Origin of the sequence: Hymenobacter fodinae, assembly GCF_004745825.1 — a bacterium.
GTDB lineage: Bacteria > Bacteroidota > Bacteroidia > Cytophagales > Hymenobacteraceae > Hymenobacter > Hymenobacter fodinae.
Genome location: NZ_SRLA01000006.1, coordinates 114,781 through 230,123 on the forward strand (window position 1 = coordinate 114,781; position 115,343 = coordinate 230,123).

Consider the following 115,343-nt stretch of genomic DNA (forward strand, 5'->3'; position numbering starts at 1 on the left):
TGAGTAAGGCCAACTTGTTGGAGCAAGCGCACCGATTCGTCATTCTGGGTGAAAATATGCGTGAACCGTCCTAGAATACGCTTGAAGAAGCCTCCCCAGGGCCGAAAGAAATTCTGCTCAGGCCGGAAAATGGCCGACACGCTGATGGTCGGAATCTGGCGGTTGTGCAGCTCCGTGAGGTAGTAGTACCAGAACTCGTATTTCACGAATACAGCTAGCCGAGGCCGTACGGCATCCAGGAAAGCACGCGCATTGGCGGCCGTATCGAGGGGAAGGTAAAACACGTAGGCGGCACCGGGCCAGTTTTGGCGTACCTCGTAGCCCGAGGGCGAGAAGAAGGTCAGAACAATCTTGTGCTGCGGGAATTGGGCGGCGTAGGCCTCCATCAGCGGGCGACCCTGCTCAAACTCGCCCAACGAAGCGCAGTGAAACCAGGCCAGGGGAGCGGTTTCCTGGCGTAGAGCATTCTGAATGCGGGGTAACAGGCCTTGCCTCCCCTCAACCCAACGTGCCGCTTTGGGTACGAAGGAAGCCACCAACTGCAGTAGCAGGGCATAAAGGCGCAAACCGAGAGAATATAGAAAAAGCAATGCTAAAGCAGAGTGTCTGAGTGAAGAACAGCGAGTGGTTTCACCATTCGAAAGTTAGGAACCTCAACCCCTCGGATTACTGGCTCTTGTGCCCGCTCAACCATAAACCCATGGTGTGCAAAGAACGGACGAGCCGTACGGCTCGCGTCGGTATGCACGCTGGGTAGGCCTAGGCCGGTAGCGTGATGCAGTAAGGCATGCAACAGCTGCCGAGCTACGCCTTGGCCCTGATGCCGGGCACTCACGAAGAGGAAATCAAGGTAGCCGTTGGGGCAGAGGGAAGCAAAGCCGGTTAGACCAGTGGGCACTTCAGCTACCAGAAAATATTGAGCCGCCACTTTTTCCTGCCAACCGGCTGTATTCTGCCACCCGCCCCGCCAGGCTTCCACCTGCGCGGGAGAATAGTCGGCGGAATTGATCTGCGTAATGGTATCGTAAAACAACTGCCCGATGTGCGGAATATCAGCCTCGGTGGCCCGGCGGAGGATCATGCTGCAAAAGTACGCGGTTCTGTTGCCTCACTAGCAACTTCATGAAAAAAGCCCCAGCCGCTATGACTGGGGCTTTTTGTAAGAAATATACTGGCCTAGGAGCCATTAGCAGGCTACTAGCAGCAACTGCTTAGTGAGCAGCGTGCTTGCCGAGGTAGTTGGCCACGCCCTCACGGGTAGCTGACATGGCTTCTTTGCCTTCTTCCCAGTTGGCGGGGCATACTTCGCCGTTCTTCTCGAAGTACTGCAGGGCATCTACCATGCGCATTGCCTCGTCGATGCTGCGACCCAGCGGGCCGTCGTTCACCACCTGGTGACGCACGATGCCGTCTTTGTCGATCAGGAACAGGCCGCGGTAGGCCAGGGGTGAGCCCACGAAGATCATTTCGCCGGCTTCGTTGTAGTCGAAGTGACCACCCAGCACGTCGTAGTTAGCGGCAATGGTTTTGGTGGCGTCGGCCACGAGCGGATAGGTTACGCCTTCAATGCCGCCATTGTCGCGCGAGGTTTGCAACCAAGCAAAGTGCGAGAAGTGCGTATCGGTAGAGCAGCCCACGATGGCTACACCTTTGGCCTCGAAGTCAGCCAGACGCTCCTGGAAAGCAATGATTTCTGTAGGGCACACAAACGTGAAGTCGGCGGGGTAGAAGTAGAAGATAACGTGCTTCTTGCCCAGGTAACGGTCGAGGGAGAAATCCTCCTCAAATTCGCCGTCGATAACCGCAGTGGCTTTGAAAGAAGGAGCACGTTTGCCAACAAGAACTGCCATGAGTCTGAAAAATTAAAAATGAAAAGTAAGGCTGTGTTTGGATGCGTAACCTGCCTGTACGCCAAGGTTATACGCCCGGTCTTGAATTACGACCAGGTTAGTTTTTACGCTTCACCCCGGTGATGTGCAGCGAGAAGGAGTGAGGCTGAAAATTGGCGAGGCCGCGGGCAGCAAAAAAGTCCCGAATCAAATGGTCTAGCTGCGGGTCGCAGTAGTCGATTATCTCCTGCGTATCGGTGCAGAACAGGTGATGGTGCTCTGAACAGTCGGCATCGTAGCGGCGGGAGGCACCTTCGGCGGAAGCCACGCGCCGCGTGAGCCCGGCCGCCACAAAGGAGTCTAGCGCCTTGTAAACGGTGCCCAACGAAACGGTGGGCTCCAGCTCCACTACCCGGCGATGCACCTGCTCGGCCGTGGGGTGACCCGGCAACGTCAGCAGGCTTTCCAGGATAACCACGCGCTGGCGAGTAGCTCGAAGGCCGGCCTGGCTCAAACGGCCCCGCAATTGGCTTTGCGAAGGAGGAGTGGAGGGCGAAAAAGATTCGGACGAATGGCTCACCAGACAAGAATGATTCTCCGCAAAGATAAGCAGCCGTATTCTTGCAGGGCAACGATTATGGCCTAGCAGCCATAAAAACGCCTACTTACTTTGGTAAGCGGGTTAATGTAGCTAGCACAATCGGCGGGCTGAACGGCTGGCCTACAGGCTACTATCAGCGCAAATGCTCGTGCATATCGGAGCGACACACAAACTGAAAAGTTTGGCGGGTGCGTTGCTCCAACAACAACTGCCGGTCTTCGGTTAGGCGGCGGATGCTGGCTGCATTATAGTTTTTAATAGTATAAAGGTCGAGGCCAGTGTTGTAATGGATAGAAAACTGGTCGCGCAGCAGCTCTAGCAACTTATCGAGCCGGTACGCTGAGAAGTCAGTACACACCGAAAAGCTAATGGCTGAGTTCTGCATCAGATGAATTTTTAGCCGCACCTGAGCCAGGGCCCCAAAAATGACCTCTAGGTTTTCCTCCGAAATAAACGTGAGGTCCTTCGACTCAAAAGAAACCAGGCACTGGTTGGTTTTGCGGATGTAAGCAGGGGCCAGCAGGCCGTGGCGGCAGTTGTGGATCTTGGTGCCCTCGGCCGCAGGATCCAAAAACGACTTTACTAAAAGCGGAATCTGACGAACCGCTAGTGGCTTAATGGTTTTAGGGTGAATCACCGAAGCCCCGTAATAGGCCATTTCAATGGTTTCCTGATAGCTCACCTCCGGGTAGCGGACGGTATCCTTAAACACTTTAGGGTCGGCGTTTAGCAGGCCCGCTACGTCCTTCCATATCACCACCGACGACGCATCGAGGCAGTAAGCCAGAATAGCGGCCGTATAGTCTGAGCCCTCCCGGCCTAGGGTAGTAGTTTGGCCGCTGGCCGTCCCGCCCAAGAAACCTTGCGTTACTACCGGGCCTTGAGCCAAGAGGCTGGGCACCGTGGCGCGCAGGGCGCGTTCAGTGGTAGGCCAGTCGAGGCGCCCTTCTCGCCACGTGTGGTCGGTACGCAGCAAAGGGCGGCAATCCAGCCACTGTGCATTCAAGGCCCGGGCCACAATGCGCGTAGCCAGCAGTTCCCCGAAGCTCACAATCTGATCGTACTGCTTGTCGTAGTCGCCAGGGGTGAGGGTGGCCAAGCGGTCGTGCAATTGCTCCAGCAGCGCGTCTACCGGGCCTTTTGCAGCGGGTAAGTCCTCCGGAAAGAGCTCAGCCAATACTAATCGGTGAAAATCAGCCAGCTGAGTAAATGCAGATTCATATTCTAGGCCATTGTAGGCCAGTTGGAAGATGTCTTCCAGAGCATTCGTGGTTTTGCCCATCGCCGATACCACCACTAGCAAGCGTTGGGTGGCACCAGCGGTGGATACAATGTGGCGCAGATTACGAATAGCGGCGGCATCCTTCACTGATGCGCCCCCGAACTTATAAACGGTAAGAAGCGGCGGTGTGTGCATGGCCCCAAATGTAGGGCGAACCATAGGAATCTAGCCCTTCGACACGCCTTTTCCCGGTAGTGGTCGTATTTCTATGTGTCAGCGGAACTCCTTAAAACCTATGCTAAGAGGTAGAATAATTAGATTAATTCGGTCACTGGCCAAGCTTGCTAGGCCACTCCGCGCCCTTGTAGGCTGCAGACTAAGGTACTTGCCTAACGAGAAGTTGAGCGCAGAAGTGACCTAGCGACAATAGCCGTTGCCTTGCCGAAGCCCGCGAGAAAAGACTACTTTTGAACACCCACCACCCGCATATTTTTCACCTCCCTATGAATCAACACGACAAACTGGCGTTGCCCGTCGGTACCACCCTTGACCGTTTTATTATGCGTAAGCAAGAAGACTTTCCGTATGCTACCGGAGAGCTTTCCCAATTGCTACGCGACATTGCCCTGGCGGCCAAAATCGTGAATCGCGAAATCAACCGCTCTGGCCTTATTGATATTGCAGGCGCCTACGGTAACCGCAACGTACAAGGCGAAGATCAGCAGAAGCTGGATGTTATTGCCAACATCCGCTTTATCCGGGCCTTGCGCAATGGGGGAGAAGTGTGCACTATTATTTCCGAGGAAGACGAGGATGTAATCCAGACCGGCAATGTGCAAGGCAAGTATGTTGTAGCTATCGACCCCTTGGATGGCTCATCGAACATCGACGTCAACGTCAGTATTGGCACCATCTTCAGCATTTACCGCCGCGTGTCGCCTACGGGCAGCGAGGGCACTAGTCAGGACTTTCTGCAGCCCGGCACCCACCAGGTAGCGGCTGGCTATGTAATATACGGCTCCAGCACCATGATGGTATATACCACCGGCAACGGCGTCAATGGCTTCACCTATGAGCCTTCTCTAGGTGAGTTTTTCCTGTCGCACCCCAATATTCAAACACCCAAGTCAGGTGCTATATATTCCGTAAACGAAGGGAGCTCGGAGTCATTTTCGGAAGGTATGAAGGCCTTTGTGGCCTACTGCAAAGAGCAGAGCTACTCTGCCCGTTATATCGGCTCCTTGGTAGCCGACTTCCACCGGAATCTGCTCAAGGGCGGTATTTATATGTATCCACCCACCGCCAAGGCTTCCAGCGGTAAGCTGCGCCTGATGTATGAGTGCAATCCCCTAGCTTTCATTATAGAGCAAGCCGGCGGAAAATCCAGCAATGGCCGCCGTCGTACCATGGAAATCGAGCCCAGAGAGATGCATGAGCGTTGCCCGTTGTTCATTGGCTCGCCCGAGCTAGTGGAGAAAGTAGAAGAGTTCTTGGCCCGTGAACATGCCAGTGAAACATCAGTAATTGGCTAGGCCACTAATCACTGACTCTTGCCAACAAGAAAGAGGCCTACCAGCTAGCTGGTAGGCCTCTTTCTGTTACCGAAAACCGAAAAAGCTATTCGGCTTTTTTGCTGGTTTTCTTGGTGGTTTTATGCGTAGCAGCCTCTGGGTTATTAGCGGCATTGCTTTCCTCAGAAGCCGGAATGATGCCCGCCGTGCTTATGGCTTCATCATTGGCTGGCTCCGTTTGCTCGGTAGCGGAAGTTTCCTCGGGTGCGTCGTCGGCGGCAGGTGCCTGGTACTCCAGTGTGCTGCTCACGGTCCGGTACCAGGTCACCAGCTTTTTGATGTCTGACATATATACCCGGTCGCGGTCATAGTCCGGAATAATCTCGCCCATAAAGGCCGTCAGGTCCCGGTCGTCAGACTTATTGCTCAGCGGCAGATCAGCACCGTACTTCTGATGAATACGGTCAAATACTTCCGTCAGGGGCACCGTGTGGTCGTAGTCCTGCGTGTAAATGGAAATTTCGTGGAGCAGCGAAACCTTATTACGGGCTGAAGCCACAGAACGGGTTGCTTTAGCATCCAGAGACTCAATGATAACGCCTGCGCGAGTGGGCTTCAGTAGGCGGAACAGACCGGGCATTCCGCTGATAGCGGCAACTTCCTTCAGGTCGTAAGGCATAGGAAAAAACAGTTGTTGAAAGTGCGAAGGTACGCAGTAGCAACCGCCGGAGCGAAGGACTACAGTTTGAAGGTAATGGGTAGGCTGGTCAGAATGGCGTAGTCGGGTTTCTTGAATTTTAGCAGCCGTACTACACGCAACGCTTCTTCCCCACAACCACCGCCAATTCCTTTTACCAGCTTGATGCCACTGAGAGTACCGTCGGTGTTGAGGGTAAAGCTCACAATGCACTGACCTTGAATTCGATTGCGCTTGGCCAGAATAGGATATTTGAGCTCCTGGTAAATGAACGAGTACATGGCCTCTTGTCCGCCCTCATAGTATTCCGCCACCGGAATAGCCTTTGGGGCGTGAGCTGGTGCGTCCTGCTCAGGCGCTACTTCGGGAGCGGGTGCGTCAGTTTTAGCCGGGGTCTTGGTTTTCTGTGCCATCGCCGGCGCCGAGAGAGCCAGCAAGCCAATACCCAACAGGAAGGGAAGTTTTTTCATGTAAAGGAGGGAATCTAATAAAGTGTCGAAGACGACTACCAGGGCAATTACAGGGCCAAATTTACGTAGTTGACGCCTCTTCAGCCAGTTGGCGATTGACTTCTTCGATAAAGTTTAGCACTTCATCACGCCCTGTTTTTTCCTCGGCCGAGGTTAGAAAGTGACGGGGAAGCTCATCCCATGTTTCTTCCATCTTCCGCAGATAGTCGACCACGTTCTGTTGTGCTTTTGAGCCGGAAAGTTTATCAGCTTTTGTAAATACCATTACAAATGGAATACCGCCCGAGCCCAACGTTTCCATAAAATCAAGATCAACTGCTTGCGGCGGATGACGTGCGTCGAGCAATACAAAAACACACGCAAGATTTTCTCTTTTGTGTAAATAATAATTAATCATTCGGCCCCATTTTACGCGAGACTCTTTGCTGACTTTCGCGTAACCATAACCGGGTAAATCAACCAAGTACCATTCGTTGTTAATCAGGAAATGATTGATCAGCTGAGTTTTACCTGGCAGGGAAGAAGTTTTAGCTAACCCTTTTTGCCCGGTTAGCATATTGATTAAAGAAGACTTCCCCACGTTCGAGCGGCCGATAAAGGCGTATTCCGGCATAGTAGGGGCAGGGCATTGCTCCACGCGGGAGTTGCTCATCAGAAATTTCGCTTCCCGAATAATCATAAGCGGCAGAGTGATACACCGCAAAGGTAGCCATTTAGCTGACCCGGCTCCGGCATAATTTTTTCATGAAAAACCTTGCTATTTAAGATGCACGGCTATATTTGCGCGGTTCTAATTGCCGAGTCGCAGCGCGAACTAATGAAAAAGATTACCTCTAAAGTGATGATTTAAGTTTCATTAATAGGATACGACAAAGGCCGTATTATAAAATTTCTATCTTTGGCCGCAAATTGACTGGAAATAAGAATAGGTGAGCCGCAGTATTTAAAGTAGTTTATATGTAAAGCTATCGGCATAATCCATAAAATTGCTTTCAACAGCTTAACCCTGGCACTTATTTTCAGTATAAGAGGCAACTCGCGAAAATCGTCGTTCAATAAAGACGCCGGTGTTCAAAAACTCTCCCTTGCAACTCCTTATTTCCCTAAACCCTCCTACAATGGACAACTTAGTCAGAAGGTTATTAAAAGCCTCGTGTGCGCTTGCGCTAACGGCGGCTGTGGCCCAACCTGCCCTGGCCCAAAGCACGCGTAAACAGCTTAAGACTGCTAATAAGTACTTTGAACAGGAGAACTACCGGGCTTCTATTCCTTTCTACGAACAAGTATTAGCCAAGGAGCCAAACAATGCCTTAGCACTGTTCCGCGCTGGTATTGCCTACATGTCTTTCGACAAGGAAAAGGCAAGTGACTATATTTATAAAGCGCAGAAGCTCAAGCCGAAAGTTGCTAAAGATGTAGAATACTGGCTGGGCCGCGTTGATCACCTGAACTACAACTTCGACGAAGCTATTCAGCACTTCCAGGCGTACAACACGACCCTGAAGCAGAAGGATACGCGCAAGAAGGACTTGGCGCAGTTGATTCAGCACAGCAAAAATGCGAAAGTGCAATTCAACAGCCCTAAGGACATCTTTGTTAAGAACCTTGGCCCCACCATCAACACGCAGTACTCTGAGCACAGCCCCGTTATCTCTGCTGATGACAAGCTTTTGCTGTTCACTTCGCGGGGTGAGAACGTAACTGGTGCTGGTAGCACAAATTCCAAGGACAAGGGCAACGTTGCCTCTGACGGCGAATATTACGAAGACATCTTCGAGGCCAAACGCATCGACGAAGACGAGTGGGAAAAGCCCCGTTCGCTGAGCGGCGCCCTCAACGGCAAAGGCCACGATGCTTCCATTCAGGTGTTCGATAATGACACCAAAATGCTGATGTATCGCCAAGATGAGAATGGTGACATTTTCTACTCTGAGCGCTCGGGTGGCGACTGGACGGCTCCTAAGAAGCTGAACGGTAACATCAACTCCAAAGCGTATGAGTCGGATGCGTACATCACGCCCGACGGACAGACGATCTACTTCTCCACGGGTAAGTTCTCTGAAGACGGTACGCTGGATATTTATTACTCTACCCGCCAGCCGGGTGGCGACTGGGGACCTGCTAAGTCGTTGGGTACGGCCATAAACACGCAGTACGATGATGATAGCCCTTATTTGAGCCGGGATGGTAAAACACTGTACTTCTCTTCGCGTGGCCACAACACCATGGGTGGCTACGACATCTTTAAGTCAGAGTGGGATTCAGTAGGCAACAAGTGGGGCCGCCCCGAGAACATGGGCTACCCCATCAACACGCCTGACGATGATACCTACTACCGCTTAAGCCCTGATGGTAGCTACGCGTACTTGTCGTCGTACCGGATCGGTGGGTACGGTGAGAAGGACATCTACACCATTAACTACATTAAGAACGCCATTATCCGCGGTAAGGTGTTCAGCAAGCGTGACAGCAGCACGGTTATTCCAGGTGTGGAGCTGGTATTTAGCGGCACTCAGGCAGATAAAACTGCTCTGAGCTACCGTGATGTGACCAAGCCCGAAACCGGCGACTATTCGGTGAACGTGCTTTCGGGCCGTACCTACCAAGTGGCTGTTTCGAAGGATGGAAAGAATATCGAGACGCAGGAATTTGCCGTGCCGATTTCAACCAACGACTCTACGGTAGTTGAGAAGAACTTCTACGTTGACTACATCGACACCACGTCGATGATGGCCTCGCAGTTCAAGAAGATCTACTTCGATACTGATAAGTATAACCTGCGTCCGGAGTCAATTCAGGAGTTGAACAACATTTCGAACATCCTGAAGGCCAACCCCGGTATCAACATCTCTATCGAAGGTCACTGCGACTCGCGCAACACCGACGAGTACAACATTGTACTGGGTCAAAACCGGGCTAATGCCGCTTACAACTACCTGAAGAAGTCGGGGGTAGGCGAAACCCGCATGGTAACTGTGAGCTACGGTGAGCGTCGTCCGGCTGCGCCGAACGATTCGCCCGAAAACATGCAGCTGAACCGCCGCGTTGAGTTCCGCGTGATTTTGAAAGAAGGCGAAACGATGCCTCAGTTCAACACCGGTACGGGTACTGGCACGGGCACAGGAACTAGCGGTACTACTGGTACCAGCACTTCCAGCAGCTCTAACAGCTCAACCCGCACCACGGTGCCGTTGGCCCCAGGTAAGAGCAAAGCCAAACTGCCCGATGGTACCAAGGTGAAAACCAAGGTAGACGAGGACAGCGACAAAGTAAAAGTGAAAACCAAAGGCGCCAACGACGAGAAAAGCAAGACCGTAACGAAAGACGGTACTATTGACTCGAAAGTGAAAGAAGCCGACGGCGCGAAGACCAAAGTGAAGACCGACAACGACTAATCGTCTTAAGGTCAAGCCAAAAACGGGTCGGGCATATTGCCCGACCCGTTTTTTTTCAACATAATGCCGGGGTTGGCGTTATGATGAAACAATTTTGCCCTTGTTTTGCCGTTCTTCGCATTAAGCACTATGGCCGTAGTACCCTACAAAGACGACACCGCCGGCAAGAAGTCGCAGGTGGCGCACATGTTCAACAGCATTGCTGGTAAGTACGATTTCCTGAACCACTTTCTGAGTGCAGGCACTGATATTTACTGGCGCCGCAAGGCCGTGAGTGAGCTAAAGCAGCTACGGCCAGCTCGTATCTTGGATATTGCTACCGGTACAGCTGATTTTGCAATTGAGACGTTGCGCGCGGCGGCTCCTGATGCCAAGGTCACCGGTGTTGACATCTCGGAGGGCATGCTGGACGTAGGGCGGCGTAAGCTGGAAGCCAAAGGGCTCAGCAACCGTATCCAGCTGGAGCTAGGTGATTCTGAAAACCTGCCCTTCGCCGACAATGAGTTTGACGCAGTTACCGCCTCATTTGGGGTGCGCAACTTCGAGAACTTAGAAAAAGGGTTAGCGGAAATGCGACGGGTGCTGAGGCCCGGAGGCAAGCTGGTAGTGTTGGAGTTTTCCAAGCCTACTGCCTTCCCGCTCAAACAGGCCTACAACTTTTACTTCCGGCAGATTTTGCCGGTGTTCGGTAAACTGATTTCAAAAGACAATTCTGCCTATACCTACCTGCCCGAATCGGTGCAGGCATTTCCGGATGGCCCCGACTTTTTGGCTATTCTGCGTAAGGTTGGCTTTACCTCTCCTGCATGGCAACCCCTCACGTTCGGCATCAGCTCCATTTATACCGCACAAAAGTAAGCCGCTATGGCCTGCTCTTGTTGGCCGCCGCTACCCTTCCGCTTGCCGCTCAAGCGCAGAAAAAAAGCCGCAGCAGCGCTAGTCGCGGAAGAAACGGACAGGTAAAATCTGTTACAACGGAGAACCTCCCTGGCTATGATAGCCGGCCATTACATCTAGGCCTCTACATCGCGCCGAACTTCTCACGCTACAACATTGAGCAGTCACCGGCTTATTTCAGTCAAGGGGTTTCGGCCAACTCCATGATTAGCCCGGGACTGTCGGTAGGCTTTCTTGGCGATTTTCGGATTACCGATTATCTGACCTTCAACTTCGCGCCGGGCGTGAGCTTCATGACGCGGCGGGTTGAGTTCAAGGAGTTGGGGTATAGCCCACAGGAATCGGAAGATCCGGAGCCAGGAAAAATTGTCAACCAGGAAATTGCCAGCACCCAGGTAGATCTGCCGTTGCTATTCAAGCTAAAATCAGAACGGCGGCGAAATACGCGGCTGTACATTGTGGGAGGGGTGAAACCCAACTTCAACATCGGCAACCGGCGCAAAGACCCGGAAGTGAACCTGCTGCAGGCGGCAAATTCCGACGTGGCCATTGAGTATGGGGTAGGCCTGGACTTGTTCTACCCATTCTTCAAGTTTTCACCTGAACTTCGGTTTTCGCACGGGTTGAAAAATCTGTACACGCCCGCTAATGATGTGTATAGCCGCAGCCTGCAAAGCATGAAAACCAATACCGTGACGCTCTACCTGAATATCTGGTCGGGTCGCTAACCGTTCTGCTCACACATGACTAAAACTGCATTCATCACCGGGGCTTCATCAGGCATTGGCAGGGCTACGGCCGTGGCGCTAGGCCACGCAGGTTTCCGGTTGGTGCTAACTGGCCGCCGCCGCGAACGGCTGGAAGAGTTGGCGCAAGAACTCAACAACGTACCTACGCACCTATTGACGTTCGACGTGCGCGACCGGCAGGCAGTAGAAGCCGCTGTGCAAAGCTTACCCGCCGAGTTTCAAGATATTGATGTGCTTATTAATAATGCGGGTAACGCACATGGCCTAGCCCCCATTCAGGACGGCGACCCGCAGGACTGGGACGATATGATGGATGGCAACGTGAAAGGATTGCTGTATGTGAGCAAGGCTGTGCTGCCCAGCATGACCCGCCGCAACGTTGGGCACATCATCAACATTGGGTCTATTGCTGGGCACGAGACCTACGCCAACGGTAATGTGTACTGCGCATCAAAAGCAGCTGTGGCGGCCCTCACAAAGGGAATGCGCCTCGATTTGCTACCCCATAACATTCGGGTGGCGGAAGTAAACCCAGGGGCCGTAGAAACCGAGTTTTCGCAGGTACGCTTTAAGGGTGATACTGCCCGTGCCGCTACAGTGTACCAAGGGTTCGAGCCGCTTAAGGCAGAAGACGTTGCCGAACTGATTCAGTTCATGGTAACCCGTCCGGCGCACGTCAACATTGCCGAAGTGCTCATTCTGCCCGCTGCACAGGCAGCGGCAACAGTCATTAAAAAAGCATAGTTGCTTATCCTTGTTGGCTAAAGCCACTGCGGCCCCGCTGTATAGCGGGGCCGCAGTGGCTTTAGCCAACAAGGCTTACTACGCTAGGCCTGCCAGCTGACGCAACACAGGTCCATTTAGCGTATGCTTACCTGCAAAGCTTACCACTTGCGGCTCTACTCCCAAGCCGCGTAAGAACGTGCGCTGCTGGGCTAACTGCTCGGGTTTGATAAACTCATCGTCGTCGCCACAGACGAGCGTTACGGGCAAGTCTTGAAGGAGGCGGGTGGCTACGGTAAAGTCCATGTCAGGAGGAAAGGCTCCCGCCCACAGAATAAGGTGCACGGGCCGGAATTGGGCCCGCGACAACCACCGGCTAACGGTAGCAGCCCCTTGCGAAAAGCCTAACACCGTTACTTGTGCATCAGCAGAGGCCTGATCAAGAAGGGTAGCTGCCAAGTGATTTAGGTAAGCTACGTAGTCGTCAATTTCCGTGAGGCGGTCTTCGCGTGTCATCCAGGTAGCACCAACTCGGCCGCTGGTGCCCTGCAGGTAGAAGCGCGAAAGTCCTTCGGGTGCTACCACTACTAGGCTGGTGTCTGCCTCCGTCAGATGAGCAAAGTGCCGAATAAAGTAAGCAGCCAGCTGACCATACCCGTGGCAGACAATCCATATCCGCTGAGTTGCACTCGACAAGGTGCCTAATTGAGCGTAGCGTGCCGTGCGGGTTACCGACAGATGATGCTCTTGAGCAGCCATTCAAACAGGTTCTAGAGTAGTACTTTGCTGAGGTACAAGGTGCGTCTCAGCGGGCCCGCATAACTAGGGGCTTACGCAGCCGCTCGTCAACGTGTCCAGAATACACTCAGCCTGAATTAAGCTAGACCTGTGTCGCGGCAAAAGCAGGCGGTTACAGGTTACGCTTTGGGGGCAGGCAGGTCGTCGGCGCTAAAACCGAAGGGGAGCAGATCGGAGAGGGACTGGAAACGGTAGATGCTACCATTGGGGCCCTGTAGCAGCAGCGGAATGGCCTGCTTTTGCCGGTATTCATACTCGGCCATAACTTGGCGGCAGGCCCCGCACGAAGAAACAGCTACAAAATCACCCTCGGCTGGTCGGGCAGCCACAGCCATACCTATAATGTGACGCTCAGGTTGGGAAGCAGCAAGCCCAAAAAGGGCAGTACGCTCAGCACATAGGCCCGAGGGAAAAGCCGCGTTTTCTTGGTTAGTGCCCCGAAAAATTGTCCCATCATCCAGCAGTAAGGCAGCCCCCACGTGAAAGTGAGAGTAAGGGGCGTAAGCATGGTTGGTGGCAGCCCGGGCCGCCTGCCAGGTAGCTGCTTCAGCGGAAGAAAGTTCGGCTTCGGTGGTAACCTCAACAGTGATGTTCAGGTGAAGGGGATGGGCCATTTACGGGGCAGCAAAGCGTTCCGAGACCGAATAGCGGCCCCGGTTGGTGGAAAGGGGCGGTGAATGTACTACAATTTCTTTAATCTGCAGCGTCCCACTCATACCATAAACTGGCCTAGCCCGGATGGTTGGCAGGTTTTTCCGATTATTGGGCTCGACTGTGAACCTCACGTCGTTTTGCTGCTTTCATCCCACCCATTGTTGTCCATGCTTTATCGCTTATTACTGCTTGGCGCCGGTCGCTCGGCGTCTTCGCTAATTCGTTACCTGCTTCAATACGCACCGCGGGAGAACTGGCACTTAACCGTTGCCGATGTACATCCGTCGCACCTGAAACCAGTGCTAGAAGAGCACCCCCAGTACGCCCGCGCCGTAGCCTTCGATATTCAAGACGAAGCCCGGTTAGACGAGTTGGTGCAGGAGTCTGATCTGGTGATTTCCATGCTGCCAGCCCTCTTTCATCCTCAAGTAGCTCGTACCTGCCTGCGGTACAAACGCCATTTAGCCACGGCGAGCTACGTGAGCGAAGCCATCCGGGAGCTAAACCTGGAGGCCCAGCAGGCGGGCATCACGTTCCTCATGGAGTGTGGCCTAGACCCAGGCCTTGATCATATGTCGGCTATGCAGGTCATTGACCACGTGCGGGCCCAGGGCGGACGAATCAGCAGCTTCAAATCGTACTGCGGTGGACTAATGGCTCCCGATTCAGAAGGTGATAATCCTTGGAAGTATAAGTTTACCTGGAACCCCCGTAACGTAGTGTTGGCTGGGCAGGGTACAGCTAAGTACAAGCAAGACGGGCAGTTGCGTTTTATTCCTTACCAACAGCTATTTATCCAGACCGAAGCTCTAGCCGTAGCTGAGTATGGGCTGTTTGAAGGCTATGCCAACCGTGATTCGTTGAGCTACCGTGCGCCCTACGGTCTGGAAGATATTCCTACTATTCTGCGTGGCACGCTGCGGCGGCCGGGGTATTGCACCGCCTGGAATGCGCTAGTGCGGCTGGGCCTCACAGATGATTCGGGGCCGTTGGGTAACCCCGCCGAGATGACCTGGAAGGAACTAGTAAGTTCTTACCTACCCGTTTACCCTAATCCGCAGGCGTCCTTTTCGGCTCTGGTCGCCCAGCATCTAGGCCTAGCGCCCAACTCGCCAGAAATGCACCGCCTGCAGTGGTTAGGTTTGTTTTCTGACGAGCCCGTAGGCCTAGCCAATGCCACCCCTGCTCAACTGCTGGAGCACCTGCTCACGCAGAAGTGGCGACTAGAGCCTACCGACCGTGATATGATTGTAATGCAGCACTTGTTTGAGTACGAGCTAGAGGGCAAGCAGTACGTGCATACGTCGTCGTTGGTAGTACTTGGAGATGACAGCACCCACACAGCGATGGCGAAAACGGTGGGGCTGCCGCTGGGTATGGCCATCCGCCGCTTAGCGCGGGGTGAGGTGCAGCAACGAGGTGTGCTTATCCCAACTCAGGCTAACTTGTACGAGCCTATCTTAGCAGAACTCGCTGCTGACTATGGTATTCGGTTTCAGGAGGAAAAAAAGGCGGTAGGTATAGTCAGTTAAAACCAAATAACCCGCCAGAATACAGTAGGCAGGCAGTGCTGTTGAATTCCTATTTTGAAAAAAAATCTCAATTTGATTTTATACCTACGGCATAAAGGTGTACTTTTATGCATAGTCATATAGAAGCATGCCTAATTCGTCGTGCTTTCTGCTTGATGTTAGAAAGGCTATCAAATAGAATTTTTTCAGCGTTTTCATTTAGAAAACGATACTCGCTCTACACACCTGTTGCATAAGAGCCGCACTGCGAAGTGCGGCTCTTCTTTTTTTATGCCTCAAATAGATTCGACGATTAGGGTCTTAAGTTGCTCTGGCCGCTAAAGGGCCAAATAAAAAGGAGCTAACAAGTGCTTGAATTGGCCGGAATATTCTTCCGAGGCAGCTTCGTGCAAACAAAGTTCGTCGTCCTGCAAAATGGCTGTCATTCTGGAAAAGGCCGTGATGTGGCGCAACGGTTTGCTGCTCGGTCGATGGCGCAATACTAGCCGGGAAGTGGGGTGTAGGCCACTTAAAGAAGCCTCGCTTTCAAAATGCTGCATCTCAGAAGGCGGTAGCAACACTGTTAAGGAGCCTGTTTTTTGCAGAAATTGACCTGCGAAGGCAGCCAGCTCCTGAAAAGTAAGTGAGTCGGGGGCGGCGTGGCGGGCCGTTGTGCGCTGTGCATCCGGAGAACGGAGTGAGTGCCGGAAAAAGGGCGGATTGCAGAGAATATGGTCAAATGCTTCCGGCTGATTGCTGGCATACTGGCCTAGCGACATGGCGTGCAACCTGAGGCGGTTGGCCCAGGGGCTGGCCTGAAAATTTGCCGCGGCCTGCGCCGCCGCCGAAGCATCTAGCTCAACTGCTTCGATGTGGGCAGTGGGGTTGCGCTGAGCCGCCATAAGCGCCAGTAGGCCCGTGCCCGTTCCAATATCTAGAACCCTATGCGCGGTAGTTAGGTCAGCGGCGGCACCCAGTACGCAGGCATCGGTGCTGACTTTCATGCCGCACGCATCCTGCTCGATGCGAAACTGTTTGAACTGGAAGTAAGAGTTAGCCATGCAGTAGCAAGCTTGACAGGCCTAGGCGCGTTTGGCTTCTATCAGTTCATATCCCTCGTCGATTAGGAGGGGACCATGCACGGCGCTGCGCACGGCTAACTGGTCGCAGCGTTCATTCTCGGGGTGGCCATTGTGGCCGCGTACCCATCGGAACTGCACGTTGCGCTGGCGGTACACTTTCACGAAGCGACGCCATAGGTCTTCATTGGCCTTCTTGCCAAAGTCAGGTTTGTTGAGCCACCCAAACACCCATTTCTTCTCTACGGCATCTACCACATACTTAGAGTCAGTAACGACCGTAATGGGAAGCTCGGGGCGCGTAATGGCCTCTAGGCCTATAATTACCGCCAGCAGCTCCATGCGGTTATTAGTGGTCAGGCGGAATCCCTGGGTCAGTTCTTTTTCGTGCTGACCAAAACGTAAAATGGCACCGTAGCCACCGGGGCCCGGGTTGCCCCGGGAGGAGCCGTCGGTAAAGAGGTAGATCATGTAGAAGGCAGGGGCTTGAGAGCTCCAACACTCAGGATCGTAGTTGATGTATAGCAACTCAAGTTCCCAAGCTCTAGGAGTCTCGTAGACCCTAAAAATTACTTTTAAACAACTTGATGGCAATGGCCAGCAGTATCACGCCGAACACACGGCGCAGAATATCTTCGCCAGCTTTGCCCAGCTTGCGCTCAATCCAGGCGCTGCTTTTGAGCACCAGATACACAAAGAGCAAGTTCACCAGCACGCCCGCTAGCACGTTGGGCAGTTGATACGCAGCCCGCAAGGAGAGCAGGGTGGTCATAGTGCCTGCGCCTACAATCAGCGGAAACGCCAGCGGCACAATGGAGCCTGAAGCCGCCAATGGGTTGTGCCGAAACAGTTCAATGCCAAGAATCATCTCCATGCCAATCAGGAAAATGATAATAGCACCCGCTAGGGCAAACGACTGGAAATCAACCCCGAATAAGGAGAGAATGCTCTGGCCCAGAAAAAGAAATACTACCATCAGAATGCCCGCGACCAGCGTGGCTTTCTCGGAGTGAATCTTGCCCTCTCGCTGCCGAATCTGAATGATAATCGGGATGGAGCCCAGAATATCAATCACGGCGAAAAGCGTGAGTGTGACAGAAGCAATTTCTTTCAGACTGAACATAACAAAGAGTGAGTAAGTGAATGAGTGATATAGTAGATGAGGTGACCTGTAGCGCCAGATCTTTCCCTCATTTACTCTATCACTCATTCACTCATTGATTTCAGGCAAACTCTCTGGCGAAGAACTGTACCAACTGCTCGAAAGCCGCGTCGGGGATGGCGGGGAAGTTGGCAATGCGCAGGGTGGTAGGCTTCCAGGTGCCATAGCCGCTGCCCAACTGCAGCCCCTGCGAAAGAGCACGGCGCTTCACCTCCTCAATCAGCGGGGCGGAAGCTTGCAGACCGATAACCGTGGTGGAGCGGGTTTCGGGGTTTTGCACCATGGGCGTGAGCTGGGTGGCCTGATCGAAGTAGTCGTACAGCTTCGTAGCGCGGTCCTGCAGGTGCTGATGCGTAAACTTAATGGCTGGGCGGTCGTGGAGGGTGCGGCTCAGCAGGTAGATTCCCAGCACATTGGGCGTGTGGGTAGTCTGGAAGTTGAGCATCTTCTCGTACTGCGCCGTGAGCGAATTATAGTGGCTGCGCTCATTGATTTTGCGGAAGCGCTCCACCGCCCGCGGCGACAGCAGCATCACGGAGAGGCCGGCGGGCTGCCCAAAGCACTTCTGCACCGAAGCGTACCAGATATCGGCCTTGATATACTTCAGCTGAATACCGGCAAGGGAAGACGTGGCATCAACAGCCAGCAGAGTGTTGCCGGGCAGGCGATTATACAAGTTCAGTACCACGCCGTCGCGGAGCTGGGTGGCGTTGCTGGTTTCATTTTGGGTGATGCACACCAGGTCGGTTTGCTCGTCTAGGCCAGGCAGGTTGTTGGCATCGGGTATTTCATCAATGCCAAACTTGATGCCTGTGCTGTTCGGGCGCAACGCCTTAGCGTACTCAAACCATTTCTCCCCAAAAGCCCCGCTGTAAAGGTGCAGGCTCTTGTTGGGGGTCAGGCTCTGGGCTAGCACTTCCCAACACTCGGTGGCCGAGCTCATGAAGAACACGGTGTAATCTTGGGGGATGTTGAGCTTATTTTTCAGCTCGGTAACCGTTTGGCGCATGAGCTGCACAAACCGCTCACCGCGGTGCTGCGCCGAAAGCCAGCCTTCGTCGAAGGCATCCTGAAGGTATTGACGCACCTGTGGGTACACCTGCGACGGACCGGGATTGAATGTATACATATAGGTAAAGAAGCTAGGGAACGGGAAATACAAAGGTAGAAACAGAAAAACAGCGCTGGTGAGAAATACTCCCGCGCAAACTTTCTGTCGGCCTCACAGCAAGGCACCTCGGCAGCTCTTGTATTTGGGCTACTGAGGTGCCTAAACGCACGCTAGGCCTGTCTTCGTCAGACAAGCAGAATTTTTTATTCCTGCTAAGCAACAGGGCGCCGGCTTATATCTTGAAGCCCACCCGTTTGGGCCGTAACCCATCAAAGTAATGCAGTGCCAGCCGGTAGCTGTCGAGTTTGAAACCGCTGATGCTGCCCACGCAGTTGCGACCAATGAGGCTTTTCTGGCGGAACTCCTCGCGGGCGTGCAGGTTGCTCAGGTGCACCTCTACCACGGGCGTAGCAATGGCGGCAATGGCATCGGCAAGGGCCACGCTAGTGTGGGTGTAGCCGCCGGCATTCAGCACAATGCCGTGGTAGCTAAAGCCCACTTCGTGCAGCTTATCAAGCAGTTCGCCTTCGTGGTTGCTCTGAAAGTACGACAGCTCAAACTGCGGAAATGCCTCTTGCAGCTCCGGCAGGTAGTCTTCAAAAGAACGGGTGCCATAGATACCCGGCTCGCGGCGGCCAAGCAGATTGAGGTTAGGTCCGTTGAGCAGGAGGATTTGCATAAATGGAGGGCGTGACGTCTGAGGAACTTGGGAGCGGGTAAAGGTAACGGTGATTGTAGGTGCTAAGCTAGCCTACTTAATCAGGGGCGTGAGGTCAGTGGCCTAGCCTAGCTCGGTAGCTACAGCCCCGTACCTTTACCCGTTCCTAAGCCCCCAAGTTTCTAATTTATGTCTACCTGGTCCGTTGCCATTAAGCAGTTTGAAGGATACCTGCAGCTAGAAAAGTCTCTGTCTGGCAACTCCGTAGAGGCCTACGTGCGCGATGTGAGCAAGCTGCGCCAGTATCTGGAGCTGGAGAAGCTGCCGGCCTCGCCCCAGCAGGTTACCACCCGCATCCTGCGCGACTTTCTGTCTTGGCTGGGTGGCCTTGGCATGTCGGCCACCTCACAGGCCCGTACGCTGTCGGGCATCAAGGCCTTCTATAGCTTCCTGATTATGGAAGACATGCTGGCCCTCGACCCAACCGACACACTGGAAGCTCCCAAAACCGGCCGCAAACTTCCTGATACCCTCAGCTACCCCGAGATTGAGCAGTTGCTGGATGCCATTGACCTGAGCACGCCCGAGGGCACCCGTAACCGAGCCATTTTGGAAGTGCTGTACAGCTCGGGCCTGCGCGTGAGTGAGCTAACCGACCTGCGCCTCTCCAACCTCTACGCCGACCAAGGCTTTGTACGCGTTACCGGCAAGGGCAATAAGGAACGCTTGGTGCCCATTGGGCGTGATGCGCTGAAACACCTGGGCTTCTACCTGCAGGGCATTCGGGCCCACCTCGATATCAAGCCCGGCAATGAAGATGTTGTATTCCTGAACAAGCGCGGCGCCAAGCTTTCCCGCGTGATGGTGTTCAACATTATCAAAGCCACCGCCGATAAGGCTGGCGTGCGCAAAAGCATCAGCCCGCACACTTTCCGGCACAGCTTCGCTACGCACCTGATTGAAGGTGGCGCCGACCTACGCGCCGTGCAGGAAATGTTAGGCCACGAAAGCATTACCACCACCGAAATCTATACCCACCTCGACCGCGACTACCTGCGGCAAGTAATTACCGAGTTCCACCCGCGCAGCTAACAGTTGTTGCCCCACCCAGAATGCCGTTCTAGGCCACTTGTTCCCTGACTATTGCTTTGCGTAGGTAAGCTGAGGCACCTGGAATAAACAGAACTGTGTTGCTGACGCCTAAGTACTGGCCTAGCGTGTCTTGCGGCACAGTAAGGGTATTGGCAGAAGGGGTAGGGGAGAGGTACGAGGGCAGAGCAACTGCGTAATTTATAGACAGAATTATATTCTTATTATAGTCAACAGTAACTCAGATAGTCAGAGTCTAGGATACTCATAACTCAATGCAATTGCCTAGATTTGGTGCTTTGGTGCGTGAGAATGGCTAAAAATACCTACAAGCAACAACCCAACGCGGCTCCGAGCCGCGCCAACGAGCCCCGGCCGACGGAAGCGCGCACCCCGCGTAATCCGTCTCGGCCGGCTGCCGCTGAACCCGTACGCGAAACCCGCCGCAACGAGCCTAAAGGAACGGCTGCGCCAAAAGCGCCACGCCAACCCATGAAGCTGCCTTCCATCAAGTTGGGGGGCGTGTTTGGCTTCCTGCGCGACCGGCGTTTTCAGCTGTTTCTTGGCTTCTTCTTCCTGCTTTCTTCCATCTACCTGACCATTGCCTTCCTGTCGTTTATCTTCACGGGGCACGCCGATCAGAGTGTAGTAGAAACGATAGGAAATACGCCCGTGAAAGATGCCGGCCAAGAAACCGGCAACTGGCTAGGCCTGCTGGGGGCCGTTTTCGCCCAGGCTCTAATATATAAGGGCTTCGGAGTGGCTGCTTTTGCAGTGGTGCCCATTGTATTCTTTCTGGGCTATAAGATTGTGTTCCGCCGCGCGGGCCTGTCCATCAGCTATGTGCTGAGTCTGTGCCTGTTTACCATGTTGTGGCTGAGTGTGCTACTGGGCTATGTGGTGCTGACCATTCAGGCCCCCGATGCCGACCCGACGCTGGCGCACCGCCTTGATTTTCTGTGCGGTGGCATTGGGTATGAAACGGCTCTGTGGCTCGATAGCCTCATTGGCTGGGGTACGGTACTGCTGCTGGCCTTCATCCTGATTTCGTTTGTGGTGTTCTTCTTCAACGTGACCACGCTTAACCTCAACTTGCGCCGCAATGAGGAAGAGATGGAGGAAGATCTAGCTGCTGACGCCAGCCCCTTTAACCGTGCTGAACCCGCCGGCAACCGAGCTGCATATGCGCCCGTGAGTGAGCCAGAAGCAGAAAAAGAGGACGACTCACTGGGTATCACCCTGAAGCGAGTTGGCCCGCTAGCAGCTCCTCAGCCCCAGCCGACACCCGCCAATGTTGCCGACGAAGAGGAGGACGAAGAATATCAGCCGGAACCGGTGCGCACGGGCTCAGTTGTGCCAGCGGGGCCTTCGTTTAGCGTAGCCGCTCCTGCTGCGGCGGCCGCAGCTACAGTTGCTGCCGGTGGCCTAGCAGCTTCCGCAGGTGCTGCTGCACTGCCGCTCACCGTGGCCGCTTCGGCTGGTTCGGTTGCGTCGGCTTCGGCGCCGGTTGCGGCTGGCCCTAGCTTCTCTATTGAGGCACCGGTAGCCGAAACGCCTGTGGTAGCTCCCGTTACCGCCAGCGTCCCGACGCCCCTGTCGTTGGCCGACCTTGCGGATGACGCAACGCCCCTGCCCGCACCCACTCCTGCGCCTGTTGCACCGGTAGTAACTACTCCGGTTTCATCCATAACCAGTGGCTTGTCGTTTGAGGTGGAAGATGCCACTTCACACGAGCTGGACCCCTCCGCCGGTGCCGATATGGCTGTTATTGCCGAGGAGGAAGAAGACGCGGAAGTAATGCCCACCGGCGACTACGACCCGACCATGGATCTGCCACGCTATCAGTACCCAACTCTTGAACTGCTCAATGATTACGGCGTAGCTAAAGCGCAGGTAACCAAGGAGGAACTAGAGGCCAACAAAGACCGCATCGTTGAAACCCTAGGCCACTACGGCATCAACATTGCCAGCATCAAGGCTACCATTGGGCCCACCGTCACGCTGTATGAGATTGTGCCGGATGCCGGCGTGCGTATCTCTAAAATTAAGAGCCTGGAAGATGATATTGCCCTGAGCCTCGCGGCCTTGGGTATCCGTATCATTGCGCCTATTCCGGGTAAAGGCACCATTGGTATTGAGGTGCCGAATGCCAAAAAGGAGATGGTAAGCATCCGCTCGGTATTCAACACCGAGAAGTTCATCCACAGCGAGATGGACCTGCCCATTGCCTTCGGTCGTACTATCACCAACGAGGTGTTTGTAGTCGACCTAGCCAAAATGCCCCACTTGCTGATGGCCGGTGCTACGGGTCAGGGTAAGTCGGTAGGCCTGAACGTGATTCTAGCCTCGCTGCTTTATAAGCGCCACCCCTCGCAATTAAAGTTTGTGCTCGTCGACCCCAAGAAGGTGGAACTGAGCATCTTCAACAAGATCGAGCGTCATTTCCTGGCTAAGCTACCCGACACCGACGAGCCCATCATCACCGACACTAAGAAGGTGGTGAACACGCTCAACTCGCTGTGTATGGAAATGGACCGCCGCTACGACCTGCTCAAGGACGCCGGCTGCCGCAACCTGAAAGAATACAACCGGAAGTTTGTGGAGCGCCGCCTCAACCCCAAGAAGGGGCACCGCTACATGCCTTTCATTGTGCTAGTAATTGACGAGCTGGCTGACTTAATGATGACGGCGGGCAAGGAAGTGGAAACGCCCATTGCTCGTTTGGCTCAGCTGGCCCGCGCCATCGGTATTCACCTGATTGTGGCTACCCAGCGCCCCTCCGTAAACGTTATTACGGGTATCATCAAGGCCAACTTCCCCTGCCGTATCTCCTTCAAAGTAACCTCTAAGATTGACTCCCGCACCATTCTCGATGCGGGTGGTGCTGATCAGTTGGTCGGTCAAGGTGACATGCTCATCTCGCAAGGCTCGGATATGATTCGGGTGCAGTGCGCCTTTATTGATACGCCCGAGGTAGACCACCTCTGCGACTTCATCGGCGAGCAGCAGGGCTACCCCGACGCATACCACCTGCCCGAAGTAGTGGGTGAAAGTGGCAGCGGCAACGGCGATATGGAGGATATGGACCCCTCCCAGCGCGACTCGATGTTTGAGGAAGCTGCCCGCGTTATCGTGACGCACCAGCAGGGGAGTACTTCACTATTGCAGCGCCGTCTGAAGCTTGGCTATAACCGCGCTGGCCGTCTAATTGATCAGTTAGAGCACGCCGGTATTGTAGGGCCGTTTGAGGGCAGCAAGGCCCGGGAGGTTTTAATTCCCGATGAATATAGTTTGGAACAGTTGTTGAATACTCTGCCAAAATAGCCCGTAGTACTGCACTTAATGAGACTTTCTTCGGGATTTAGTTGTTTAAACTTTGCGTCCCGACGTACGTCTTACGCACACTACTCCACACACCTCTTTTAAGAAATGAAAAAATATCTCGCTCTGCTCGCCTTATCGGTGTCGGTCTCGACAGCTGCCTCGGCGCAACAAGACCCTAAAGCCGGTAAGATCCTCGACCAGATGAGTGCGAAATATCAGGCTATGAAAGCCTTCAAGGCCACGTTTACCCAGACTCTGGAAAACGACGCTGCGAAGGTGAAGGAAAACCTGAGTGGCGACATTACCGTGAGCGGCCAGAAGTTTCGGTTGAAGATGAGCGGCCAAGAGGTCATTAACAACGGCCAGACGATGTGGACGTACATGAAGGCGGAGAACGAGGTAAACATCTCGGACTACGACCCTGAGGACCAGGAAATTTCCCCTTCACAGATTTATACCCTCTATAAAAAGGGATATAAGTACTCCTACGTAGAGGAAGCCAAGGATGGCGGCGAAGCCGTAGACGTCATTGAGCTAGCGCCTGAAGACCGCTCGAACCCCGTGTTTAAGGTGCGGCTGAAGGTAAGCAAGGCCGATAAGTCGGTGAAAAGCTGGCAGATGTTCAAGAAAAACGGCAACCGCTACACGTATCGGATCAGCAAGTTCCAGCCTAACCCTCCGGTCGACGCTACTACCTTCACCTTTGACAAAGCAAAATACAAAGGTGTGAAGGTGATTGACCTGCGCTAGGCCACACCCCCAAGAAACGTACAGCCCGCTTCAGCTATTCTGCTGGAGCGGGCTGTTTTTGTATTCATTCAGCCAGTAAATACGATAATACAGCGGGAATAGAATCCTGGAGGCCGCACCGTAGGATTATATTTACTTCAGCAAGATGCTACTAAATCAGTATTTAGGAATAGGGTGATATGAAAGAGGATTTTCTACACTATGTCTGGCAACACCAGTATTTTGATAAACAACAACTCGTAACGGAGGACGGGCAGGCACTAACAATTCTGCGTCCGGGTTTTCGGCACACGGATGCCGGCCCCGATTTCCCGAATGCTCGGTTGCAGTTAGGGGATGTGGAATGGAATGGGGCCGTAGAGATTCATCTTAAAGCTTCTGATTGGTACCGGCATCAACATCAGCAAGACCAAAAGTACGATCAGGTAATATTGCACGTGGTGCACACCGCCGACCAGCCCGTGTACCGCACAGATGGCACGCTGGTGCCAGTGCTGGCACTGGGCGCTCGGTTGCCAGCTGGGCTGCTCTCGGCATATGAGCGACTGTGCGAACAGCCCAGCAGTGAATCGTTGCCCTGCGCGGGGTTGCTAGGCCAGGTGTCGGAACTCACCAAAACGCTCATGTTAGATCGTGCCCTACTGGAGCGGGTGGAGCAAAAAGCGGATGTGCTGGCAGCATTGTACGAATCCCTAGGCCAGGATTGGGAAGCTACTACTTGGCACGCACTGGCGGCAGCATTTGGCTTTCAAAAAAACAGTGAGCCCCTGAGCCGCTTAGCCAAGGCATTGCCGCTTTCCATTGTGCGTCGACATAGGCACGATCTGCGGCAGCTATCGGCCCTGGTATTTGGGCAGGCCGGCTTTCTGGCAGAACAGGCAGATAGTAGCCATGACTTATACATTCGGGATTTACAGCAGGAGTTTGCCTTCCTCCGGCACAAGTACAACTTGGCAGGCACGGGGCTTTCTGCTCACGACTGGAACTTCCTGCGTCTGCGGCCAGCAAACTTTCCCACCGTACGCCTGGCGCAACTCGTAGGCCTATTGCACGCTCGCCCAATGCTGTTTGATGCCCTGCTCTCAGCCACCGATGTGCCTGCGCTTGAGCAGTTTTTTACGGCCCCCATGCCCGAATATTGGCGCACGCATTTCCGGCCCGGCAAACCCGGCAAAGTAGCGGAGCTGGGTCGTAGTAGCGTGCAGTTACTTATCATTAATGTGGTAGTGCCCCTCAGGGTGGCCTACGCTCGTCACACCGGCAGCGCCGAGTTGGTTGAAGCCTCCGTAGCTTTGCTGGAACAGCTGCCCGCAGAGCACAATCATATCACTGACCTCTACAACGCGCTGGGTTTCCAACACCGCACCGCCGCCGATTCTCAGGCGTTGCTGGCATTGCAGCGGGGCTACTGCACACCCCGGCGCTGCTTGCACTGCAGTATTGGGAGCCGCCTCGTTCAACCTAACCCCCTATCTCGTTGAAAATTCTGTTAGCCATTGCTCTGAATGCTGCCTTGCTAGGGGTAGTACGGTACTGGCTACTGCGGCTACGTCGGATTCCACAGCTGGGCGACTGGGTACTGCCGACGTTGATTTTGAAAGGAGTTGCCACGGTCTTATCGGTGCTGTTATTCAGCGGCGACTCGCGCTATTTCATGGTGTGGGCGCAGCGCATGACGGCCCAACTCTGGGCTCAACCTGCTGCTTGGCTTCATATGCTTACGCAGGATGAGTTTCACTTCGGCGCCTGGCATTTGGTGTTTCACGGTTTCTCCAACACCTTCTTCCTTATGAAGGTGATATCAGTACTCAACCTGGCCTCGTTGGGGAATGTGTGGCTTAACTCCTGTTATCTGTCTTTATTCAGCTTTTGGGGAAGTTGGGAATTGGTGCGTATGCTGCGCCACATCTGGTCGACTACCGTAGCACGTGGGGCAGTGGGCGGGTTTCTGCTATGGCCGACGATTGTGTACTGGACTTCTGGCCTAACCAAAGAGAGCCTACTAGTAAGCAGCGGGGCCCTGGTGGTAGCCATCGTACTCCAGCTCTGCTATGGCGTAAAATTCAAGCCCGTCCGGCTGGTAGTGGTGCTAGTAGCAGTGGCAGTGCTGCATTTTAAGATGCGGTTCTTTTCGGCCGCAGCTTTACTAGGTGTATTGAGTGGCCTAGGCCTGATCCGGGTGGTGCAGCACTTAGGCGGGGCTCAACGATGGATAACCCAAACGGTATTGCTGTTGGCTGTGCTGGCCGGTGGGGCCTGGGCCGCGAGTGAAGTCAGCCCCACCTTCCGTCTGAACAAGTTTACCAGTCAGCTTCAGCGCAACTATTCTGAATTGCTGGCCTCATCACGCAACCGCCCTCACCTGGAGTACCCTACGCTGGCGCCTACTACCGAAAGTGTTTTGCAAAACGCGCCCCGAGCTATTGCGAATGTACTCACGTATCCTCGGCCGTGGGAGGGAGGGGGCTTTCTTTATGTTATCGCAGGCCTCGAAAATATGTTGTTGCTGGTACTGCTGCTGGTGGCAGTTGCCAGCCTGACGGAACGGCAGAGGGGGTTACTGCCGTTTGCCGTGGTGCTATGTTTGCTGGTATACTCCGTGTTGCTGGCAGCACTGTTGGGCCTGACAACCCCTAACCTGGGCACCTTAAGCCGCTACCGGGTATCTTTTTTGCCATTTCTACTGTTGGTGGTCTTGCAGAATAGCTACGTTGGCCGTCTGCAGCGGCGCCTAGAACCGGACAATTAGTAACCCATAGGGAACAACCATCCGGCAACCCGTATCTTTGCCTTTTGAAATAAACTGCCGGCCTGCTTGGGGCCGTTTTTCGATTCTATGGAAAACCCCGTAATCATTCTGGGTGCGCAAGCCGTTGGTACGGCCGCACTGGATGCCTTTCAAAGCAACGACGTAGTTATCTACTGTTTGCTGGATGACGATGCCAAGCTGCAGAACACCGAACTGAACGACGTGCCCGTGATGGGCAACACCGACGATAAAGAACTACTCAAGCTTTTAGGCAAGAAGTGCGAAGTATTTGTGGCAACCGAGGATACGGCCAGCCGCCGCAGCCTCACCAACATGCTGCGCGAAGAGTACGAGGTAGCGCCCGTAAATGCTATTCACCAGCGCGCCAGCGTTTCGCCGCACGCGTGGCTAGGCCACGGCAACCTCATTGGGCCCAACGCAGTAGTGACCAGCACGGCTAAGCTCGGCGACGGTTGCATTGTAGGTGCCAATGCCGTGGTAGATGTGAAAGCGGAGGTAGGCGACTTCGTTCAGCTTGGGGCGGGGGCTATCCTTAATGCCGAAGTGACGGTTGGGGAGTTAGCCTTCATTGGGGCCGGTGCCGTAGTTGTAGCCGGCGTAAAGATCGGTGCCAAAGCCCGTATTGGGGCCGGCTCAGTAGTCGTAGCTGATGTGCCTGCGAACCAGACGGTATTCGGCAACCCCGCCCAGAAAGTGTAAATTAAGAACTTAGAAGATAGAGCGTAGTACCAGGGATTTGCCCTTCATTTTCTTGGCTTTACGCTCTATTCTCTTACTTCTATTAGAAAGATGGACTACCTCGTTCTGCTGTATTACTGCTATACGCCCATTGAGAACCCCGAGCAATTTCGGGAGGAGCACCACCGGTTGTGCCTACGCCTGAATCTGCTGGGCCGCATCATTGTGGCCTCTGAGGGGTTGAATGGCACCGTTTCGGGGCGCCGCGCCGACTGCGAGGAATACATGCGTCTCGTGAAGGCCGACCCGCGCTTTGCCGCGCTCGAGTTTAAGGTAGAAGAAGCTCCGGCCCATACGTTCCAGAAGCTGCACGTGCGCGTGAAGCCGGAAATTGTGCACGTAGGGCTGCCTCACATCAAGCCTTACGAGCGCACGGGCATTCACCTCTCGCCGGAGCAATTCCGGGACCTGAAGGACCAGGACGACGTGGTGGTGCTGGATGTGCGCTCCGATTACGAGCACCAGCTCGGTCGCTTTAAGAATGCTGTTACGCTGGATATCGAAAACTTCCGGGAGTTTCCGGAGAAAATAGAGGAGCTGGAACAGTACAAGGGCAAGAAAATCCTGACGTACTGCACCGGTGGCATTAAATGTGAAAAGGCCAGCGCCTTCCTGCTGGAGCAGGGCTTTGAAGATGTTTACCAGCTGCACGGCGGCATAATTAAGTATGGCCTAGAGGCCGGAGGTGAAGACTTTGAGGGCAAGTGCTATGTGTTTGATGGCCGCGTGGCCGTGGATGTGAATAGCGTCAACCCCACCATTATCAGCACCTGCCACCATTGCCACACGCCCTCCGACCGGATGGTAAACTGCGCTAACCCCCACTGCAATGCCCACGTACCCCTGTGCGAAGCCTGCGCCGAGCAACTAGACGGTGCCTGCTCTGCCACCTGTCAGGAGCACCCCGATAAACGCCCCTACGATGGTACGGGCACGTATCCTAAAATCAGCAATAACTATAACCCTGAGCAAGGCTTATTGTCGTATCGGGCGCCAGCTCGCTAACGCCTCACTGGCCTAGAACGCATCATCCTGCTTAAGGCAGAAGCAACAACTAGTAGCGCACTCAAGGCAACTTCTGGCGCTAAAAGGAGTAAGGCTTCTTTCCTTCGGCAGGATGATCGTACTTTCTAGGCCACTCTTTCTGCTTTTTCCGTACTCGTACTCTTTCTTTCCTAACACCTTCTGTTTATGGCCATCCCTGACTCCGAACTGATCCTTAATAAAGACGGCAGCATTTACCACTTAAACCTGCTTCCCGACCACATTTCGGACACCATTATCACGGTGGGCGACCCAGATCGGGTCCCGTCCGTAAGCCAGCACTTCGATTCTATCGAAACCGTTATTCAGAAGCGCGAGTTTGTGACGCACGTGGGTTACTACCGCGGCAAGCGCTTGACGGTGATTAGCACGGGCATGGGAACAGATAACATCGATATTTTACTGAACGAGCTAGATGCGTTGGTGAACGTCGATTTCGTGACGCGGGAGGCTAGGCCACTGGAAGAGCGCATCAATCTGCGCATTATCCGGGTGGGTACCAGTGGCTCCCTGCAGGTTGATATTCCGGTAGGCTCTCACCTCGTCACGGAGCACGCCGTAGGGCTTGACTCCCTCATGCAGTTTTACCCGCTTGTGGAGACTGGCCTAGAAGTGGAAGTATCCCGCGAGATTCAGCAGAGCCTGCAGCTGGATTACCGCCCATACTGCGTGCGCGGCTCAGATCTGCTCCGCGAACAGCTGGGCGCTGGCATGGTAGCCGGCAATACCCTCACGTGCCCTGGTTTCTACGGCCCGCAAGGCCGCGTGCTACGCCTCGATCTGCGCCTGCCCACTTTAGTGCAGCAGTTTCAGCAGTTCCGTCACCAGAGCGCCGAGGGAGAGTTCCGCCTCACCAACTTCGAGATGGAAACTGCTGGCTACTACGCGCTGGGCCGTATGCTAGGCCACGAGGTAGTTTCGCTGAATGCCATTGTTGCCAACCGGGCGACTGGCGAATTCGCTACCAACTCGGAGGCCGTCATCAACGATCTGATTGCTAAAACCCTGGACCGGGTATAGGCCTAGGGCCGCGACAATGCAGCCTCGGCTGCACCCGCCAGATGTATTACACAATGGGCCGACCTACGAACAGGTCGGCCCATTTGCGTTTGATGCCTTACTTCTTTCTTACGATGGAGGAATCCCGAACTAGTAGATCAGGTTGGAGCACAACCCGCCGGGGCGAGAAGTCGGGGCTACTTTCCCGCAAAATCTCCAGAAGTAGCCGTACCGCCGATTGCCCCATTTGCTCGCACCGCTGATCGACGGAAGTGAGCATGGGTTCGGTGAGGGAGGTAAACGTCTCGTTGCTAAAGCCAGCCAGGGCAATGTCTTGGGGTACGCGCAAGTGGTGGCGCTTGAGTTCCTGCATGGCCCCTACAATGGAAAAGTCGCTGGCCGAGAAAATAGCATCAGGTCGATTAGGTAGGGCCAGCATGCGTTGCACGCCCGTTACGCCATCCTCCAAAGTCATGTCGCAGATGAAAAGTAACTCATCTTCAACGGGTAGGTCGTGTTCTAGCAACGCGTCGATGTAGCCCTGACGCCGATTTTTGTAGATGTTGAGGTGTTGAGGGCCACTGAAGTGGGCAATGCGGCGGCAACCCTGCGCAATCAGGTGCTTAGTAGCTTGGTACCCGCCGGCTCGGTCGTCGATAACCACGGCATTCACATCGAGGCCATCGAGCACCCGATCAAAGAAGACCAACGGAATCTCCTGTTTCTGGACTTTCTCAAAATGCTTAAAATCGAGCGTGTTGCGAGCCAGTGAAACTAGAATTCCCTCAACCTGTGCACTCAGCAACGACTCGATATTCTTGCGTTCATGCGCCACATCTTCATTCGATTGGCAGATCATGATGTTGAAGCCGGCTTTGCTAGCCACGGTTTCAATGCCTTTCACTACCAAGGTAAAGAAGTGCCCATCAATGTGGGGTACCATCACCCCCAGCAAATTGCTGCGTCCCTTGCGCAAACCCGCCGCCATGTGGTTGGGCTGGTAGTGCAGTTCCTTCGCCAGCTTCCAAACCTTCTTCTTAGTTGGGTCACTGATGCTCGGATGGTCACTCAAGGCGCGCGAAACCGTGGACACGGAGATGCCGAGCTGCTTAGCCAGATCAGTTATGGATGCTTTCGCGCGAGCCAAGGGATTGATTGATAAAGAGTAGGCAGAGAAACAGAGCAAACAGTTACGCAAATATTGCGCAACTACATGCAATAAGACCGCAAAAGTAAGTTCAGACTATGCGCTTTGCATGAGCAAGCACAAGTTGCCAGCATACGCCCCGCCCCACGGGCGCACTTTAGCTGGGCAAAGGTTGGGGCGTGTAAGAAGGGCCTTGGCAACGCGGACCCTGGGCAGTCCAGGCCAGTTTATCAATGCACAGCTGCCGCTCCTTCATGCTCTTATCCCAGGCGTGGTATACTAAGTACTCCGTTTTGCCGTCGGAGCTTAGCACGTGAGAATGGTGGCCGGGGCCGCGCACGTGCCCATCCACGGCATGGAGCACCCGCGGACCCTTTTCCGCACCTGCATCGGAATAAGGACCCAGAATACTATTGGCCACGCAGTAATCGACGCCGTAGCGGGGCGTGAGAAAATTAGCGCCACTATAGAAGCAGTAATACTTGCCGTTGTGTTTACGCACAAAGGGGCCCTCCAGCGTATGCCACTCCTTAAATGTCTGGTTGTTGTAGAGCGGCATCGTGCGGTTCTTCTCGAACACCGTCCAGTCGTGGCGGGCCCGCATCACTGTGCGACTTTCTCCGGCTAAGCTGGTCATGTTAACGAGACGGTCTACTACTAGGCCAGTGCCGGGGCGGTACCCATCGTTGGAGTCAATGAAGTCGCGGGCGTAAAACAAATACCACTGCCCATCGGTGTCGCGGTAGGGGTGGGCGTCAATCGTAAATTTACTGTCAGGCACGTCTAGCAGGCCCACTTGTTGGTAGGGTCCCTCGGGCGTTTTGCTGGTGGCCACGTGCAAGCGGTGGCCTACGCTGGCGCCAATGGCCCCGCCCCCTATGGAGTAATACATGTAGAAGGTACCATTGTGGTACACCACTTCCGGGGCCCAAAAGTCGGCTCCTTCAGCGCCTGCAGGCGGAGTGAGGGCACCGCCAGCGTTCTTCCAATCCACTAGGTTAGTAGATGTGAGCAAGGTAAAGATGCGCCCATCGGAAGTGCGGCCTTGCCCCGTGGTGCCAAAAGCGTAGTAGCGACCTTGGTGGCGCAGCACGAATGGATCGGGGAACTGACCAGCATATACGGGGTTAGTATACGTGCGGGCGGCCCGGGCCGCCGCTTGGTGCATAAGAGCCAGTGAGGCTAAGCCAGCAGCAGCTTGCTGCAGAAAATGACGACGAGAAGGCATAAACGAACGAGGGTGGGAGAAAGGATGTGTACTGAGTAGCCTTAATTTATGCCTCAAACTACGAGACAATAATCTGGGCACGCATGCTGGCTTAACCAGAAACACCGCACTATTGAGTAGGATAGAGGACCGGATATTGCAGCAGCAGAAGTGGGAGTAAGATGCAGGCTGGCACTACTGAATTGCGACAGCCAATATGAATAGAAAAATGCAAACGTTTGCATAAATTGTAACATAAACTTAGATTGCACCGTCTAGAGCTCGACAGACTACCCAAGTAACACCTAGCACGAAACCAGTCTACGCACAGAGTAGTAGTGCAGTAAAAGCCTCAGAATCGCCCTTTTTGGGCATAGCTTGCTGTATTGCCATTAATCCCTCAGGCTAATCATATAAATAGCTAAACCAGAACAATCAGCAGGCAGGTGATACAATCGTTTGCATTCGATGGTGCTTGCTCTGTTGTTACTTGACGTAGCTCTTCATTCTTTTTCGACCTGATTCCATCCTTCCAAATTCCAACACTGATGAAGAAAGTTCTCCTCTGCTTAATGGTTTTGGTGGCCTCACATAGCACTTATGCTCAAAAATCCAAAGTCAAGATAAAGGGAGCAGGAGCAAGTACGGTAGTTGACAGTAGACGCTGGACGGTAGATAAAGCCCAAGCATGGTACAAAGCACACCCTTGGCTTTCGGGTGCAAACTTTACGCCTAGCACCGCCATCAACCAGCTAGAGATGTGGCAGGCGGCTACGTTTGATCCGGCCACCATCGACAAAGAGTTGGGCTATGCAGAAGGCATTGGGTTTAACACGATGCGTGTATTCCTGCACAGCTTAGCCTGGAAGCAAGACCCAAAAGGCTTTAAGGAGCGAATGAACACGTATTTGGGGCTGGCTGATAAGCACCACATCCAAACGATGTTCGTGTTCTTTGACGACTGCTGGAACAAGGAACCTAAGGTTGGGGTGCAGCCGGAGCCTAAGCCCGGTATTCATAACTCTGGTTGGATGCAGGACCCCGGTGAGCCTGTTTCGCGCGATTCGGTGGCATTCATTGCCTTGAAGCCCTATGTTCAGGACGTACTCCGGGCCTTCAGCACCGATAAGCGAATCTTACTGTGGGACTTATATAATGAACCTGGCAATAACGGAAAGTTAACCAGCTCCCTGCCCCTTGTGCGCAACGTGTTTGCCTGGGCCCGTGAAGTAAATCCAGAGCAACCATTGAGTGTAGGCCTCTGGAATTGGGAGTTTAGCGCCCTGAACACCTATCAGGCAATGCATTCAGATGTGATTACTTACCACTGCTACGACGAATTAGCCTCGCATCAGCGCATCATTGACCTGCTACAAACCCACGACCGCCCTCTGATTTGCACTGAGTATATGGCTCGCACGCGCAACAGTCGTTTCGCAACCATCATGCCCATGCTCAAGAAGCGCAATGTGGGCGCTATAAACTGGGGTTTAGTGGATGGCAAAACCAATACGAAGTACCAATGGGAAACGCCCTTGCCCGATGGCAGTGAGCCTATAGAGTGGTTTCATGAGGTGTTCCGGAAGGATGGCACCCCGTACCGGGAAGATGAGACCACGCTGATTCGCAACCTGAACCGTAACTAAGTGGCCTAGGCCATAGTCATCCCAAGCACCGATGGCAACCTGCTTGCGAAGTAAGTCTGCGAGTGGTTTGCACTAGCCTTAGTTCAACCGTTTGTAATTCTGATGCGTGTATTCTTCATGCGCCTGTTGTTAGGAGTAGCTCTTCTGACAAGCTCCCTAGGCCACTCCCAGCACCAGCAGGCATCATCGGGAGCTACGTTTACCAATCCTCTGTTGCCTTCCGGCGCCGACCCCTGGAGCATCTACCACAAGGGCTACTACTACTACACCCATACCACAGGCGTTAATATTACCCTCTGGAAAACCACTTCCCTCAGCCAACTAGATAAGGCTGAGCATCGGGTAGTATGGACGCCGCCAGCAACAGGCCCTAACTCGCGCGAAATCTGGGCCCCGGAGCTGCATCGCATCAATGGAAAGTGGTACCTGTACTATGCCGCCGATGGGGGCCGCAACGACGATCACCGCTTGTGGGTATTGGAAAATAGCTCCGAGAACCCGCTGCAGGGCACTTGGGTTGATAAAGGCCAACTGCGCGACGTAACTAACAAGTGGGCAATTGATGGCTCTGTGTTCGAGAACAACGGGCAGCTGTACTTTGTATGGTCGGGCTGGGAGGGGGATGGCAACGGGCGACAGGATATCTACTTGGCCCGCCTGAAAAATCCGTGGACGATCGACGGCCCCCGGTTGAAAGTTTCTACTCCAGTGTATGCCTGGGAGCGGAATGGTGACCTTTCCGCTACTGATAATCCAGCTCACGTTGATGTAAATGAAGGTCCTCAGGTGCTTCGGCACGGCAACAAGTTGGTGCTGATTTACTCAGCTAGCGGGTGCTGGACCGATTACTACGCCTTAGGTATGCTCACGGCTCCCGCCAATAGCGACCTACTGCAGCCCGGCTCCTGGACCAAGTCGCCTATGCCAGTATTTCAGCAAGACCCGGCCGCTGGTGTATATGCCCCCGGGCATAATTCCTTCTTCAAATCACCCGATGGTACGCAGGACTGGCTCCTCTACCACGCCAACAATGCACCAGGGCAGGGGTGTGGCCGCCTCCGCTCTCCCCGAGCCCAGCCCTTCACGTGGAACCCCGATGATACACCCAACTTCGGGCGACCCATAGCCCCTGGAGTACCATTAGTGCGACCCTCTGGAGAGAAATAGCCAACCTGATCAGGTAAGGCATTAGTAATGTCGGATATAATCCCAGCTAATAGAAAAAGAATTTAGTTAGTTCCTAATGCGCAATAACAAGAGAAAACGTGCAAACGTTTGCAACATTTATTGGCTTTTTAGGTACTAGCAATGTTTAACTCCAATTTGGATAGTAAAAGAACCATTGATTTTACGTTGGGTACAAGGCGTAAGAATTGATTCTGTCAATCTGATTATCAACATTTTCATATGCATTCTTGACATTGGTACACTTGATGTTTAACATTACGGCAGAAATTGGCCCTTTTTAGGTTTGTAAGGCTTCCGTGTTCTGGGCCGCTTCCTTATAAGCACTTAGTACCTCGTTACCCAAGCGAGTCTGTTTTTAGAGTGAATGCGCAAACGTTTGCATCAAGCTTAAATGCGCAAACGTTTGCAAATGATGTTCCCACCATTTCTTTTCCCACATAGCCCCTATGAAAAACACCCTACCCAAACTGGGGAGGCTAGCGCTTCCAGCTGCGCTGGTTGGCCTTCCCATGGCAGTAGTTGGAGCCCCCACCGCTGCAACTGCTGCCCCCGCACATAATATAGCGGCAACTCCAGCCCTAGTAGCTACTACCGTATCGGGTAGGGTACTTGACGAGAAAGGGCAGGGGATGCCGGGCGTAACCGTTCTGGAAAAAGGTACTTCCAACGGTGCCACTACCGATGCCGACGGCCGCTACTCCCTTACCGTAGCCGACAATGCCACCCTTTCTTTTTCCTTCGTAGGGTATACTACCCAGGAAGTTGCGGTTAATGGGCGCACCAGCGTAGATGTAAATCTGGCGCCCGATAGCAAAGCCCTGAATGAAGTAGTAGTAGTAGGTTACCTCACGCAAAAGCGGGAAGATGTAACCGGTTCCGTTGCAAGCGTTAGCGGCCGGGAGGCGCAGCGCGCACCAGTTGCTACCATTAGCGAGGGTATTCAAGGGCGTTTGCCGGGCGTGCAGGTTATCAACTCCGGGGTACCCGGTCAGGCTCCTATCATCAACATCCGGGGCTTGGGCTCCATCAATGGGGGGAGCGGTCCGCTTTACATTATTGATGGGCTATGGGTCGATAATATCCGAGATTTCAACCCTCAGGACGCCGAGTCGATTCAGGTGCTGAAAGATGGTGCTTCATTGGCTCCGTATGGCTCACGGGGGGCTAACGGAGTAATAATCATCACCACTAAAAAAGGTAAATCTGGTGCGCCTGCTATCAGCTTCAACGCGTACGCAGGGGTGCAGAAAATCAATAAAACCTACGACCTGATGAACGCCCAGGAGTGGGCAGTCATCAACCGGCAGGCCTACGAGAATGCGGGCAGACCTGTTCAGCCGTTCGTTGCAAATTCGCCCGGTGTAGATACTGATTGGCAAAAAGAGCTGATTCGTACCGGCTCGGTGCAGGATTATAATCTGGGCTTTTCGGGCGGCGGACCAAATTCCAACTTCCTACTATCCGGCGAATATTTCACTCAGAAAGGCACAGTGCAGGGGCCTAAGTTTGAGCGCTACAGCGTGCGTTTAAATTCAGGCTTCAACCGGGGCCGCCTGCGGGTGGGTGAGAGTCTGCAGTTGGCTCGTACCAACCAGACCCTTCTGAACGGCTTACCCTTCCTGGATGTGCTGCGTATGCTGCCCATTATTCCGGTGAACGACCAAGCAAACCCCGGTGGCTTTGGTTTCGGCAACAACAACGCCAGCACTTTCGGAACTAACCCTATTGCGCTGCAAAAGCTGCTGAATAATACCAGCGTGAATAACCGCTTGCAGGGCAACGTGTATGGGGAGCTGACCATTTTCGACTTTCTGCGCTACCGTCTCAATTTGGGCGCTGAGTATCTGGGCTATCACGACCGAGAGAAGCGGCAATATGGGCAATGGCGCCAAAATGACCCGCTGAATCCTTCTTACTACGCGGAGAACCAGGGCAACAACCTATTTACGCTAGTAGAAAATACCCTGACGTTTGACAAGAGCTTTGGGCAGAACAACTTAACGGCCGTAGCTGGCTACACTGAGCAGCACCAGCATAACGAGTTTACCCGCGGACGCAATAACGGCTATGGTGTTGGTCCAACGTACTACTGGGCCCTCGATGCTGGCAGCAGCGCCCCACAGGTGCAAGGCTCTTCGTTCACGTACAATAAGCGCTCTTACCTAGGCCAGGTTACTTACGATTACGACCAGCGCTACCTCCTAACCGGCGCGATTCGCCGAGACGGGTCTTCGCGCTTTAGCCCCGAAAACCGCTACGGTACGTTCTGGGCCGCATCCGCAGGCTGGCGTATCTCGCGGGAGCAATTCTTTGAAGGCCTGACCGACAAGGTGAGCAACCTGAAGCTGCGGGCTAGCTATGGCGTGCTTGGCAACGAGCTGCTGGGCGGCGAGTACGGCGGTGCCTACCGCTGGCAAGGCGTTATTAATCCCAACGTGAACTACCCATTTGGGGGCGACAATATCCAAAACGGCAGCATTCAGACTCAGCTGCCCAGTAACGACATCGCCTGGGAAGAACGCCGCACGGCCAACTATGGCTTTGATCTTGGCTTGTTGGAAGACCGCTTGACGCTTTCGGCTGATTATTACCAGTCGGAGACCCGCAATGCGCTAGTTGACCCTGCCATTCCGCTGGTGCTGGGTAATGCCGGAAGCAACCCTTACCGTCGCGTGGGACGCATCCAAAATCGGGGCTTCGAGCTGGTTGCAGGCTACAACGAAAACCGGAGCGCTTTCAAATATGGAATTACTGGCAACTTGACCACCATCAGGAATAAAGTAACTAGCCTAAGCAATGATGCCACCTCGCCCTTCTTCGTATCAGGCCCCGGCGAATCAACGCGGACGGAAGTAGGCTACGAGCTGGGCTCTTTCTACCTCTACCAGTTTGATGGCATCTTTCAGACTGGCGACAACATTGCTACCAGCGCGCAGCCTACAGCCCAGCCAGGAGATGTTCGCTATAAGGATGTGAATGGCGACGGACAGATTACTGCCGCCGACCGGGCTCACGTTGGCCGGGTGTTCCCCAAAATTCAGTATGGCCTGAACCTAACGGCGAGCTTTGCGGGCTTCGATGTGGCTGCCTTCTTCCAGGGTGTGCAGGGCAACGATATACTGAACACGGGCCGCTACTGGCTTGACCGCACGGATGATAATGGCAACTACCGCCGCGACTTCAGCCCCTGGACGCCCAGCAACCCCTCTACTACTACGCCCCGCGCTATCATTGCGGGTGGAGGCGGCCAGGCCGGTGAGGCAGCTATTAACAACTCCCGTCTCAACTCGACGCGGTGGCTGGAGGATGGCTCCTACCTGCGCCTGAAAAACGTGCAGATCGGCTACACAATTCCGAAAACGCTAACGGATAAGGTGAAAGGCGTTGGCAGCTTGAGGTTCTATGTAACGGGGCAGAACCTGTTCACGATTACCGATTACAGTGGCTACGACCCGGAAGTAGTAGGCCTAGGCCTGCTCACCCGTGGGGTGGATGAAGGCAGCTACCCTAACATCCGCACGGTATCGATTGGCGCTCAGCTTGGCTTCTAGGCCTGTCGGCGCGTGTGTTTACCCCATCCATCTGAACTCCCATGAAACAACATACTCTCCGCTTGGCCGCTTTGGCAAGCAGCCTGCTGCTAATGACAGCTTGCGAAAAAGACTTCCTTAATCAAGTTAACCCTAACCAGCCTACAACTGAGTCGTTCTGGAAAACGGAAGGTGACGCTGTAAAGGGGATAAATGCCGCATATAGTGGCCTACAGCAATTAGGTACCTACCGGCGCTGGTTGAACTTTGCCTACGACCTGCGCTCAGATGAAGGCTTCAGCCAAAGCCCATGGGGCGAGCTGGCCGACTTCACTCGCTTTACGCAGGCTAACTACGATTTTGAAGTGTCGCAGAACCTGTGGCGCGACCATTACCGGGCCATTTCGCGGACCAACCAAGTGTTGGCCAATGTGCCAGGCATGCAAATGAATGAGACGCTGAAAAAGCGGATCATAGGGGAGGCTCATTTTTTGCGGGCTCTCTACTACTATAATCTGGTCACACTTTACGGCAATGTACCGCTGGCGCTTACCCCCGCCGACCCCACCAACTTGCCGCCCCAAGCCACGGAAGCACAGGTGTACGAGCAGATTATCACGGATCTGCAAGCCGCCAAGCCGGACCTGGATCTGGTGTACACCGGTGGCAACGACATAGGCCGGGCCACGCGCGGCGCGGCCACCACGCTGCTGGGCAAGGTATATATGCAACAGCGGAAGTGGAGCGAGGCCTCAACACAGTTTCAGGAAGTTATTGCCTCCAACCGCTACCAACTGACGGCCAACTACACCGATAACTTCCGGCATACCACCGAAAATAACTCCGAATCTATCTTCGAGGTGCAATTCTCTGACGCCAAGCTCGGCGGCAACGATGGCGACGATGCTACCTCTTCAGAAGGTGGCCAACGCTCCCAGTTCTGGGGCGTACCGGGCGCTGGTTTTGTAGATGGCGAAATACGCCCGTGGGTGATAAACGAATTCTTGAAGGAAGGCACCACCACCGGGGCCCGCGACCCACGCCTGGCGGCCACCGCCTTTTATAATCGCCGCCAGTTTACTACTACGCTGCCCGTAGACGCAGATACGCTGGTGTACGGCAAGGGCTTCTTAGAGCGATTCAAGGGCAATGCCCGCGACCTGAGCCGCGTGTATTGGCGCAAGTACCAAACTGACTATTATCGCACCTTCGAGAACTTCGATTCGCCCATCAACCACCGAGTGATGCGCTACGCCGATGTGCTGTTGCTACAGGCTGAAGCCCTGAACGAGCAAAATCAAACCAGCAACGCTATTCCGCTAATTAACCAAGTGCGTAACCGTGCGGGTTTGGCGCCCCTCACCGCTGGCACATTCACGCAGGCTACCCTGAGGACCCAGATAATGCATGAGCGCGTAACGGAGCTGGCCGGTGAAGGCCAACGCTGGTTTGACCTTAAGCGCTGGGGCCTACTTGATAACCAGGCAGGCCTAGATCAGCTGAAAGCCCGCGACACCGACTTTAACAGCTTCCGTCTCGACCGCTCCCGTCTGCTGCCTATTCCGCAGTCGGAGGTAGACCTGGCTCGCTATCAGCAGAACCCTGGTTGGTAGGCCAGTTAAGTGGCGCTTAGAAGAAAGCCGTTCCGACCATGGGCCGGGGCGGCTTTCTTTTTCTGGCCTAGATTAGCAGATGCCGCTTAGCCGTTAGGGGTGAGGTATCTATTCTGTTTTCCGCTTTTCTCGATTGCTATGACTTCCTTGTTTCGATTGCTACCCGTGAGTGTGCTGGCTTTCACGCTGGCGTGCCAGAGCTCTTCGGCTCCTCCTGCGCCCTCTCCAGCACCCCCAGCCCCTCCCACAACTGCTACATTCACAAACCCCCTGCTCTCAGTAGGCCCCGACCCTTGGGTGTACCAGAAAGACAACGTGTATTACTACATGAGTACTACCGGGGGCAACATCACCATCCGGAAAACGGGCAAGATGTCGGACCTGGGCTCGGCAGTGAGCACCGTGGTATGGACGCCCCAGCAGGGCGGCGTTAACCAGCGCGACCTGTGGGCCCCGGAGCTGTTTTTCCTCGACGGTAAGTGGTACATCTATTACTCGGCCGACCCATTCTGCTGCGCCGGCCACCGGGTGCACGTGCTAGAAAATGCAAGCGCCGACCCCACTACCGGTACCTGGACGTACAAAGGCCGGATTGCCAACCCTAATCAAGACCTGTGGGCCATTGATGGCACTGTGTTGGAGCAGAACGGCAAGCGCTACCTGATTTGGTCGGGCCACGAAACAGAGGGCGCGGGCACTCAGCGCCTCTACATCTCAGAAATGAGCAACCCCTGGACCCTGGTAGGGCCGCGCGTAGAACTCTCGCACCCTGAGTTTGCCTGGGAAACGTTGGGTGACCCAGATGTAAACGAGGGCCCAGAAATAATCAAGCATGGCGACAAAACGTTTCTCGTTTACTCGGCCAGCCACTGCAGCACCGACGATTACGCCCTGGGTATGCTCACGGCTTCCAGCACGGCCGACCCGATGCAGCCTAGCTCCTGGAAAAAATCGACTGCTCCCGTCTTCGTGAAAAACCCTGAAGGTCAAGTTTTCGGGCCTGGTCACAATGGCTTCTTCAAGTCGAAAGATGGTAAGGAGGACTGGATTATCTACCATGCCAACCCACGAACTGGTCAAGGCTGCGGCGACAACCGCAGCCCCCGCATGCAGAAGTTTACCTGGAATGCAGATGGAACGCCCAACTTTGGTACTCCGGTAGCCGTGGGCACGGCGCTACCCAAGCCAGCTGGCGAATAACCCCCGAGTTTATTTACTCTTCCGACGATTGTAGCTTTTCCACTGCATGGCATTTAACCACAAGACTACCCTGGCGCTAGGCCTCTCACTCGGCCTGTTGGGCGCCTGCCAAACGGCCACCACCAGCGTCAGCACGCCTACTGCTACGACTACCGAAACGAAAGCCGAAACCGAAGCTCCGGCTATTTCCATCGTGAACCCGGTGCTGCCCGGAGACTTTCCCGATCCTTCCATCATGAAGGTGGGCGACACGTACTGGGCTACGGCTACGTCCTCTAATTGGGGGCCAGTGTTTCCGCTGCTCAAATCCACGAACCTTACCGACTGGGACCTGGTAGGCCACGTGTTCCCGAATGAGTTGCCCTCGTGGGCCGACTACTACTTCTGGGCCCCGGAAATCAGCCAGGAAGGCGACAAAACCTACATCTACTACACTGCCCACAAGAAGGGAGGCAACTTAGCTGTGGGCATAGCTGTGGCCGATACCCCCGCCGGCCCATACCGCGACCTGGGCCCCCTGGTAGCACAGAAGGATGGCTCGATTGATGGCTTTCCGATGCGCGATGAAAACAATCAACTTTACCTGATCTGGAAGGAGGATGGCAATAGCGTCAATCAGCCTACGCCCATTTGGGCGCAGCGCCTCAACGAGGAGCACACGGCGCTGCTAGGGGAGAAGAAGGAGCTATTCCGCAACACAGTGCCTTGGGAAGGCAACTTGGTGGAAGGCGTGTGCATGGTGAAGCGCAACGACTATTACTACGCCTTTTATGCTGGCAACGGCTGCTGCGGCCACAACTGCACCTATGGCATTGGGGTAGCCCGTGCCAAGAGCCTGCTGGGCCCGTGGGAGAAGTACGAGAAAAATCCCATCCTCACGAAAAATGAGAAGTGGGCCTGCCCCGGCCACGGAACGGTATTCAATCGTGGCAACCGTTGGTACATGCTGCACCACGCGTACGACACCCGCAGCTTTGAGTTTGTGGGACGGCAGGGGGTAATCAGTGAATTCAAGTGGACCTCCGACGGCTGGCCGGAGTTCCGCAACGACGGAACCGTGCCTACCAAAGCGGCGCCGGTTGTGCCCCGCAACTTCAACGATGAGTTTACCAACGCCACCTTGCAGCCCTCGTGGCAGTGGCCGGTGGAGGAGAGGCCTACGGTAGCCGTGCGCGACGGGAAGCTGTACGTGACGGCCCGGCCTCAGCACAGCGGGGCCGTGCTAGGCCAGCACACCACCACCGCCGACTACACCGCTACTACCACGCTGCTAAACCCCGGCAAGCTGCCCGCAGGTACGGTGGCCGGCATTGCCGCGCACGGTGACCCAGAAAACACCTTGGCCCTTACCGCCGGCAGCGGCAAGCTGCAGCTCTGGCAGCTGGAGAAAGGCAAGCAGAAAGCCTTGGGTGAAGTGAAGCTGCCCACTACTGCCACGGCGGCTGTTGCCCTACGCTTGCAGGCCCAGCAGGGCAATCAATTCCGCTTTAGCTGGAGTGCGGATGGCGGTAAAACCTGGCAGGGTGTACCCGGTGCACCAGCCCTCATCAACGGCGCTTACCTGCCGCCCTGGGACCGGGGCGTGCGTGCCGGGGTACTAGTCAAAGGCCCTGCCACGGCTACCGCCGCCTTCGAGGAGTTTAACCTTGAGAATGAAGTGGTAACGGCGCAGACGGAAGGAGACAAGTAACCTTTGCGCGTTAGTCGTTTTGGTAGCGTTGGTCCAATACGCCTTCCTTAATAGGAAATAAAAAAGCACATCATCCTGAGCTTAAGCGAAGGCTCCTGTTGTGGTAGCACGAGGCGCTAGGCCACTCGTTCTTGCCTGATAGGAGCGCCTACGCTTGAGCTCAGGATGACGTGTGTAGGGAGGCATCCGTTTATAACCCCTTTAGTCAGATAAGTGGCGTGGCCTAATCAGCCTGGCTAGGCCACTTGTGCCCGGAGACCACCACCTCACCAGGGGTGCTGTTTGCTAGGCCTCTGCCTGGTTGGGCATGGTGTGCAATTTTGTTCCGGAAATTTTCTAAAAGGAAATTTCCGCGACGCAGGGAATACTAAATGTGAGGACAATGATGAGTTCTGACTTGAAACCCAGTACTTTCCCACTAATCTAAGCCAACTCAGCTCATCAACTGCCTTCCTGAAACTTGGCGAAACCTCTCATTCTGCCGCGCAATACCGCATTGGTGTGCGCAAATAGTCTTAAATAGTACGTCGATTTGAGTGGTGACTTCTGATGCCGCCCTGGTCTTTCTACCATATGCCCCCATTTTCCTTTCAATAAGCACACTTTTTCATTCTTTGTAGTAGCATCATGCATCAGCTTGCCACTCTAGATTACATTGTTTTCTTCATCTATTTCCTGATAGTTGCCGGGTACGGCATCTGGATCTACCGGCGGAAGACAGGGCACGACGGCACCATTGAAGGTGATTCCAAGGACTACTTCTTGGCGGAAGGCTCCCTAACCTGGTGGGCCATTGGCTCATCCCTCATTGCCTCCAACATCTCCGCCGAGCAAATGGTGGGTATGTCGGCTTCAGGCTTTAAGATGGGCCTAGCTATTGCCACCTACGAGTGGATGGCTGCCCTCACCCTCATCATCGTGGCTGTGTTCTTCATTCCGGTGTACCTGAAGAACAAGATTTCCACCATGCCGCAGTTCCTGCACCAGCGCTACAACGGCACGGTGGCCATGATTATGGCCATTTTCTGGTTGGCGCTGTACGTGGTAGTAAATCTTACATCCATTTTGTACCTCGGCGCCATTGCCGTGAGCAGCGTTTCGGGGCTGGGCCTCAACTTCTGCATGTACGCCCTGGCCATCTTCGCCATCATCATCACGCTGGGTGGTATGAAGGTAATTGGCTTCACCGACGTAATTCAGGTGTTCTTCCTGATTCTGGGTGGCCTAGCTACCACCTACTTGGCTCTGAATCTGGTGGCTGAGCACTACGGCCAATCGGGCGTGCTAAGCGGCTTTAAGCTCATGACGGAGCAGGCCAACGACCACTTCCACATGATTCTGGACCGCAAGAATGAAAACTACCTCGACCTGCCCGGCCTCACGGTTCTGCTGGGTGGTATGTGGATTGTGAACCTGAACTACTGGGGCTGCAACCAGTACATCACCCAGCGCGCCCTGGGCGCCGACCTGCCCACGGCCCGCAACGGTCTGCTCTTCGCTGGCTTCCTGAAGCTGTTCATGCCCGTGATTGTAGTACTGCCTGGTATTGCTGCTTTCATCCTGTATAAGGAAAATATCTTTGGTGCTGAGATGATGCAGGACGGTGAACTGAACCCTGACCGCGCTTACCCCGTGCTGCTCAACATTCTGCCCGTAGGCCTGAAAGGATTGTCGTTTGCCGCTCTTACTGCCGCTGTAGTAGCCTCGCTAGCCGGTAAGGCCAACTCCATTGCCACCATCTTCACCCTCGACATCTACAAGAAAGTACTCAACACCGGGGCAAGCGAAAAGCGCTTGGTGAGCGTGGGTAAGATTGCCGTAGTAGTTGCGGTACTGCTGGGCGTGCTGATTGCTCCGTTCCTGGGCATTGATAAGAAAGGGGGCTTCCAGTTCATTCAGGAGTATACAGGCTTTGTGTCGCCGGGTATCTTCGCCATGTTCATCCTGGGCTTCTTCTGGAAGCGTGCCACTTCGGCCGCGGCCCTGTTCGCCACCATTGGCGGCTTCCTGCTGTCTATCTTCTTCAAGTTCCTGCCCACTTTCGCTGACCTGTCGGGTCTGGCGCCCTTCGGCTTCTCCGTACAGAATGCAGCTGGCGTGTATGAAATCCCGTTCCTCGACCGGATGGGCTTCGTATTCATCATCTGCATCATTGCTATGGTTCTGATTAGCCTGCTGCAGACCAGCCGCGGTGTGAAAACCAATGGCTTGGAAGTTGATGCCAGCATGTTCGTGCCCAACCGCGGTTTTGCCATCGGCTCCATGATCATCATTGTAATCCTGACTACTCTCTACACCATCTATTGGTAAGGAGCACTGGCCTAGCGGCAACGGCTGCCGCTAGGCCAGTAGCATAAACAAAGAGGCCCGTTTCCAAGAGTGGAAACGGGCCTCTTTGTTTAGAGCCATAGTTTGGGCTAGGCCACCATTAATAAAAATCGAAGCTAAGAATGGAGCGCAAGGGGAGAGCGATACCTGATTTCAGGGTCAAATACTCCTCGTGCGTGGCCCACACGGTAGTGTGCACGCGCTTGATCACGCCATCATCGGTGCGGAAGTAGATGTCCAGTTTGCCGTGGTAGGCGTTGCCGAGCGTAGAGGCCCGCTCGGCATCGTGGCGGCGGCGCTGGATGGCCGCTTTATCCGTTAAAACATCCTCCGGCGCAAAACGCAGCTGGGGAATGGTTTCCTTCTCAATAGTTTCAACGGCCGGATCGGTGGTTTTCAGTTCAGGTAACATGACGCAAATAGGGTAAGTCGAGGTTAGAAAGCCTGGGCAACTAAAGTGGTAACTACCACGTGAAGAACGCGTGAGGTGCCGCACTGGTATAGGAATACCCGGCTCTTATCTCGTTTGTTTACGCCAGTTCTGCTAAAAAGGCCATGGTATCTACGCCATCCGCGTAATCGGCAATGCCCGGCTCCTGCGCCCGCCCCAACGGAAAGCTACCTGGATACAGCCCCCCCGACGATACCAAACACTGGGTCTGGGCGGCCACGTCGGTGAGCTGATCTACCAAGTCTACCTCACTGGTATACTGGCTGTAATGGAGCACCGATATAGGGGAGACCAGCTGGGCGTTTTCCGTGACTAGCAGGAAGCCAGAGTCGAAGTGGGGCACGCGGTTTACCAGCAGAATGCTCTTATTGTAATCGTAGTTGTTTTGGTAGCGGTTGTGCTCCAGCACGTGATGCCAAGGCGCCAGCGAGTCGAGCAGCTCCTTGAAATTATAGCCCGCGGGCACGTACAGCTTGCTCACGTTGCGGCAGCCCAGGCCGTAGTACCGGAAAATATCGGCGCCCAACAGGCCTAGATCATGCTCCGACTCGCGGCCCGTGATGATGGCCAAGCTGGTACGGTTGCGGCGGATGATATTGGGCTTCTTGCCGAAGTAGTACTCGAAGTACCGGGAGGTATTGTCGGAACCGGTGGCAATGAAGGCATCGGCGGCATTGAGGCGCTCCACAAACTGCAGGCGCTCTGCGAACCGAGGTTCCAGGCGCACTAACTCACTAGATATCCAGCGCATCAGGAAGGTATCGTCCTTGCTGAGCTTAGCCAGCAGCGTGTGGCCCGAAAGCAGCACGCACAGCAAATCATGGAAGCCCACCAGCGGAATGTTGCCGGCCATTACCACCCCAATTTGCCGGGGAGTGGTGGGCTCGGGGCGGTAGCGCGCGGCCCACTGGCGTAGGGGCTCTTCTTGCAACAAGTGCGCAATGCCTTTAATGGCGGCCGCCACGTTGGGGCGGTCGAACCAGGGGTTTTGGTTACGGGTGCGGTACGCCAGCTCCGTAATTTCTTCGTCGGGAAGTTGGGTGAGATGGTGGCCTAGCGCTACGAATGCAGCTAATCGTTCGGAGTGATTCATTAGGGAGAAACAAAATCAATGCATCAAAAGTAGTCAAGAGTGTACGGCTAATTTCTAATTTTGCCCGTTCGCGCACCTTCCATCGTGCGTATATGTTCTTATTGACTCTCTTCACCTCACTCCCAAACGAACTATAGGCTATGGCCATCATGATAACCGACGAGTGCATCAACTGTGGTGCCTGCGAACCGGAATGCCCCAACACTGCGATTTACGAGGGCGGTGCCCAGTGGCGCTGGGCCGATGGCACCAGCCTCAAGGAAGTAGAAATTGACGGCGGCTCAGTGGTGTCGGGTGTTGCTCCGCAAACCCCGATTTCTGATGAGTACTACTACATTGTGTCGGACAAGTGCACCGAGTGCGTGGGTTTCCATGAGGAGCCCCAGTGCGCGGCCGTCTGCCCCGTCGACTGCTGCGTGGATGACCCCGACTACCGCGAAGCGCAACAGGATCTGCTCAAGAAAAAGCAGTGGCTGCACCAAGAGGCCTAGGCCTCTTGCCACGCACTACCGCACACGAAGAGCCGCTCCTGGAGCGGCTCTTCGTATTTCTAGGCCACTCTGTAGCCTCTAGAATTACCGCATTTCCCGCCTTCTTCGAAATGCCTACTTTTGTCCCTATTCTGAACTGATTCCCTCCGACGATGTCCATCGCCAAAACCTATACCCCCGCCGACGTTGAAGCCAAATGGTACCAGCGCTGGCAGGAGCAGGGCTTCTTCAAAGCCAAAGCCAACCCTCGTAAACAGCCGTATTCGGTAGTGATTCCGCCGCCCAACGTAACGGGCGTGCTGCACATGGGCCACATGCTGAACAATACCATTCAGGATGTGCTGGTGCGCCGGGCGCGCATGCAGGGCAAGGAAGCGTGCTGGGTACCCGGCACCGACCATGCCTCCATTGCCACCGAAGCCAAGGTAGTGGCCTTGCTGAAGGAGCAGGGAATTGAGAAGAAGGACCTCACGCGCGAGCAGTTCCTGGAGCATGCCTTTGCCTGGAAAGAGAAATATGGCGGCATTATTCTGGAGCAGCTCAAGCAACTCGGCGCCTCCTGCGACTGGGACCGTACGCGCTTTACTATGGAGCCCGAGCTGACTGAAGCCGTACTGCGCGTGTTCGTAGACCTGCACCAGAAGGGTCTGATTTACCGCGGCATTCGGATGGTAAACTGGGACCCGCAGAGCCAGACGGCCATCAGCGACGAAGAAGTAATTCCGAAGGACGTGATGGCCAAGATGTATCACCTGCGGTACGAGGTAGTAGGCCAGGACGGGCAGTTCTTGACCGTAGCCACTTCGCGCCCGGAAACCATTATGGCCGACGTGGCCGTGGCCGTGAACCCGAATGACCCACGCTACACCCACCTGCACGGCGCGAAAGTGCGCATTCCGCTGCTAGGCCGCGAGATTCCGGTAATTCAGGATGAATATGTGAGTATCGACTTCGGAACGGGTGCGCTGAAAGTAACGCCCGCCCACGATCTGAACGACTACGAACTGGGCGTGAAGCACAACTTGCCGGTTATCGACATTCTCAACAACGATGGCTCGTTGAATGAGAAGGCGGTGCTCTACGTAGGCCAGGACCGCTTTGCCGCCCGCCGCAACATTGTGAAAGATCTGGAGGAGGCCGGCCACTTGGTAAAAGTAGAGGAGTACGCTAGCATCGTGCAGACCTCGGAGCGCACCAAAGCCGTAATTGAGCCCCGCTTGAGCATGCAGTGGTTCCTGAAAATGGAACACCTAGCTAAGCCGGCGCTGGAGGTAGTGGAAAGCGACCAAGTAAAGCTGCATCCCGCCAAGTTCAAAAACACCTACCGCGTGTGGATGGAGAACGTACACGACTGGTGTATTTCGCGGCAGCTGTGGTGGGGCCAGCAGATTCCGGCCTACTACCTACCCGATGGCACTTATGTGGTAGCCCTCACGCCCGCCGAAGCCCTGGAACTGGCCCGCGCCCAGAGCGGCAACGCTAATCTCCAGCTCTCCGACCTGCGCCAGGATGAAGACGTGCTGGATACCTGGTTCTCCTCGTGGCTGTGGCCGATTTCGGTGTTTGATGGGTTCAAGGACCCCGATAATGCCGATATCAACTACTTCTATCCCACGAACGACCTCGTAACTGGCCCGGATATTCTGTTCTTCTGGGTGGCCCGTATGATTATGGCCGGCCTAGAATTCCGCAAGGATATTCCGTTCCGCAACGTGTACCTGACCGGTATTGTGCGCGACTCCCAGGGCCGTAAGATGAGCAAGCAGCTCGGCAACTCGCCCGACCCGCTCGACCTCATCAAGCAATTTGGGGCCGATGGCGTGCGGACCGGTATGCTATTCTCGGCTCCGGCCGGCAATGACTTGCTCTACGACGAGAAGCTGGTGGAGCAGGGCCGCAACTTCTGCAACAAGCTCTGGAACGCCTTCCGCCTCACGCAGGGCTGGGAAGTAGATGCCGCGTTGCCCTTTGCCAATTCAACAGCGGTGGAGTGGTTCACGGCTAAGCTGCAAACCTCGCTGGCGGAAATAGATGAGCACTTCGAGAAATTCCGGATGAGCGACGCGCTCATGACGGTGTACAAGCTGGTGTGGGACGACTTCTGCTCGGTATACCTGGAGATGATCAAGCCCGCGTATCAGGCCCCCATCGACCCTGAAACGTTGCGCCACACCACCGGCTTCCTGGAAACCCTGCTGAAGTTGCTGCACCCATTTATGCCTTTTATCACCGAAGAAATCTGGCATGAGCTGTCGGAACGCGGTCCTAAAGACTTCGTGTGCGTAGCTTCTTGGCCCAAGCAGCAGCCCGTAGCCGGTGCCCCTGAGCTGCTGGCCCGCATGGAGAAAGCCCTGGACATTGTGGCGGGTGTGCGTAACATCCGAAACCAGAAAGGGCTAGGCCCCAACAAGCCTCTGACCCTGGCCGCCAAAACTGACGATGCAGAGCTGCTACAGACCTACGATGGTATCATCCGGAAGCTGGCTGCTCTCACCAAAATCAGCACCGTTGAGGCTGCGCCGGCGGCTTCTGTGGCGTTTGTATCGGGTGGGGCCGAGTTCTTCGTACCGCTGGAAGGCCAGATTGACCTCGGAGTAGAAAAGGAGCGCCTTACCAAGGAGTTGGAGTACACTCAAGGCTTCCGCGAGTCGGTGCTGAAAAAGCTCAGCAACGAGAAGTTTGTAGCCAATGCCAAAGCCGACCTGGTAGAACGCGAGCGGCAGAAGCTGGCCGACGCCGAGTCGAAGATTGCGGCCTTGGAGCAAAGCTTGGCAGTTCTGTAAGAACGAACTCCAGTAATTGAATACAAGAAAGGCCCGACACTGTAGTGTCGGGCCTTTCTCATTATCGGCCTCATGTTATCGAATTAGATGGGCGAGATAAAGAATTTTTATGAATTGATTAAACGAAAGTTATATTTTTTGTCAGTTTAGTAATATATTGTTTTATCAAGGTATATTGTAGTCGCGGAAACACTCGCGGCATACACATTCTAGCTAACTGCCTGATTGCCTTGCCTGCTCTATCTGATCTAGTGCGCTTGCACTTCTCTTCCCTCACCGAGTACACACACCGTGCATAAAAACGTTGAAATTGTGCTGATGCTGGCATCCTACGCTGTCCAAGGATTGGTATTGCTGGCCTGTCTGCACCTTTTCCTGCCACTGGTCGTGTTTTGGACATTTCGTCGGAAAATACGGGAAATGCTAGCGCCACCAGCTGCCTCAGGTGCCACGCCACCTACCACGGAGTTTGTCTTGCTGATTCCGGCGCACAACGAGGCGGAATTACTGCCTGCGTTGTTGACCAGCATCAAAGCGCAGCATTATCCGGCCCAGCTAATTACCCCCGTCGTTATTGCCGACAATTGCCAGGATGCCACGGCGGCTATTGCCCGCAAAGCACAGGTGCTTTGCTTGGAGCGCTTTTCTGCGCCGCCATCCAACAAGATGCAGGCCTTGCTATTCGCTACCGAGACCTTTTTGGCCCAAGGCCTGTCGGGCCAACGGGTGGTATGCATTATCGACGCCGATTGTTACCTCGACCCGTACTTTTTGGTTGAGCTGAACCAAAGCTACACTCGGCCCAATGCTGCCCAGGCCATGCAATGCTACCGGTACGTGAGCAATACTTTTACCTCCGACGTAACAGTGCTTGATGCTGCCGCTGAGGCCTTGCGCCAATGTGTGTTGTCGGGTACGCGCAAGCTCATGGAGATGGATAACTTTATCTATGGGTTAGGCTTTACGGCCCGTGAACAGGTGTTTCGGGAGCTAATGGCGTTGCCTACCTACTCGCTGGCCGAAGACAAAGACTGGAAGGCTCATCTGGTAGAGCGCGGCGTAAAGGTTGACTACTGCCCCAAAGCTCAGCTCAGCTACGTAGTGGTAACCGACAGTGTAGCCTTCCAGAAGCAGCGCAGCCGGTGGTTGGCCGGCCATTTTGAATCGATGAAAAAGCACGGGTTCCAGTTGCTAGGCCTAGGGCTGTTGCGGGCCAATCTAAGCCAGCTTGATTTTGCGTGCGAGTTGCTACAGCCGCCTCGCTCCCTTCTATTGCTCTGCACAGTGATATTCGGCGTGCTATCGGTGTGGGCAAAGCAGTATGCGCTGGTGACCTGCTGGGTATGGTGGGGGCTAGCGCTTACGTTCTGCCTGTACGGCTTGCTAGGCCTGCGCCTGGTAAATGCCAAGCGAGAACAGTACTTGCTTATTTTCTCCGGGGCGGTACTTATTCTCAACGTTATTAAGTCGGCGGTGGCGGTGCTGCTGGGCAAGGGCGTGCAAACTTGGAGCGCCACCCGTACCTCATCCAAGCAGGGCGTAGCCGTTAAGTAACCAGTCAATGTCTACCGGAATTCCTGTGCTGATGTACCACGCCCTGGTGGCGGTGCCTGAGCCTTACATGGCCCCCGTGCACGTAGCGGGAGAGGCGTTTGTGCAGCAAATGGCTTGGCTTGCAGCAGAGGGCTACCAGGCCATTACGCTGCTGGAGTTACAGCAGGCCGTGTTGCTTCGTAGGCCACTGCCCGAGAAGGCCGTGGCGCTCACCTTCGACGATGGCTACCTCTCGCTGATTGAGCAGGCCCTACCCGTGTTGAAACCCCTGGGCTTCATGGCCACGTTGTTTCTGACTACTGGTGCCGTAGGGTGTCCCAGCTATGAACAGTTGCCCAACTTTGGGGCCAGTGCCCCCCGCCACGACCGGCCCCTGACCTGGGAGGAGGTGCGGGAGTTGCAACGCGCCGGATGGGCCATTGAGGCGCATAGTTGCGCGCACCTAAACCACGCGCAGCTTTCGGATTTAGAGCTAGAGCAGGAAATTGTCGGGAGTAAGAGCCAGATTGAGTACCAGGTAGGTACTCCCGTACAGTTTTACGCCTTCCCCTATGGCAAGTACAGGGCGGCCGCCCTGCGTAGCATCCAGGAAGTTGGGTACGTGGCGGGCTTTTCAGTGCACCCAGGCTTGGTAAGGCCGGGTCAGGATCTGCGCCGCCTACCGCGTCTTGAAATAACAGCACATACTGGCCTAGAGGAGTTCCAACGAAAAGTTACCACCGGCTATGGTTCTACTACTGAACAGTACCGCTCTAAAGCTCGCAATCTGCTCTTTCAGTCGCCGAGGGTGAAAGACTTTTTGCAAAAAGGATTCACGAAGTATATCAATTAACTGTCATCGTAAGTATCTAAAACAATGTCTGATAGAGAGCTTATTGGCTTAGATGGTAGGCCACTAGCGGATGGCCGATCTAGGAAGATTCAGGGGGAGTTTGGTTTCTTTAGGATCTGGAATACCTCCAATGTTGTTACTGGAGTACTATTTCGTTTTCCTGACCAGCTCTTGCTCCTGTTTTCAAGGGGGCAGTTCTATCCTTTCCCCCAATGTCCACACCTCCCATAGCGGCCCCAAAGCCGCACCAACTAGTATCGCCCTTTGGCACCCGCACCGATAATTATTACTGGCTGAATGAGCCGGAAAACCCGGAGGTGATTGAGTACCTCAACGCCGAAAATGCCTATTTCGAGCAGCAGATGGCTCCCACCAAGGCACTGCAGGAACAGCTTTTTCAGGAAATTAAAGGCCGCATCAAGGAGCAGGATGAGTCGGTACCGTACCGTGATAATGGCTACTATTACTACACGCGCTACGAAGAGGGCGGCGAGTACCCCATCTATTGCCGCAAGGCCGGCAGCCTAAGCGCCCCGGAAGAAGTGCTGCTCAACGCCAACGAGATGGGGCGGGGAGAGTCCTATTTCGATATCGGCGACTTTGAAGTCAGCGACGACAACCAGCTACTGGCCTACAGCACCGATACCGTGAGCCGGCGCCTGTATACGCTGCGCTTTCGCAACCTGCAAACCGGCCAGCTCTACCCCGAGGAAATTCCGAATACCAGCGGCGAAGCCGTGTGGGCCGCCGACAACCAAACGGTATTCTACACCAAAAAGGATGTAGAGACGCTGCTGCCGTATCAGGTGTACCGCCATACTCTCGGCACCGACCCGGCCCAGGACGTGCTGGTATATGAGGAGCTGGATAACACGTTTTACACCGGCGTGGGCCGCTCGAAGTCACGGGAGTACATCATGTTGCACATGAGCAGCACGATGTCGTCGGAGACGCGCTACCTGCGCGCCGATAGTCCTACGGAGGAGCCGCAAGTGTTCCTGGCCCGCGAAGATGATCACCTCTACGAGGTGGCCCACTTTGAGGATCAATTCTACATTCTCTCTAACGCGGGAGCTCCTAACTTTCACCTGCTGAAAACGCCCATTGCCGATACGGCCAAAACGGCGTGGCAAGTGGTGATTCCGCACCGTTCCGATGTGTTTCTGGAGAATATGGAGCTGTTCCGGGAGTATCTGGTACTGGGCGAGCGGAAGGAAGGACTACTGCAACTGCGCGTGATCCGGTGGCAGGACCAGCAGGAGCACTACCTCAACTTCGGCGAGCCGACGTATACCGCCGGCATCAGCATCAACCCCGAGTTTGATACCACGGTGCTGCGCTACGGCTACACCTCCCTCACCACGCCCCACTCCACTTACGATTACGACATGACTACCCGCACCAAGACGCTCCTGAAAGAGCAGACGGTGTTGGGCGGCTTCAACAAGGAAGACTACGTAACGGAGCGGCTGTACGCCCCTGCCCTCGACGGCACACTCATCCCCATTTCCATCGTCTACAAGAAAGGCTTCCGGCAAGATGGGCAGGCGCCCTTGCTGCAGTACGCCTACGGCTCTTACGGGCTTTCCATGGACGCCACCTTTAGCGTGGCCCGCCTGAGCTTGCTTAACCGGGGCTTTGCCTATGCCATCTGCCACATCCGGGGTGGGCAGGAGCTGGGCCGGCAGTGGTACGAAGACGGCAAGAAGCTAAAGAAGATAAACACCTTCACCGACTTCACCGACTGCTCCCGCTTCCTGATTGAGCAGCAGTACACTTCACCCGAAAAGCTGTTCGCCATGGGTGGTTCGGCGGGAGGCCTCTTGATGGGCGCCGTAATAAACCTGTACCCCGAGTACTATAAGGGCGTAGTGGCGGCCGTGCCCTTCGTGGACGTGGTAACCACCATGCTCGACGAAACCATTCCGCTGACCACCGGCGAGTACGACGAGTGGGGCAACCCCAACCAGCAGGAGTTTTACGAGTACATGCTCTCGTACTCACCCTACGACCAGGTGAAGGCCCAGGCTTACCCCAACCTGCTCGTTACCACTGGCCTACACGACTCCCAGGTGCAGTACTTTGAGCCCGCGAAGTGGGTAGCCAAGCTGCGCACCCTGAAAACCGATAACAACCTGCTGCTCCTGCATACCGACATGGAAGCGGGCCACGGTGGGGCCTCGGGGCGCTTCAAGTCCATCCACGACACGGCCCGGCAATTCGCTTTCATGCTGCTGTTGCTGGGCATAGAGGACTAGGCCAGTAGGATCTTATGCAAAAAGGCCGCTCCTGAGTAAGGGGCGGCCTTTTGCGTATGCACTCGTCAGTATTTCCAGAAATATTATGTCCGGCGTGCCACCCCAGGTGTAAAGTTGCGTCTGTGGCTGCGGTTGTCCGGCATACTCACGAACATTCTCTGGCATCCGCAGCATAAATCGGCCGATTAGTCGGGTTCATTCGTGGTGCGGAAGGTGGAGGAGTAGTTTTGCCAGTACTGCCAGTGGTCAGCAGTTGACCCCGGGCCGCCGGGCGATGTTAATTCCCCTCACGTACATGAAAAAGCTTTTCCTTGTTATTGTCCTGAGCAGCGCCGGTCATGCTGTACTTGCTCAGATGCCTACCGGCGAACGGCCCGCCGGTACTGGTCGGCCCGCGGGTGGCCCCCCGGCGGCCGGACAGGCGCCCGCCCCGCAGGCGGGTAACGGCCGCGTAACCGGCACTATCATCGATGCCGCTACCAAGCAGCCCGTTCCGTACGCCACTATTGCCCTGCTCAACCCCGCCACCGGAAAGCCCGTGGACGGTACCGCCGCCGACGACAACGGCAAGTTTAGCATCCCGCGTGTGCCCGCTGGCACCTACACCGTGCAGATTACCTTTATCGGCTACAAGCTGGTGGAAAAGCCCGGCGTGGTGATAACGGAGGATGGCAACACCGTGGCCCTGGGCAGCGTGCCGTTGGAGTCGTCGGCCCAGGCACTGGGTGAGGTGAAGGTGGAAGGCCAGCGCAGTCTGCTGGAAGAGAAAGTTGACCGCACGGTATACAACGCCGAGAAGGATGAAACCACCCGCGGCGGCGACGCCACCGACGTGCTTAAGCGCGTGCCCTCGCTGTCCGTAGACCTCGATGGCAACGTGAGCCTGCGCGGTAGCTCCAACATTCGGGTGCTCATCAACAACCGGCCCAGCACCATCTCGGCCGGTAGCATTGCCGACGCTCTGAAGCAGATTCCGGCTGATCAGATTAAGAGCGTGGAGGTGATTACCTCGCCCTCGGCTAAGTACGATGCTGAAGGCTCGGGCGGTATCATCAACATCGTAACCAAGCAGAACAACCTGCAGGGCTTCACGCTGGACGCCCGCGGCAGCGGTGGCCTACGCAGCGCCGACCTTGGCCTGAATGCGGCCTACCGCACCGGCAAGATGGGCTTCTCGTTGGGCGGTGGCGGCCGAGCGCAGTATAACACGCCGGGCAGCTTCACCAACAACCAGCGCACCTACGACCTCAACCGTAACCTGATCAGCAGCACCACGCAGAGCGCCGACACGCGCAATGAAAACCTGTTTGGGCGCTACACGCTGGGCTGGGACTACGACATCAACAAGTACAACTTCCTCTCGGCCTCGGTGCAGCTGGGCGTGCGAAACGGCAATAGCTACCAGGACGGGCTGCGGGCCAACACCGTGCGCGCCGATGGTAGTGTAATCAATAGCCTGCGCGACGTAAAGGTGCTGGACCGCTCGAACACCCTCGACGCCACCCTGAACTACACCCGCACCTTCGAGACGCCCCAGCGCGAGCTGAGCCTGCTAGGCCAGTACAGCCGCAACAACCGCACGAACGACTTCACCAACGATATCCGGGAAGGCCTGCAGGCGGGCAGCCAGCTGCGCAACGAAAACGACAGCTACAACCAGGAAATCACGCTGCAGGCCGACTACCAAACGCCCTTGAGCAAAACCCAGCTTCTGGAGTTTGGCGCCAAGGACATCATGCGCGAGGTAAACAGCAATTACGTATCGTTGCGGAACGGGCAGCTTGATAACCAGGTGGGCAACTCCAACGTGTTTACCTACAACCAAAATGTAGCGGCTGGTTACGCCTCCTACACGTTGGGCTTCCTGAAAAGCTACACGCTGAAAGCTGGGGCGCGCTACGAGTACACTACCATCGACGCCAAATTCCAGAACACGGATAACGTCACAATTCCTTCCTATGGGGTGCTTGTGCCGAGTCTAAATCTGTCGCGCAAACTCACGAATGGCAACACCATCAAAGCGGCCTATAACCGCCGGATTCAGCGCCCGTCGCTGCAATTCCTGAACCCCAACCGTCAGGCTCCTAACCCGCTGAACGCAACGCAGGGTAACCCAGAGCTGCGCCCAGAATACACCAACAACTTCGAGCTGGGTTACAACACGTTCATCAAGCAGACCTCACTCAACTTCACGGCGTTTGCCCGCAACACCACCGGCTCCATTCAGCCCTTCCGGACGGTGAACGGTGACACCATTACAACGACCTACCGGAACATTGGTGAGGAAAATGCCTACGGCGGCAGCGTATTCGCCAACGTGAACATCAACAATAAGCTCACGATTGGGGGCGGCACCGATATCTATTACGCAGTGCTGAACAACGGGCTGAGTGATGTGCGCTTTGCTGCCAAGAATGAAGGCCTGGTGGTAAGCGGACGCCTGATGGGCGGTTACAACTTCACGAAAGGGTGGGGGTTGCAGTTCTTCAGCTTCTACCGGGGCCGCCAGGTGCAGTTGCAGGGCTACCAAGGCGGTTTTGGGGTGTATAGCCTGGGTCTGAAGAAAGACTTTGCCGAGAAGAAAGGCAGCATCGGGTTCGGTGCTGATAACTTCTTCACGCCTTCTAACAAAATCCGTAACGAAATCAGCTCCTACACGCTCGACCAAAACAGCGTGAACGTGGTGCGCCGGATTGGCTTCCGGGTGAACATGAGCTACCGCATTGGTAAGATGAGCATGGCTCAGCCCAAGCGTCGCCGCTCCGTCAGCAACGACGACCTGAAGGACGGTGGCAACTCCGATGGCGGCAACGGCGCGGGCGCCACGCCCGCGCAGGGCCCCAGCGGCGGCCGTCCGTAACACTTGCGAGTGGCCTAGGCCAGTTGCAACATTGCTACCGCCCGTCCTTGCAGCAAGGGCGGGCGGTGCTTTTTATAAACAACCCGATAGAGTTTCGCTTTTTACTTTATGAACACGCAACTAGAATCCGTTTCAACCATTGATGCCTCCCAGGTTACGCAGCTTATTCGGGGGCGACGGAGCATGCAGCCCGTGCAGTTTGAGGCGGGCCGTGTAGTGCCCGAGGCGCTGCTCCGCGAGCTGCTAGAAAACGCCACTTGGGCCCCCACACACAAGCGCACCGAGCCCTGGCACTTTGTAGTATTTGGCGGCGAGGGTCGGCAGCGGCTGGCTACGTTTCAGGCGGAGCTGTACCGCGAGAAAGCCGGCGAGAAGTTTCAGCAGAACAAGTTTGAGAAGCTGCAGCAGAGCCCGCTGCTCAGCTCCCACGTACTTGCCATCGGGCTGAAACGCACCCAAGAGGTGCCCGAAATAGAGGAGATTTCAGCGGTAGCCTGCGCCGTACAAAACCTGCACCTCTCGGCCGTAGCGCACGGGTTGGCGGGTTTCTGGAGCAGCGGGGGCGTTACATACTACGAGGAAGCCAAACCCTTCTTCGGACTGGGCCCCGACGACCGGCTCTTGGGTTTCTTTATGTTAGGCTACCCTAAGTCCGGCGCCACCGCCCGCAGCACCCGCCGCCCCTTGGAGGAAAAGGTGACCTGGGTGCTGGAGTAAGCAATTCACATCCTGCATAAAACAGCTGCGGAGTGGCCTAGTATCTTAATTCTTGATACTCTAGGCAACTCCGCCGCTGTGTTGTTTAGCTCTAAGGACCAGTTAGTCCTGCACCTTCAAGCTGTCAGGCACGGGGCCGCGGGTGGCGGCTACCAGCTGGTTCTGCAGTTGGAAGTTCACCTGTTCGCAGTCGTGAAAGCGCCTCTCCGACATTTCCAGGGCGTTTTCTGCCGTGCGGAGCCGTTGGTAGAGGAAGAAGATAAGACCCAGCGCAATGAGCAGGGCCACTAGGGGCAAGGCTTTGTTCATGAAATATAAAGGCTAAAAAGAAGAGGGTTGATTGCTAGGCCAGTATTCGGCATAACAACCAACCCTCCGCATTATTTAGTCCATCACTAGATGGTAGTATTCGGGTCGAATTGCTCCAGGTAGTCGGCTACCCGACGCACAAACATGCCGCCCAGCGAGCCATCTACCACGCGGTGGTCGTAGCTGTGGGAGAGGAACATGAAGTGACGCACGCCAATCAGGTCGCCCTGCGGCGTTTCGATAACGGCGGGCTTCTTCTTGATTGCGCCCACGGCCATAATGGCCACCTGCGGCTGCATAATGATGGGCGTACCCATGATGTTGCCGAACGAGCCCACGTTGGAAACCGTGTAGGTGCCACCTTCCAGATCTTCGGGCTTCAGCTTGTTCTGGCGGGCGCGGTTGGCCAAGTCATTCACGCGCTTGCTCAGGCCATTGAGGTTGAGCTGGTCAGCGTTGTGAATAACGGGCACAATCAGGTTGCCGGAGGGCAGGGCCACGGCCACACCCACGTTGATGTCGCGCTTTTTGATGATGTAGTCGCCTTCCACCGAAACGTTAATGTTGGGGAAGTCCTGAATGGCGCGCGCAATGGCCTGGATGAAGATGGGCGTAAACGTGAGGTTCTCACCTTCACGCTTCTTGTAGGCATCCTTGTGCTTGTTGCGCCAGTTCACGATGTCGGTCACGTCGGCCTCCACAAAGGAGGTAACGTGGGGCGAAATCTTCTTCGAGTCGACCATGCGCTGGGCAATCATTTTGCGCATGCGGTCCATCTCAATCAGCTCCTGGTTGCCACTGATAGAAGGCACCGCCTTGGCTGGGGCCTCGGCGGGAGCAGCCTTAGCGGCCTGCGGAGCTGGAGCAGCTGCCGGCTGAGCAGCTGGGGCGGCTGCCGGAGCTGGCGCCTGCGGGGCAGGAGCGGCGGCAACAGGAGCAGCCTGGGGCTGAGCAGCGGGAGCCGCCGGAGCGGCTTGCTGGGCCAGGGGCTGCTTGCCAGCGGCCACATAGTCCAGGATATCTTTCTTAGTAACGCGGCCTTCGCTGCCGGTGCCGGGCAGGTATTCCAGGTCGGCCATTGAAATGCCTTCCTCGCGAGCAATGCTCAGCACGAGGGGCGAGTAGAAGCGGCCGGGCTGGGGCTGAGCCGTTGAGGCGGCCACCGGAGCGGGAGCGGCTTCGGGTACGTAGGGAATATTGGCGGCGTGCTGCTCGGCTCCGTTTACCGAAGGAGCGGGCGTCTGAGCGGCCTCGGCGGGGGCCGAAGTACCAGCGCTGGCGGCATCGGTTTCAATAATGGCGATAGGAGCGCCCACGGCCACCACCTGGCCTTCCTGCACCAAAATTTCCTGCAGTACGCCGGCGTGGAGGGCAGGCACTTCGGTATCTACTTTGTCAGTAGCTACTTCCAGTACAGATTCGTCCTGCTCAATGGTGTCGCCTATTTGTTTGAGCCATTTCAGAACGGTGCCTTCCATGATGGATTCGCCCATCTTGGGCATCGTCATTTCCACTCGTGCCATGCGGTAGGTAGGGGGTGTTAGGGGGATGGTGGGTAGTTGAAGGTCTGGTATCTGCGAATTCGGGATGCGAAGGAGGGTGGGTGTACGGCCCGAAAAGCAAGCCAAAGGTAGCTGTTACGGCCGGAATCCTAGATATTCGGAATATATCCATTGTCTGTACTTCCTGCCCGAAGCGAAGAGTGGCCTAGGCCAGGGCCAGCCTAGCGGCTAGGCCTGGGGCAAGCTCAGGCGCAGCAGGTTCAGGACGGCCGTAGAGGTATACTCTACGTTGAGCTGGCGCCCCCGGTCGAAACTGAACTGGCGACTCACGGTCTGGTGCTGGTCGGCGTAGGCGATGCAGATAGTGCCCACGGGCTTGGTGGGCGTGCCGCCGTCGGGCCCGGCAATACCGCTGGTGGCAATGGCCACGTCTACGCCCAGGCGCTGGCGCAGGCCTTCGGCCATTTCGCGTACGGTAGCTTCGCTCACTGCCCCGTGCTCAGCTAAGGTAGCGGGCTTCACGCCCAGTTCCCGCATCTTGATATCGTTGCTGTAGGCCACTACGCTCCCTTGGAAGTAGCGGGAGCTGCCGGGTACGCTGCTGAGGCGGTAGGCCACGTAGCCGCCGGTGCAGCTTTCAGCGGTTCCCACGGTAAGGTCCCGCTCCAGCAGCAGCTGGCCTACGGCCTGCTCCAGTGGCACTTCGCCCACGGCAAAAATCACATCACCAATTCGCTCGCGCAGGGCCGGCAGCAGGGCTTCCATGCGGCCGCGCAAGTCAGGCTGGCCATCGGCGTAGCCGGAGAGGCGCAGGCGCACTCCGCCTAATGAGGGCAGATAGGCCAGCTTCACGTTGCTTGGCAGGGCGTTTTCCCAGTCGGCTATCTTCTCCGCCAGGTACGACTCCCCCAAACCTACCGTCTGCACCACTACGTGCTCAATGGGCGGGGTCTGGAAGTGCTGCTGCAAGCGGGGCAGCACCTCGTCCTTCATCAGGCCCTTCATCTCAAACGGCACACCCGGCATGGAGACGAAGATGGTGCCGCGGTCTTCAAACCACATGCCGGGGGCCGTGCCCAGGGCATTGTGCAGCACGGTGCAGTTGCTGGGCACCATGGCTTGCTGACGGTTTACTTCCAGCATGGGTCGGTTGTAGCGGGCAAAAATGCCTTCCACGTGGCGCAAGGTGGGCTCGTGCATCACCAGCTCAGCCCCGAAGTAGCGGGCCAGCACGTGCTTGGTGAGGTCGTCTTTAGTGGGGCCCAGGCCACCGGTCATCAGCACCACGTCGGCGCGCTCCCGGGCTAGGTCGAGGGCTGCTACAATTTCATCGGCAAAGTCGGAAACGCTGGTAATCTGGCGCACGCGCAGGCCCAGCTTACCTAGCTCCTGACCCATAAAGGCGGAGTTGGTGTCGATGACCTGCCCGTAGAGCAGTTCGTCGCCAATGGTCATTATTTCAACGACGGGAGGAGTCGGCATGAGGAGGGGTGTTAGGATGGGTGCTGGATTTGGCGCAATATTGGCCTCTGGATGAATAAGACCGCCACGTAGGCCGTCAGGTTTTTCGTCTTTACTCAAATGACCACGTTTCGCACGTTTGCCCTGGGCCTAGGCCTGGCCTTCGCCACTACGCAGCTGAGCCAGGCTCAGACCAAAACCACCGCTAAAAAAACGACCACTACTACCAAAAAGACCACCACGGGAAAACCGGCGGCCACTAAAACCACGTCAAAAGCAACTACAACCAAAACTACTACCACCAAGGCCACCACTCCGGCTCCGGCCCCCGCCCCCGTAGTAGCTCCCATCACCGCCGATGAGGCCGCCAGTGGCCTACGCGAAGCCCTGACTCAAGGCGTGGCCCGCGCCATTGATATTGCCGGCTCCGAAAACGGCTTCAACGACAACGCCGACATTCGCATCCCGATGCCGCCCGACGCGCAGCTGGTAGCTACCACCCTGCGGGGCCTGCGCATGGGCGCGTTGGTAGATAACTTCGAAGTGGCCCTCAACCACAGCGCCGAAAAGGCGGCTGCGCAAGCCAAGCCCATTTTCCTGGGCGCGGTGCAAAACTTAAGCTTTCAGGATGCCTTGACGCTGGCGACGTCTCGCCAGACGGACATAGCCACGCAACTGCTGCGCTCCAGCACCGAAGAGCAGCTCAAGTCGTCGTTTCAGCCCATCATTAAGCAGTCATTGGATCAAACCGGTGCCACCCGTCTCTATGCCGAGATGGTGAACCGATACAACAAGATTCCACTGATGACACCCATCAGCGCCGAGCTGGTACCCTACGCCACTCAACAGACGGTGAATGGGCTTTTCACTCTGATTGCAGAAGAAGAGGGGCGCATCCGGTCCCGGCCCGGGTCGCGCAGCACGGAGCTGTTGAAGAAGGTGTTTGGCCGCTAGGCCAAGAGCGGCTCAGCTGCTTCTAATCATAATAAAAGTTAACGTGTCATTCTGAGCCGAGCTAGAATTGGAAGGAAGCCGCTTGGCCACCTCTCCGGTTTATTGCTCGGCTTCAGAATGATATTTTTTTGCTTACCGGCTACTTTTACCGTCGACTTACCCGCTGGGCCATTTACTGCGTAGTTTGGTCCGGTTTCTGCAAAAGCAGGAGTGGCCTACGGGCTGATTCCTGCTTTGCTTTTTGCACTCCTTATGAAAAAGATACGTTTGGCGGTCTTGCTAGCAGCCTCGCTGGGGCTGAGCACCGTTGCTTCGGCGCAGCTAATAAAGCTCCCAAAAATTGGGGGTATCACCCTGCCCCAGCCTTCTACCAGAACAACTACTAGCACCACCGGCGGCGTCACGAATACGGAAGCTGCTAACGGGCTGAAAGAGGCCTTAGTGCAGGGCATCAGCAAGGGTGCCGACCAAGCTTCCAAGCAAGATGGCTTTAACCTCAACCGACTTATCCGGATTCCTTTTCCGCCCGATGCGCAGCGCGTAGCTACCACTCTTCGCTCCATCGGGTTGGGGAGCCAGGTTGATAAGTTTGAGCTGACGCTGAACCGTGGCGCCGAAGACGCCGCTAAAAGTGCCAAGCCCATCTTTATAGCGGCCATCAAAAGCCTGACCTTCTCTGACGTATGGGGAATTCTGACCGGGGAGAAGGACGCAGCTACCAACTACCTCAAGCGCACTACTACCCAACAGCTGACAGTTGCCTTTAAGCCCATCATTCAGCAAAGCCTGGACAAAGTAGGAGCCACCCGCTATTACACCGACCTTACTACGCGTTACAACCAGATTCCGCTCGTTAGGCCAGTCCAAACCGACTTGAATCAATACGCCACAGGCAAAGCTATTGATGGCCTCTTTACCCTTATTGCACAGGAAGAAGCCAACATCCGGGAGAACCCGGTGGCTCGTACTACCGAGTTGCTCAAGCGTGTATTCGGCCGCAAGTAAGTTGACGACCATAGTAGCGTAAAGGCCCAGAAACCAAAAACGCCCCTTGCCAGTCCGGCAAGGGGCGTTTTTGGTTGTAAGGAGCTATGGCTAGGCCACTGCCTTAGAAGTCGTCGTCATCGAAGCTAGAGCGACGGCCATTACGGGAGCTACCATAGCTGTCGTCATCGTCATCATCGTCGTCCGAGAAGTCGTCGTCATCATCGAGGCTGCCATAACCACGGCTTCCGTCTGGGTCTTCGGCGGCTTCGGCGGCCGTAAACTCTTCCTCGGTCATGCTGGCAAGGTCTAGGGCTTCATCGTGAGAGGAGCCGGTATCACGCCACATCAGGTAATCGGCGTACTTGGCGGAAAGCTGATCTTCGGAACTACCGCGGGTTTTGCTACCGCCGGTTTTCGCGAAGGTATCCAGCTCGTCGTCATCGTCGAGGAAATCGTCGTCGAGGTCGTCGTATTGTCTCATGGCCTTGTCAGGGCGTAAGGGTGAAAGTATGCAGTGTAAAAAGATGGTTGCCCCGGCTGCGAAGATACGTGCACAGCCGTTTAAATGGTTACGGTTGCGTTGCTCAGAAATTCTAAAATAGTGCTTTCACGCCAGAATCAGGCACTTCTAGACGCCGATATATTTCCAAAAGCGGCACTAGGAAGATGCTGTTTGACAGTCAAGCGGCCCCAGTAGCAAGCAGGTATTAGACTATACCTAAGCACGACCATAGCACTGATACATGCGCTTGCCTGCGCGCGCTTAAGGTCAAGAGTGGGTGTGCCGAGAGCTCCTTGCCGGAGCTGCTACCGCGCCGCTTTGGCCCCAAAATCAGTAATCAGAAGCTGGTGTTGACAGAAGTCGTATTCCTCGGGCACGTTACTTGAAACCAATACCGTGCGGCCCGCCAGCGTGGCTTCTACGTGCTCCAGATACCACGCCACGCCGCTGCGGTCGAGGTTAGTGGTGGGCTCGTCAAGCAGCAGGAGCGGGGCCTCGGCGTAGAGAGCCAGGGCCAGCTTGAGGCGCTGTTTCATCCCGGAAGAAAAATCTCGCACCAACTTATGGCGTGATTTCTCCAGGTACACTAGACTAATAAGCTTTTCGGGGGTAAAGCCTGTCCGCAGAGGCTTGAAACGGGTATGAAAATGCAGCAACTCCGTGAGGGTCAGCTCTTCGATTAGCTCCAGATACGGCGCAGCGTAGGCCAGGTAGCCAGGAATTTCTTCCACAGCCACTGCTGCTCCCTGATGCTCGTAGGCCACAATACCAGCCGAAGGCAGCAGCTGACCCGATAAGGTGTTGAGTAGCGTGCTTTTACCAGCGCCATTAGGACCGAGAATGGCGGTAGCAGTACCGGCCCGAAACGTGTGCGTAAGGTCGCGAAATATCCATTCCCGGGCGAAGCGCTTACTCAACCCCGTTACCGTTAGCTGCATTTTCTCTGCGCGTAGAAGTGCGAAACCCAGCGAGTAGAAGTGGCCTAGCATTTAGCTACGCTTGATTTCTACCTGCTGGGCCCGTAAAGAAATTATTACTCAGCGCCGTTGTTGCCGTTGCGAGAGTATCCTTTGATAACACCCCGCCCCGAGTTGCGAATGAAGTTTACTACCTCATCCCGCTCCGGCGAAGGGGAAAGCTCCAACTCAATCTGGTCTAGCGCGGCGGCGTTGTTCAGGCCACTCAGGAACAGCAGACGGTAGAGCTGCTGAATCTCCGCAATCTTCTGGTCGGAAAAGCCGCGGCGACGTAGGCCTATGCTGTTAATTCCTGAATAGGTGAGGGGCTCACGACCGGCCTTCACGAAGGGTGGTACGTCCTTCCGAATCAATGACCCGCCCGAAATCATGGCGTGGGGGCCGATGCGCACAAACTGGTGTACCGCCGAAGAACCACCCACAATGGCGTAGTCGCCGATTTCCACGTGGCCAGCCACCTGCACCGTATTCGCCAGAATACAGTTGTCGCCGATAATGCAGTCGTGAGCAATGTGCACGTAGGCCATCAGCAGGCAGTTGGCGCCTACCACGGTCTTCAAACGGTCAACGGTGCCACGGTTCACGGTCACGCACTCCCGAATTACGGTGTTGTCGCCGATGTGCACGGTGGTTTTCTCGCCGGCAAACTTCAGGTCCTGGGGGGTAGCAGCAATTACGGCGCCCGGAAAAATCTTACAGTTCCGGCCAATGCGGGCGCCAGACATAATCGTCACGTTCGGACCAATCCAGGTGCCTTCCCCGATTTCAACGTCCTTGTCAATGGTCGTGAAGGGCTCAACTACTACGTTTTGCGCAATTTTAGCCTCGGGGTGAATGTAGGCGAGTGGCTGATTCATTCTATTCAATTAACAATGAATAATGAGCAATGCAGGATGGAGGTATGATGAACTAGCTTCCCGAGGGTGGGAAAACGGGCTCAGACTCCACTTCATTGTTCACTGACAGTTAAGCGTCTTTCCGGATGATGCTGGCCGACATTTCGGCTTCCATCACCACTTTGCCGTTCACGTAGGCTTTGCCGCTCATTTTGGCAATGCCTCGCTTCACGGGCGCCGTGAGAGTGCACTTGAAAATGATGGTGTCGCCGGGGATGACCTTGCGGCGGAACCGGCAATTTTCAATGCCCAGGAAGTACGTCCAGTAGTTTTCGGGGTCGGGTACGGTGTTCAGTACTAAAATCCCGCCAGTTTGGGCCATGGCCTCAATCTGAATCACGCCGGGCATAACTGGGTTGCCCGGGAAGTGGCCTACAAAGAAGGGCTCGTTCATCGTCACGTTCTTCACGCCAGTAACCGTGTGGGCATCCAGGTGAATGATTTTGTCGATGAGCAGGAAAGGGTAGCGGTGGGGCAGGGTGGCCGCAATCTGGTTGATGTCCATCACCGGCTGGCGGGATGGGTCGTAGGTTGGGATGGGGCTGCTGTCGGCCTCCATCATTTTCTTCTTGATGCGCTTGGCAAAGGCCACGTTGGCCGCGTGGCCGGGACGAGCGGCCAGAATCTGACCCTTCAACGGCCGGCCTACCAGGGCTAGGTCACCTACAAGGTCAAGGAGTTTGTGGCGAGCGGGCTCATTCTTGTGGCGCAGGTCCACGTTGTTGAGGATGCCTTCCTTCTTCACAGCCACCTTGGGCTTGCCCAACATGGTGGCCAAGTCGGTCAGCTCACTCTCACTTACCACGCGGTCAACCACCACAATGGCATTGCTCAGGTCGCCGCCTTTGATGAGGTTTTGCTTGTAGAGGGCCTCCAGCTCGTGCAGGAAGCAGAAAGTGCGCGAGGAGGCAATTTCGCTCTCAAACTGGGAGATATCCGTCAGCGAGGCGTGCTGAGAGCCCAATACCGGCGAGTTATAATCTACCATCACCGTGAGGCGATAGTTGTTGAGCGGGAGACCGGCAATTTCTACGGCCCGGGCGTTGTCTACGTACCGTATTTCGTCGGGAATTTCGAAGTAGTTGCGTAGCGCATTTTGCTCTTCCAAGCCTACTTCACTCAGGGGCTTAATAAACTCATAGCTAGAGCCATCCATGATGGGGGGCTCAGGGCCATCCAACTGAATCAGCACGTTATCGATTTGCAGGCCTACCAGGGCAGCCAGCGTGTGCTCCACGGTGTTTACGCGGGCGCCGTTCTGCTCAATGGTGGTACCGCGGGAAAGATCTACCACGTTGTCAACGTCGGCATCCACGATGGGCTGGCCGGGCAAATCAACGCGCTGAAACTTATAGCCGTGGCCTACGGGAGCGGGGCAGAACGTCATGGTGGCCTGCACGCCGGTATGAAGGCCAATGCCACTCACGGTGACGGGGGCCTTAATCGTATGTTGCTTGTCGTTCATCTAAAGAAGCTAGAAGCCAGAAGCTCGAGCTAGAAGGTGCTGAAGAGAAGAGGAAAAATGAGAAGCTGGAAGCTAGAAGCCATGTGGTTGCCTTCTAGCTTCCAGCTTCTGTCTTCTAACTTCTCGTGCAAAGCTAGGACTTTTCCGGTTGAGCCTGCTTACGCGCTAATTCATCAAGGCGGCGCTCCAGCTCGGGCAGGCGGCGGAAGATGGCATTGGACCGCAGACTGTCGCGGAGGTTAAAGGCGGGGGAGCCCTGTAGCAGCACGCCCTCCTCCTTAATAGACTTGCCCACGCCCGACTGCGCCGTGACGGTGGTGCGGTTAGCTAGGGTGAGGTGGCCCGCTAGGCCAGTCTGTCCGGCTAGCACGCAGAAGTCGCCGATTTTGGTGGAGCCGGAAACTCCTGACTGTGAGGCAACCACCGTGTGACGCCCAACTTCCACGTTATGGGCAATCTGCACCAGGTTATCAATCTTAGCACCCTCCCGAATGATGGTAGAGCCCATAGTAGCGCAGTCGATGGTAGCGTTGGCCCCAATGCTCACGTTATCCTCTAACACCACGTTGCCAATCTGCGGAATGGTGCGGTAGGAGCCGTCGGGCTGGGGTGCGAAGCCAAAGCCGTCGGAGCCGATTACGGCGCCAGCATGCACCGTGCAACGGGCCCCAATTACGGTTTCGGCGTAGATTTTAGCGCCGGCGTACAGGATGGTGCCATCCCCGATCTTGCACCGGTCGCCGATATACACGTGAGGGAAAATCACCACATCCTGCCCAATCTCGCAATTCTCTCCAATGTAAGAGAAGGCCCCGCGGTAGTGGTTGTCGCCGATGCGGGAGCCAGCGCCCATGTAAGCGGGTTCCTCAACGCCGCGCTTGCCGGTGCGGGTGGCCTGCTGGTAGAACTCCAGCAGGGTAGTGAAGCTGGTGTAGGGGTCGTCAACGCGGATGAGGGCCGCCTGGGTGGGCTGCTTCAACTCCAGCGTGCGACTTACAATAACGGCGGTAGCGCCGGTAGTATAAAGGTAGTGCTCGTACTTCAGGTTCGACAGGAAGGAGAGGGAGCCAGCTTGGGCCTCTTCAATCTTCGCCAGCCGATCTACGCGCTGGGTGCTGTCACCTTCGACTGCTCCGCGCAGTACTTCTGCTATCTGGCCTACGGTAAATTCCATCGGGCAAAAGTAGGGAAATGTTGGGGTCTTGAGGGCTTGGGGGCTTAGAGGCTTGGATATCGGACAATAATCCTTCCTAGAATTGAGACTAAGCTCCCGAGTCCCTAATACTCCAACATCTTGATTTACAGAATCTCTTTGGGGTAGCAGATGTAGTGCTTTTCTACCCGCTGGCCTAAGGCCTTGATGTTAGGTAGGTCAGAAGCCTCGGCCACGTTCACCACTTTGCCGCGCTTGGTCAGCACGTCAATGGTATCTTGGCCATCGGCGTCGTAGGCGTTGTTACTGATGCGGCCGGCAATCATTAACTGGGCTGCTTCGTCGTGGGACAGGCGAAAATGCTCGGCAATCAGCTCAATGATACCCAGCTTAAATTCCTCCTCGAAGGGCTCCGATTGTAGGCTGATCTTGAACAAGTGCCGGTCGAGGAGGCTTTGAGCCAGATAGTTAAGTACGGTGTCGGGGTGGTCGGCCCAGAGTTTCACGGCGCTCCACACGTCGGTGTCATCGAGGCGGGTGAAGCGGCGCAGAATCTGGTCGTCCTGCTCAAACTCCTTCTGCGACACATTTCTTGACAGGAAGAAGTGCAGCGCGGGCGAGGCCGGCACGTGGTGGCCGGCGCGCACCAAGTCGCGAGCCCGTTGCATAATCCGGATAACCATTTGCTCCGCCGACGTCACGGTTTTGTGCAGGTATACTTGCCAGTACATTAGGCGGCGGCTTACCAAAAAGTTCTCAATGCTGTACACGGCCTTCTCTTCCAGCACCAGCCGCTCATTTACCACCGTGAGCATCTTGATAAGGCGGTCGGCGCCAGGGCGGCCTTCCTGTACTCCGGTATAAAAGGAGTCGCGGTTGAGGTAGTCGAGCCGGTCCATATCCAGCTGGCTGCTTACCAGCTGGTGGAAGAAGGGCCGGGTATAGGTGCCCTCAAAGATCTGAATGGCCAGATCCAGCGCGCCGTGGTGCTCGGCGTTGAGCTTGCGCATGAGGTGCAGGCTGAGCTCTTCGTGGTGCACTTCATGAAAGATGCTGCGCTCAAGAGCGTGGGAGAGGGGGCCATGCCCAATATCGTGCAGCAGAATGGCGGCCATGGCGGCTTCCCCTTCCTTAGCTGAAATCTTGATACCTTTATCTTTCAGCGTCCGCAGGGCCAAGGTCATCAGGTGCATGGCACCTAGGGCATGGTGAAAGCGCGTGTGCAGGGCTCCCGGGTACACAAACATGGTGAGGCCTAGCTGTTGAATTCGGCGCAGGCGCTGGAAGTAAGAGTGCTCGATTAGGTCGAACAGCAACTCGGTAGGAATCGTGACGAAGCCGTATACCGGGTCGTTGAAGATTTTCTTTTTGTTCATTTATGAGCAGGAGCCCAAAACATACGTTTTGAGCCTCGAAGAACGATGGGTTTAGTAGAAGTACTAGGCCAGTTGGGAGAAATAAACACGCAGTTAAAGGATAACCTAACTGACCATCGGAACCGAAACCAACTATTTTCGGCTTCTTTACGGCGGAGTTAACGCCGAAATATCGGATTAAGGCAATTTTTGAAAACCAAAAACTAGGGATTGGCAGTAAAGCTACTTACGAAACCTCATTTGCAACCGGTCTAGGCATTCCGTGCTCTTTCGCCCGATACCCGCTGGTTGTATCATTGAGCCGTATTTTTCCATTCCCAACCCGCCACTAGGCCAGTCTAGGCCACTGCGGTGTGTTGTTTTCAAAGCGTAAACCTTTCCACTCTATATGCAACGTTACAGCATCCTCTGGGCCGATGACGAAATCGACCTCCTGAAACCCCATATTCTCTTTCTGCAGGAAAAAGGCTATGACGTAACCGGCGTAAACTCCGGGGCCGACGCCATTGAGCAGATTCAGGAGCAGACGTACGACATCGTGTTTCTGGATGAAAATATGCCGGGCCTGACGGGCCTGGAAACCCTCACTGAAATTAAAGCCACTAGGCCTACTGTGCCCGTGGTCATGATTACCAAGAGTGAGGAAGAGCACATCATGGAATCGGCCATCGGGGCTAAAATTGCCGATTACCTCATCAAACCTGTAAACCCCAGCCAGATTCTGCTGTCGGTGAAGAAGGTGCTCGACAACAAGCGCCTTGTGAGCGAAGCCACCAACAGCGGCTACCAACGCGACTTCCGCCAGCTGGGCATGCAGCTCTCCGACCGCCTCAGCCCCTCAGAGTGGGCCGATGTGTATAAGAAGCTGGTATACTGGGAGCTGGAAATTGCCGAAACCGAAGGCAAGAGCATGGCCGACGTGTTTAATATGCAGAAGGATGAGGCCAACACCTATTTCGGCCGCTTCATCACGGAGAACTACGAGGACTGGATCAACGGTGACGAAGAAGCGCCGCTGATGTCGCATCAGCTATTCAAGGAGCGCGTGTTCCCGATGCTCAAGGAAACCGGCGATACCCCCGTGTATTTCCTGCTCATCGACAACCTGCGCTACGACCAGTGGAAGGTGCTCGAGCCCATCATTGCCGAAATGTTTACGGTAGACTCGGAGGAGACCTATTACAGCATTCTGCCCACTACCACGGCCTACGCCCGCAACGCCATCTTCTCGGGCATGATGCCTGGCGAAATCCAGAAAAAGTACCCCAACCTGTGGGTATGGGACGACGACGACGAGGGCAAGAACATGCACGAGGCTGAGTTTATGGAAATCATGTTCCAGAAGGCTGGTCAGAAGCACAAGTTCAGCTATAACAAGGTAACTAACCTGCAGGCCGGCAAAGACTTGCTGGGTAAAATGGCTAACCTGCACAACAACTATAAGCTGAACGCCATCGTCTACAACTTCGTGGACATGCTCTCCCACGCCCGCACCGACATGGCCATGATTCGGGAGCTGGCCGCCGAGGAATCGGCGTACCGTAGCATCACCAAGTCGTGGTTTCTGCACTCGCCGCTGTATGAAATGCTGCAGGTTATTGCCGAGAAGAAAGGTAAGCTCATTATCACTACCGACCACGGCACGATTCGCGTGAAGCGCCCGTACAAGATTGTGGGCGACCGGAACACGAATACCAACCTGCGCTACAAGCACGGCAAAAACCTGGGCTTTGATGACTCGCGCGATGTGTACACGGTGCGTAAGCCAGAGCATATTTTCCTGCCCCGCGAGAATGTGAGCACCGCCTACGTCTTCACCGTCGGCGACTATTTCTTTGCTTACCCCAACAACTACAACTACTACGTGAACTACTACAAGGACACGTTCCAGCACGGTGGCATTTCCTTGGAGGAGTGCATCATTCCGTACGTAGTGCTCAGCCCGAAAGGCTAGGCGCACAACAGCTTACTGCAAAAGGCCGGTTATATAACCGGCCTTTTGTGTGAGTTGCTAGACGGTATCATTGCCTAAAAAGCGAACTTTCCGCTTTCATCTTCCGCGCTCCTTTCCTTTCCGATGAGAATACTATCCAAACTCGCCTGTCTGTTGCTGCTCTTGGCCTCAGCTGGTTGCGACTCCACTTCTACCCCCGAGCCTGCTCCCGATACTACTAGTGTGCACCTGACCATGGGTAACCCCAGCGGAGCCGTGGCCGATGTAAAGCAGCCCACCAATTATCTGCTGATAAAGCCTCAGTACGCGTTGTCATACCACCGAGACCGTGGCATTCCGAACTGGGTGAGCTGGCACCTAGACAAGAGTTGGCGGGGCTCGGCGGCCCGGCAAGATGATTTTAGGGCCGATGATGCCCTGCCCGAAGGGTGGTACCAAGTGCAAGCCAGCAGCTACCAGGGTTCCGGATTTGATCGAGGTCATAACTGCCCTTCTGCCGACCGTACCAAAACCGTGACCGACAACTCTGCCACGTTCCTGATGACCAACATGATGCCCCAGGCGCCCCGCAGCAACCAGCAAACTTGGTCCCGGCTGGAGGAGTACTGCCGCACGCTGGCCGATGCGGGGGATGAGCTGTACATTATATGCGGCAGCTACGGGAAAGGGGGCTTTGGAGCCAATGGCGGCGTAACGCAAACCATCGACGACGGCCACGTAACGGTGCCCAAACGGTGCTGGAAGGTAATTGTAGTGCTAGCCACGGGTGTGAATGATGCCCAACGCGTGAGCAACAACACCCGAGTTATTGCCATTGATTCTCCGAATGATAACGGGCTGAGCAACAGCTGGGGCCAGTACCGCGTGAGTGTTGATGCCATTGAAGCTGCCACTGGCCTAGATCTGTTATCGGCAGTGCCCCCAGGCGTACAAGCCAAAGTGGAGAGCCGGGTCGATACCGGTCCTACTGAATAGGGTGCCAGTGGCCCGGGTAAAGCGTCAGTAAGCCAAAGAGTTGTATGAACTGCTGAGCTAGGCCTGCGTAAATGATTGGAGCCCGGTCGGTTGGCCGGGCTCTTCACTTAACATTACACAGGTATGGCAGCTTCATCATCTTCGGCTCAGGACATTTACACTGAGTTCAAGCAAGACGTGAACATGACGGCAAGCGAGCTGGAAAAGTGGCTCAAAACCGAAGAGTCAAAGTCCGTAGGCCAGGATAGTGGCGACGGCACCAGCATCGGGCACAAATCGGGCGAACATATCATCAAGATTCTGCACAAGAAGAAAGCCGATATTACGCCCGACGATGAAGCCCACATGCACAAAGTGCACAGCTACGTGAGCCGCCACCTCGGCCAGGGGCCGCACCATCGGGAAGATGTAGAAACTTCGCGTTGGCGCTACTCCCTGATGAACTGGGGCCACGATCCGCTTAAGGATAAGAAATAACTGACTGGTCTAGCCCATGCAACCGGCCGCCAGCAGGACTCTGCTATACCCAAGTGATAGGTGTAGCAAAGTCCTGCTGGCGGCCGGTTCCGTGTGCCTAGGCCACTAATTAACCAGCTCGGCGCTTTTCATCTTCCGCACCTCCCAGCCGCTTGCGAGTGGGACCTACCTTATCGTTGCCGAAGCGGTACCCAAATGAGAGGGTTACCACGCGGGAGTCTTGGCGTTGGTAGAAACGCTCCACGTAGTTGGCGTAGGCAGAGGTAGCGCGCACGGGGCTGGTAAAGAAAATATCTGTCATGTTCAGCTTCAGCGTACCCTTCCGGTCCCAAAGCGCCTTCTGCACGCCCGCCGTAACTTGCCCCTGTGGGCGCACGTCGAGGAACCCGTACAGCTCCCGCGACTGATAAGTGCCACTCAAATCAGCCGACCAGCCCTTACCGAAGGTGAAGGAGCTGTTGCTCGTTAGGTTGAATGCGGCCCGCCCCCGGTTGAGGTTGGTGCCCGCCAAGTCGCCCACAAACCTGGAGTAATACACCACGGCGTTGTTGTAGATGCTCCAGCCCTTCATCGGCTCCAAGGGTACCGTCAGGTTCAGGGCGTAGTATTCCTGGGCCTGCAGGTTCACGCTGGTAGACACCACCTGTTGCCGGCCTTCAGAAACGGGAGCCGGCTGCACCACCTGAATGATAGGCAGAGACGTCTTCGTATAGTTAAGGCCCGTGGTGTACTTCTGCTTGAAGGTATGGTTGAACTCCACATTGTAGCTCGTTTGGGGCCGCAAGTTGGGGTTGCCAGAGCCATAGGTAGTAGCATCAATGTACACCCGGAACGGGTTGAGCTGGTTGTAGCTAGGCCTGTCGATGCGGCGGCTCAACGAAACGGCTATTTCGTGGTCCTTGCTCACTTGGCGCTTCAGGGCCGCACTCGGAAACAGTTGAAAGTAGTTGCGGTCGAACCCCTCATTGCCGACTGTTTGCCGCCCCGTGGCGTTGGTTTGCTCGCCGCGCAAGCCAGCCGTAAGCGTAAGGCCTGGCTGCGGCGTAAACGTAAGCGTGCCGTACGCCGCATTAATATTCTCATCGTAGCGGAAACGGTTTGTCTTGCCTAGGTCTACCGAGTCTAGGCCACTGCGGCTAAGATTATTAATGAACAGCACATCATTATCAGAATGCACCTGGCTGATTTTTGCGCCCGCCTCCAGGCGCAGTTGCTTGCTTAGCGTCTGTACGTAATCGGTCTTGGCCGATCTAATGACGAGGTTGCCTTCTTGGTTGCCCCGCAGGACAAACGTCGGGCGCCCGCCTTCGTACTGGGTCGTTAAGTTTTGGGTGCGTACCGTGTAGTAACGGGCAAGGTCGGCGTCGGCGGTCAACTCACGAGTGCCACCTGAGTCGGCGGGAAAAGTGTGCTTGAAGTTAAGGTTGATGGCTCCGTTGGGTGAGTGGGAGGTACGCACATTACTGGAACGATACGTTTCCAGTAGGCCACCTTGGGCATTGAAAAACTGCGTAAGGTTGGTGCCATCCTGCGGTACTTGGTTGGTAAAGCCGTTCACCGCTAGGCCTAGCACGGTGCGGTCGGAGAGGGTGTAGTCGAGGCCGGCTTTGGCAGCATGGTTACGACCGTGTACCTGAATGCGGTTGTCCTGGGCGCTACTGCCCGTATAAGTGCGGCTGGTTTGATTATCACCTAAGTCGCGCACAGCAAAAAAGTCGCGGCTGATGGTGAGGAGCGGCTGGCTTTGCCGGTCGGAGTAGGTGTAGCTCCCGAATATATTCAGGCCCTTCCGGCGGTGATTCAGCGACAGAGTAGAAGTGAACTTACCCCCGTAGAAACTCCGTCCGTAGCTGGTGTTCACACTACCGTTGGTGCCCAGGCGCTGATCCTTTTTTAGGTTGATGGCGATTATGCCGGCTCCACCCTGGGCGTCGTACTTTGCGGGTGGGTTGGTAATCAGCTCAATGTTTTTGAGCTGTTCAGCGGGTAGTGCCCGCAAGTAGTCGGCCAACTCTGTGCCCGTCATGGGCTGGCGCTTCCCATCAATGAGGACCAACAAGCCTTGTTTGCCGCGCAGGGCCAGGTTATCGTTGCCATCAACGGTTACGCCAGGGGCACGGCGTAGCACATCCAGGGTGGTATTGCCCGCCGAGAGCGTGCTGTTCTCTACGTTCACAATAGTACGGTCGGCCTCGCGCTCATACAGCGGCTTCTGGCCCACCACAGTTACCTCTTTCAGGTTAGTAGCCCCGTTGGCTTGTAGCGTAAGCACGAGAGGGGAGGAGCTGGCGGCAGGTAGCTCAAACGGCTTGCTCCAAGCACGCGTGAAACCAACTTGTGAAGCTGATATGAGGTAGCGCCCCGCTCCAGCCGCTTCAAACCGATAATTGCCCTTTTCGTCGCTGAATTCTGATTTGACTACCGTAGAGTCGCTGGCCCGGTGCAACACCACGGTAGCAAACTCAATGGGCAAGCCGGCGGTACTTTTCACGCTACCTCCTAGGCCAGTAGCAGTTTGTGCATGCACATAGCCACCACCAGTAATGCCAAGTAGAGTTAGTAAGCAGGGCTTAATTGGGAGCCCACATAGTGAAGTGTTCATGACTTCAGAGCTGAAATGAATGAGGTGTAAACGATGCTCCACTGCCAGCTGGCCAAGCCGATAATAGGAGAACGATGCAAGTACGAAGAGTTTCGTATTAAACATACGAAACTCTTCGTATTAACAAAAGCGAATACTATTCTTGAACCCTATTACAGGCAGAGAGAAGTCAGTGAGATATAGAATGCTGGGGAAACGCGAGGCAGAAATGTTGGTGGACATAGCTTTCCACCTCGCGCATGCATGAATTAGCAATACAGATAAATCATGGCTAGTTTGCTGCTGTGAACAGGAAAGCCAGCATATATCAGCTGTGTTAGCAAATTGAGCAGCGCAAAGCATAGTAGGATTAGATGATGCAACATATAGATGTATGATATATCATAATAGTTGCCTGGGCATATAAATATTTTCTTGTCAGCGCTGTATAGCCCCTCTACCAGGAGAATGGAACTGGCCTAATAGCTTTTGCTAAAGCCGAGAAAGAATACAAAAAGCCATTCTGCTAGCAGAATGGCTTCCCGAAGAGTATATAAACCGATCTGTTATTGCACAGCCCCTGCCCGGCGCTTCTCATCCTCCACCCCAGTAGCACGCTTGCGGGAGGGAGCTACCTTATCGTTGCCGAACCGGTAGTTAAACGCAAGCGTAGCCACCCGCGAATCTTGGCGATTGCGGAAAACTTCCTGCAACGGCACATAGGTAGCAGTCGACCGCAAAGGGGCGGTATAGAAAATATCGGTTACGTTGAAGCGAAGGGAAGCGTGGCTGCCGAGGCCTTTTTGCACTCCGGCTGCTAACTGCCCAAAAGAGCGGACCCGCTCAAAGGCATACCGCTCGGGGGTGTGGTAATTACCATTCAGATCAAGGGTCCAGCCACTGCCTAGCGTCGCGGTAGCGTTGCCGCTTAAAATGGCAGCCGGTCGGGCTGGAGCGGGCTTTGAGCCGTTTGCTAGCTGCCCCTCAAAATAGATGTAGAATACCTCGGCATTCGCATACAGACTGAGCCATTTCGTGGGCTTGGTTGGGGCCGTAAACGTGAAGGCGTAGTAGTGCTGCGCCGCCAGATTAACGAAAGTAGCCACCACCAGCCCTTCCGCATCGAGTAATGTGGCTCCCACAATGGGGCGCGAAGTACGTGTGTAGCTTAGGCCCGTAACTAGCTTTTGCTTAAAGGTGTGGGTAAGCTCCGTCACTAGGCTTGTCTGGGGCCAGAGGTTTGGGTTGCCACTCCGATAAGAAACCGCATCAATGTACGAGCGGAAGGGGTTTAGTTGCGCGTTGTAAGTGGGGCGGTCGATGCGGCGGCTGAAGCTCAGGGCTAGCGTATGCTGAGGGGTAAGCACACGCTCTAGGCTAACGTTGGGAAACAGCTGAAAATAATTGCGGCTGAAACGCTGATTGTCAATGGCCTGACGGCCTTCCACTACCGTTTGCTCTCCTCGTAGGCCTGCCGTGATAGTGAGGCCCGGCCGGGTGCGGGACAAGGTAACGTACCCGGCCCGGATATCTTCGTCGTACCGGAACTGGTTGGTAGTACGAGGGTCAATTGTCCGAACCCCGTCAACTTCCCGCGTAAACAGCACGTCATTGTCGGAATGAACGCGGCTGGCTTTTAACCCGGCTTCCAGGCGCATGCGGTGACGGAGTGGCCGGATATAGTCCGCCTTCCCCGACCAAATCGACAACTGCCCATCCTGGTCGCCAAGCAGCCGGTTGTCGCGCCCGGCGGGCAGCAGGTAATAGTTGAACAAATCGAGGGTGCGGTAAGTACCGTAATGCCCGAAGTCGAGGTCGGCTGACAGCTCCGGGGTACCCAGCGAATCTGCCGCAAACCGGTGCCGCACCGATACGTTGGCCGTCTGGTTGGGCGTGCGGAGGTTCCGGTAAATGTCGGAATAGAGAATGGCCGTGGGCTGAGACTGGGCATCGAAAAACAGACCCGTATTCTCACCAGTAGAAGGCACGCGGCTGGCTAGGCCACTCACCGCTACGCCAAGCTGCGTGTTCTTGGTGAGCGTATAATCGAGGCCCGCCCGCCAAGTATGCGACTGTAAGTGGCCACGCGAATCATTGGCCTGAATGCTCCGGCTGCGAACTTGGTTATCGTCCTGGAAGAAAGTTCGGGAGAAGTCAAGCTTCTGAAAGCTTTGCCGGTCGGCGTAAGAGTAGGTGGCAAACAGATTGATGTTCTTCTGCCGATGATTCAGGGAAAGGCCCGAGGTGAACTTGCCGTATTTTCCGCGCCCGTAGCTGGTGTTCACACTGCCGTTGGTGCCCAGGCGCTGATCCTTTTTTAGGTTGATGGCGATAATACCCGCCCCACCTTGCGCATCATACTTGGCAGGTGGGTTGGTAATCAGCTCAATACTTCGGACCTGCTCAGCGGGTAGTGCGCGTAAATAATCAGCTAGCTCGGTGCCAATGAGCGGCACGCGCTTGCCATCAATGAGCACCAGTAGCCCCTGCTTTCCCCGCAGCGCCAAATTATCATTCCCCCCAACCGTTACGCCAGGGGCCCGGCTGAGTACATCAAGCGTGGTATTGCCGGCACTGATGGGCGTGCCCTCCACGTTTACCACGGTTCGGTCTGAAAGGCGCTCAAACTGTTCACGAGCAGCCGTAACCGTAACCCCTTGCAGGGTAGTGGAGGCGGTGGCGGCCAGTTCCAAGGCTGGCAAGGTAAGGCCCTCCGCCGGAAGCTCAAACGCCCCGGACCAAGTACGCTTATACCCCACCAACGCCCCCGATACCAGGTAGCGGCCGGGAGGAGCCAGTAGCACATATGCCCCCTGAGCACCGCTGAATTCCGTCTTTACAGCTACTGAATCGGTAGCCCTATGCAGGGTAAGGGATACGTATTCGAGAGAGCCGCCGGTAGTGGCACGGACTGTACCGCGCACCGGAGCCGACTGGCCCTGAGCAAACAAAGAAGCGGGCAGCAGCGCCAAACTAGCTGCTACCCAGAAATGGCCCAGAGAACTGGGCAAAATAAACGACATAGACACGATGAGTTGGTTGTGAAGCAACATCGTGCAATAGGCTTGGAAGGGAGGAATGGCACCTAGAAGAAGTCGCTACTCCGCTACCAGAATGCAGGTCAGTTGACCGGAAAGATAGGTATATTACCCATTTTAGGAAAACTTCAAACGCAATGGGCCTCGGGAGCCTCATGTAAAATTCACTCAAACGAGCATCGCCCGGTTCATATTCCGCAGAAATGAGCCGGGCGATGCTGTAAAATGCTATGGCTGATAGGGTTGCCTACACCAGCGAGTCGAGAGCAGCCCGTAGGCGGGGCAATGCGGCCTCAATGGAATCAAGTGAGGCGCCACCTACCGACATCCGGAACCAGGGCGCCGTGTGGTCGTTACCAAAGGCGCTAAAGGGCACCAGTGCCAGTCGGGCCTCGCTGATGAGGTAAGACGTTAGCTCTTTAGTAGTGGTCAGAACCTGTCCGGCAGGCGTTTTCTTGCCCAGCACGTCGAGCTTGGCCGTGAGGTAGATGGCTCCCATGGGCACCATCGAATCAACAGGGTAGCCAGCCGTTTTCAGGTCTTGCAGGCCCTGGTGGAGCGTATCCAGACTGCGCTGCACTTTCTCCTTGAACTGGCCTAGGAACCCGTCAACTTTCTCTGATTGCGGCAGGTACTTGGCCGTGGCCACTTGCTCGGCTTTCGGAGCCCAGGCACCCACGTGGCCCAGAATAGCCTTCATCTTGTCGATTACGACGGCCGGACCAAAGGCGTAGCCTACGCGCACGCCGGTGGCCGCCAGGCATTTCGAAATGCCATCAATGTAGATTGTATAATCGCGCAGCTCGGGGCGCAGATTTACGGGGTCGTAATGCTCAGTGGTGCCGAAGGTCAGGAGCCAGTAAATCTGGTCGTACAGCAGGTAAAGCGGCTTTTCACCGGGCTGACGGCGCTTGTTTTCGGCCAGCACCAAGTCGCAGATGGCTTCCAGCCCTTCGCGGGTGAATACGGTGCCGGTGGGGTTGAGCGGAGAGCACAGGGCTAGCAGCGTTGCGCCTTCCAGATGAGGGGCCAGCTCCTCAGCCGTGGGCATAAAGTTGTTTTCAGCCCGCGTTTCTACCATCACGCCTTGAGCCGAGGAGAGGTGGCAATAGTGGTTGTTGTTCCAGCTGGGTACCGGAAATACCACCTTGTCGCCGGGGTCCACGAGAGCCAGGTATGTGGCATAGATAAGCGGGCGAGAGCCACCGGCCACCAGAAAATCGTTGGGCGAGTACTCCAGGCCTAGGCGCGTTCGGGTAAACGTGGCGGCGGCTTCGCGCAGGCCGGCCATGCCGTTTGCGGGAGGATAGTTGGTATGCCCGGCCTGGTAGGCCAAGGTAATTTCCTGCTGGAGCTCTTCTGGAATTGGGAAAATAGACGGATCGAAGTCGCCGATGGTGAGGTTGCAAATCTGCTCACCCTTGCGAATCATGTCGTTGACTTCATTGCCGATTTTGATGATTTCGGAGCCAATCAGGCTACCGGCCATTCTCGAAACTTGCATGAGCTAGTGTGTTTGGGGTCGGCCAAAGATAGAGGACTCCCTCTTTTATGGCGCCCTAACTGAGTATATTCCTCAAAAAACAATTGTCCAGGCCTACCCTTTATTCTGAGCTGCTCAACCGCCTTGGGGAAGTATTTGCCAGTAGGGGAGCTGCCCACCCGTACTCGCTTATCAGAACGCTAATGCTACTGGGTGTTCTCTACTTGTAGGCCACCCCGGTCGGGGCAACAAAGCAGTAATGGAACAGGGGGCGGCCCACTTATCCACTGAAGAAGAATACCTCCTGCTACAATACCAACGCCAACTTTGCACAACATGAGGGTGCGTAAAACGCCTTTAGTCTCGTAGGTGGGATGAGTGGGAAGGCAGTGGAAAAGGGGGAGAGCTGGGAGGCATTGCGCCAGAATAACCAAATTTGCTACCTCAAGTTATACTCCCTACTTGCTCTGCTCCGCTCATGACCAGTTCCTCCATCCATATTTCTTCCCTCGATGCCCTGCCCCAGGTAGCTGCTCAGGTGCGCGATGCGCTAGGCCAGCATTCCGTCATTTGCTTTGAAGGGGAGATGGGGGCCGGCAAAACCACCTTCATCAAAGTGCTGTGCCAAAGCCTGGGAGTGCAGGAGGAAGTAAGCAGCCCCACCTTTTCCTTGGTGAACGAGTACCGCGACGCGCAGAACCGCCCGATCTACCATTTCGACTTCTACCGGCTAAACAACCCGCGCGAAGCTGAGGATATTGGCGCCTTGGAGTACTTTGATTCTGGCTATCTTTGTCTAATAGAGTGGCCTAGTCGCATTGAAGCCTTGTTGCCTTCGGATCGGCTGCTCATAACGCTCACCGTCACTGGCCTAGAAACCAGGGAATTAACAATTGAAAGTTAAAAGTCAGGAGTTGGCCGTTGCGCGTCCTAAAACGTTTAACAGGCTGCTGGCCAAGATTTTTAATTTTCGATTCTTGATTTTTACTTGAAGAAAATGCCCGAAGCAGTACCCCCCGGATTTGAGTCGCTGGCCACGAGCCGCGCTTACTTCACCCAGGAATCCATGCTGGCCGTGGAAACCCGGAAGCGCAAGCTGTTCATCGGGCTGCCCCGCGAAACGTCCCTCCAGGAAAACCGCATTTGTCTTACTCCTGAGGCCGTGAAGCATTTAGTGGAGGCCGGGCACGAAGTACTGCTGGAAAGCGGGGCCGGGGAGCCCAGCAAGCACTCCGACCACGACTACTCCGAGGCGGGCGCTACCATTGCTTACTCCCCCAAAGAGGTGTTTGAGGCCGATATCATTCTGAAAGTGGCCCCGCCCACCTACGATGAAATTGAGTACATGCGCGGTGGCCAAACTCTGATTTCGGCCCTGCAGTTTGGCTCGCTCACCAGCGAGTACATCACGGCCCTCACCCGCAAAAAAATCAATGCCATCAGCTTCGAGCTGATCAAGGACCCCTCCGGCGCGCGCCCCGTGGTGCGGGCCATGAGCGAAATTGCGGGCTCCACGGTTATGCTGATTGCGGCTGAGTACCTGGCCCGCTCTAACGAAGGCAAAGGCATTATTTTGGGCGGCATTACGGGCGTGCCCCCGTCGCAGGTAGTTATTCTGGGAGCCGGCACCGTGGCCGAGTACGCCGCCCGCGCCGCCACTGGCCTAGGAGCTGAGGTAAAAGTGTTTGATAACCACCTCTACAAGCTGCGCCGGCTCAAGATGAACCTGTGTACGCCCCAGCTCTACACCAGCACCCTCGATACCTACGCCCTTAACCAGCAAATCCGCCGCGCCGACGTGGTGATTGGGGCCTTGAATGCCGAGGAGGGCCGCATACCCTTCATGGTGTCGGAAGATGTAGTGTCGCAGATGGCGCCCGGCTCGGTGCTTATCGACGTGAGCATTGACCAGGGCGGGTGTTTCGAGACGAGCGAGATGACCAGCCACAGCAAGCCCGTCTTCCGCAAGTACGACGTGATTCACTATTGCGTGCCGAACATTGCTTCCCGCGTGCCGCGCACCGCTACCAATGCGCTGAGCAACATTTTCACGCCCATTCTGCAAGAAATCAGCCAGCACGGCGGCATTAATGAGGTGCTGTTCACGAATGAGCACTTCCGCTCGGGCGTTTACATCTACAAGGGCTCACTCACTAATGCTAGCATCGCCAAGAAGTTCAACATGCGCTATAAGGAACTAGCGCTGATGATTGCCGTGCGGAATTAAGGGTAGTGGCTTTTGAGATGATGTAGACAGCTAATTCATCAAACTAAAAACAGCAAACTACCTGGAAATATTGGCGTTATCGTGCTGATTTTTTCAGGTAGTTTGCTGTTTTATTTGTGCTTGTTGATCTAATAGTAATGACGTGAATTTAATGTCCTTAGGATTATTTACATAATGATAACGATGATTTAGTTGAAAAATAGTGGATTTTTAAGTCGACGGGCAGAGTATCCTGTTATTTTATTTTCTTCAAATATATTCAGCAGTTTATCTGAAATGTAGCCTTTAGTTAGGGTTAAAAATTGAGTGCCCCATAGATCCAACTTCTTGTCAAAAGTTGATTTTAATTGTAGTTTAGATGTTTTTATAGCGTGTTTATATTCGTTGAAATAGTTAATATAATCAGTGTAAGAGTTTATACCCAATGCTTCCCCCCTTTATTTCTGCTTTGCCAAAACGATCTGGCTGAAAGCTGCTTCGTGAAAAATCAACGTGATGCTCACCCGTTTCTAAATTGTAGTATAGCCACCAATAGCCAGTTATCTCACGTTCGCCTTGCTGAAATGTGGCTGGGAAATATTTGTGCTGTGGCAAGTGGGCCTTCTCTAAAATATCCCGTAAGCGTTCATTTACTAAATAACCTTCCCTGAATCCACTAAAGTCTATAAAGTCAGTAAGTTTGGCCGCTTTCTCCATAGGAATACGTTCTAAATTGCCTCCAAAATCTGGCATAGTAGCCAACGGCTTCCACCAAGTAGTATGATCAACAAGTTGATCATACTTATTATTAATAAAAATATCTTCGAGCCAGCGATGGCGTTCATAAAAATCATTATCAAGATAACAGGGGCCTAAGCCATCTTTTACGCCTACAACCCTAGGATCTGCGCTCCATTTTAATTCCAAATAATTCATTTTTATTTTGTTTTAAATTAAGGCATAATACTCATTTGAGAGCGCTCAGCATTCAGCGGTCCTTTAGCAAATATGCCACTGGAAAGTAGAGGTTAGGACGCTCTCGGCTTTGCTCATAATTATTACATAAGCTACCTCGCAGCCAGCAACAGCACCTTCCACGCCTCCAGTAAGCGGCCTTCCTCCAACATCTTCTGGCCTAGCAGCATCAGTTCCTGCTGTTGCGTGGCTGCGTCAGCCTTAAACTTATTGAGCGTATAGGCCACCAGCGGCTCGTGCCGGTAAGCTTCTACCTCCTCGGGTGTGGGCATGGATTGGGCTTCGATGTTGGCGAGACGGCCCAGGTTGTTGCCGGTGAGGATATGGGAAGTGCGGATGTGCTCCGGTAGCTGGTCTAGGCCTATGCCGAGGTTGCGGTTAGGCTTGGGCACCTCGAAGAGGCTGCTGCCCGAGGCGCGGGTGTACCAGTCGCCGCCGAGGCGGGCAATGGCGTCGAGCTTGTGCGGGTCGATGCCGATGCCGCAGGGCAGGATGATGTCCTCGCGGAAATGGGCCAGCACCACCCGGCAAATCACGAGGTTACCGGCGCCATTGTTGGCGCCCAGTTCCACTACCTGCTCTACCACGCACTCGAAGGCGGCGGGGGCTTCCAGCACCCGCGGCGGGCGTACCTGCTCACTGGCTACCTCCGTAAAACCGGCCTTCACGAACTCATTCACGCCCTTGGCATACTCAGTGCTAGCCAGCGACATCTGCTCCACCATAGCGTAATCGCAGATATGAATGACGCATTCGGCCACTTCACGCACATTTTCCAGAGTGTGCTTCTGGGAGTTGTCGCGGACGCGGTTGGCGGGCGAAAACACCAGGATGGGTGGGTTGGAGCCAAAGCAATTAAAGAAGCTGAAGGGGCTGAGGTTGACGTTACCCTCGGCGTCTTGGGTGCTCACAAAGGCCACTGGGCGCGGGGCCACGGCCCCCACCATAAAGGCGTGCCAGTCGGGCGCTTTGAGGTCGGAAGGAACGATCGAGCGAAACGAGGTGGGAGCAGACATGTAGGGGTGGGAAAGGAATGTGCGATCAGGAAAATGCAAGGTGAGCTACAACTCAATTGTCCACGTGCCACGTGTGCGTACGACTGCTATATGTTGCATTTACCATAGCGCCTATTGCATAGATTAGCTCAAAGCTACTAGGAGCGGTTGAATGAACTTCGGTTTCTAGTTTATAGGAGAACGTTTGGGGTATTAATAACCCAAACCCAGTTGGTGGTACTTCAGCTACATATTGAGGAACTAACTGCTCTAATGAGTCAGGATAACGGCCGTAGTATCGGTTGTAAGCTTCAAGTTGCTGAATGAGATGTTTAGCACGGGGCTTGGTAATTTGTTCCTGGGCTTGGTGCACACTGCTATTTAGGTTGAGTAGCATTAATAGTACTAGGCCTGTAGTAAGGAAGTAGCGCTTAGTTCCAGCAGTGCACAGCGGATACAGCAATAGTAAGAGGGGAAGAGCTATCAGTGACAGCGTTATTACAGGCGGAAAAAGCCACCAGCTAGCTTCCACCTCAAGTAGGAGTAAGAGTGTAAATAGGAGCAGCCCGTAGGGCCAAGGATAAGTAGTAATATGACCACTGTTCACCATGTGAGTCGGAGATTACAGTTTTTACGATTCGACACAAGCAACCAAATGTAATATGCGGTCATCTTGACCAGCATATGCGCCTATATCTACCAGTGAAACTGCACTTGTCTATCCTGACAGTTGCGCTACAGACCTGCTTGGTCACCATAGCCGCGCTAGGCCAGTCGGCTGGCACGGCCGATACGGCCCGCCTGCGCCACGACCTAGTTTCTCTTACTTCTACCCCCGAGCCTCGCAACTACCTGCACGAGGCCAGCCTCAACCAAGCTGCTGACTACATTGGGGCAGAGCTAGCCGCCGCCGGAGCCCGCCACACCGAGCAGATTTACACCGTGCAGGGGAGCCGGTATAGGAACGTCATTGGCAGTTTTGGGCCTGAGCAGGGGCCGCGCCTGATTATTGGGGCGCATTACGATGTGTGCGGGGAGCAACCTGGCGCCGACGATAACGGGACCGGTGTGGCGGCCCTTCTAGAGCTGGCGCGCTTGCTGGGCGGGCAGCCCAACCTGGCCTACCGCATTGAGCTAGTGGCCTATACATTGGAGGAGCCGCCCTTTTTTCGCACCAAACACATGGGTAGTTACGTGCACGCCAAGCAACTGCACGAGGCTAACGTGCCGGTAAAAGGCATGATAGCCCTGGAAATGCTAGGGTACTTCGACGACAAGAAGGGCAGCCAAGACTACCCCGTGGGCCCACTGAAGCTGGTGTACGGCAGCCGTGGCAACTATGTCACGGTAGCGCAGAAATTCGGGAATGGTCGGTTTGGGCGGCAGTTTGCCCGCGCATACCAGCAGCAGGCAAGGCTGCCCGTTAAGCGTTTCAAGGCACCCGCTTGGCTACCGGGCATCGACTTCTCCGACCACCTCAATTACTGGCAGTTCGGGTATTCCGCTGTGCTGCTCACCGATACGGCCTTCTACCGCAATAAGCACTACCACGAGCCCACCGATACGCTCAACCGCCTCGATATGCGCCGGCTGGGCCTGAGCGTGGATGCCCTGCTGGCGGTAGTGCTGTTTATGTAAGGCGCTAGGCCACTCATGCAGTTCGCCATGTTAGGCACAGGGGCTCAACCCGCCGTTGCGAACGGTCGTAGGCTAGTCGCTGTGCTTTCCTGATGCGTGCGAAGGCTAGGCGTTACTAGACAGCTATGAAAAGACTAGAGGGAAAAACGGCCGTGGTGACGGGAGCCGCGCGCGGAATTGGACGCGCTATTGCGGTGGCCTACGCCCGCGAAGGAGCCGCCGTCGTTGGCATTGATAAAGCCGCGGCCGTTAGCAGCACTACCGCTTACCCCGCCGCTACTACCGAGGACCTGGCCGAAACTGGCCGGCTGGTGGAACAGGAGGGAGGCCGCTTTCTGCCCCTGGAACTTGACATTCGGGACATAGCGGCGTTGCGGGCTGCCGCAGAGCAGGTAGAGCAGGCCCTAGGCCAGGTACATATTGTAGTGGCCAACGCAGGCATTCAGGTATTTGCGCCCCTGCTGGAAATGACTGATGCGCAGTGGCACGATGTACTCGATGTGAACCTAACAGGCACGGCCAATACAGTGTGGGCCTTCGCGCCGCTGCTTGTGAAGCAAGGTGGCGGGCGCGTTATTATTACTGCTTCGGGCCAAGGCAAAAAAGGCTTCCGGCACGGTGCCAGTTACGCCGCTTCCAAGTGGGGACTGATCGGCTTTATGAAGTCGGCTGCCTTGGATTTGGGGCCACACAACATTACAGTGAATGCGCTGGTGCCGGGCTTGGTAGCTACCGATATGACCATGAACGAAACTCGCCTTACCGAGGCCTACCGCGACTACCGCTCTCAACCCGAGACGCCGCCTACGCCGGAGGAAGCCGCCAACGTACGGGCCGAGCATACGCCCTTTAGCCTGCCCTGGCTGCAGCCCGAAGACATGGCTCCCATGGCTGTGTTCCTGGCCTCCGACGAAGCCGCCCGCATTAGCGGCGCCTCCTTTGATGTAGACGCCGGGGACAGTGCCCTATTTACAGCGTAGGTTGTGCTTTAGCTTGAGCGGGCAACTGTCCCACCCACATCCACCCAGTTTGCACTGCTAAGTATTCGCTACCATCTTCGTAAGGCCCAAAACTGTGCGGGTACCGAAGCGCCCAAGTGGGCCAGGCGTTGGGGTAGTCATAATCGTCGAGGAAGATGTGCCAGGGGTAGGCTTGCCACGTTAGCAGGTTGGCGCCGGGCAGTTGGTGGTACTCAATAGGAAGAGGTGGGCCATTCGGGTCCGGGGTTTCGAAACGGCTTTGCTGTTGAGCAATCAGTTCTCCCGTGTTAACAAGTACTTGGGAGCTATGGGCAAATTCTGGCCCTACAATCCAGAGCGCCAAATGATAGGGCTCAGCCAAACTAGCTAACTGCTTCTGCCACGCAAAAAAGGTAGTTAAAAGGTGCTGCACCGCCAGCTGACGCACTTGTAAGGGCGGTTGGCGGTGATGCCAATGCCAAGGGTGGAGGCCTAGCCTTTCATGGTAATAGCCGTAGTACTGTAGCACCTCTTCGTTGAGGTGAGGTGCCCAAATACTTTCTGAACGAAGGCGCTGAATGTGACGCTTGCGCTTCCGCATTTTCTTGATTTCTCGATAACAGGTGCCTTTACGATGTTTTATAGCTCGCATAAATACCTGTATACTTTTTAGCATCAGTAACGTATGATAGTTGCTAAGTTACTATATCTTTACTAAATTGATATAGGTAGTTAGTAACTGCTTACTCACCAGCTATATGTCAAAGCCAGCCTGTCCGAAATGCGAATCAACGGATGCTACTAAAAGCGGTATTGTTGGGGGGAGGCAGCGGTTTAAATGCAAAAATTGCGGGTATCATTTCTCGGTTGCTAAAACGGGTAAAGAGATTAATCCTTACTATGTTATTAAGGCGCTGCAGCTATACGTAGAGGGTGTAAGCTACCGGGAAATTGAGCGGTTGCTGGGTGTAAGCCATGTGAGCGTAATGAACTGGGTAAAAAAATACGGGATGAAAGCTCCCCGACAGACGGAGTATCATCCTACGTATAAAATATTGAATCAAAAGGAGCTGGCAGAGTATTTTCAGGATCCGCAGCATTTAAAAGGGGCCGGACTGGTGGTGACCGAACTGGGTGATAAGTACATGATGATCCGGTGGGAGCGGTTTAAGCAGGCCTAGAGCTATAGCATTAGCAGAAGTATAGCAACAGGGTGAATTCCTTCGGGGGATTGTTCTATTTGGGGGAGCTGATACGGGTGTTGCTACCTGAATGCGGCTGGTTCTTTTCCCTACCACTCCCCAACCCACCCCCTTCTACATGCGAAATACTCGTTACGCACTGACCCTTAGTGCGCTGATGGTCTCCGCAGGCGCAATTGCTCAAGTTCAGCCCCCGCCCGCTGGTCAGCAACCGGCCCCGCCACCCGCCGCCCCGGCGCCCACCCCGGCCCCGCCAGCCCCCACCAAATCGGCGCCGTACGGGGCGGGCATGAAGGTGAACCTGTCGCCTGATGGCTCTAAGTACCTGCGCTTCCTGACCTGGCACCAGGTGTACACGCGCTACACTGAAAATAATACCGGCACGCTACGAGCCCCGGGCAAACCGCAGAAAGGCCAACTTGACTTTGGTTTGCGTCGCTCCCGTCTGGTAATCCTCGCCCAGCTTAACCCGCGGTTTGTCATTTATACCCACCTAGGGATTAATAACCAGAATGCTGTAGGAGGCGGCCTTACACCAACTGTCGACGGCAAAAAGCCCCAGTTCTTTATTCACGAGGCCGTCACGGAGTATAAGGTAAACAAGTACCTGAGCCTGGGGGGCGGCCTGCACTACCTCAACGGCATCTCGCGCCTCACCAGCGCCAGCACCGTTAATATTCTGCCCATTGATCTGCCGCTCACCAACTTCCCCACCATTGAGGCGACCGATCAGTTTGCGCGCTGGCTAGGCGTGTATGCCAAGGGACGCATCAACAAGCTCGATTACCGCTTCTCCGTCAGTGACCCGTTCCTGACCAACCAGGCCAGTACCCCGCTTAGCCTGGGCACCAGCGCTACGGTGGGCGGTGTAACGACCAACACCGGCACGGGCGTAGCGGCCTACAACCCGCAGAATACCAGTCATGTGTATCAGGGCTACGTGAGCTACAACTTCCTGGAGCCGGAGGCAAACCTGCTGCCCTACTTTGTGGGCACCTACTTGGGAGCCAAGCGCGTATTCAGTGTGGGTGCCGGCTTCCTCTATAACAAGGATGCCATGTACTCGCGGCCTACCTCGAGCGCAGTGACTGTGACTCCGGCCGTCTCAGCCGATCCGTTTGGGTTAGTGGGTACTACTAAGCACAGCATGAAGATGTTCGGGGTAGATGCGTTCTATGATGTGCCCCTCGATACGGCCGCCCGTACCGCCCTCACACTTTATGGGGTGTACTATAATTACAACATGGGCCCGAACCACGTGCGCTTCATTGGGCCTGAGAACCCCGGTTATGGTGCCGCGCCCACCCGCGGCAACGCAGTACCGCAGTCGGGAACGGGTAACTCGTTCTATGGGCAAGCGGGCTTCCTGCTGCCTGAGCGTTTGCTAGGGCCAAAAGCCCGACTGCAGCCCTATGTGGCCTACCTGCACAGCGACTACGAAGGTCTGCACTACACTAATGGCGACACCAAAGCCGTGAACGTGTACGATGCCGGCGTGAACGTGCTGCTGGATGGCCACAATGCCAAGGTAACACTCAACTACCGCGCCCGCCCCGATTTCGAAGGGTACGTGCCCGCCACCGGCAACTTCAACCGGTTGGACTACAAGCCCGAAATCACCCTGCAAACGCAGATTTTCCTGTAGACAACAGGCCTAGTAGTGCCGGGGCTTCCCACAATAGCTCTAGCCCTGTGGCCCACTTTTTTTCATCTCACCACAACTCCCACCACGCATGAACCAAAACCTACCGCAGCGCGATGCCTACGCAGGTGCCGCGCCCCTGGGTGGTGCCTCGGCCGATGACGCCGTAGCCCACGACAACAATGCCGTCTCGACCAGCAAAATCTGGCAGGTGATTACCGCCTCCTCGGTGGGCACCATTATCGAGTGGTACGACTTCTACATCTTCGGTTCGCTGGCCGCTATTATTGGGCCGGTGCTTTTCGGGCACGCCGGTAAAATTGAAGAAACGCTGCTGGGGGCGCTGGCGGTGTTTGGGGCGGGCTTTGTGGTGCGGCCGTTCGGCGCCATGTTCTTCGGCCGCCTCGGCGACATGATTGGACGGAAGTACACCTTCTTGGTGACGCTGCTGATCATGGGCGGAGCTACGTTTATCACGGGCCTCATCCCGAGCTACGATACCATTGGTATTGCCGCGCCGGTTGTGGTGGTAATTCTGCGCCTGCTGCAGGGGCTGGCACTGGGTGGTGAGTACGGAGGAGCTACTACCTACGTGGCCGAGTACGCCCCAGATAAGAAACGCGGCTACTATACAAGCTTTATTCAGATTACGGCCACCGGTGGCCTGATCCTGAGTATTTCGGTAATTCTGATTACCCGTAAGCTGTTGGGCGAAGACGCTTTCAAGGAGTGGGGCTGGCGTATTCCGTTCCTGCTGTCGGGCTTCCTGGTTATTGCTTCCTACTACATCCGCCGCAAACTGCACGAGTCGCCGCTGTTTGCCAAAGCCAAGGCTACTGGTACCACCAGCAAAAACCCCCTGCGTGATTCCTTTGTGAACCCCGTAAACCGCCGCTTGGTGCTCATTGCGCTGTTCGGCGTGACCATGGGGCAGGGCGTAATTTTCTACACCAGTCAGTTTCAGGTGTTCACTTTCATGAATGCCACGCTCAAACTGGATATCGTGGATTCCAGCGTGATTATGGTGGTATCTATGCTCTTGGCTACGCCGCTGTTCGTGTACTTCGGCTCGCTTTCTGACCGCATTGGCCGCAAGCGCATCATCATGACGGGTATGATTTGCGGGGCCTTGTTCACGGCGCCGCTGTTCTATGGCATCAAGGCGTTTGCTGGCCCCTTATCGGAAATTACGCCCGCCACCGTTGATGCCGCCGGCAAAGCTGTGCCCGCCGTCATGAAAGCCCTGACGCCCAATGTACCCGCCATGATTGCCCTCACGTTCTGCCTGGTGGTATTCGTGACGATGGTGTACGGACCCATTGCGGCTTACTTGGTGGAGCTGTTCCCCACGAAAGTGCGCTACACCTCGCTTTCCGTGCCTTACCACATTGGTAACGGCATCTTCGGGGGCTTTGTGCCGCTGGTGGCCACGTCTATTGGGGTGTGGGCCGCGGCGCAGCCTGAAGGCACGTTTGCCAAGGAGCACAGTAGCCTCATTGGTCTGATTTACCCCGTGGCTATTGCACTGATATGCTTTATCATCGGGATGATGTACATGCGTGACGTGCGCAACGTGCGCCTCATGGACGATACGGCGCAAGAAGGTGCCTAAACAGGCCTAGGCCACTGCGATACGCTTGGCGCAAGAGGTTCTTCGGAATACTTGCATGTGAAGTCCGCCGAGCCCCAGGTTCGGCGGACTTTCTGCTGGAAAGTCAACCCCATTTTCGCAACCTACCAGCCATAGCTAGGCCACTCTGGAATAAACCATGCTGCCGGTGACGCTATCTGCCGGCCCCAACTACACCCGAGCCACTATGCTACCGATGTCGCCTCAAGAGCAGCAGGAGCAGCGCCGCGGACAACGGCTGCTCTTCGTGAGCCTGCTGTTTGCTGTGCTGCTGAACTTCCCCCTGCTCGCCGTCTTCGACCACAACGGCCGCGTGCTGGGCATTCCGGTGCTCTACCTCTACGTGCTGTTGGCCTGGGCCACGCTCGTGCTCCTAACTGGCTTGTTGGTGAAGGGGAGTAAGGAGGTGAAGAGGTGATGAAGTGAGAAGGTGATGAGGTAAAAAAGTAAAGGGGGTAGAGGTGGCCCAGCGTGTCACCCCGTCACTCCATCACCTCGTCGCCTCGTCACTCCATCACCTCATCCCCTCATCACCCCATCACCTCTTCACCTCGTCACTAAAAACCTTGAACACCCTGCTCGTTATCGGTTTCTCTTTCGGCTACCTGGCCTTGCTCTTTGGGGTGGCCTACGCGGCGGAGCGACGCTCGGCGGCGCGGCGGAGCCTAGTGAGCAACCCCTATGTGTACGCCCTGAGCATGGCCGTGTACTGTACCGCCTGGACGTACTACGGCTCGGTGGGGCGGGCGGCGTATTTCGGGCTGGAGTTCATTGGTATTTACTTGGGCCCCACACTGATGGCCCCGTTAGCCTGGCTTGTGTTGCGCAAGATTATTCGCATCTGCCACGTGCAGCGTCTCACCTCTATTGCCGACTTCATCTCGGCCCGCTACGGCAAGAGCGCCGCGCTGGGGGCCTTGGTGACGGTGGTGTGCGTGCTGGGGGTGGTGCCCTATATCTCCCTGCAGATCAAGGCTATTGCGGCTTCTTTTGATATTCTGACCGGGGGTGGGGAGGGGTCGATGCTGGCGGAAGGCACCGTGGCCAGCAGCTCCGCCCTCGTGACTACCGGAGCACTGGCCTTCTTCACCATCATCTTCGGGGTGCGGTCGGTGGAGGCCACGGAGCGCCACGAGGGCATGGTGCTGGCGGTAGCCTTGGAAAGCCTGGTGAAGCTGGTAGCATTTCTGGCGGCGGGCCTGTTCGTGACGTTTGGCCTGTTCCGTGGCTTTGGCGACGTGTTTGAGAGAGCCGCTGCCGTGCCTGACCTGGCCCGCCTGTTTACCCTAGATGGTGCGGGCACCAGCGGGGCTCAGTGGTTTACGCTGCTGGTGCTGAGCATGTCGGCCATTCTGCTGCTGCCCCGGCAGTTTCAGGTGTCGGTGGTGGAGAATGTGAACGAGGACCACCTGCGCAAAGCCATGTGGCTGTTTCCGCTTTACCTCATAATTATCAACCTGTTTGTGTTGCCCTTGGCGTTCGGGGGGCGGCTGCTGGCGGGCCAATCCATTGACGCCGATACGTTTGTGCTGGCGCTGCCCCTACAGGCGGGTCACTCGTGGCTGGCGCTGCTGATTTATATCGGAGGGTTGTCGGCGGCCAGCTCCATGATTATCGTGGAAACCATTGCCTTGAGCGTAATGATGAGCAACCACCTGCTCATGCCGCTGCTGGTGCGCCTGCCACCGGCCCGCACCGAGAATCCGCGTTGGTTCGCCTATCTAGGCCAGGTGGCGCTGCACAGTCGGCGGTTGGCGGTGGTGCTGGTGCTGCTACTGGCCTACGGCTACTACGCGGCGGTAGGCCACCTGCTGCCCCTGGTGAACATTGGGCTGGTGTCGTTTGCGGCGGTGGCGCAGTTTGTACCGGTGGTGCTGGGCGGGCTCTATTGGAAAGGCGGCACCCGGCAGGGCGCCACGGCTGGTATACTGGCCGGCTTTATCGTTTGGTTTTTCACGCTGGTAGTGCCTACCATGGTGGGTCCCGACCTGCTGCCCGCATCCATTTTAGACCAGGGCCTGGGTGGCTGGAGTAGCCTACGGCCCTTCACGCTGTTTGGCCTGACTGGCCTAGACTACCTCTCGCACGGGCTGTTCTGGAGTTGGCTGTTCAACGTGGGCCTCTACGTGGGCGTGTCGCTGCTGCGCATGCCCTCGGCCCTGGAGCAGCGTCAGGCCGAGGTATTTGTGGGCGTGTTTCACTACCGCACCGGCTTTGAAGGCCCGGCAGGTTGGCAGGCCGGCGCCCCGCTGCCCGATGTGCGGGCCCTGCTTACGGGCTTCCTGGGCAAGAAACGCACCGCCCAGGCCCTGCACGCCTTCGCCGAGCGGTTCCCGGAGGCCCACGATTCGTCGGAAAACGTAGCCACGGCCCAGGCCGATCCGCGCCTACTGGCCTACGCCGAGAAACTGCTGGCCGGCAGCATTGGCCCGGCCTCGGCGCGGCTCTTGCTATCATCGTCGGTGGGGGTAGAAGATATCAGCTTCGATAACGTGGTGGGCATCCTGCGCGAAAGTCAGCAGCTGCTGGAAGCCAACCGCCAGCTGCAGAAACAGCAGCGGCAACTGCAGCGCCTCACTGGGCAGCTGCAAGTGGCCTATGACCAGCTGCAGGAGCTGGACCAACACAAGGATGAGTTTCTCTACACCGTCACGCACGAGCTGCGCACCCCGCTCACCAGCATCCGGGCCCTGTCGGAAATCCTCACCGACAACCCCGACATGGACGAAGAGGAGCGTCACCGGTTCTTGCTTACCATCACCAAAGAATCGGAGCGGCTAAGCCGGCTGATTACGCTGGTGCTAGATCTGGAGAAGTACGAGTCGGGGCGAGCGACGCTGGAAAAGAGCCCGGTAGATGTGCCCGAAATCATCAGCGACGCCCTCGACTCGGTAGGCCAGCTCCTGCGCGACAAGCAGATTCAGTTGGAGCTACTGGTGCCGCCGGGGCTGCCGCGGCTGCCTGGCGACCGGGACCGGCTCATGCAAGTGCTGGTGAACCTGCTCTCCAACGCCGTGAAATCATGCCGCGCCGATGGTAGTGGGCGCATCAGCGTGGTGGCCGAAGCCGCGGCAGATACCCTACGCATTGCAGTGGAGGACAACGGTAAGGGCATCGACCCGGAGTTTCACCAGCTCATCTTCGATAAGTTTTTTCAGGCCCGCCACCAAACCATGCGCAAGCCCGAAGGCTCGGGCCTAGGCCTAGCCATCACTAAGAAAATTATTGAGCTGCACGCCGGCCGCATCTGGGTAGAAAGCCAGCCTGAGCAGGGTGCCCGGTTCTCCTTCGAACTGCCGCTGCCGGTAAATGAGCGAATGAGTGAATGAGTGAAGCAACCTTGAACTACCTCTGCGCCCCTCCGCGAAATCCTCTGCGTTCCTCTGCGGGAACCAACGCCTGAGACCCTCTCCCGAAAACAAACCCCCACGTCATGCCGACACCTCCCCACATTCTCATTGTCGATGACGAGCCCAACATTGTAATGTCGCTCGAATTTCTGATGCGCAAAAACGGCTACCGCGTGAGCATTGCCCGTAACGGCACCGAGGCCTTAGAGGCCATAGAGCAGACCCCCTTTGATGTGGTGCTGCTGGATGTAATGATGCCCGATGTGGACGGCTACGAGGTGTGCCGCCAGCTGCGGCAGGTACCCAGCCAGAGCCAGGCCCGGGTCATCTTCCTATCGGCCAAGAGCAAGGAAGCCGACATTCAGAAAGGCTACGAAGCGGGGGCCGACCTCTACATTCCCAAGCCCTTCAGTACCCGCCAGCTCATGACCACCATCAAAGAACTCATCGGTACCAACGTCTGAACCGACTTTCTCACACGTACACTCAACTCCCTAACTCCTATAGATCATGCCTGACAATCCCACCACCAAGCACGCCCGCATCCGCTCCCTCGAAGAATACCACGAGGCCTACCGCCGCAGCGTTGAGACCCCCGAGCAGTTCTGGGCCGAAGTGGCCGAGCCTTTCACCTGGCGCCGTAAGTGGACCAAAGTGCTGGACTCCGACATGGCCGCCGGCCGCAACGAGTGGTTCCAGGGCGCCCGCCTGAACATCACCGAAAACTGCCTCGACCGGCACCTAGCGACCCGAGCCAATAAGCTGGCCATCATCTACGAGCCTAACGACCCCAAGACCCGTCACCTGCGCCTCACCTACCGCGAGCTGCACCAGGAGGTCTGCAAGTTTGCCAACGTGCTGCACAACAACGGCGTGGAGAAGGGCGACCGGGTGTGCATTTACATGCCCATGATTCCGCAATTGGCCATTGCCGTGCTAGCCTGCGCCCGCATTGGGGCCATTCACTCCGTGATTTTCGCGGGCTTCTCGGCCACCGCCATTGCCGACCGCGTGAACGACGCCCAGGCCACCGTGGTGCTCACCGCCGACGGTCTAAACCGCGGTGCCAAGCAGATTCCAGTAAAGCGCGTGGTAGACGAGGCCCTGGAAACCTGCCCCAGCGTGCGCCGCGTGATTGTAGTGGAGCACCTGGGCTGGCCCGTGCAAATGAAGGAAGGCCGGGACGTGTGGTACCACGAGGAAGCCGAGGACGTGCCTAAAACCTGCCCCGCCGAGGAAATGGATGCCGAAGACCCGCTGTTCATTCTCTACACCTCGGGCAGCACGGGCAAACCCAAGGGCGTGGTGCACAGCACCGCCGGCTACATGGTCTGGGCCGACTACACCTTCCGCAACGTGTTTCAGATTGAGGAAAACGACATCTACTGGTGCACCGCCGACATTGGCTGGGTAACGGGCCACTCGTACCTGCTCTACGGCCCGCTGCTGGCTGGCAGCACCTCCCTCATGTTCGAGGGTATTCCGACCTACCCCGACGCGGGCCGCTTCTGGGAGGTGATTGACAAGCACTCGGTTAGCATTTTCTACACCGCGCCCACCGCTATCCGTAGCCTCATGGCCGCGCCGCTGGATAACGTGCTCAGCTACTCCCTCGACTCGCTACGGGTACTGGGCTCGGTGGGGGAACCCATCAATGAAGAGGCCTGGTACTGGTACTACCAGCACGTGGGCAAGGAGCGCTGCCCCGTGGTAGATACATGGTGGCAGACGGAAACCGGCGGCATCATGATTTCAGCCATGGCGGGCATCACACCCAGTAAGCCCACCCACGCGGGCCTGCCCATGCCCGGCGTGCAGCCGGTGCTGCTCACCCAAGAGGGTAAAGAGATTGAGGGCAACAATGAGGAGGGCTACCTGGCCATCAAACACAGCTGGCCCGGCATCATCCGGACGACCTACGGCGACCATGAGCGGGCCGTGCAAACTTATTTCGCGCCCTATAAAGGCTACTACTTCACCGGCGATGGTGCCCGCCGCGACGAGAACGGCCTCTACCGTATCATTGGCCGCGTCGATGACGTGATTAACGTATCGGGTCACCGCTTTGGCACCGCCGAAATCGAAAACGCCATCAACCAAAACCAGAACGTGGTCGAATCGGCGGTGGTGGGCTACCCGCACGATGTAAAAGGGCAGGGCATTTATGCCTACGTGATCTGCAGCCCTGAAGCCGCCAACAAGGACAAGGCCCACATTGAGGCCAGCATCATCGAAACCATTGTGGCTGAAATCGGCAAAATTGCCAAGCCTGATAAGATCCAGATTGTGAGTGGCCTACCGAAAACGCGCTCCGGTAAAATCATGCGCCGCATTCTGCGCAAAGTGGCCGAGGGAGAAATCAGCAGCCTCGGCGACACCACCACGCTCCTTGACCCGGCGGTGGTAGATGAGATTATCGAGGGCAGAAAGTAAGATCGATTTGATGGTTTAACTGAAAATGCCAACCCCAAAGGGTTGGCATTTCTATTTTTATGGTGTGGTGCTGAGCAGCGAGGCAAGCAGGTTCATAGCGTTGAGCTGCAGGTAGCTTTTAGGACTTGCTAGTGAGATTAATGGATTGACTGACAGGTAGTAGCCTCGTATTGTTCTGATTTTTATAACGTGCATTCGTATGTAAGGCAGTAATCCTACGCGTACGGAATGAAGTCGGAACAGAAGCAAGGAGATGGTGGCGCCGCTGGTCAGCCCGAAATGGCCAATGTGGTAGAGCGGAATATTGAAGCTCTCTTGCAGCGGCAACTAGCACAGGAAAAGCAGATGCCCTGGCAAGACCGCTTGGCCGATACCGTGACCACCTTTACCGGCAGCATCACGTTTGTGTTTATTCACTTAGCTCTATTTGGCATCTGGATCATCTGGAACCTTGGGTGGCTAGGATTGAAGCCATTCGATCCGTCCTTCGTGGTGCTGGCCATGTTCGCCTCGGTCGAAGCAATATTTCTTTCCACGTTCGTGCTGATTAGTCAGAACCGATCATCTGCTCTGGCTGAAAAGCGTGCCGAGCTAAATCTGCAAGTGAATCTGTTGGGGGAGCACGAAATCACGCGTCTGGTTATTCTGGTAACCGAAATGGCCCGCCAGATGAATATTGAAGCCGCTGCTGACCCTGAGATTTCGGAATTAGCGAAGGACGTGCAGCCGGAGCGTGTGCTTGATACTATTGAGAAAAAGCAAGTAAAAATGGAGCAGGCTAAAGCCACTAGTACCCCAGATGAGAGCTAGTTGGCTTACCAGGTATTCTTGACGACTATAGCGGGAAAGGACATTTTGACGGGATGAACCGTAGGCAACCTCAACTAGGCCTGTAAGCTAATCCGGCTGGGGCGGTTACCTTCACGTCAAATTCCGCCCGTATGCCCGACTTCCATATCCAGCCGCTCAACCAAAGTTTAGCAGCGGCCATTCAGCACAAAATCGATACGAAAACCAAGCCCCTCGGGGCGCTAGGCCAGTTGGAACAACTGGCCCGCCAGGTGGCGCTGGTGCAGCAAACCCTGACCCCGGCGTTGCAACACCCGCACATGCTGGTCTTTGCCGCCGACCATGGCATTGCCCAGGAAGGAGTGAGCAAGTACCCCCAGGAAGTAACCTATCAGATGGTGTTAAACTTCCTGAGTGGCGGGGCCGCCATAAACGTATTCAGCCGCCAGCAAGGCATTGCGTTGCGCATAGTAGACGCCGGCGTGAAGGGCAGCTTCACCGAATTTCCGGCCGTAGTAGATCAGAAAATTGCCGAAGGCACCTGTAGTTTTCTGCGTGAGCCGGCCATGAGTAGTGCCCAGTGTGAGCAGGCGCTGGCCGCCGGGGCTCGGCTGGCCCAGGAAGTGGCCGCCACCGGCTGCAACGTCCTCGGCTTTGGCGAAATGGGCATTGGCAACACCTCTGCTGCCACCATGCTCATGCACCGCCTCACCGGGCTGCCCTTGGAGGCGTGCCTGGGCCGAGGTACTGGCCTAGACGACGACCAACTGGCCCACAAAGCCGCCGTGCTGACGGCCGCTGCCGCTACCCACGCCACCGTTTCGGCGCCGCTGGACGTGCTAGCCACCTTCGGGGGCTTTGAAATTGCGCAGATGACAGGAGCTATGCTGGCCGCTGCTGAGGCCGGGATGCTGCTGCTCATTGATGGATTCATTGCCACGGCGGCTCTGTTGGTAGCGGTTAAGCTGCACCCCGCCGTGCTGGAGTACTGTGTATTCGGGCACCAGTCGGAGGAGACGGGGCACCGGCTGCTGCTAGGCCACCTGAACGCCCGGCCGCTGCTGAGCCTGGGGCTGCGACTAGGGGAGGGCACGGGCTGCGCGCTGGCCTACCCACTGCTGCAGGCCGCCGTAAACTTCCTGAACGAAGTGGCTTCGTTTGAAAGCGCCGGCGTTAGTCAGGCCGAGCCACAGCCGGCCAGCGCCGTATGATGCGGCGCCAGGTTGAGCTGTTTTTCACGGCGCTTATGTTTTACACCCGCGTGCCGTGCCCACGCTGGGTAGGCCACTCCGAGGAGCTGCTGAACAAGTCCACCATTTATTTCCCGGTGATTGGCTGGCTGGTAGGAGTGGTGGCGGGCCTAGTCTTCTGGGGCTTGAGTCATTTCTTTCCCCTGAATATTGCCCTGCTCTTGAGCATGGTAGCCAGCATTTTGATGACCGGGGCCTTCCACGAGGACGGCTTCGCCGACGTCTGTGACGGATTCGGGGGTGGCTGGACGCCGGAGCGCATCCTCGATATTATGAAGGATAGCCGCTTAGGTACTTACGGGGCGGCCGGACTGGGGCTGATTTTGGCGCTTAAGTTCTACACGTTACAGTCGATAGGGGCAGATAACCTCTATGCCCTCCGCTCCATCGTACCCGTGCTCATCGTGGCGCACTCACTGAGCCGGACCACGGCGCTTACCTTCATTTATACCCACGAGTATGCCCGCGCCAACGAGGATAGCAAGGCCAAGCCCGTAGCCAAGAAGCTACGTCTGGCGGAGCTGGCCGTAGGAATGACCCTAGGCTTGTTGCCACTGCTGGGCATGGTGGTTTGGCTGCGTAACCCCTGGCTACTCCTGGTGCTGCTGCCGCTCTGGCTGGTGAAAGCCTACCTGGCTCGCTACTTCCAGAAGTGGATTGGCGGCTACACCGGCGACTGCCTTGGCGCAACGCAGCAAGTAGCAGAAGTAGTGGTGTACCTGTTTTTTAGCTTGAATTTCTTTGCCCGCTAGTATGGATATCTACCTGATCCGACACACCAAAGTGGCCACTGCCGCCGGCATTTGCTATGGGCGCTCCGATGTAGAGGTAGCCACTACATACGCCGAGGATGAAGCGGCCGTGCGCGCCCGCCTGGCGCCCGTGCTTGCCGCTGGCCCCGTAGTGGCCTACGCCAGTCCGCTCAACCGCTGTCGGCAGTTGGCCGAAGCTTTGGTGCCGAAAGGCCTAACGCTGGACGACCGGCTCATGGAGTATGACTTTGGCCAGTGGGAGTTGCAGCCCTGGGACGCCCTGCCTGCCACAGAGCTAGACCCCTGGATGGCTGACTTTGTGGAGGTACCCGCCCCCGGGGGTGAGACCTTCCAGGCCCTGCAAGACCGTGCCACCGAGTTTCTCACCGAAGCTCTAGCCTCCGCCGAGCCTGAGGCTACGCTCGTTATCGTAAGCCATTCGGCAGTAATCCGCAGCCTCTTATGCCATTGCCTCGGGCTGCCGCTCAGCAATGCTTTCCGGCTGGATATCGACTACGGCTCTATTACTAAGGTGCGCTACCGCCATGGGCAATTCAACGTGGCCTACACCAATGCCTAAGCCTCGAGCAGTAGACGCTAGGCCACTTATGCTACCTATAAATCACCCTCTAGGCTGGCTCAAGAGCCGAACACTCAGTACAGCCCCCAGCAGATAAGGGTGAAAAAAGGCCGTCTTGTTCTGCAAGACGGCCTTAATTACAAGTGTTTTTTACTAAACGTGGCCTAGATCAGAGGGGCAGGCAGCACCTTGCCGGTTACCTCGCCAAAGCCAATGCGCAAGCCTTCTTTTTCACAGTAGCCGCGCATGGTCACGGTGTCGCCGTCCTGCAGGAATTTGCGCTCCGACCCATCAGCCAGGGGCACTGGGCGAGTGCCACGCCAGGCCAGCTCCAGCATCGAGCCCAGCGAGTCGGGGGTGGGGCCTGAGATGGTGCCCGAGGCGTACAGGTCGCCGACTTGCAGGTTGCAGCCGTTGGAAGCCTGATGAGTGAGCTGCTGGGCCATGCTCCAGTACATCAGGCCGAAGTTGGAGCGCGACACGGTGGTTTCTAGGCCACCCTCGGGCTGAATAGCAACCTCTAGGTTGATGTCGAAGTTGTGCTCATCGAGTTGGCGCAGGTAGAGCAGGGGCTCGGGCTCCTGCACCGGGCCGGTCACCCGGAAAGGCTCCAGGGCATCCAGCGTCACCACCCACGGCGACACGCTACTGCCGAAGCTCTTGCCCAGGAAGGGGCCTAGCGGCACGTACTCCCAGCTCTGAATGTCGCGGGCGCTCCAGTCGTTGAACAGCACCAGCCCGAAAATGTAGTCCTCGGCGTTTTGCAGCGGCACGGTGTCGCCGAGCTGGGTGCCACGGCCCACCACGAAGGCCATTTCCAGCTCAAAATCGAGCTGTTGGGAGGGGCCAAAGGTAGGCGCGGCAGCATCGGGAGCCTTGCGCTGCCCGTTAGGACGACGGATATCGGTGCCGCTGACCACAATACTGCTGGCCCGGCCGTGGTAGCCGATGGGGATGTGGCGCCAGTTGGGCAGCAGGGCGTTGGCCGGGTCGCGGAACATCATGCCCACGTTGGTGGCGTGCTCAATGCTGCTGTAGAAATCGGTGTAATTCTGGGGCTTAACGGGGCGCAGCATCCGCACCTCGCTCTGGCGCAGCAGGCACTCCCGCATCACCTCATCGGAGCGGAGGGCCGCGTTGTCATGCCGCAGCAGCTCCGACACGCGCTGGCGTACGGCCCGCCACACCGGGCGACCTAGGGCAATAAACTGGTTGAGGCTGCGCCGCCGGAACACCTTCGGCATCTTAGGGCCGAGTTCTATGTCCTCAAAGAAACCGAACTGCGACACGGCGTACAGGTCCAGCACGTACTCACCAATGGCTACGCCCAGGCGCGGCCCCCGCTCATCGGTTTCAAACACGCCAAACGGCAGGTTCTGAATCGGGAAGTCACTTTCAGGAGCAATATCAATCCAGGAGCGGAGCGCGGGGTCGTTCGGGTTAGCCATATAATATAGGGTGGAAGGAGCGGCAAAGGTAGCGGGGTGAAGGAAATGATATATAGATATGGTAGTTTGGAAGCCGGAAGTGATACCAGTATCTTTCTCATCTTAAAACGAATTGCACAAATAGTTTTACTTAATCAACAATAATGAAGCACCCAGAATATAATGAGTTTGCTAAATTTTGCCTGCATGAATTAATAGAATTGCAAGATGATTTTAAAAGTAGATATGATATTGATGGATATGAAGATTGGTTTTATAATCAGTCGAATGGCTTGCTGACTTTTTCGACTGAAGAAGATCAAATAAACTTTAGGTATTTATTAGCTGGGACATTTTCAAAACGAAGTAATACTTGGAAATGGTCGTGGGATAATGAGAATATTATGCCAGAAGTAAAAAAAGAAGTAAGCTCTGTAAAGAATTTTGGATACCAATCAGAATTTGAAAAGCTAACTAATGGTTGTTTTGAAAGTGATGAGGAAGAGGCGTGGGAGTTGACGGCAATTACCGCTAGGCTCACCAAAGGAATTGGCGTTTACAGACCTGCTTCAGAAGATTTGTTGACTTTTATGGTGATACAAGAATTTGTTGATAATGAAACGGCACAAGCTATTAAAGATAAATATGTTGAATGCGGCGCCCATGAGTACAGGCGAAGAGCATTTGTATGCAATCATTTAAATTATCGTGATAAAATAGGTTTTGAAGAGTCGTTTGAGACTTATGAAAATATGCAGCTTGAAGATGATGATGATTTTCAAGATTGGTGCAATGAATGCGAAAAGGTCAGGCAAAAGGAAGATGGATGGAATGACAATTCTATGGCTTTTGCAGATATTAAAGTTATTTGTGAGCAATGCTACTTCGATATGAAAGAATTAAATCTTGGATACAGATAAAGTGCATGTTGTACTTGCATTTCTAATTGCCCCACAAAACACAAAAAGGCCGACTTCTCGTGGGAGAAGCCGGCCTTTGAAATTTAAAAATCTTACAAAGCTAGAACTGCGGGGTAGGCACCGGAGCGGGCGAAACGGGGTGGCCGGTCTGGCCGGCGGGCTGTTCTGCCATCGGGGTGGAGTTGATGGCTTCTACGGCCCGGATTTCAGGTACGGCTTTCTTCACCGATTCCTCAACGCCGGCTTTAAGCGTCATCGGCGACATGGGGCAGGTGCCGCAGGCGCCCAGCAGTTCTAGCTGCAGGGTCATGTCGTCGGTGATATCCAGTACGCGCACATTGCCTCCGTCGGCAGCCAGGTACGGCCGGATAGTGTCCAGGGCCTGCTCAATACGGGGCAGGAGCGGATGATTTTCTACGGCGGCGGAATGAGTCATGAATGGTGGAGTTTTGCTGAGTAACGTGATTTCGCCGCATTCGGATGAAATTTGGCGGACCATCAGCAGGTGGGTAGGGCAAAGATAGGGCTTTTGCTTCTCAGCAAATCAACTACTCAATTTGCTCATAAGTTCGTCACAGCGTCAAAAGGGAGTTGGGTAAGGCCTCTGCCGGATGACTATGCTTGCGCAATCCGGCAGAGGGAGAGGAGAAGTCTGGCTAGTTACCGGTTCATCTCTACAATATTCGTTTTGGGCGCCATGGCATTCCGGATGGATACCTGACGGGCCAAGTCCTCAGCTAGCTGCTCAAACACCGCCGCGGCGGGCGTGCCGGTTTGCAGGATGGCGGGCGTGCCCTGGTCGCCGTTCTCCCGAATGCCCTGCACCAGCGGGATGTGGCCTAACAGCGGCACCTGGTGCTTATCGGCCAACTGCTGCCCACCGCCTTCACCAAAGATAAAGTATTTGTTCTCAGGAAGCTCGGCGGGCGTAAACCATGCCATGTTCTCCACAATGCCCAACACCGGCACGTTGATCTGGGGCAGGCGGAACATCTGCAGGCCTTTCTCAGCATCGGCCAGCGCCACTTTCTGCGGCGTGGTCACGATGAGCGAGCCAGTAACGGGTACCGTCTGCACCATGGTCAGGTGAATGTCGGAGGTTCCGGGAGGCATGTCGAGGAGCAGGTAGTCGAGCTCACCCCAGTCTACCTCCGTAATAAACTGCTTCAGCGCCGACGAGGCCATGGGGCCGCGCCACACAATAGCTGACTCAGCCGGGGCCAGGAAGCCGATGCTCATCAGCTTCACGCCGTGGGCCTCCACGGGCTGGATGAGGTTGCGGCCTTCGGGCGTCTGGTACACGTGCGGGCGGGCCGACTCCACGCCAAACATCAGGGGCATGCTGGGGCCTGAGATATCGGCGTCAACCAGGCCTACTTTGGCGCCGCTTTGGGCCAGGGCAATGGCCAGGTTGGCCGTCACGGTGCTCTTGCCCACACCGCCCTTGCCCGAAGCAATGGCGATGATGTTTTTGACGCCGGGCAGCAGGTCGCGGTTTTCGCGCATGGTCGTCACGCGCGAAGTCATCACAATCACCACCTCGGCATCTTTGTCGACCATCGTATGGATGGCCCGCTCGCAGGCATCATGGATGAGCTGTTTGAGTGGGCAGGCCGGGGTAGTCAGCACCACGGTAAACGACACGCGGTTGCCTTCAATTGCCACGTCCTCAATCATGTTGAGCGTCACGAGGTCTTTGCCCAGGTCGGGCTCCTCCACGTAGCTCAGGGCCTTGAGAACGTCTTCTTTGGTGATAGTTGCCATTATAGTCAGTCGGGAAAGTGCGGATGCAAAGCGCAAAGATAACCCGGAAATGGCGCCGGAAGTTGCTAGTGGCCTACGGTAGGTTTTAGGTGACTTAGCGCTATGTCGGTGGGTCACTAGACCGTTATGTCGAGCTGGTCGAGACATCTCGCGTGCTGACGTTGTGGTGGTGACTCAATCCAGAAGCACGTCATCCTGAGCTTGCGAAGGATTTTACCTCGTCAGCACGAGGCGCTAGGCCTGCCTTTCATGCATGATAAGATTCTTCGCTGCACTCAGGATGACGTGCTTCGTTGGTGTTCTAGGCCAGTTTGATTAATTACACAACGTTAGCACGCGAGATGTCTCGACCAGCTCGACATGACGTGCTTTTGTTTCCGTTCTGTGGCCAATTTTCGTGGTCCTACAGCCCAAACCGCGCTAGCAGGGCCTCCTTGTGCTGCTTGCCGATAGGCAGTTTCTCGCGCAGGTCGTAGAGTTCGGCCTCGTTGCCGCTGATGGCTTTAATGGCGTCAACCTTCACGATGTACGACTTCTGGATGCGCGTGAACCGGTCGGCGGGGAGCTGGTCTTCGATGCGGTTCATGCGCAGATACGTGACGATAACGCGGTTCTTGAGGATAATCTTGATGTAGTCCTTCATGCCCTCGATGTAATAAATTTCATCAAAGAGCACCCGCTGCAGGGAGTTGCCTTCCTTCACAAACAGGAATTCCGGGGCTGGTGGCGCTACTATGGTCGGGCGGGTGTTGAGAATGGCCAGAGCCTTGTTCACCGCCTTCAGAAAGCGCGGAAACGACACGGGCTTCACGATGTAGTCCAGCGCATCCAGCTCAAAGCCTTCTAAGGCATAATTGGGGTAGGCCGTCACGAAAATCACGTAGGGCGGATTGTGCAGGGAGCGGATAAACTCAATGCCGTTAACCTGGGGCATGTTGATGTCGGAAAACACTAGGTCTACTTTCTGCTGCATTACTTCCAGCGCGTCAAACACATGCTCGCAGCTAGCCACCAAGTTCAAAGATGGAATTTTAGCAATGTACCCTTCAAGCAGCTCACGGGCGAACGGCTCATCGTCGATAATCAGGCAGTTAATCATATAGGTAGCAGTAAGAAGCAGAAAGTGAAGCGGCGAAGTGGCCTAGAGTGTAGTAGTATGTTGTTAGAGCGGCCAATGAACCATTATACCGTCACGCTGAGCGGAGTCGAAGCATCTCTCCCTCTGGCTAATCTAAGTGGCCTAGGAGTCTGCAACGAAGCAGTAGAGATGCTTCGGCAAGCTCAGCATGACGTTCAGGGTTGCACCTCGGTAGTCGCATCAAACTGCATCATTCTAGGCCAGTTGGGGAAGTTGCTAGCACAGCCGAAACGGCGGGTCTGTGTTTGCGTGTTGCTGATGCCGCACCCGTTGCCGGTGGGTGCAGCCGTAAGTTGAGCGTAACGCGGTAGGTATCGGCGGTGGAGTCAATGTGCAATTGGTAATCTTGAGCGGGATAGTGCAGGGCCAAGCGCTTGCGCACGTTGGCAATGCCCACGCCGCCAAACTCGCGCTTAGGAGCGGACGGCGCTTGGCTGTTGCTGACTTCAAATTGCAGCCAGCCATCGTGCTCCGCTAATGTTACGGTTATCCAGGAAGCTTCCAAGCTGCTATCAACGCCGTGCTTAAAGGCATTTTCCACGAAGGGAAAGAATAGCAGGGGGGTGAGACGGTAATGCGTGGGAAGGTCAGGAGCTTTATGGTAGGTAATGCTGACTTTTTGCCCGTAGCGCAGGCGCTCCAGCTCCAAGTACGACTCCAAAAAGCTCACCTCCTGGCCTAGCGGCACCAGCGCGGCATCCGACTCATACACGGTGTAATGCATGAGGTGGGCGAGGTGCTCAACCATGTCGGGGGCGCGCTCATCCTGCTTTACCACCATGGTGTAGATGTTATTGAGCGTGTTGAATAGGAAGTGCGGGTTGACCTGGGCTTTCAGGAAGTTGACCTCCAGGTTGAGGTTTTCGCGTTGCAGGCGCAGGCTTTGGTTGCCGCTACTGAGCAGAAACCGGATGAAGCGCACCAGAATAGGCGGAATAACCGTCACGGAGAAATCATTCAGGCCCATGCTCACGCTGCGCCATGAGAAAATGCCTTCCCAGAGGGTACCATCCAGAAAACGGTGCATGTACCCGTAAGCATTCTCAGAAACCAGACCGAAACGGTCGAAAACCGCGAAGCACACGTAGCAGAGGGTAGCCCAGAAGTAGTAAATGGCCACGATGCCCAGGGCCGTGAGCAGCCAGCGCCGCCGTAGCAGAAACCGCGGCAGCAGCACCAGGGAAAAGAAGTAGTAGCTGCAGATGGTAGCTATAGTGTCCTTCAGCACAAAGCCCCACGTAACGATGGGTTTTTCCTGCCAGTTGCTGAACACGAAGTACTCGAAGCCGACGAACAGCGTCCACCAAAACAGGTGCTGAAGTACCCTTCCTAGTGGCCTAGCGAGAAAGTGCCGCGCATTAGAGCCCAGAGTGGCCATAGTTACTTAGTTGAATTGCGAGAGCCTGGGCCAGCGGGCTTCCGGAAAGCTAATATCCCGATGCCAATGGCAGGCAGGATGATACACAGAAGGATAAAAGCGGAGTGAGAAATACCGGTAGAATAGCCAAACAGCACCACCAGCCCAAGCAGGATGATGCCCATGCGGCGCTTGTTGTGGCGGTTACGGTACACCAGCCAGGGCACTAGGCCTAGCGCCACCACGCTGGCTACCCGCAGAAAAGTATCGAGCAGGCCTAGCGGTGCCTCCCCAGTAAGCAGGAGCGCAGATAGGAGATGGGGAAGCAGAGCGGAAAAAAGCATCAGAGACGGATGGTAAGCTGAACCCGCACCAACTGGTCGGTTTCGGTGAGGTGCACGGCGTGGTGGTCGGGGTAGTGCAGCGCTAGGCGGCGCAGGGCGGCTCCGATGGCGGCATCGGTACGGTAGGTGAGGGGCAGGGGCTCCTCAGTGGTCCGCTCTAGTGTCAGCGAAACCTCCTCGGCGCCCACCCGCACCTCACTATGGATGTTGGCCGCAGCCTGGGGGGCGTCGTCGAGGCCAGCAAAGAGGCGCTCCAGAAACGGGTGCAGCAGCAGGGGCGCTAGCTGCTGCTCGGCTACGGCCCCTACGACCTTGTGCGTGATGCTGAGGGTTTCGGGGCGGCGCAGCCGTTCTAGGGCCAGGTAGTCTTCCAGAAACTCCAGCTCCCGGCTCAGGGGTACGCGCTCGGAGTCGGTTTCGTAGAGAGTGTAGCGCATCAGGTCGGCGAGGTGCAACACCACGTCGCCGGCGCGCTCGTCGCGGGTGCGGGTAAGGGTGTGGAGGCTGCCGAGGGTGTTGAACAGAAACTGCGGGTTGATCTGCGACTTCAGGTAGCCCAGCTCCAGGTGCAGGTGGTCGCGCTCCAGGGCCAGGCGGCGGCGGTCAATAACCAGCGCGTAGGCAAGGAAGCTAATGAGCACCGGAAACAGCACGATGGCCAGCAGCCCGAAAAACGCATTTAGCTGGGCCGCGGGGTTGAGCAGCTTGCCCCAGAACCCGGTCACGTAGAACTGCTGCAACACGCGGTGCATGACGGGCGAGAGGGGCAGGTAGGTCTGGGCCAAGCGGGAGCCCACGTACATCCACAGCTCAAACGCATACAGTACCGCCACCCCCGCCGCCAGCGCCTGCCAGGTCCGCCCCCGCAACAGCCACAGCGGAATAATGAGGTACACCAGGGCGTTGAAAAGCAGCACCGAAAAGCCCAATTGCAGGGCTACCAGCGGCCACACGGGCCCCTCGAAGGAGAAGTTTGGGCGGTTGTTCCAGGCGAAGTAAAAGACCCCCAGCACTACCCACAACAGGAGCTGCAGCAGCACCGTGGTAGTGCGAGAGCTGAGGCTTTTCCAGCTAAAAGTGGTTAATGAGGCAGATTCAGGCATAAAAAACAGCAGACCAACTCTTGCTTTGGTGGTGTGGGGCCGTGCTTTGGTCGAATAAACTTCCGGTCCCTAAAGCTCTGCAATTTCTTCGTGTCAGATCTTCTCCACTCCCAAAAAGAACTGCCCGATGCGCCTGTCCTTCTGCCCCGCCACCATTGCCCGCACTGCTTCTTTTCGTCGCCTGCGCCGGATAGCTCTTTCCGCGCTAGCCGCTGGCCTGCTCAGCCACCACGCCCAGGCCCAGGACAGCACCCTCACGCGCCTGGTGCATAAATATCAGTACGACCTCATCCAAGCCAATGGGCAGTTCTCGGGGGCCGGTTGGCAGAAGCTGCAGCAAGACATCCAGCAAAGCCAGCTGGTGCTGGTGGGCGAAGACCACGGCATGGCGCAGATTCCGGTGTTTACCACCGCCGTAGCCCAGGTGCTAAAACCCGCGGTGTACGTAGCCGAAATCGACAAGTATCAGGCTCAGAAACTCAATCAGCTGGCTACTCAGCCGGGCTTGCCTACCGCCGTTGAGCGTCAGCACCCCATGGGTTTGTCTTTTTATAGCTGGGCCGAAGAGTTTGAGCTGGCCCGCTACCTGCGGACGCAAAAAGTGCCCATTGTGGGTATTGATCAGGTGAGCATTGTGTCGCCGGGTAGCTTCTTTGCCGAGCTGGCCGGCAAGGTGAAAAGCAAAGCCGCCAAGGCCACCCTCCTTGACCGGGCCGCCGCCTATCAGGCTCAGGACCGCCAAGCTATGGTGAAGGGCACTAACACCTACAGCATCTACCAGCGGCCCTCCGCGCTGGATAGCCTGCAGGCCCTGACCCGCACCGAGAGCCCCGAGGTGCAGCAAATGGTGCGCGACTTCCGCGCCAGCAGCGAAATATATCAGCTCAACGCCACCAACGGCCTCAAAAGTCACCAAACGCGCATCAACCTGATGAAGCGTAACCTGGTGCAAGCGCTAGAGGCCTACCAGAAGCCCGGTCAGCCGCTGCCCAAAACCCTCTTCAAGTTCGGGGCCGTGCACGTGTCGCGGGGCGTGAGCCTGCTGGGCGGAGTATATGATATGGGCAACCTGGCGCTGAACCTGGCCGACGTGCACGACCAAAAGTCTCTGCACATCTTTATCATCGGGAAGCAGGGTACACAAGTAGGGGGCTTCAACCCCGACGACTTCAGCAAGAACGTGAAGCAGTACGACAACCTTGATAACACAGCGCTTAAGCCATTCATGGCCCAAACTGCTGCAGGCGCCTGGCAAGTGTTCGACCTGCGCCCCCTGCGCCGGGCCCTAATCAACGACAAGCTCAAGGTGAGCAGCCAGGAGCTAGCCACCGTTCTGCTCGGCTATGATTACGTGGTTATCATTCCCGAAACTACCGCCAGTCACAACTACTAGTATAAATAGCTAATTATCAACTCAGGAAGTGTGAGTTAGATTGCTTATGCCAAACGGCCTAATCGTTACACCATAAGCAGGCCTAGCTCTTTACTCCCAGATAATAGCTGAAGTGGTTTGCATAAGCTCCTTGCCGCTTTGCAGCCGAACGCGCAACTCAAATTGCTGCTGCGCATTATCAAGAGGCTTAGGGCTAATACGCAACCTAACCGGAGACTCTAGGTCAGTTGCATACGTACGTTTGTTAATTGAAGTGGGTAGCTGATCCAGGGGAAACTCAAGGGTGTCGGTGAAACTGTTGTAAGTGCGACAGCGCACGAACTGGTCAAGCGGCTGACCTGCAGGTACTCCGTTGAAAACTCCTTTGCTGGTCAAGGTTACTGTTTCAACCTGGTCTTTCAAGCCCAGCCGGCCCGGAGGGGGGCACGAGAAGGCTAGTGCTTGATTGGCGAACAGAGACTGCAGAGAAGGAGCAGACACATAATCATATTTCAACTGCCCGATGCTAACAAACAGGGCCGCCGCAATAGTGCGGGCACCATTGGCCAGAACTGGCTCAGTAAAGGGGGCGGCGCCGCGTACCGGCTCCGAAAGGAACAGGCTGAACTCTTGCAGGAGAGCATGATCGGGTACTTCGCACTTGAAAAAGCAGCTGGTGGGTACCAAGCCAGTGAATAGCAATAGCAGCAAGCCAACAAATAATTTTTTATACATCTGGATATACATATTGTGCCCCTAACGCAGCAGCAACATTGAAAGATAATCAAACTTTCAGACGCTAAAATGGGCACTACTGGCCTACCGCATAACCCTAGGCCAGTAGCCCTGACTTTGGATCTGACTGCGGGAAGTCAGGCGTACTTCTGCCTACCTTTGCGGCCGTATGGCTCGCATCCCGAAGGAAACCGTTGATCAGATTATTCACCACGCTGATATTGTAGAAGTGGTGGGCGACTTCGTTTCGCTGAAGCGCAAAGGCCAGAACCTGTGGGCCTGCTGCCCCTTCCACCACGAGAAGTCGCCGAGTTTCTCGGTGGCGCCGGCCAAAGGGCTGTATAAGTGCTTTGGCTGCGGCAAGGCCGGTGGGGTGGTGCAGTTCATCATGGATATTGAGGGCACCAGCTACGTGGAGGCCCTGAAGTACCTCGCCAAAAAGTACGGCATCGACGTTGAGGAGGAGGAAAAGACCCCCGAGCAGCAGCTGGCGCAGAACGAGAAGGACTCGCAGTTCATCGTTTCCAACTGGGCCAAGGACCACTACCACAATCTGCTGCTCAACACCGATGAGGGCCAGAGTATTGGCCTGAGCTACCTGCGCCAGCGTGGCCTGAACCAGACCACCATCAAGACCTTCGAGCTGGGCTACTCCCTCGACCAGTGGGACGACCTGATGAAAACGGCCGACAAGCTAGGCTACGAGCGTAAGTACCTGGAGAAAACCGGCCTCATCATCACCCGTGAAGACGAGCAGGGCAAGGATACCGGCCGGCGCTACGACCGGTTCCGGGGCCGGGTGATGTTCCCGATTCACAACGTGTCGGGCCGCGTGATTGGCTTCGGGGCGCGTACGCTCAAGCCCAACGACAAAACCGCCAAGTACCTCAACTCGCCCGAGTCGGAGATTTACCATAAGTCGGATGTACTGTACGGGCTCTACCAGGGCCGGCAGGCCATCCGGACGGAAGAGCTGTGCTACCTAGTGGAAGGTTACCTTGATGTGCTGAGTCTGCATCAGGGCGGCATCAAGAACGTGGTGGCCTCGTCGGGTACCTCGCTTACTGATGGGCAGATTCGCCTCATCAAGCGCTACACTGATAACGTAACGGTGCTCTACGACGGCGATGCCGCCGGCATCCGGGCCTCCCTGCGCGGTATTGATATGCTGCTGGAAGGTGGCCTAAACGTGCGCGTGGTATTGTTCCCCGACGGCGACGACCCCGACAGCTATATCCGGAAAGTAGGGGACCAGCGCTTCAAAGACCACCTCGAAAACGCCAGCCAGGACTTTATCCAGTTCAAGACTGACCTGGTAGCCCGCGAAGCCGCCCAGGACCCGGTGAAGAAGGCTGAGGCCATCCGCGACGTGCTGCAAAGCATTGGCAAGGTGCCCGACCCCATCAAGCGGCAAGTGTTCCTGCAGCAAACCTCGCAGGCCTTCAGCATTGATGAGCAGGTGCTCATTACGGAGTACAACAAGCTGGTACGCAATGCTTCCGGCAAAGCCGCGGGCAGCACTAGCGGCGGTGCGAGTGGCCTAAGCAGCAGCCCGCAGAGCAGCGGGGCCGCTACCAGCAATAACACCAGTGGAGCCTCCCCGCGGCCAGCTCCTAGGCCTATGAGCCCCGAAGAGGAGGCCGAAGCCCTGATGTACGGCGCCTCGCCTGAGGACCTGGCGGAAGGCGGCGACACCCTCACGGCTCCCAAGGAAGACCTGGAGCCCGTGCCCGATGTGCAGGAAAGCTGCGAGCGGGAAGTAGTGCGCCTATTGCTGTTGTACTCGCCCCAGCCCTTGGCCCCGGAGGTGAGCGTGGCCCAATACCTGCTGCAGCAGCTCGATGATACGCCCTTCAAAACCAGCATCTACGCCGACCTGCTGCACCTCTGCCGCGAGGAGCTGGAGCAGGGCCGCTGGCCCGAGGTGCGGACCCTCATTCAGCACGGCCGGGGTGATATTCGGGCCCTGGTGGCGGAGCTGGCTACGGAGAAGTACGAGCTCAGCCCTAATTGGACTACCCATCAAATTTACGTGCCCCGCGAGCTGGACCAGCTGCAGATTGCCTGCGACAACGCCATTCTGCGCCTCAACAAGGTGAACGTGGAGCGGGAACTGGCCGTACGTCTCGAAGCCCTGCGTCACCCCCTCGACGACGACACCATGATGGAGCACCTGCAGACCATCCGGCTGCTGAAGCAGATGGATAACCAGCTGGCTGGCATGTTGGGCACCGTGATTCCGCGGAGCGCCCAATAGGCCTAGCGGGGCTTTTACCTGTGCTAAGCCACTTTCCGCTTGCTACATCCTCTGCCAGTTGGTGCTTACCTTGATCGAAGACTGATTACCTGCGTTCGTAGGTTCTGTTTTTATGTCTGAACCGCATTCTATCCCGCCTGGGGCCTTGCGCTACGTGCGCGACATCTGGCGCCGTTTCAACCTTAGCCGTTTCGTGGGTGCGCTGGTGCTCACGGTCTTCAGCTTTGCCGTGGGCATTGGCGGCTTCATGTGGATTGAGAAGTTCTCCTTCGTCGATGCCTTCTACATGACGATGATAACCGTTTCCACGGTGGGCTTTGGGGAGTTGCACCCCATGTCGCCGGCCGGACGGTTGTTCGTGTCGTTCTATATTTTCTTTAACCTCCTGATGCTGGCCTACCTGTTGTCGGTGCTCACCACCTACATCTTCGACGGGGGCCTGCGCAACATGTTCGCTATGCTCAGAAACGATCAGCAGATTCGCAGTCTGGAAAATCATGTCATCGTGTGTGGCTTCGGACGCAACGGGCGCAAAGCCTACCACGAGCTGCGCGCCAGCGGGGCCGAGGTAGTAGTGGTGGAACAAAGCGAGGGCCTGTTGAAAGATGCTGGCGACGACGAAGGCCAAACCATTGCCGCCGTCATCGGCGACGCCACCCTCGACGACACCATGCGTGCCGCCGGAATCACGCGTGCCCGGGCCCTCATCACGGCCCTGCCCAAAGATGCCGACAACGTATTCGTGGCCCTAACCGCCCGCGAGCTGAACCCCAACATCGTCATCATCGCGCGGGCCAGCCTGAAAAGCAGCGAAACCAAGCTCCTGCGCGCCGGCGCCGACTCCGTAGTAATGCCCGATGAAATTGGCGGCTCCCACATGGCCAACCTGGTCATGCGCCCCGAGGTAATTCGGTTCTTGGATATGATTAGTGGCCTAGGCCCCAACAAACTGCGCCTGGAAGAGCTTAGCACCAGTGAGCTGCGGGGCGAGCTGCAGGGCCTGAGCATCCGCGACCTGAACATCCGCTCCCGCACTGGCGCCACCGTCATCGGCCTCAAGCGCTTCGATGGTGAGCTGGTAGTCAGCCCCTCCGCCGATATGATTCCGGGCCCCAGCGACGTCTTTCTGTTCCTGGGCACCGATGAGCAAATAACCACGCTACTCAGCCAGTTCAGGCGGTAGGCCAGTAAAGGTAAACCCGACGGTCATGTCGAGCTTGTCGAGACATCTCGCGGACTTGCGGATGCTCCTTCATACAGAAGTAAGATGCTGCAGCGTTAGGCTTTAGAAACCGCCGGCCGCCACGCACTACCGCAGGTCGGTTGCTCCTGCGTAGCTTTGCGCACTTTCAGCCCCGAATTTCCGCTTCCGTGCACATCCTGCAGCTCTGTCCGCGCGTTCCGTATCCGCCCACTGATGGAGGCGCCATTGCCATGTATGATGTGACGGCGGGCTTGGCTCGGGCGGGGCACCGCGTTACGGTGCTGGCCCTGAACACGCCCAAGCACTACCAGCCCGCCGACGTGCTCGACCACCTGGGCCCCAACGTCCGGCTGGTGCCGGTGGCAGTTGATACGCGCCTCTCGCCAGTAAACGCCCTGCGCAATCTGCTGTTCAGCAAGCTGCCGTATAACATTGAGCGCTTCGTCAGCCCGGAGGTGGAGGCCCAACTGCAAGAACTCCTAAGTACCGAGCAGTTCGACATGGCTCAAATTGAGGGTAGCCTAGCCGCTTGGTACATCGAGACGCTCAAGCGCCTAGCGCCGAATTTGCCGGTGGTGTTCCGGGCCCATAACGTGGAGTATACCATCTGGCAGATGCTGGCTGAGCGGGAGCAAAACGTACTCAAACGCGTGTACCTGCGCCACCTGGCCCAGCGCCTGCGCCGCTTTGAGGAGCACGTGTTTCCGCAGTTCGATGCCGTGGCTGCCATTACCGAGCCCGATCAGCGCCGCCTCCGCGCTATGGGCTGCCAGGAGCCGGTAGTATTTGTGCCGGCGGGCGTTGATATGAGCCGTTTTCAGCCCGACCCGCTCATCAAGCCCAAACCGCGTACCGTGTTCAT

95 protein-coding genes (2 of these 95 only partly in view) are annotated in these 115,343 nt (G+C 55.8%); 53 read left to right on the forward strand and 42 right to left on the reverse strand.

What is annotated here, in order from left to right; all coding sequences use genetic code 11:
- From EU556_RS22950 to EU556_RS22970, 5 genes are all read right to left on the reverse strand, one after another.
- Positions 1-536, reverse strand: the 5' portion of a protein-coding gene (locus EU556_RS22950; protein WP_245327848.1) for a 3-deoxy-D-manno-octulosonic acid transferase. It extends 664 nt beyond the left edge of the window; the window shows 536 of its 1,200 coding nt (coding positions 1-536); its start codon is at positions 534-536; the stop codon falls past the left edge of the window.
- A gap of 56 nt (positions 537-592) precedes the next feature.
- Positions 593-1,081: a GNAT family N-acetyltransferase gene (locus EU556_RS22955; RefSeq protein WP_135436588.1), complete on the reverse strand. Its 489-nt coding sequence runs from the start codon at positions 1,079-1,081 to the stop codon at positions 593-595.
- 130 nt (positions 1,082-1,211) lie between these two features.
- Entirely contained in the window at positions 1,212-1,850 is a 639-nt protein-coding gene (locus EU556_RS22960; protein ID WP_135436589.1) for a peroxiredoxin, read from the reverse strand.
- 97 nt (positions 1,851-1,947) lie between these two features.
- On the reverse strand, positions 1,948-2,343 hold the full coding sequence (locus EU556_RS22965; protein WP_210116354.1) for a Fur family transcriptional regulator: 396 nt from the start codon (positions 2,341-2,343) through the stop codon (positions 1,948-1,950).
- A gap of 220 nt (positions 2,344-2,563) precedes the next feature.
- On the reverse strand, positions 2,564-3,847 hold the full coding sequence (locus EU556_RS22970; RefSeq protein ID WP_135436591.1) for an aspartate kinase: 1,284 nt from the start codon (positions 3,845-3,847) through the stop codon (positions 2,564-2,566).
- 308 nt (positions 3,848-4,155) lie between these two features.
- Between EU556_RS22970 and fbp the strand changes: the two genes are divergently transcribed.
- Positions 4,156-5,184 (forward strand): class 1 fructose-bisphosphatase, encoded by a 1,029-nt coding sequence (gene fbp, locus EU556_RS22975; protein WP_135436592.1) that lies wholly within the window; start codon positions 4,156-4,158, stop codon positions 5,182-5,184.
- 85 nt (positions 5,185-5,269) lie between these two features.
- On the opposite strand, the gene EU556_RS22980 is transcribed toward fbp, so the two are convergent.
- The 3 genes from EU556_RS22980 to yihA all read right to left on the reverse strand — a co-directional run bounded on the left by EU556_RS22980 (position 5,270) and on the right by yihA (position 7,009).
- Complete coding sequence (locus tag EU556_RS22980) at positions 5,270-5,842, reverse strand: DUF5606 family protein (protein WP_135436593.1); 573 nt, start codon at positions 5,840-5,842, stop codon at positions 5,270-5,272.
- A 59-nt stretch (positions 5,843-5,901) separates the two neighbouring features.
- Entirely contained in the window at positions 5,902-6,330 is a 429-nt protein-coding gene (locus EU556_RS22985; protein WP_135436594.1) for an energy transducer TonB, read from the reverse strand.
- A gap of 61 nt (positions 6,331-6,391) precedes the next feature.
- Positions 6,392-7,009: a ribosome biogenesis GTP-binding protein YihA/YsxC gene (yihA, locus tag EU556_RS22990; RefSeq protein WP_135436595.1), complete on the reverse strand. Its 618-nt coding sequence runs from the start codon at positions 7,007-7,009 to the stop codon at positions 6,392-6,394.
- Positions 7,010-7,508: 499 nt separating this feature from the next.
- On the opposite strand from yihA, the gene EU556_RS22995 reads away from it, so the two are divergent.
- From EU556_RS22995 to EU556_RS23010, 4 genes are all read left to right on the forward strand, one after another.
- Complete coding sequence (locus EU556_RS22995) at positions 7,509-9,725, forward strand: OmpA family protein (RefSeq protein ID WP_135436596.1); 2,217 nt, start codon at positions 7,509-7,511, stop codon at positions 9,723-9,725.
- 129 nt (positions 9,726-9,854) lie between these two features.
- Complete coding sequence (ubiE, locus tag EU556_RS23000; RefSeq protein ID WP_135436597.1) at positions 9,855-10,583, forward strand: bifunctional demethylmenaquinone methyltransferase/2-methoxy-6-polyprenyl-1,4-benzoquinol methylase UbiE; 729 nt, start codon at positions 9,855-9,857, stop codon at positions 10,581-10,583.
- Complete coding sequence (porT, locus tag EU556_RS23005; protein WP_135436598.1) at positions 10,532-11,350, forward strand: type IX secretion/gliding motility protein PorT/SprT; 819 nt, start codon at positions 10,532-10,534, stop codon at positions 11,348-11,350. Before ubiE ends, porT begins: the two co-directional genes overlap by 52 nt.
- A 15-nt stretch (positions 11,351-11,365) precedes the next feature.
- Positions 11,366-12,115 carry an SDR family NAD(P)-dependent oxidoreductase gene (locus tag EU556_RS23010; RefSeq protein WP_135436599.1) on the forward strand — a complete coding sequence of 250 codons (750 nt, stop codon included), beginning with the start codon at positions 11,366-11,368 and terminating at the stop codon, positions 12,113-12,115.
- Between the two features lie 78 nt (positions 12,116-12,193).
- Here the strand turns inward: EU556_RS23010 and EU556_RS23015 are convergent, their stop codons facing one another.
- Together EU556_RS23015 and cdd are read right to left on the reverse strand one after the other, a co-directional pair.
- Positions 12,194-12,853 (reverse strand): alpha/beta hydrolase, encoded by a 660-nt coding sequence (locus tag EU556_RS23015; protein ID WP_135436600.1) that lies wholly within the window; start codon positions 12,851-12,853, stop codon positions 12,194-12,196.
- A gap of 158 nt (positions 12,854-13,011) precedes the next feature.
- Positions 13,012-13,506 carry a cytidine deaminase gene (cdd, locus tag EU556_RS23020; RefSeq protein ID WP_135436601.1) on the reverse strand — a complete coding sequence of 165 codons (495 nt, stop codon included), beginning with the start codon at positions 13,504-13,506 and terminating at the stop codon, positions 13,012-13,014.
- Positions 13,507-13,713: 207 nt separating this feature from the next.
- Between cdd and EU556_RS23025 the strand changes: the two genes are divergently transcribed.
- The gene (locus EU556_RS23025; protein ID WP_135436602.1) at positions 13,714-15,078 is read left to right on the forward strand and encodes a saccharopine dehydrogenase C-terminal domain-containing protein; all 1,365 of its coding nucleotides are present in this window, start codon (positions 13,714-13,716) and stop codon (positions 15,076-15,078) included.
- A gap of 317 nt (positions 15,079-15,395) precedes the next feature.
- Here EU556_RS23025 and EU556_RS23030 read toward each other — a convergent pair whose 3' ends face one another.
- From EU556_RS23030 to aroQ, 5 genes are all read right to left on the reverse strand, one after another.
- A complete protein-coding gene (locus EU556_RS23030) occupies positions 15,396-16,118 on the reverse strand; it encodes a tRNA1(Val) (adenine(37)-N6)-methyltransferase (protein WP_135436603.1) in 723 nt (240 codons plus the stop codon).
- Positions 16,119-16,139: 21 nt separating this feature from the next.
- Positions 16,140-16,607: a ribonuclease HI gene (gene rnhA / locus EU556_RS23035; protein WP_135436604.1), complete on the reverse strand. Its 468-nt coding sequence runs from the start codon at positions 16,605-16,607 to the stop codon at positions 16,140-16,142.
- Positions 16,608-16,698: 91 nt separating this feature from the next.
- Positions 16,699-17,259 carry a MarC family protein gene (locus tag EU556_RS23040; protein ID WP_135436605.1) on the reverse strand — a complete coding sequence of 187 codons (561 nt, stop codon included), beginning with the start codon at positions 17,257-17,259 and terminating at the stop codon, positions 16,699-16,701.
- 100 nt (positions 17,260-17,359) lie between these two features.
- On the reverse strand, positions 17,360-18,427 hold the full coding sequence (locus tag EU556_RS23045; protein WP_135436606.1) for an aminotransferase class V-fold PLP-dependent enzyme: 1,068 nt from the start codon (positions 18,425-18,427) through the stop codon (positions 17,360-17,362).
- 214 nt (positions 18,428-18,641) lie between these two features.
- Positions 18,642-19,088: a type II 3-dehydroquinate dehydratase gene (gene aroQ, locus EU556_RS23050; protein WP_135436607.1), complete on the reverse strand. Its 447-nt coding sequence runs from the start codon at positions 19,086-19,088 to the stop codon at positions 18,642-18,644.
- Between the two features lie 168 nt (positions 19,089-19,256).
- Here aroQ and xerD point away from each other — a divergent pair, with 168 nt between their 5' ends.
- The 8 genes from xerD (at position 19,257) to EU556_RS23090 (ending at position 29,802) form a co-directional block, all read left to right on the forward strand.
- The gene (gene xerD, locus EU556_RS23055; protein WP_135436608.1) at positions 19,257-20,159 is read left to right on the forward strand and encodes a site-specific tyrosine recombinase XerD; all 903 of its coding nucleotides are present in this window, start codon (positions 19,257-19,259) and stop codon (positions 20,157-20,159) included.
- 309 nt (positions 20,160-20,468) lie between these two features.
- Positions 20,469-23,480 (forward strand): FtsK/SpoIIIE family DNA translocase, encoded by a 3,012-nt coding sequence (locus EU556_RS23060; RefSeq protein WP_135436609.1) that lies wholly within the window; start codon positions 20,469-20,471, stop codon positions 23,478-23,480.
- Between the two features lie 105 nt (positions 23,481-23,585).
- Positions 23,586-24,230 carry a LolA family protein gene (locus EU556_RS23065; protein ID WP_135436610.1) on the forward strand — a complete coding sequence of 215 codons (645 nt, stop codon included), beginning with the start codon at positions 23,586-23,588 and terminating at the stop codon, positions 24,228-24,230.
- 179 nt (positions 24,231-24,409) lie between these two features.
- Positions 24,410-25,711, forward strand: a complete 1,302-nt coding sequence (locus EU556_RS23070) for a DUF2851 family protein (protein ID WP_135436611.1) — start codon at positions 24,410-24,412, stop codon at positions 25,709-25,711.
- On the forward strand, positions 25,708-26,979 hold the full coding sequence (locus tag EU556_RS23075; protein WP_135436612.1) for a hypothetical protein: 1,272 nt from the start codon (positions 25,708-25,710) through the stop codon (positions 26,977-26,979). The genes EU556_RS23070 and EU556_RS23075 overlap by 4 nt, the downstream gene beginning before the upstream one ends.
- Positions 26,980-27,066: 87 nt before the next feature.
- Complete coding sequence (locus EU556_RS23080; protein ID WP_135436613.1) at positions 27,067-27,699, forward strand: NeuD/PglB/VioB family sugar acetyltransferase; 633 nt, start codon at positions 27,067-27,069, stop codon at positions 27,697-27,699.
- A gap of 90 nt (positions 27,700-27,789) precedes the next feature.
- The gene (gene trhO / locus EU556_RS23085) at positions 27,790-28,743 is read left to right on the forward strand and encodes an oxygen-dependent tRNA uridine(34) hydroxylase TrhO (RefSeq protein ID WP_135436614.1); all 954 of its coding nucleotides are present in this window, start codon (positions 27,790-27,792) and stop codon (positions 28,741-28,743) included.
- 186 nt (positions 28,744-28,929) lie between these two features.
- Positions 28,930-29,802 carry a nucleoside phosphorylase gene (locus EU556_RS23090; protein ID WP_135436615.1) on the forward strand — a complete coding sequence of 291 codons (873 nt, stop codon included), beginning with the start codon at positions 28,930-28,932 and terminating at the stop codon, positions 29,800-29,802.
- 97 nt (positions 29,803-29,899) lie between these two features.
- On the opposite strand, the gene EU556_RS23095 is transcribed toward EU556_RS23090, so the two are convergent.
- Complete coding sequence (locus tag EU556_RS23095) at positions 29,900-30,928, reverse strand: LacI family DNA-binding transcriptional regulator (RefSeq protein ID WP_210116355.1); 1,029 nt, start codon at positions 30,926-30,928, stop codon at positions 29,900-29,902.
- A gap of 157 nt (positions 30,929-31,085) precedes the next feature.
- Positions 31,086-32,156 (reverse strand): glycoside hydrolase family 43 protein, encoded by a 1,071-nt coding sequence (locus tag EU556_RS23100; protein WP_210116356.1) that lies wholly within the window; start codon positions 32,154-32,156, stop codon positions 31,086-31,088.
- A gap of 527 nt (positions 32,157-32,683) precedes the next feature.
- Here EU556_RS23100 and EU556_RS23105 point away from each other — a divergent pair.
- The 7 genes from EU556_RS23105 (at position 32,684) to EU556_RS23135 (ending at position 45,312) form a co-directional block, all read left to right on the forward strand.
- Positions 32,684-33,781, forward strand: coding sequence for a glycoside hydrolase 5 family protein (locus EU556_RS23105; protein ID WP_135436617.1), 1,098 nt, complete (start codon positions 32,684-32,686; stop codon positions 33,779-33,781).
- A gap of 102 nt (positions 33,782-33,883) precedes the next feature.
- On the forward strand, positions 33,884-34,948 hold the full coding sequence (locus EU556_RS23110; protein ID WP_135436618.1) for a glycoside hydrolase family 43 protein: 1,065 nt from the start codon (positions 33,884-33,886) through the stop codon (positions 34,946-34,948).
- 467 nt (positions 34,949-35,415) lie between these two features.
- Positions 35,416-38,520, forward strand: a complete 3,105-nt coding sequence (locus EU556_RS23115) for a SusC/RagA family TonB-linked outer membrane protein (RefSeq protein WP_135436619.1) — start codon at positions 35,416-35,418, stop codon at positions 38,518-38,520.
- A gap of 41 nt (positions 38,521-38,561) precedes the next feature.
- Positions 38,562-40,112 (forward strand): RagB/SusD family nutrient uptake outer membrane protein, encoded by a 1,551-nt coding sequence (locus EU556_RS23120; RefSeq protein ID WP_135436620.1) that lies wholly within the window; start codon positions 38,562-38,564, stop codon positions 40,110-40,112.
- Positions 40,113-40,250: 138 nt separating this feature from the next.
- Positions 40,251-41,312, forward strand: a complete 1,062-nt coding sequence (locus EU556_RS23125; RefSeq protein WP_135436621.1) for a glycoside hydrolase family 43 protein — start codon at positions 40,251-40,253, stop codon at positions 41,310-41,312.
- 46 nt (positions 41,313-41,358) lie between these two features.
- Positions 41,359-43,002 (forward strand): family 43 glycosylhydrolase, encoded by a 1,644-nt coding sequence (locus tag EU556_RS23130; RefSeq protein WP_245327859.1) that lies wholly within the window; start codon positions 41,359-41,361, stop codon positions 43,000-43,002.
- 627 nt (positions 43,003-43,629) lie between these two features.
- The gene (locus EU556_RS23135; protein WP_135436622.1) at positions 43,630-45,312 is read left to right on the forward strand and encodes a sodium:solute symporter family transporter; all 1,683 of its coding nucleotides are present in this window, start codon (positions 43,630-43,632) and stop codon (positions 45,310-45,312) included.
- A 118-nt stretch (positions 45,313-45,430) separates the two neighbouring features.
- Here the strand turns inward: EU556_RS23135 and EU556_RS23140 are convergent, their stop codons facing one another.
- Positions 45,431-45,742, reverse strand: a complete 312-nt coding sequence (locus EU556_RS23140; RefSeq protein WP_135436623.1) for a hypothetical protein — start codon at positions 45,740-45,742, stop codon at positions 45,431-45,433.
- Positions 45,743-45,860: 118 nt separating this feature from the next.
- Entirely contained in the window at positions 45,861-46,874 is a 1,014-nt protein-coding gene (locus EU556_RS23145; protein WP_135436624.1) for an acyl-CoA reductase, read from the reverse strand.
- Positions 46,875-47,014: 140 nt separating this feature from the next.
- On the opposite strand from EU556_RS23145, the gene EU556_RS23150 reads away from it, so the two are divergent.
- The 7 genes from EU556_RS23150 (at position 47,015) to EU556_RS23180 (ending at position 58,369) form a co-directional block, all read left to right on the forward strand.
- The gene (locus tag EU556_RS23150; protein WP_088842318.1) at positions 47,015-47,365 is read left to right on the forward strand and encodes a 4Fe-4S dicluster domain-containing protein; all 351 of its coding nucleotides are present in this window, start codon (positions 47,015-47,017) and stop codon (positions 47,363-47,365) included.
- A 152-nt stretch (positions 47,366-47,517) separates the two neighbouring features.
- Positions 47,518-50,148, forward strand: coding sequence for a valine--tRNA ligase (locus EU556_RS23155; protein WP_135436625.1), 2,631 nt, complete (start codon positions 47,518-47,520; stop codon positions 50,146-50,148).
- 291 nt (positions 50,149-50,439) lie between these two features.
- A complete protein-coding gene (locus EU556_RS23160) occupies positions 50,440-51,702 on the forward strand; it encodes a glycosyltransferase family 2 protein (RefSeq protein WP_135436626.1) in 1,263 nt (420 codons plus the stop codon).
- A gap of 7 nt (positions 51,703-51,709) precedes the next feature.
- Positions 51,710-52,534: a polysaccharide deacetylase family protein gene (locus tag EU556_RS23165; RefSeq protein ID WP_135436627.1), complete on the forward strand. Its 825-nt coding sequence runs from the start codon at positions 51,710-51,712 to the stop codon at positions 52,532-52,534.
- A gap of 212 nt (positions 52,535-52,746) precedes the next feature.
- Complete coding sequence (locus tag EU556_RS23170; protein WP_135436628.1) at positions 52,747-54,792, forward strand: S9 family peptidase; 2,046 nt, start codon at positions 52,747-52,749, stop codon at positions 54,790-54,792.
- 295 nt (positions 54,793-55,087) lie between these two features.
- Positions 55,088-57,652, forward strand: a complete 2,565-nt coding sequence (locus EU556_RS23175; RefSeq protein WP_135436629.1) for a TonB-dependent receptor domain-containing protein — start codon at positions 55,088-55,090, stop codon at positions 57,650-57,652.
- Between the two features lie 108 nt (positions 57,653-57,760).
- A complete protein-coding gene (locus EU556_RS23180; protein WP_135436630.1) occupies positions 57,761-58,369 on the forward strand; it encodes a nitroreductase family protein in 609 nt (202 codons plus the stop codon).
- A 102-nt stretch (positions 58,370-58,471) separates the two neighbouring features.
- On the opposite strand, the gene EU556_RS23185 is transcribed toward EU556_RS23180, so the two are convergent.
- From EU556_RS23185 to EU556_RS23195, 3 genes are all read right to left on the reverse strand, one after another.
- The gene (locus EU556_RS23185) at positions 58,472-58,678 is read right to left on the reverse strand and encodes a hypothetical protein (protein ID WP_135436631.1); all 207 of its coding nucleotides are present in this window, start codon (positions 58,676-58,678) and stop codon (positions 58,472-58,474) included.
- Positions 58,679-58,764: 86 nt separating this feature from the next.
- Entirely contained in the window at positions 58,765-60,201 is a 1,437-nt protein-coding gene (locus EU556_RS23190; protein ID WP_135436632.1) for a dihydrolipoamide acetyltransferase family protein, read from the reverse strand.
- 207 nt (positions 60,202-60,408) lie between these two features.
- Positions 60,409-61,662 carry a competence/damage-inducible protein A gene (locus EU556_RS23195; protein WP_135436633.1) on the reverse strand — a complete coding sequence of 418 codons (1,254 nt, stop codon included), beginning with the start codon at positions 61,660-61,662 and terminating at the stop codon, positions 60,409-60,411.
- Positions 61,663-61,761: 99 nt separating this feature from the next.
- Here EU556_RS23195 and EU556_RS23200 point away from each other — a divergent pair, with 99 nt between their 5' ends.
- Together EU556_RS23200 and EU556_RS23205 are read left to right on the forward strand one after the other, a co-directional pair.
- The gene (locus EU556_RS23200; RefSeq protein WP_135436634.1) at positions 61,762-62,595 is read left to right on the forward strand and encodes a DUF4197 domain-containing protein; all 834 of its coding nucleotides are present in this window, start codon (positions 61,762-61,764) and stop codon (positions 62,593-62,595) included.
- Between the two features lie 252 nt (positions 62,596-62,847).
- Entirely contained in the window at positions 62,848-63,600 is a 753-nt protein-coding gene (locus tag EU556_RS23205; RefSeq protein ID WP_135436635.1) for a DUF4197 domain-containing protein, read from the forward strand.
- A gap of 103 nt (positions 63,601-63,703) precedes the next feature.
- Here EU556_RS23205 and EU556_RS23210 read toward each other — a convergent pair whose 3' ends face one another.
- From EU556_RS23210 to EU556_RS23235, 6 genes are all read right to left on the reverse strand, one after another.
- A complete protein-coding gene (locus EU556_RS23210) occupies positions 63,704-64,063 on the reverse strand; it encodes a hypothetical protein (RefSeq protein ID WP_135436636.1) in 360 nt (119 codons plus the stop codon).
- A 326-nt stretch (positions 64,064-64,389) separates the two neighbouring features.
- Positions 64,390-65,022: an ABC transporter ATP-binding protein gene (locus tag EU556_RS23215; protein WP_135436637.1), complete on the reverse strand. Its 633-nt coding sequence runs from the start codon at positions 65,020-65,022 to the stop codon at positions 64,390-64,392.
- Between the two features lie 95 nt (positions 65,023-65,117).
- Positions 65,118-65,918: an acyl-ACP--UDP-N-acetylglucosamine O-acyltransferase gene (lpxA, locus tag EU556_RS23220; RefSeq protein WP_135436638.1), complete on the reverse strand. Its 801-nt coding sequence runs from the start codon at positions 65,916-65,918 to the stop codon at positions 65,118-65,120.
- A gap of 109 nt (positions 65,919-66,027) precedes the next feature.
- The gene (locus tag EU556_RS23225) at positions 66,028-67,422 is read right to left on the reverse strand and encodes a bifunctional UDP-3-O-[3-hydroxymyristoyl] N-acetylglucosamine deacetylase/3-hydroxyacyl-ACP dehydratase (protein ID WP_135436639.1); all 1,395 of its coding nucleotides are present in this window, start codon (positions 67,420-67,422) and stop codon (positions 66,028-66,030) included.
- 133 nt (positions 67,423-67,555) lie between these two features.
- Positions 67,556-68,596, reverse strand: coding sequence for a UDP-3-O-(3-hydroxymyristoyl)glucosamine N-acyltransferase (gene lpxD, locus EU556_RS23230; RefSeq protein WP_135436640.1), 1,041 nt, complete (start codon positions 68,594-68,596; stop codon positions 67,556-67,558).
- A gap of 125 nt (positions 68,597-68,721) precedes the next feature.
- Positions 68,722-69,951, reverse strand: a complete 1,230-nt coding sequence (locus EU556_RS23235; protein WP_135436641.1) for an HD domain-containing protein — start codon at positions 69,949-69,951, stop codon at positions 68,722-68,724.
- A gap of 388 nt (positions 69,952-70,339) precedes the next feature.
- Here EU556_RS23235 and porX point away from each other — a divergent pair, with 388 nt between their 5' ends.
- The 3 genes from porX to EU556_RS23250 all read left to right on the forward strand — a co-directional run bounded on the left by porX (position 70,340) and on the right by EU556_RS23250 (position 73,357).
- On the forward strand, positions 70,340-71,905 hold the full coding sequence (gene porX, locus EU556_RS23240) for a T9SS response regulator signal transducer PorX (protein ID WP_135436642.1): 1,566 nt from the start codon (positions 70,340-70,342) through the stop codon (positions 71,903-71,905).
- 123 nt (positions 71,906-72,028) lie between these two features.
- A complete protein-coding gene (locus EU556_RS23245) occupies positions 72,029-72,880 on the forward strand; it encodes a DNA/RNA non-specific endonuclease (RefSeq protein WP_135436643.1) in 852 nt (283 codons plus the stop codon).
- 123 nt (positions 72,881-73,003) lie between these two features.
- A complete protein-coding gene (locus tag EU556_RS23250) occupies positions 73,004-73,357 on the forward strand; it encodes a DUF3140 domain-containing protein (RefSeq protein ID WP_135436644.1) in 354 nt (117 codons plus the stop codon).
- 109 nt (positions 73,358-73,466) lie between these two features.
- Here the strand turns inward: EU556_RS23250 and EU556_RS23255 are convergent, their stop codons facing one another.
- From EU556_RS23255 to EU556_RS23265, 3 genes are all read right to left on the reverse strand, one after another.
- Positions 73,467-75,959 (reverse strand): TonB-dependent receptor domain-containing protein, encoded by a 2,493-nt coding sequence (locus tag EU556_RS23255; RefSeq protein WP_135436645.1) that lies wholly within the window; start codon positions 75,957-75,959, stop codon positions 73,467-73,469.
- 545 nt (positions 75,960-76,504) lie between these two features.
- Positions 76,505-78,991: a TonB-dependent receptor gene (locus EU556_RS23260; protein WP_135436646.1), complete on the reverse strand. Its 2,487-nt coding sequence runs from the start codon at positions 78,989-78,991 to the stop codon at positions 76,505-76,507.
- Between the two features lie 232 nt (positions 78,992-79,223).
- On the reverse strand, positions 79,224-80,480 hold the full coding sequence (locus tag EU556_RS23265; RefSeq protein WP_135436647.1) for a pyridoxal phosphate-dependent aminotransferase: 1,257 nt from the start codon (positions 80,478-80,480) through the stop codon (positions 79,224-79,226).
- Between the two features lie 457 nt (positions 80,481-80,937).
- Between EU556_RS23265 and tsaE the strand changes: the two genes are divergently transcribed.
- Entirely contained in the window at positions 80,938-81,363 is a 426-nt protein-coding gene (tsaE, locus tag EU556_RS23270) for a tRNA (adenosine(37)-N6)-threonylcarbamoyltransferase complex ATPase subunit type 1 TsaE (protein ID WP_135436648.1), read from the forward strand.
- 93 nt (positions 81,364-81,456) lie between these two features.
- Positions 81,457-82,686 (forward strand): alanine dehydrogenase, encoded by a 1,230-nt coding sequence (locus EU556_RS23275; RefSeq protein WP_135436649.1) that lies wholly within the window; start codon positions 81,457-81,459, stop codon positions 82,684-82,686.
- Positions 82,687-83,088: 402 nt separating this feature from the next.
- Here the strand turns inward: EU556_RS23275 and EU556_RS23280 are convergent, their stop codons facing one another.
- Both EU556_RS23280 and EU556_RS23285 read right to left on the reverse strand, forming a co-directional pair.
- Positions 83,089-83,601 carry a hypothetical protein gene (locus EU556_RS23280; protein WP_135436650.1) on the reverse strand — a complete coding sequence of 171 codons (513 nt, stop codon included), beginning with the start codon at positions 83,599-83,601 and terminating at the stop codon, positions 83,089-83,091.
- Positions 83,602-83,732: 131 nt separating this feature from the next.
- On the reverse strand, positions 83,733-84,656 hold the full coding sequence (locus tag EU556_RS23285; RefSeq protein ID WP_135436651.1) for a flavin reductase family protein: 924 nt from the start codon (positions 84,654-84,656) through the stop codon (positions 83,733-83,735).
- 663 nt (positions 84,657-85,319) lie between these two features.
- Between EU556_RS23285 and EU556_RS23290 the strand changes: the two genes are divergently transcribed.
- Both EU556_RS23290 and EU556_RS23295 read left to right on the forward strand, forming a co-directional pair.
- Positions 85,320-86,273, forward strand: a complete 954-nt coding sequence (locus EU556_RS23290) for a M28 family peptidase (protein ID WP_135436652.1) — start codon at positions 85,320-85,322, stop codon at positions 86,271-86,273.
- A gap of 125 nt (positions 86,274-86,398) precedes the next feature.
- Positions 86,399-87,253, forward strand: coding sequence for an SDR family NAD(P)-dependent oxidoreductase (locus tag EU556_RS23295; protein WP_135436653.1), 855 nt, complete (start codon positions 86,399-86,401; stop codon positions 87,251-87,253).
- Here the strand turns inward: EU556_RS23295 and EU556_RS23300 are convergent.
- Positions 87,243-87,884, reverse strand: a complete 642-nt coding sequence (locus EU556_RS23300) for a hypothetical protein (RefSeq protein ID WP_135436654.1) — start codon at positions 87,882-87,884, stop codon at positions 87,243-87,245. The two genes, EU556_RS23295 and EU556_RS23300, sit on opposite strands and share 11 nt — an antisense overlap.
- A gap of 106 nt (positions 87,885-87,990) precedes the next feature.
- On the opposite strand from EU556_RS23300, the gene EU556_RS23305 reads away from it, so the two are divergent.
- The 11 genes from EU556_RS23305 to cobC all read left to right on the forward strand — a co-directional run bounded on the left by EU556_RS23305 (position 87,991) and on the right by cobC (position 100,860).
- A complete protein-coding gene (locus EU556_RS23305) occupies positions 87,991-88,413 on the forward strand; it encodes an IS1/IS1595 family N-terminal zinc-binding domain-containing protein (protein WP_135436655.1) in 423 nt (140 codons plus the stop codon).
- 139 nt (positions 88,414-88,552) lie between these two features.
- Complete coding sequence (locus EU556_RS23310) at positions 88,553-90,079, forward strand: hypothetical protein (RefSeq protein ID WP_245327861.1); 1,527 nt, start codon at positions 88,553-88,555, stop codon at positions 90,077-90,079.
- Between the two features lie 88 nt (positions 90,080-90,167).
- Entirely contained in the window at positions 90,168-91,688 is a 1,521-nt protein-coding gene (locus EU556_RS23315; protein WP_135436656.1) for an MFS transporter, read from the forward strand.
- Positions 91,689-91,854: 166 nt separating this feature from the next.
- The gene (locus EU556_RS23320; protein ID WP_245327862.1) at positions 91,855-92,124 is read left to right on the forward strand and encodes a hypothetical protein; all 270 of its coding nucleotides are present in this window, start codon (positions 91,855-91,857) and stop codon (positions 92,122-92,124) included.
- A 148-nt stretch (positions 92,125-92,272) separates the two neighbouring features.
- Positions 92,273-95,035: a sensor histidine kinase gene (locus EU556_RS23325; protein ID WP_135436657.1), complete on the forward strand. Its 2,763-nt coding sequence runs from the start codon at positions 92,273-92,275 to the stop codon at positions 95,033-95,035.
- A 104-nt stretch (positions 95,036-95,139) separates the two neighbouring features.
- A complete protein-coding gene (locus EU556_RS23330; protein WP_135436658.1) occupies positions 95,140-95,520 on the forward strand; it encodes a response regulator transcription factor in 381 nt (126 codons plus the stop codon).
- A gap of 46 nt (positions 95,521-95,566) precedes the next feature.
- Positions 95,567-97,489 (forward strand): acetate--CoA ligase, encoded by a 1,923-nt coding sequence (gene acs / locus EU556_RS23335; RefSeq protein ID WP_135436659.1) that lies wholly within the window; start codon positions 95,567-95,569, stop codon positions 97,487-97,489.
- Positions 97,490-97,717: 228 nt separating this feature from the next.
- Positions 97,718-98,299 (forward strand): DUF1003 domain-containing protein, encoded by a 582-nt coding sequence (locus tag EU556_RS23340; protein ID WP_135436660.1) that lies wholly within the window; start codon positions 97,718-97,720, stop codon positions 98,297-98,299.
- A gap of 131 nt (positions 98,300-98,430) precedes the next feature.
- On the forward strand, positions 98,431-99,489 hold the full coding sequence (cobT, locus tag EU556_RS23345) for a nicotinate-nucleotide--dimethylbenzimidazole phosphoribosyltransferase (protein WP_135436661.1): 1,059 nt from the start codon (positions 98,431-98,433) through the stop codon (positions 99,487-99,489).
- The gene (locus EU556_RS23350) at positions 99,489-100,280 is read left to right on the forward strand and encodes an adenosylcobinamide-GDP ribazoletransferase (RefSeq protein ID WP_135436772.1); all 792 of its coding nucleotides are present in this window, start codon (positions 99,489-99,491) and stop codon (positions 100,278-100,280) included. Before cobT ends, EU556_RS23350 begins: the two co-directional genes overlap by 1 nt.
- Position 100,281: 1 nt before the next feature.
- Entirely contained in the window at positions 100,282-100,860 is a 579-nt protein-coding gene (gene cobC, locus EU556_RS23355; protein WP_135436662.1) for an alpha-ribazole phosphatase family protein, read from the forward strand.
- Positions 100,861-101,024: 164 nt separating this feature from the next.
- Here cobC and fahA read toward each other — a convergent pair whose 3' ends face one another.
- Positions 101,025-102,308, reverse strand: a complete 1,284-nt coding sequence (gene fahA / locus EU556_RS23360; RefSeq protein WP_135436663.1) for a fumarylacetoacetase — start codon at positions 102,306-102,308, stop codon at positions 101,025-101,027.
- Positions 102,309-102,451: 143 nt separating this feature from the next.
- Between fahA and EU556_RS23365 the strand changes: the two genes are divergently transcribed.
- Positions 102,452-103,207 carry a DUF6882 domain-containing protein gene (locus tag EU556_RS23365; protein WP_135436664.1) on the forward strand — a complete coding sequence of 252 codons (756 nt, stop codon included), beginning with the start codon at positions 102,452-102,454 and terminating at the stop codon, positions 103,205-103,207.
- A gap of 100 nt (positions 103,208-103,307) precedes the next feature.
- On the opposite strand, the gene EU556_RS23370 is transcribed toward EU556_RS23365, so the two are convergent.
- The 6 genes from EU556_RS23370 to EU556_RS23395 all read right to left on the reverse strand — a co-directional run bounded on the left by EU556_RS23370 (position 103,308) and on the right by EU556_RS23395 (position 108,913).
- Entirely contained in the window at positions 103,308-103,643 is a 336-nt protein-coding gene (locus EU556_RS23370) for a NifU family protein (RefSeq protein ID WP_135436665.1), read from the reverse strand.
- A 224-nt stretch (positions 103,644-103,867) separates the two neighbouring features.
- On the reverse strand, positions 103,868-104,971 hold the full coding sequence (locus tag EU556_RS23375) for an Mrp/NBP35 family ATP-binding protein (protein ID WP_135436666.1): 1,104 nt from the start codon (positions 104,969-104,971) through the stop codon (positions 103,868-103,870).
- A gap of 403 nt (positions 104,972-105,374) precedes the next feature.
- Entirely contained in the window at positions 105,375-106,070 is a 696-nt protein-coding gene (locus EU556_RS23380; RefSeq protein WP_135436667.1) for a LytR/AlgR family response regulator transcription factor, read from the reverse strand.
- Between the two features lie 229 nt (positions 106,071-106,299).
- Entirely contained in the window at positions 106,300-107,487 is a 1,188-nt protein-coding gene (locus tag EU556_RS23385) for a sensor histidine kinase (protein WP_135436668.1), read from the reverse strand.
- Between the two features lie 2 nt (positions 107,488-107,489).
- Complete coding sequence (locus tag EU556_RS23390) at positions 107,490-107,810, reverse strand: hypothetical protein (RefSeq protein WP_135436669.1); 321 nt, start codon at positions 107,808-107,810, stop codon at positions 107,490-107,492.
- Positions 107,810-108,913 carry a sensor histidine kinase gene (locus EU556_RS23395; protein ID WP_135436670.1) on the reverse strand — a complete coding sequence of 368 codons (1,104 nt, stop codon included), beginning with the start codon at positions 108,911-108,913 and terminating at the stop codon, positions 107,810-107,812. The genes EU556_RS23390 and EU556_RS23395 overlap by 1 nt, the downstream gene beginning before the upstream one ends.
- Before the next feature lie 127 nt (positions 108,914-109,040).
- Between EU556_RS23395 and EU556_RS23400 the strand changes: the two genes are divergently transcribed.
- Positions 109,041-110,306, forward strand: coding sequence for a hypothetical protein (locus EU556_RS23400; protein ID WP_135436671.1), 1,266 nt, complete (start codon positions 109,041-109,043; stop codon positions 110,304-110,306).
- 90 nt (positions 110,307-110,396) lie between these two features.
- Here the strand turns inward: EU556_RS23400 and EU556_RS23405 are convergent, their stop codons facing one another.
- Positions 110,397-111,020 (reverse strand): hypothetical protein, encoded by a 624-nt coding sequence (locus EU556_RS23405; RefSeq protein WP_135436672.1) that lies wholly within the window; start codon positions 111,018-111,020, stop codon positions 110,397-110,399.
- 169 nt (positions 111,021-111,189) lie between these two features.
- Here EU556_RS23405 and dnaG point away from each other — a divergent pair, with 169 nt between their 5' ends.
- The 3 genes from dnaG to EU556_RS23420 all read left to right on the forward strand — a co-directional run.
- Positions 111,190-113,277, forward strand: a complete 2,088-nt coding sequence (gene dnaG, locus EU556_RS23410) for a DNA primase (protein WP_135436673.1) — start codon at positions 111,190-111,192, stop codon at positions 113,275-113,277.
- A 112-nt stretch (positions 113,278-113,389) separates the two neighbouring features.
- Positions 113,390-114,460, forward strand: coding sequence for a potassium channel family protein (locus EU556_RS23415; protein ID WP_135436674.1), 1,071 nt, complete (start codon positions 113,390-113,392; stop codon positions 114,458-114,460).
- A 188-nt stretch (positions 114,461-114,648) separates the two neighbouring features.
- Positions 114,649-115,343, forward strand: the 5' portion of a protein-coding gene (locus tag EU556_RS23420) for a glycosyltransferase family 4 protein (protein WP_210116357.1). The gene runs 526 nt beyond the window's last position; the window shows 695 of its 1,221 coding nt (coding positions 1-695); it begins with the start codon at positions 114,649-114,651; its stop codon lies beyond the right edge, outside the window.

What these genes read in the sequence shown, in the direction of transcription:
- EU556_RS22955 (WP_135436588.1), bottom strand. Translation starts at nt 1,081, where the DNA reads ATGATCCTCCGCCGGGCCACCGAGGCTGATATTCCGCACATCGGGCAG.
- EU556_RS22960 (WP_135436589.1), bottom strand. Translation starts at nt 1,850, where the DNA reads ATGGCAGTTCTTGTTGGCAAACGTGCTCCTTCTTTCAAAGCCACTGCG.
- EU556_RS22970 (WP_135436591.1), bottom strand. Translation starts at nt 3,847, where the DNA reads ATGCACACACCGCCGCTTCTTACCGTTTATAAGTTCGGGGGCGCATCA.
- fbp (WP_135436592.1), top strand. Translation starts at nt 4,156, where the DNA reads ATGAATCAACACGACAAACTGGCGTTGCCCGTCGGTACCACCCTTGAC.
- EU556_RS22980 (WP_135436593.1), bottom strand. Translation starts at nt 5,842, where the DNA reads ATGCCTTACGACCTGAAGGAAGTTGCCGCTATCAGCGGAATGCCCGGT.
- EU556_RS22985 (WP_135436594.1), bottom strand. Translation starts at nt 6,330, where the DNA reads ATGAAAAAACTTCCCTTCCTGTTGGGTATTGGCTTGCTGGCTCTCTCG.
- yihA (WP_135436595.1), bottom strand. Translation starts at nt 7,009, where the DNA reads ATGATTATTCGGGAAGCGAAATTTCTGATGAGCAACTCCCGCGTGGAG.
- ubiE (WP_135436597.1), top strand. Translation starts at nt 9,855, where the DNA reads ATGGCCGTAGTACCCTACAAAGACGACACCGCCGGCAAGAAGTCGCAG.
- porT (WP_135436598.1), top strand. Translation starts at nt 10,532, where the DNA reads ATGGCAACCCCTCACGTTCGGCATCAGCTCCATTTATACCGCACAAAA.
- EU556_RS23010 (WP_135436599.1), top strand. Translation starts at nt 11,366, where the DNA reads ATGACTAAAACTGCATTCATCACCGGGGCTTCATCAGGCATTGGCAGG.
- EU556_RS23015 (WP_135436600.1), bottom strand. Translation starts at nt 12,853, where the DNA reads ATGGCTGCTCAAGAGCATCATCTGTCGGTAACCCGCACGGCACGCTAC.
- cdd (WP_135436601.1), bottom strand. Translation starts at nt 13,506, where the DNA reads ATGGCCCATCCCCTTCACCTGAACATCACTGTTGAGGTTACCACCGAA.
- EU556_RS23025 (WP_135436602.1), top strand. Translation starts at nt 13,714, where the DNA reads ATGCTTTATCGCTTATTACTGCTTGGCGCCGGTCGCTCGGCGTCTTCG.
- EU556_RS23030 (WP_135436603.1), bottom strand. Translation starts at nt 16,118, where the DNA reads ATGGCTAACTCTTACTTCCAGTTCAAACAGTTTCGCATCGAGCAGGAT.
- rnhA (WP_135436604.1), bottom strand. Translation starts at nt 16,607, where the DNA reads ATGATCTACCTCTTTACCGACGGCTCCTCCCGGGGCAACCCGGGCCCC.
- EU556_RS23040 (WP_135436605.1), bottom strand. Translation starts at nt 17,259, where the DNA reads ATGTTCAGTCTGAAAGAAATTGCTTCTGTCACACTCACGCTTTTCGCC.
- EU556_RS23045 (WP_135436606.1), bottom strand. Translation starts at nt 18,427, where the DNA reads ATGTATACATTCAATCCCGGTCCGTCGCAGGTGTACCCACAGGTGCGT.
- aroQ (WP_135436607.1), bottom strand. Translation starts at nt 19,088, where the DNA reads ATGCAAATCCTCCTGCTCAACGGACCTAACCTCAATCTGCTTGGCCGC.
- xerD (WP_135436608.1), top strand. Translation starts at nt 19,257, where the DNA reads ATGTCTACCTGGTCCGTTGCCATTAAGCAGTTTGAAGGATACCTGCAG.
- EU556_RS23060 (WP_135436609.1), top strand. Translation starts at nt 20,469, where the DNA reads ATGGCTAAAAATACCTACAAGCAACAACCCAACGCGGCTCCGAGCCGC.
- EU556_RS23065 (WP_135436610.1), top strand. Translation starts at nt 23,586, where the DNA reads ATGAAAAAATATCTCGCTCTGCTCGCCTTATCGGTGTCGGTCTCGACA.
- EU556_RS23070 (WP_135436611.1), top strand. Translation starts at nt 24,410, where the DNA reads ATGAAAGAGGATTTTCTACACTATGTCTGGCAACACCAGTATTTTGAT.
- EU556_RS23080 (WP_135436613.1), top strand. Translation starts at nt 27,067, where the DNA reads ATGGAAAACCCCGTAATCATTCTGGGTGCGCAAGCCGTTGGTACGGCC.
- trhO (WP_135436614.1), top strand. Translation starts at nt 27,790, where the DNA reads ATGGACTACCTCGTTCTGCTGTATTACTGCTATACGCCCATTGAGAAC.
- EU556_RS23090 (WP_135436615.1), top strand. Translation starts at nt 28,930, where the DNA reads ATGGCCATCCCTGACTCCGAACTGATCCTTAATAAAGACGGCAGCATT.
- EU556_RS23100 (WP_210116356.1), bottom strand. Translation starts at nt 32,156, where the DNA reads ATGCCTTCTCGTCGTCATTTTCTGCAGCAAGCTGCTGCTGGCTTAGCC.
- EU556_RS23105 (WP_135436617.1), top strand. Translation starts at nt 32,684, where the DNA reads ATGAAGAAAGTTCTCCTCTGCTTAATGGTTTTGGTGGCCTCACATAGC.
- EU556_RS23110 (WP_135436618.1), top strand. Translation starts at nt 33,884, where the DNA reads ATGCGTGTATTCTTCATGCGCCTGTTGTTAGGAGTAGCTCTTCTGACA.
- EU556_RS23115 (WP_135436619.1), top strand. Translation starts at nt 35,416, where the DNA reads ATGAAAAACACCCTACCCAAACTGGGGAGGCTAGCGCTTCCAGCTGCG.
- EU556_RS23120 (WP_135436620.1), top strand. Translation starts at nt 38,562, where the DNA reads ATGAAACAACATACTCTCCGCTTGGCCGCTTTGGCAAGCAGCCTGCTG.
- EU556_RS23125 (WP_135436621.1), top strand. Translation starts at nt 40,251, where the DNA reads ATGACTTCCTTGTTTCGATTGCTACCCGTGAGTGTGCTGGCTTTCACG.
- EU556_RS23130 (WP_245327859.1), top strand. Translation starts at nt 41,359, where the DNA reads ATGGCATTTAACCACAAGACTACCCTGGCGCTAGGCCTCTCACTCGGC.
- EU556_RS23135 (WP_135436622.1), top strand. Translation starts at nt 43,630, where the DNA reads ATGCATCAGCTTGCCACTCTAGATTACATTGTTTTCTTCATCTATTTC.
- EU556_RS23140 (WP_135436623.1), bottom strand. Translation starts at nt 45,742, where the DNA reads ATGTTACCTGAACTGAAAACCACCGATCCGGCCGTTGAAACTATTGAG.
- EU556_RS23145 (WP_135436624.1), bottom strand. Translation starts at nt 46,874, where the DNA reads ATGAATCACTCCGAACGATTAGCTGCATTCGTAGCGCTAGGCCACCAT.
- EU556_RS23150 (WP_088842318.1), top strand. Translation starts at nt 47,015, where the DNA reads ATGGCCATCATGATAACCGACGAGTGCATCAACTGTGGTGCCTGCGAA.
- EU556_RS23155 (WP_135436625.1), top strand. Translation starts at nt 47,518, where the DNA reads ATGTCCATCGCCAAAACCTATACCCCCGCCGACGTTGAAGCCAAATGG.
- EU556_RS23165 (WP_135436627.1), top strand. Translation starts at nt 51,710, where the DNA reads ATGTCTACCGGAATTCCTGTGCTGATGTACCACGCCCTGGTGGCGGTG.
- EU556_RS23170 (WP_135436628.1), top strand. Translation starts at nt 52,747, where the DNA reads ATGTCCACACCTCCCATAGCGGCCCCAAAGCCGCACCAACTAGTATCG.
- EU556_RS23175 (WP_135436629.1), top strand. Translation starts at nt 55,088, where the DNA reads ATGAAAAAGCTTTTCCTTGTTATTGTCCTGAGCAGCGCCGGTCATGCT.
- EU556_RS23180 (WP_135436630.1), top strand. Translation starts at nt 57,761, where the DNA reads ATGAACACGCAACTAGAATCCGTTTCAACCATTGATGCCTCCCAGGTT.
- EU556_RS23185 (WP_135436631.1), bottom strand. Translation starts at nt 58,678, where the DNA reads ATGAACAAAGCCTTGCCCCTAGTGGCCCTGCTCATTGCGCTGGGTCTT.
- EU556_RS23190 (WP_135436632.1), bottom strand. Translation starts at nt 60,201, where the DNA reads ATGGCACGAGTGGAAATGACGATGCCCAAGATGGGCGAATCCATCATG.
- EU556_RS23195 (WP_135436633.1), bottom strand. Translation starts at nt 61,662, where the DNA reads ATGCCGACTCCTCCCGTCGTTGAAATAATGACCATTGGCGACGAACTG.
- EU556_RS23200 (WP_135436634.1), top strand. Translation starts at nt 61,762, where the DNA reads ATGACCACGTTTCGCACGTTTGCCCTGGGCCTAGGCCTGGCCTTCGCC.
- EU556_RS23205 (WP_135436635.1), top strand. Translation starts at nt 62,848, where the DNA reads ATGAAAAAGATACGTTTGGCGGTCTTGCTAGCAGCCTCGCTGGGGCTG.
- EU556_RS23210 (WP_135436636.1), bottom strand. Translation starts at nt 64,063, where the DNA reads ATGAGACAATACGACGACCTCGACGACGATTTCCTCGACGATGACGAC.
- EU556_RS23215 (WP_135436637.1), bottom strand. Translation starts at nt 65,022, where the DNA reads ATGCAGCTAACGGTAACGGGGTTGAGTAAGCGCTTCGCCCGGGAATGG.
- lpxA (WP_135436638.1), bottom strand. Translation starts at nt 65,918, where the DNA reads ATGAATCAGCCACTCGCCTACATTCACCCCGAGGCTAAAATTGCGCAA.
- EU556_RS23225 (WP_135436639.1), bottom strand. Translation starts at nt 67,422, where the DNA reads ATGAACGACAAGCAACATACGATTAAGGCCCCCGTCACCGTGAGTGGC.
- lpxD (WP_135436640.1), bottom strand. Translation starts at nt 68,596, where the DNA reads ATGGAATTTACCGTAGGCCAGATAGCAGAAGTACTGCGCGGAGCAGTC.
- EU556_RS23235 (WP_135436641.1), bottom strand. Translation starts at nt 69,951, where the DNA reads ATGAACAAAAAGAAAATCTTCAACGACCCGGTATACGGCTTCGTCACG.
- porX (WP_135436642.1), top strand. Translation starts at nt 70,340, where the DNA reads ATGCAACGTTACAGCATCCTCTGGGCCGATGACGAAATCGACCTCCTG.
- EU556_RS23245 (WP_135436643.1), top strand. Translation starts at nt 72,029, where the DNA reads ATGAGAATACTATCCAAACTCGCCTGTCTGTTGCTGCTCTTGGCCTCA.
- EU556_RS23250 (WP_135436644.1), top strand. Translation starts at nt 73,004, where the DNA reads ATGGCAGCTTCATCATCTTCGGCTCAGGACATTTACACTGAGTTCAAG.
- EU556_RS23255 (WP_135436645.1), bottom strand. Translation starts at nt 75,959, where the DNA reads ATGAACACTTCACTATGTGGGCTCCCAATTAAGCCCTGCTTACTAACT.
- EU556_RS23260 (WP_135436646.1), bottom strand. Translation starts at nt 78,991, where the DNA reads ATGTTGCTTCACAACCAACTCATCGTGTCTATGTCGTTTATTTTGCCC.
- EU556_RS23265 (WP_135436647.1), bottom strand. Translation starts at nt 80,480, where the DNA reads ATGCAAGTTTCGAGAATGGCCGGTAGCCTGATTGGCTCCGAAATCATC.
- tsaE (WP_135436648.1), top strand. Translation starts at nt 80,938, where the DNA reads ATGACCAGTTCCTCCATCCATATTTCTTCCCTCGATGCCCTGCCCCAG.
- EU556_RS23275 (WP_135436649.1), top strand. Translation starts at nt 81,457, where the DNA reads ATGCCCGAAGCAGTACCCCCCGGATTTGAGTCGCTGGCCACGAGCCGC.
- EU556_RS23280 (WP_135436650.1), bottom strand. Translation starts at nt 83,601, where the DNA reads ATGAATTATTTGGAATTAAAATGGAGCGCAGATCCTAGGGTTGTAGGC.
- EU556_RS23285 (WP_135436651.1), bottom strand. Translation starts at nt 84,656, where the DNA reads ATGTCTGCTCCCACCTCGTTTCGCTCGATCGTTCCTTCCGACCTCAAA.
- EU556_RS23290 (WP_135436652.1), top strand. Translation starts at nt 85,320, where the DNA reads ATGCGCCTATATCTACCAGTGAAACTGCACTTGTCTATCCTGACAGTT.
- EU556_RS23295 (WP_135436653.1), top strand. Translation starts at nt 86,399, where the DNA reads ATGAAAAGACTAGAGGGAAAAACGGCCGTGGTGACGGGAGCCGCGCGC.
- EU556_RS23300 (WP_135436654.1), bottom strand. Translation starts at nt 87,884, where the DNA reads ATGCGAGCTATAAAACATCGTAAAGGCACCTGTTATCGAGAAATCAAG.
- EU556_RS23305 (WP_135436655.1), top strand. Translation starts at nt 87,991, where the DNA reads ATGTCAAAGCCAGCCTGTCCGAAATGCGAATCAACGGATGCTACTAAA.
- EU556_RS23310 (WP_245327861.1), top strand. Translation starts at nt 88,553, where the DNA reads ATGCGAAATACTCGTTACGCACTGACCCTTAGTGCGCTGATGGTCTCC.
- EU556_RS23315 (WP_135436656.1), top strand. Translation starts at nt 90,168, where the DNA reads ATGAACCAAAACCTACCGCAGCGCGATGCCTACGCAGGTGCCGCGCCC.
- EU556_RS23330 (WP_135436658.1), top strand. Translation starts at nt 95,140, where the DNA reads ATGCCGACACCTCCCCACATTCTCATTGTCGATGACGAGCCCAACATT.
- acs (WP_135436659.1), top strand. Translation starts at nt 95,567, where the DNA reads ATGCCTGACAATCCCACCACCAAGCACGCCCGCATCCGCTCCCTCGAA.
- EU556_RS23340 (WP_135436660.1), top strand. Translation starts at nt 97,718, where the DNA reads ATGAAGTCGGAACAGAAGCAAGGAGATGGTGGCGCCGCTGGTCAGCCC.
- cobT (WP_135436661.1), top strand. Translation starts at nt 98,431, where the DNA reads ATGCCCGACTTCCATATCCAGCCGCTCAACCAAAGTTTAGCAGCGGCC.
- EU556_RS23350 (WP_135436772.1), top strand. Translation starts at nt 99,489, where the DNA reads ATGCGGCGCCAGGTTGAGCTGTTTTTCACGGCGCTTATGTTTTACACC.
- cobC (WP_135436662.1), top strand. Translation starts at nt 100,282, where the DNA reads ATGGATATCTACCTGATCCGACACACCAAAGTGGCCACTGCCGCCGGC.
- fahA (WP_135436663.1), bottom strand. Translation starts at nt 102,308, where the DNA reads ATGGCTAACCCGAACGACCCCGCGCTCCGCTCCTGGATTGATATTGCT.
- EU556_RS23365 (WP_135436664.1), top strand. Translation starts at nt 102,452, where the DNA reads ATGAAGCACCCAGAATATAATGAGTTTGCTAAATTTTGCCTGCATGAA.
- EU556_RS23370 (WP_135436665.1), bottom strand. Translation starts at nt 103,643, where the DNA reads ATGACTCATTCCGCCGCCGTAGAAAATCATCCGCTCCTGCCCCGTATT.
- EU556_RS23375 (WP_135436666.1), bottom strand. Translation starts at nt 104,971, where the DNA reads ATGGCAACTATCACCAAAGAAGACGTTCTCAAGGCCCTGAGCTACGTG.
- EU556_RS23380 (WP_135436667.1), bottom strand. Translation starts at nt 106,070, where the DNA reads ATGATTAACTGCCTGATTATCGACGATGAGCCGTTCGCCCGTGAGCTG.
- EU556_RS23385 (WP_135436668.1), bottom strand. Translation starts at nt 107,487, where the DNA reads ATGGCCACTCTGGGCTCTAATGCGCGGCACTTTCTCGCTAGGCCACTA.
- EU556_RS23390 (WP_135436669.1), bottom strand. Translation starts at nt 107,810, where the DNA reads ATGCTTTTTTCCGCTCTGCTTCCCCATCTCCTATCTGCGCTCCTGCTT.
- EU556_RS23395 (WP_135436670.1), bottom strand. Translation starts at nt 108,913, where the DNA reads ATGCCTGAATCTGCCTCATTAACCACTTTTAGCTGGAAAAGCCTCAGC.
- EU556_RS23400 (WP_135436671.1), top strand. Translation starts at nt 109,041, where the DNA reads ATGCGCCTGTCCTTCTGCCCCGCCACCATTGCCCGCACTGCTTCTTTT.
- EU556_RS23405 (WP_135436672.1), bottom strand. Translation starts at nt 111,020, where the DNA reads ATGTATAAAAAATTATTTGTTGGCTTGCTGCTATTGCTATTCACTGGC.
- dnaG (WP_135436673.1), top strand. Translation starts at nt 111,190, where the DNA reads ATGGCTCGCATCCCGAAGGAAACCGTTGATCAGATTATTCACCACGCT.
- EU556_RS23415 (WP_135436674.1), top strand. Translation starts at nt 113,390, where the DNA reads ATGTCTGAACCGCATTCTATCCCGCCTGGGGCCTTGCGCTACGTGCGC.